General features: G+C 66.3%; 108 protein-coding genes and 1 pseudogene (2 of these 109 cut by a window edge). 72 read left to right on the forward strand and 37 right to left on the reverse strand.

Features of this window, described 5'->3' with window-relative positions:
- Positions 1-357 carry the 5' portion of a metallophosphoesterase gene (locus ASG92_RS24885; RefSeq protein WP_056635016.1) on the reverse strand. It extends 150 nt beyond the left edge of the window, so 357 of the gene's 507 nt are visible here — the first part of the coding sequence; the start codon lies at positions 355-357; its stop codon lies off the left edge, out of view.
- 32 nt (positions 358-389) lie between these two features.
- On the opposite strand from ASG92_RS24885, the gene ASG92_RS24890 reads away from it, so the two are divergent.
- From ASG92_RS24890 to ASG92_RS24910, 5 genes are all read left to right on the forward strand, one after another.
- Positions 390-920 (forward strand): NUDIX hydrolase, encoded by a 531-nt coding sequence (locus tag ASG92_RS24890; RefSeq protein WP_056635351.1) that lies wholly within the window; start codon positions 390-392, stop codon positions 918-920.
- A gap of 16 nt (positions 921-936) precedes the next feature.
- On the forward strand, positions 937-1305 hold the full coding sequence (locus tag ASG92_RS24895; protein ID WP_056635022.1) for a TraR/DksA C4-type zinc finger protein: 369 nt from the start codon (positions 937-939) through the stop codon (positions 1303-1305).
- An 84-nt stretch (positions 1306-1389) separates the two neighbouring features.
- Positions 1390-1578 carry a DUF1918 domain-containing protein gene (locus ASG92_RS24900; protein ID WP_056635353.1) on the forward strand — a complete coding sequence of 63 codons (189 nt, stop codon included), beginning with the start codon at positions 1390-1392 and terminating at the stop codon, positions 1576-1578.
- 8 nt (positions 1579-1586) lie between these two features.
- On the forward strand, positions 1587-2051 hold the full coding sequence (locus ASG92_RS24905) for a hypothetical protein (protein ID WP_056635023.1): 465 nt from the start codon (positions 1587-1589) through the stop codon (positions 2049-2051).
- On the forward strand, positions 2048-3745 hold the full coding sequence (locus tag ASG92_RS24910; protein WP_056635026.1) for a DUF5671 domain-containing protein: 1698 nt from the start codon (positions 2048-2050) through the stop codon (positions 3743-3745). Before ASG92_RS24905 ends, ASG92_RS24910 begins: the two co-directional genes overlap by 4 nt.
- A gap of 25 nt (positions 3746-3770) precedes the next feature.
- Here the strand turns inward: ASG92_RS24910 and ASG92_RS24915 are convergent, their stop codons facing one another.
- The 6 genes from ASG92_RS24915 to ASG92_RS24940 form a co-directional block, all read right to left on the reverse strand.
- Entirely contained in the window at positions 3771-4475 is a 705-nt protein-coding gene (locus ASG92_RS24915; protein ID WP_056635029.1) for an endonuclease/exonuclease/phosphatase family protein, read from the reverse strand.
- 159 nt (positions 4476-4634) lie between these two features.
- Complete coding sequence (locus tag ASG92_RS24920; protein ID WP_056635032.1) at positions 4635-6209, reverse strand: carbohydrate-binding domain-containing protein; 1575 nt, start codon at positions 6207-6209, stop codon at positions 4635-4637.
- 98 nt (positions 6210-6307) lie between these two features.
- The gene (locus tag ASG92_RS24925; RefSeq protein WP_082579727.1) at positions 6308-7120 is read right to left on the reverse strand and encodes a polyphosphate polymerase domain-containing protein; all 813 of its coding nucleotides are present in this window, start codon (positions 7118-7120) and stop codon (positions 6308-6310) included.
- Complete coding sequence (locus tag ASG92_RS24930; protein WP_056635035.1) at positions 7117-7803, reverse strand: DUF4956 domain-containing protein; 687 nt, start codon at positions 7801-7803, stop codon at positions 7117-7119. The genes ASG92_RS24925 and ASG92_RS24930 overlap by 4 nt, the downstream gene beginning before the upstream one ends.
- Positions 7804-7830: 27 nt before the next feature.
- A complete protein-coding gene (locus tag ASG92_RS24935) occupies positions 7831-8958 on the reverse strand; it encodes a bifunctional glycosyltransferase family 2/GtrA family protein (protein ID WP_056635038.1) in 1128 nt (375 codons plus the stop codon).
- Positions 8959-8967: 9 nt separating this feature from the next.
- Entirely contained in the window at positions 8968-9933 is a 966-nt protein-coding gene (locus ASG92_RS24940; protein ID WP_056635040.1) for a phosphodiester glycosidase family protein, read from the reverse strand.
- 160 nt (positions 9934-10093) lie between these two features.
- Here ASG92_RS24940 and ASG92_RS24945 point away from each other — a divergent pair, with 160 nt between their 5' ends.
- Complete coding sequence (locus tag ASG92_RS24945; protein ID WP_056635043.1) at positions 10094-10897, forward strand: thioesterase family protein; 804 nt, start codon at positions 10094-10096, stop codon at positions 10895-10897.
- On the opposite strand, the gene ASG92_RS24950 is transcribed toward ASG92_RS24945, so the two are convergent.
- Complete coding sequence (locus tag ASG92_RS24950) at positions 10878-11108, reverse strand: DUF2177 family protein (protein WP_082579728.1); 231 nt, start codon at positions 11106-11108, stop codon at positions 10878-10880. The genes ASG92_RS24945 and ASG92_RS24950 overlap by 20 nt on opposite strands.
- A gap of 15 nt (positions 11109-11123) precedes the next feature.
- On the opposite strand from ASG92_RS24950, the gene ASG92_RS24955 reads away from it, so the two are divergent.
- From ASG92_RS24955 to ASG92_RS24965, 4 genes are all read left to right on the forward strand, one after another.
- Complete coding sequence (locus tag ASG92_RS24955) at positions 11124-11873, forward strand: hypothetical protein (RefSeq protein ID WP_056635045.1); 750 nt, start codon at positions 11124-11126, stop codon at positions 11871-11873.
- A gap of 165 nt (positions 11874-12038) precedes the next feature.
- Positions 12039-12197 carry a zinc-binding dehydrogenase gene (locus ASG92_RS27880; protein ID WP_082579729.1) on the forward strand — a complete coding sequence of 53 codons (159 nt, stop codon included), beginning with the start codon at positions 12039-12041 and terminating at the stop codon, positions 12195-12197.
- Positions 12198-12261: 64 nt separating this feature from the next.
- A complete protein-coding gene (locus tag ASG92_RS24960) occupies positions 12262-13344 on the forward strand; it encodes a LysM peptidoglycan-binding domain-containing protein (RefSeq protein ID WP_162256362.1) in 1083 nt (360 codons plus the stop codon).
- Between the two features lie 102 nt (positions 13345-13446).
- The gene (locus ASG92_RS24965) at positions 13447-13653 is read left to right on the forward strand and encodes a hypothetical protein (RefSeq protein WP_056635051.1); all 207 of its coding nucleotides are present in this window, start codon (positions 13447-13449) and stop codon (positions 13651-13653) included.
- Between the two features lie 82 nt (positions 13654-13735).
- Here ASG92_RS24965 and ASG92_RS24970 read toward each other — a convergent pair whose 3' ends face one another.
- Positions 13736-14356, reverse strand: a complete 621-nt coding sequence (locus ASG92_RS24970; protein ID WP_240987298.1) for a LysE/ArgO family amino acid transporter — start codon at positions 14354-14356, stop codon at positions 13736-13738.
- A gap of 72 nt (positions 14357-14428) precedes the next feature.
- On the opposite strand from ASG92_RS24970, the gene ASG92_RS24975 reads away from it, so the two are divergent.
- Positions 14429-15310, forward strand: a complete 882-nt coding sequence (locus ASG92_RS24975; RefSeq protein WP_056635055.1) for a LysR family transcriptional regulator ArgP — start codon at positions 14429-14431, stop codon at positions 15308-15310.
- A 69-nt stretch (positions 15311-15379) separates the two neighbouring features.
- Here ASG92_RS24975 and ASG92_RS24980 read toward each other — a convergent pair whose 3' ends face one another.
- Entirely contained in the window at positions 15380-15637 is a 258-nt protein-coding gene (locus ASG92_RS24980) for a mycoredoxin (RefSeq protein WP_003800646.1), read from the reverse strand.
- 160 nt (positions 15638-15797) lie between these two features.
- Here ASG92_RS24980 and ASG92_RS24985 point away from each other — a divergent pair, with 160 nt between their 5' ends.
- Entirely contained in the window at positions 15798-17030 is a 1233-nt protein-coding gene (locus tag ASG92_RS24985; protein WP_056635056.1) for an NAD(P)-binding domain-containing protein, read from the forward strand.
- 67 nt (positions 17031-17097) lie between these two features.
- On the opposite strand, the gene ASG92_RS24990 is transcribed toward ASG92_RS24985, so the two are convergent.
- Both ASG92_RS24990 and ASG92_RS24995 read right to left on the reverse strand, forming a co-directional pair.
- Positions 17098-17820, reverse strand: coding sequence for an SOS response-associated peptidase (locus ASG92_RS24990; RefSeq protein ID WP_082579732.1), 723 nt, complete (start codon positions 17818-17820; stop codon positions 17098-17100).
- A gap of 55 nt (positions 17821-17875) precedes the next feature.
- A complete protein-coding gene (locus ASG92_RS24995) occupies positions 17876-18298 on the reverse strand; it encodes a VOC family protein (protein ID WP_056635060.1) in 423 nt (140 codons plus the stop codon).
- 14 nt (positions 18299-18312) lie between these two features.
- On the opposite strand from ASG92_RS24995, the gene ASG92_RS25000 reads away from it, so the two are divergent.
- Positions 18313-18639, forward strand: coding sequence for a chorismate mutase (locus ASG92_RS25000; protein WP_056635063.1), 327 nt, complete (start codon positions 18313-18315; stop codon positions 18637-18639).
- 60 nt (positions 18640-18699) lie between these two features.
- On the opposite strand, the gene ASG92_RS25005 is transcribed toward ASG92_RS25000, so the two are convergent.
- The gene (locus ASG92_RS25005; protein WP_056635064.1) at positions 18700-19086 is read right to left on the reverse strand and encodes a hypothetical protein; all 387 of its coding nucleotides are present in this window, start codon (positions 19084-19086) and stop codon (positions 18700-18702) included.
- Positions 19087-19228: 142 nt separating this feature from the next.
- Here ASG92_RS25005 and ASG92_RS25010 point away from each other — a divergent pair, with 142 nt between their 5' ends.
- The 6 genes from ASG92_RS25010 (at position 19229) to pdxS (ending at position 27617) form a co-directional block, all read left to right on the forward strand.
- Complete coding sequence (locus ASG92_RS25010; RefSeq protein WP_056635067.1) at positions 19229-19570, forward strand: hypothetical protein; 342 nt, start codon at positions 19229-19231, stop codon at positions 19568-19570.
- Complete coding sequence (dnaE, locus tag ASG92_RS25015; RefSeq protein ID WP_056635072.1) at positions 19567-23172, forward strand: DNA polymerase III subunit alpha; 3606 nt, start codon at positions 19567-19569, stop codon at positions 23170-23172. Before ASG92_RS25010 ends, dnaE begins: the two co-directional genes overlap by 4 nt.
- Positions 23173-23322: 150 nt before the next feature.
- Positions 23323-25332, forward strand: a complete 2010-nt coding sequence (thrS, locus tag ASG92_RS25020; protein ID WP_056635074.1) for a threonine--tRNA ligase — start codon at positions 23323-23325, stop codon at positions 25330-25332.
- Between the two features lie 21 nt (positions 25333-25353).
- Positions 25354-25941, forward strand: coding sequence for an HIT domain-containing protein (locus ASG92_RS25025; protein ID WP_056635076.1), 588 nt, complete (start codon positions 25354-25356; stop codon positions 25939-25941).
- Positions 25931-26551 (forward strand): phosphatidylinositol phosphate synthase, encoded by a 621-nt coding sequence (pgsA, locus tag ASG92_RS25030; protein WP_056635360.1) that lies wholly within the window; start codon positions 25931-25933, stop codon positions 26549-26551. Before ASG92_RS25025 ends, pgsA begins: the two co-directional genes overlap by 11 nt.
- A 139-nt stretch (positions 26552-26690) precedes the next feature.
- Positions 26691-27617 carry a pyridoxal 5'-phosphate synthase lyase subunit PdxS gene (pdxS, locus tag ASG92_RS25035; protein WP_056635363.1) on the forward strand — a complete coding sequence of 309 codons (927 nt, stop codon included), beginning with the start codon at positions 26691-26693 and terminating at the stop codon, positions 27615-27617.
- A gap of 235 nt (positions 27618-27852) precedes the next feature.
- Here the strand turns inward: pdxS and ASG92_RS25040 are convergent, their stop codons facing one another.
- Positions 27853-29865 carry a M3 family metallopeptidase gene (locus ASG92_RS25040; RefSeq protein ID WP_056635080.1) on the reverse strand — a complete coding sequence of 671 codons (2013 nt, stop codon included), beginning with the start codon at positions 29863-29865 and terminating at the stop codon, positions 27853-27855.
- A gap of 93 nt (positions 29866-29958) precedes the next feature.
- On the opposite strand from ASG92_RS25040, the gene ASG92_RS25045 reads away from it, so the two are divergent.
- Positions 29959-31224 (forward strand): CapA family protein, encoded by a 1266-nt coding sequence (locus ASG92_RS25045; RefSeq protein WP_056635083.1) that lies wholly within the window; start codon positions 29959-29961, stop codon positions 31222-31224.
- A 45-nt stretch (positions 31225-31269) separates the two neighbouring features.
- Here the strand turns inward: ASG92_RS25045 and ASG92_RS25050 are convergent, their stop codons facing one another.
- Positions 31270-32010 carry a glutamine amidotransferase gene (locus ASG92_RS25050; protein ID WP_056635084.1) on the reverse strand — a complete coding sequence of 247 codons (741 nt, stop codon included), beginning with the start codon at positions 32008-32010 and terminating at the stop codon, positions 31270-31272.
- On the reverse strand, positions 32007-33299 hold the full coding sequence (locus ASG92_RS25055; protein ID WP_056635085.1) for a Mur ligase family protein: 1293 nt from the start codon (positions 33297-33299) through the stop codon (positions 32007-32009). The genes ASG92_RS25050 and ASG92_RS25055 overlap by 4 nt, the downstream gene beginning before the upstream one ends.
- Before the next feature lie 91 nt (positions 33300-33390).
- Between ASG92_RS25055 and pdxT the strand changes: the two genes are divergently transcribed.
- The 9 genes from pdxT to ASG92_RS25100 all read left to right on the forward strand — a co-directional run bounded on the left by pdxT (position 33391) and on the right by ASG92_RS25100 (position 43354).
- Positions 33391-34113 carry a pyridoxal 5'-phosphate synthase glutaminase subunit PdxT gene (pdxT, locus tag ASG92_RS25060; protein ID WP_056635086.1) on the forward strand — a complete coding sequence of 241 codons (723 nt, stop codon included), beginning with the start codon at positions 33391-33393 and terminating at the stop codon, positions 34111-34113.
- 3 nt (positions 34114-34116) lie between these two features.
- A complete protein-coding gene (locus ASG92_RS25065; protein ID WP_056635092.1) occupies positions 34117-34872 on the forward strand; it encodes a YebC/PmpR family DNA-binding transcriptional regulator in 756 nt (251 codons plus the stop codon).
- A 34-nt stretch (positions 34873-34906) separates the two neighbouring features.
- Complete coding sequence (gene ruvC, locus ASG92_RS25070; RefSeq protein ID WP_056635100.1) at positions 34907-35485, forward strand: crossover junction endodeoxyribonuclease RuvC; 579 nt, start codon at positions 34907-34909, stop codon at positions 35483-35485.
- A gap of 81 nt (positions 35486-35566) precedes the next feature.
- A complete protein-coding gene (gene ruvA, locus ASG92_RS25075; protein ID WP_056635103.1) occupies positions 35567-36211 on the forward strand; it encodes a Holliday junction branch migration protein RuvA in 645 nt (214 codons plus the stop codon).
- Positions 36204-37304 (forward strand): Holliday junction branch migration DNA helicase RuvB, encoded by a 1101-nt coding sequence (gene ruvB / locus ASG92_RS25080; RefSeq protein ID WP_056635147.1) that lies wholly within the window; start codon positions 36204-36206, stop codon positions 37302-37304. The genes ruvA and ruvB overlap by 8 nt, the downstream gene beginning before the upstream one ends.
- A 235-nt stretch (positions 37305-37539) precedes the next feature.
- Positions 37540-37926 (forward strand): preprotein translocase subunit YajC, encoded by a 387-nt coding sequence (gene yajC, locus ASG92_RS25085; RefSeq protein WP_056635366.1) that lies wholly within the window; start codon positions 37540-37542, stop codon positions 37924-37926.
- A gap of 107 nt (positions 37927-38033) precedes the next feature.
- Positions 38034-39791, forward strand: a complete 1758-nt coding sequence (gene secD, locus ASG92_RS25090) for a protein translocase subunit SecD (RefSeq protein WP_056635150.1) — start codon at positions 38034-38036, stop codon at positions 39789-39791.
- The gene (gene secF / locus ASG92_RS25095) at positions 39791-40810 is read left to right on the forward strand and encodes a protein translocase subunit SecF (RefSeq protein WP_056635153.1); all 1020 of its coding nucleotides are present in this window, start codon (positions 39791-39793) and stop codon (positions 40808-40810) included. Before secD ends, secF begins: the two co-directional genes overlap by 1 nt.
- 135 nt (positions 40811-40945) lie before the next feature.
- Positions 40946-43354 carry a bifunctional (p)ppGpp synthetase/guanosine-3',5'-bis(diphosphate) 3'-pyrophosphohydrolase gene (locus tag ASG92_RS25100; protein WP_240987306.1) on the forward strand — a complete coding sequence of 803 codons (2409 nt, stop codon included), beginning with the start codon at positions 40946-40948 and terminating at the stop codon, positions 43352-43354.
- Here the strand turns inward: ASG92_RS25100 and ASG92_RS25105 are convergent.
- The 3 genes from ASG92_RS25105 to ASG92_RS25115 form a co-directional block, all read right to left on the reverse strand.
- On the reverse strand, positions 43235-43939 hold the full coding sequence (locus ASG92_RS25105) for a type IV toxin-antitoxin system AbiEi family antitoxin (RefSeq protein WP_157372480.1): 705 nt from the start codon (positions 43937-43939) through the stop codon (positions 43235-43237). The genes ASG92_RS25100 and ASG92_RS25105 overlap by 120 nt on opposite strands.
- An 89-nt stretch (positions 43940-44028) precedes the next feature.
- On the reverse strand, positions 44029-45789 hold the full coding sequence (locus ASG92_RS25110; RefSeq protein ID WP_240987299.1) for a DUF349 domain-containing protein: 1761 nt from the start codon (positions 45787-45789) through the stop codon (positions 44029-44031).
- 70 nt (positions 45790-45859) lie between these two features.
- Positions 45860-46660 carry a peptidylprolyl isomerase gene (locus tag ASG92_RS25115; RefSeq protein WP_056635159.1) on the reverse strand — a complete coding sequence of 267 codons (801 nt, stop codon included), beginning with the start codon at positions 46658-46660 and terminating at the stop codon, positions 45860-45862.
- A gap of 256 nt (positions 46661-46916) precedes the next feature.
- Here ASG92_RS25115 and hisS point away from each other — a divergent pair, with 256 nt between their 5' ends.
- Entirely contained in the window at positions 46917-48269 is a 1353-nt protein-coding gene (gene hisS / locus ASG92_RS25120; RefSeq protein ID WP_056635162.1) for a histidine--tRNA ligase, read from the forward strand.
- Positions 48270-48303: 34 nt separating this feature from the next.
- On the opposite strand, the gene ASG92_RS25125 is transcribed toward hisS, so the two are convergent.
- On the reverse strand, positions 48304-49548 hold the full coding sequence (locus ASG92_RS25125) for an APC family permease (RefSeq protein ID WP_056635377.1): 1245 nt from the start codon (positions 49546-49548) through the stop codon (positions 48304-48306).
- Positions 49549-49647: 99 nt separating this feature from the next.
- Between ASG92_RS25125 and aspS the strand changes: the two genes are divergently transcribed.
- Together aspS and ASG92_RS25135 are read left to right on the forward strand one after the other, a co-directional pair.
- Positions 49648-51441: an aspartate--tRNA ligase gene (gene aspS, locus ASG92_RS25130; protein ID WP_200952086.1), complete on the forward strand. Its 1794-nt coding sequence runs from the start codon at positions 49648-49650 to the stop codon at positions 51439-51441.
- A gap of 113 nt (positions 51442-51554) precedes the next feature.
- On the forward strand, positions 51555-52349 hold the full coding sequence (locus ASG92_RS25135) for a GNAT family N-acetyltransferase (protein WP_056635165.1): 795 nt from the start codon (positions 51555-51557) through the stop codon (positions 52347-52349).
- 354 nt (positions 52350-52703) lie between these two features.
- Here the strand turns inward: ASG92_RS25135 and ASG92_RS25140 are convergent, their stop codons facing one another.
- The 5 genes from ASG92_RS25140 to ASG92_RS25160 form a co-directional block, all read right to left on the reverse strand.
- Positions 52704-54116 carry an MFS transporter gene (locus ASG92_RS25140; RefSeq protein WP_056635168.1) on the reverse strand — a complete coding sequence of 471 codons (1413 nt, stop codon included), beginning with the start codon at positions 54114-54116 and terminating at the stop codon, positions 52704-52706.
- A 10-nt stretch (positions 54117-54126) separates the two neighbouring features.
- Positions 54127-54456, reverse strand: a complete 330-nt coding sequence (locus ASG92_RS25145) for a Dabb family protein (RefSeq protein WP_056635171.1) — start codon at positions 54454-54456, stop codon at positions 54127-54129.
- Position 54457: 1 nt separating this feature from the next.
- The gene (locus ASG92_RS25150) at positions 54458-56146 is read right to left on the reverse strand and encodes an FAD-dependent oxidoreductase (RefSeq protein ID WP_056635174.1); all 1689 of its coding nucleotides are present in this window, start codon (positions 56144-56146) and stop codon (positions 54458-54460) included.
- 52 nt (positions 56147-56198) lie between these two features.
- Positions 56199-56960 (reverse strand): SDR family oxidoreductase, encoded by a 762-nt coding sequence (locus tag ASG92_RS25155; RefSeq protein WP_056635178.1) that lies wholly within the window; start codon positions 56958-56960, stop codon positions 56199-56201.
- Between the two features lie 106 nt (positions 56961-57066).
- Positions 57067-57852, reverse strand: coding sequence for an IclR family transcriptional regulator (locus tag ASG92_RS25160; protein WP_056635181.1), 786 nt, complete (start codon positions 57850-57852; stop codon positions 57067-57069).
- Positions 57853-58034: 182 nt separating this feature from the next.
- Here ASG92_RS25160 and ASG92_RS25165 point away from each other — a divergent pair, with 182 nt between their 5' ends.
- The 5 genes from ASG92_RS25165 to ASG92_RS25185 all read left to right on the forward strand — a co-directional run bounded on the left by ASG92_RS25165 (position 58035) and on the right by ASG92_RS25185 (position 63645).
- Complete coding sequence (locus ASG92_RS25165) at positions 58035-59774, forward strand: FAD-dependent oxidoreductase (protein WP_056635184.1); 1740 nt, start codon at positions 58035-58037, stop codon at positions 59772-59774.
- A 21-nt stretch (positions 59775-59795) separates the two neighbouring features.
- Positions 59796-60563, forward strand: a complete 768-nt coding sequence (locus ASG92_RS25170; protein ID WP_056635187.1) for an IclR family transcriptional regulator — start codon at positions 59796-59798, stop codon at positions 60561-60563.
- A 162-nt stretch (positions 60564-60725) separates the two neighbouring features.
- Positions 60726-61985 carry a cytochrome P450 gene (locus tag ASG92_RS25175; protein WP_200952087.1) on the forward strand — a complete coding sequence of 420 codons (1260 nt, stop codon included), beginning with the start codon at positions 60726-60728 and terminating at the stop codon, positions 61983-61985.
- Positions 61986-61995: 10 nt separating this feature from the next.
- The gene (locus ASG92_RS25180) at positions 61996-63312 is read left to right on the forward strand and encodes an FAD-dependent oxidoreductase (protein ID WP_162256364.1); all 1317 of its coding nucleotides are present in this window, start codon (positions 61996-61998) and stop codon (positions 63310-63312) included.
- A 9-nt stretch (positions 63313-63321) separates the two neighbouring features.
- Complete coding sequence (locus ASG92_RS25185) at positions 63322-63645, forward strand: 2Fe-2S iron-sulfur cluster-binding protein (RefSeq protein WP_056635194.1); 324 nt, start codon at positions 63322-63324, stop codon at positions 63643-63645.
- 92 nt (positions 63646-63737) lie between these two features.
- On the opposite strand, the gene ASG92_RS25190 is transcribed toward ASG92_RS25185, so the two are convergent.
- Positions 63738-64409 carry an acVLRF1 family peptidyl-tRNA hydrolase gene (locus ASG92_RS25190; protein ID WP_056635198.1) on the reverse strand — a complete coding sequence of 224 codons (672 nt, stop codon included), beginning with the start codon at positions 64407-64409 and terminating at the stop codon, positions 63738-63740.
- A gap of 62 nt (positions 64410-64471) precedes the next feature.
- Between ASG92_RS25190 and ASG92_RS25195 the strand changes: the two genes are divergently transcribed.
- From ASG92_RS25195 to nusB, 14 genes and pseudogenes are all read left to right on the forward strand, one after another.
- Positions 64472-65965 (forward strand): replication-associated recombination protein A, encoded by a 1494-nt coding sequence (locus tag ASG92_RS25195; RefSeq protein WP_056635201.1) that lies wholly within the window; start codon positions 64472-64474, stop codon positions 65963-65965.
- 170 nt (positions 65966-66135) lie between these two features.
- Entirely contained in the window at positions 66136-66762 is a 627-nt protein-coding gene (gene rpsD / locus ASG92_RS25200) for a 30S ribosomal protein S4 (RefSeq protein WP_011692125.1), read from the forward strand.
- A 145-nt stretch (positions 66763-66907) separates the two neighbouring features.
- On the forward strand, positions 66908-67282 hold the full coding sequence (locus ASG92_RS25205) for a DUF948 domain-containing protein (RefSeq protein WP_056635204.1): 375 nt from the start codon (positions 66908-66910) through the stop codon (positions 67280-67282).
- Positions 67283-67301: 19 nt separating this feature from the next.
- Complete coding sequence (locus ASG92_RS25210; protein WP_200952088.1) at positions 67302-67532, forward strand: DUF6167 family protein; 231 nt, start codon at positions 67302-67304, stop codon at positions 67530-67532.
- 111 nt (positions 67533-67643) lie between these two features.
- Positions 67644-70322 (forward strand): alanine--tRNA ligase, encoded by a 2679-nt coding sequence (gene alaS, locus ASG92_RS25215; RefSeq protein WP_056635212.1) that lies wholly within the window; start codon positions 67644-67646, stop codon positions 70320-70322.
- 7 nt (positions 70323-70329) lie between these two features.
- Positions 70330-70929 (forward strand): Holliday junction resolvase RuvX, encoded by a 600-nt coding sequence (gene ruvX, locus ASG92_RS25220; protein WP_056635216.1) that lies wholly within the window; start codon positions 70330-70332, stop codon positions 70927-70929.
- On the forward strand, positions 70926-72647 hold the full coding sequence (gene mltG / locus ASG92_RS25225; RefSeq protein WP_056635218.1) for an endolytic transglycosylase MltG: 1722 nt from the start codon (positions 70926-70928) through the stop codon (positions 72645-72647). The genes ruvX and mltG overlap by 4 nt, the downstream gene beginning before the upstream one ends.
- Positions 72644-73504 (forward strand): shikimate dehydrogenase, encoded by an 861-nt coding sequence (locus tag ASG92_RS25230; protein WP_056635221.1) that lies wholly within the window; start codon positions 72644-72646, stop codon positions 73502-73504. Before mltG ends, ASG92_RS25230 begins: the two co-directional genes overlap by 4 nt.
- A 26-nt stretch (positions 73505-73530) precedes the next feature.
- Positions 73531-74730 carry a chorismate synthase gene (gene aroC / locus ASG92_RS25235; RefSeq protein WP_056635223.1) on the forward strand — a complete coding sequence of 400 codons (1200 nt, stop codon included), beginning with the start codon at positions 73531-73533 and terminating at the stop codon, positions 74728-74730.
- Positions 74730-75260, forward strand: a pseudogene (locus ASG92_RS25240) (shikimate kinase); the annotation flags it as partial. The gene aroC and the pseudogene ASG92_RS25240, both read left to right, overlap by 1 nt.
- Before the next feature lie 179 nt (positions 75261-75439).
- Entirely contained in the window at positions 75440-76528 is a 1089-nt protein-coding gene (gene aroB, locus ASG92_RS25245; RefSeq protein ID WP_056635230.1) for a 3-dehydroquinate synthase, read from the forward strand.
- Positions 76528-77046 carry a tetratricopeptide repeat protein gene (locus tag ASG92_RS25250; protein WP_056635232.1) on the forward strand — a complete coding sequence of 173 codons (519 nt, stop codon included), beginning with the start codon at positions 76528-76530 and terminating at the stop codon, positions 77044-77046. The genes aroB and ASG92_RS25250 overlap by 1 nt, the downstream gene beginning before the upstream one ends.
- A 155-nt stretch (positions 77047-77201) precedes the next feature.
- Positions 77202-77765 (forward strand): elongation factor P, encoded by a 564-nt coding sequence (gene efp, locus ASG92_RS25255; protein ID WP_056635236.1) that lies wholly within the window; start codon positions 77202-77204, stop codon positions 77763-77765.
- The gene (gene nusB, locus ASG92_RS25260; RefSeq protein WP_056635239.1) at positions 77765-78175 is read left to right on the forward strand and encodes a transcription antitermination factor NusB; all 411 of its coding nucleotides are present in this window, start codon (positions 77765-77767) and stop codon (positions 78173-78175) included. The genes efp and nusB overlap by 1 nt, the downstream gene beginning before the upstream one ends.
- A gap of 82 nt (positions 78176-78257) precedes the next feature.
- Here nusB and ASG92_RS25265 read toward each other — a convergent pair whose 3' ends face one another.
- Complete coding sequence (locus ASG92_RS25265; protein WP_056635242.1) at positions 78258-79529, reverse strand: PrsW family intramembrane metalloprotease; 1272 nt, start codon at positions 79527-79529, stop codon at positions 78258-78260.
- A gap of 187 nt (positions 79530-79716) precedes the next feature.
- On the opposite strand from ASG92_RS25265, the gene pyrR reads away from it, so the two are divergent.
- From pyrR to ASG92_RS25330, 13 genes are all read left to right on the forward strand, one after another.
- Positions 79717-80301, forward strand: coding sequence for a bifunctional pyr operon transcriptional regulator/uracil phosphoribosyltransferase PyrR (pyrR, locus tag ASG92_RS25270; protein ID WP_056635246.1), 585 nt, complete (start codon positions 79717-79719; stop codon positions 80299-80301).
- Positions 80298-81293 (forward strand): aspartate carbamoyltransferase catalytic subunit, encoded by a 996-nt coding sequence (locus ASG92_RS25275; RefSeq protein ID WP_056635249.1) that lies wholly within the window; start codon positions 80298-80300, stop codon positions 81291-81293. Before pyrR ends, ASG92_RS25275 begins: the two co-directional genes overlap by 4 nt.
- Positions 81293-82690, forward strand: coding sequence for a dihydroorotase (locus ASG92_RS25280; RefSeq protein WP_056635252.1), 1398 nt, complete (start codon positions 81293-81295; stop codon positions 82688-82690). Before ASG92_RS25275 ends, ASG92_RS25280 begins: the two co-directional genes overlap by 1 nt.
- Positions 82690-83211 (forward strand): hypothetical protein, encoded by a 522-nt coding sequence (locus ASG92_RS25285; protein ID WP_056635257.1) that lies wholly within the window; start codon positions 82690-82692, stop codon positions 83209-83211. The genes ASG92_RS25280 and ASG92_RS25285 overlap by 1 nt, the downstream gene beginning before the upstream one ends.
- Complete coding sequence (gene carA / locus ASG92_RS25290) at positions 83192-84547, forward strand: glutamine-hydrolyzing carbamoyl-phosphate synthase small subunit (RefSeq protein ID WP_240987300.1); 1356 nt, start codon at positions 83192-83194, stop codon at positions 84545-84547. Before ASG92_RS25285 ends, carA begins: the two co-directional genes overlap by 20 nt.
- A complete protein-coding gene (gene carB / locus ASG92_RS25295) occupies positions 84547-87876 on the forward strand; it encodes a carbamoyl-phosphate synthase large subunit (RefSeq protein ID WP_056635262.1) in 3330 nt (1109 codons plus the stop codon). The genes carA and carB overlap by 1 nt, the downstream gene beginning before the upstream one ends.
- Complete coding sequence (gene pyrF, locus ASG92_RS25300; RefSeq protein ID WP_056635265.1) at positions 87869-88735, forward strand: orotidine-5'-phosphate decarboxylase; 867 nt, start codon at positions 87869-87871, stop codon at positions 88733-88735. The genes carB and pyrF overlap by 8 nt, the downstream gene beginning before the upstream one ends.
- 91 nt (positions 88736-88826) lie before the next feature.
- Complete coding sequence (gene mihF, locus ASG92_RS25305) at positions 88827-89150, forward strand: integration host factor, actinobacterial type (RefSeq protein ID WP_056635267.1); 324 nt, start codon at positions 88827-88829, stop codon at positions 89148-89150.
- Positions 89151-89193: 43 nt separating this feature from the next.
- A complete protein-coding gene (gmk, locus tag ASG92_RS25310; RefSeq protein WP_056635271.1) occupies positions 89194-89766 on the forward strand; it encodes a guanylate kinase in 573 nt (190 codons plus the stop codon).
- A gap of 39 nt (positions 89767-89805) precedes the next feature.
- Positions 89806-90066, forward strand: coding sequence for a DNA-directed RNA polymerase subunit omega (gene rpoZ / locus ASG92_RS25315; protein WP_056635274.1), 261 nt, complete (start codon positions 89806-89808; stop codon positions 90064-90066).
- A gap of 40 nt (positions 90067-90106) precedes the next feature.
- Positions 90107-91369: a bifunctional phosphopantothenoylcysteine decarboxylase/phosphopantothenate--cysteine ligase CoaBC gene (gene coaBC / locus ASG92_RS25320; protein ID WP_056635277.1), complete on the forward strand. Its 1263-nt coding sequence runs from the start codon at positions 90107-90109 to the stop codon at positions 91367-91369.
- 76 nt (positions 91370-91445) lie between these two features.
- On the forward strand, positions 91446-92681 hold the full coding sequence (metK, locus tag ASG92_RS25325) for a methionine adenosyltransferase (RefSeq protein WP_056635278.1): 1236 nt from the start codon (positions 91446-91448) through the stop codon (positions 92679-92681).
- An 83-nt stretch (positions 92682-92764) separates the two neighbouring features.
- Positions 92765-94918: a primosomal protein N' gene (locus ASG92_RS25330; RefSeq protein ID WP_240987301.1), complete on the forward strand. Its 2154-nt coding sequence runs from the start codon at positions 92765-92767 to the stop codon at positions 94916-94918.
- Positions 94919-94924: 6 nt separating this feature from the next.
- Here ASG92_RS25330 and ASG92_RS25335 read toward each other — a convergent pair whose 3' ends face one another.
- From ASG92_RS25335 to ASG92_RS25350, 4 genes are all read right to left on the reverse strand, one after another.
- Positions 94925-96001 carry a glycosyltransferase family 1 protein gene (locus tag ASG92_RS25335; protein WP_056635281.1) on the reverse strand — a complete coding sequence of 359 codons (1077 nt, stop codon included), beginning with the start codon at positions 95999-96001 and terminating at the stop codon, positions 94925-94927.
- Positions 95998-96927, reverse strand: coding sequence for an alpha/beta hydrolase (locus ASG92_RS25340; protein ID WP_056635284.1), 930 nt, complete (start codon positions 96925-96927; stop codon positions 95998-96000). Before ASG92_RS25340 ends, ASG92_RS25335 begins: the two co-directional genes overlap by 4 nt.
- 12 nt (positions 96928-96939) lie before the next feature.
- On the reverse strand, positions 96940-97809 hold the full coding sequence (locus ASG92_RS25345; protein WP_056635287.1) for an aldo/keto reductase: 870 nt from the start codon (positions 97807-97809) through the stop codon (positions 96940-96942).
- A gap of 466 nt (positions 97810-98275) precedes the next feature.
- The gene (locus ASG92_RS25350; RefSeq protein ID WP_056635291.1) at positions 98276-99238 is read right to left on the reverse strand and encodes a sugar-binding domain-containing protein; all 963 of its coding nucleotides are present in this window, start codon (positions 99236-99238) and stop codon (positions 98276-98278) included.
- 137 nt (positions 99239-99375) lie between these two features.
- Between ASG92_RS25350 and ASG92_RS25355 the strand changes: the two genes are divergently transcribed.
- From ASG92_RS25355 to glpK, 3 genes are all read left to right on the forward strand, one after another.
- The gene (locus ASG92_RS25355; protein WP_082579734.1) at positions 99376-101178 is read left to right on the forward strand and encodes a glycerol-3-phosphate dehydrogenase/oxidase; all 1803 of its coding nucleotides are present in this window, start codon (positions 99376-99378) and stop codon (positions 101176-101178) included.
- Positions 101179-101332: 154 nt separating this feature from the next.
- A complete protein-coding gene (locus tag ASG92_RS25360) occupies positions 101333-102079 on the forward strand; it encodes an MIP/aquaporin family protein (protein WP_056635294.1) in 747 nt (248 codons plus the stop codon).
- A 91-nt stretch (positions 102080-102170) separates the two neighbouring features.
- Complete coding sequence (glpK, locus tag ASG92_RS25365; protein WP_056635297.1) at positions 102171-103685, forward strand: glycerol kinase GlpK; 1515 nt, start codon at positions 102171-102173, stop codon at positions 103683-103685.
- Between the two features lie 62 nt (positions 103686-103747).
- Here the strand turns inward: glpK and ASG92_RS25370 are convergent, their stop codons facing one another.
- Entirely contained in the window at positions 103748-104647 is a 900-nt protein-coding gene (locus tag ASG92_RS25370; RefSeq protein WP_240987302.1) for a hypothetical protein, read from the reverse strand.
- A gap of 427 nt (positions 104648-105074) precedes the next feature.
- On the opposite strand from ASG92_RS25370, the gene leuS reads away from it, so the two are divergent.
- The 5 genes from leuS (at position 105075) to ASG92_RS25395 (ending at position 111199) form a co-directional block, all read left to right on the forward strand.
- Positions 105075-107600, forward strand: coding sequence for a leucine--tRNA ligase (gene leuS / locus ASG92_RS25375; RefSeq protein ID WP_056635392.1), 2526 nt, complete (start codon positions 105075-105077; stop codon positions 107598-107600).
- 57 nt (positions 107601-107657) lie between these two features.
- Positions 107658-108710: a DegV family protein gene (locus ASG92_RS25380; RefSeq protein ID WP_056635301.1), complete on the forward strand. Its 1053-nt coding sequence runs from the start codon at positions 107658-107660 to the stop codon at positions 108708-108710.
- A gap of 79 nt (positions 108711-108789) precedes the next feature.
- A complete protein-coding gene (locus ASG92_RS25385) occupies positions 108790-108975 on the forward strand; it encodes a hypothetical protein (protein WP_056635304.1) in 186 nt (61 codons plus the stop codon).
- Between the two features lie 102 nt (positions 108976-109077).
- Positions 109078-110046, forward strand: a complete 969-nt coding sequence (locus tag ASG92_RS25390; RefSeq protein WP_082579735.1) for a helix-hairpin-helix domain-containing protein — start codon at positions 109078-109080, stop codon at positions 110044-110046.
- A 1-nt stretch (position 110047) separates the two neighbouring features.
- Entirely contained in the window at positions 110048-111199 is a 1152-nt protein-coding gene (locus ASG92_RS25395) for a ComEC/Rec2 family competence protein (protein WP_056635306.1), read from the forward strand.
- A 670-nt stretch (positions 111200-111869) separates the two neighbouring features.
- Here ASG92_RS25395 and ASG92_RS25400 read toward each other — a convergent pair.
- From ASG92_RS25400 to ASG92_RS25420, 5 genes are all read right to left on the reverse strand, one after another.
- Positions 111870-112739, reverse strand: coding sequence for an MBL fold metallo-hydrolase (locus ASG92_RS25400; RefSeq protein WP_056635309.1), 870 nt, complete (start codon positions 112737-112739; stop codon positions 111870-111872).
- Complete coding sequence (locus ASG92_RS25405; protein ID WP_056635311.1) at positions 112736-113041, reverse strand: hypothetical protein; 306 nt, start codon at positions 113039-113041, stop codon at positions 112736-112738. The genes ASG92_RS25400 and ASG92_RS25405 overlap by 4 nt, the downstream gene beginning before the upstream one ends.
- A 192-nt stretch (positions 113042-113233) precedes the next feature.
- Positions 113234-113434 carry a hypothetical protein gene (locus ASG92_RS25410; protein ID WP_056635314.1) on the reverse strand — a complete coding sequence of 67 codons (201 nt, stop codon included), beginning with the start codon at positions 113432-113434 and terminating at the stop codon, positions 113234-113236.
- Positions 113435-113509: 75 nt separating this feature from the next.
- A complete protein-coding gene (locus tag ASG92_RS25415; protein ID WP_056635317.1) occupies positions 113510-114523 on the reverse strand; it encodes a VOC family protein in 1014 nt (337 codons plus the stop codon).
- Between the two features lie 13 nt (positions 114524-114536).
- Positions 114537-115343, reverse strand: the 3' portion of a protein-coding gene (locus tag ASG92_RS25420; protein ID WP_082579736.1) for an alpha/beta hydrolase. 108 nt of this gene lie beyond the right edge of the window; the window shows 807 of its 915 coding nt (coding positions 109-915); the start codon falls outside the window, past its right edge; it ends in the stop codon at positions 114537-114539.

A 115343-nucleotide genomic window follows, 5' to 3' on the forward strand; every position in this document is an offset into this window, starting at 1 on the left:
AGGAATGTGGGAGTGGCCGAAAACCAGGACGTCAGCGTCCGGAAACCGCTCTTCGCAGCGCTCCTCGCGCCCCTTCGCCTGGCCGGTCTCATGAACCACGCTGAAGCGCACACCGTCAAGTGTCACGTTGGCCGTCTCCGGCAGGCGCCGCCTGAGCTCACCGCGGTCGTTGTTGCCGTAGACACCCACCAGATGCCTGCTGCGCTGTTCGAACATGTCCAGCAGTTCGGCGCTTACCCAGTCGCCGGCATGGAACACCACGTCGGCGGCGTCGACGGCGGCCCACACCTGATCAGGAAGCGCCCGCGCCCGCTGGGGCACGTGTGTGTCGGAAACAAGCAGCAGCCGGAGGCTCATCACAGCATCTTCCCATGGGGCAGACTGGGACGATGGAGAAAATTGTGCCGCCCGCGCCCGGAGATCCCCGCCGTCCTCTTGGTCCGCGTGACCCGGGCGATGCGTGGGTAGAGGGGGACCGTGGACGGTTCTGGGGCCGGTTCGGCTCCGCCGGACTCCTGGCCCACGATGCTGAGAAAGGGATCCTCCTTCAGCACCGCGCCACCTGGAGCGACCACGGCGGGACGTGGGGGCTGCCCGGCGGTGCGCTGCACCAGGGAGAGGATCCTGTCACGGGTGCGCTGCGCGAAGCCTTTGAGGAGGCCGCCGTCCCGGAGCAAAACGTCAGGGTGCTCTTCACCTCGGTGTTCGACGTCGGCTACTGGTCCTATACGACCGTGGCGGTGCAGGTCGTGGAGCCGTTCGAACCCGCCATCAGCGACCCCGAAAGCATCGAACTGGAGTGGATCCCGGTCCATGAGGTGGCCGGCACCAACCTGCACCCCGCCTTCGCCGCGTCCTGGCCCGCGCTCAGCGAAAGGCTGCTGGACCACCAACGGCCCCTTCTTCACGGCGGGCGCTGAGACGGCGGGCGCTGAGATGGCGGACACTGACAAGGCGAACACTGAGCGGTTCCGGATCATGCTTGAAGAGGAACGTGCCCGGAAGCTGGCCCTGCTTCCGGCACTTCGCGCGGACATCGCTTCGGCCAACGCGGCCCGGCAAAACTCCAACGTGGACGATGAGCACGATCCCGAAGGTGCCACCATCGCCTTCGAACTCTCCCAGGCCTCGGCATTGCTGGATCAAAGCAGGTCCGGCCTGGCCCAGGTGGAGGCCGCCCTGGAGCGGATCGAGGACGGCACGTTCGGCATATGCGCAGTATGCGGCCAAGAGATCGCTGAGGGGCGGCTGGAAGCCCGGCCCTGGACGCCGTTTTGCATCCTGCACGCGAGCGGCAAGGCCTGACGACGGCGGGTCTTCATCCTGTCCTGCCAGGCTGTTCCCCACAGGGGAAGAGCATCGTACGCTAGGGGCTGGGAGGTGATTGCCATGCAGGCAAGCCAAGGAGACCGAATCATCATTCACGGCAGGACGGTGGAGTCGTCGGACCGTCACGGTGAGATTCTCGAAGTCCGCGGCCCCAACGGAACCCCGCCGTACTTCGTCCGCTTTGACGACGGGCACGAGACGATAATGTATCCCGGCGGCGACTTCACCGTCGAGCACCGCGCCACGTAGCCCTTGGGATGAGCGCACCCGCGGGGCGGCCCGACCGGATCCTGATTGTTATCCTGTCCGTCATTGCCGGCCTCGTGGTGCTGGCGCTGGCGGCGGTCTTTTTCCGCGGCCAGCCTGAGCCGCTGGCGGAAGATACGCCGGCGGGCGTGGTGCAGCGCTATGCAGCGGCGGTCCTCGACGGCGACGAGGCCGGCGCTGTCCGCTACCTGGCGGAAAGTTCAGGCCGGCAGTGCGGACCGGTTGACCGCACTACAACCCACAGCCTGAGGGTCACGCTTCTGTCCACAACGGAACGCGCTGAATCCGCGGACGTGCACGTGGTGCTGACCGTCTCGAACGGAAACGGGCCCTTCGGGAACCCGGAGTACGAGACCGAGGACGTGTTTGACCTCGTCAAGGTCAACGGCAAGTGGCTCGTGAAGACCGCCCCGTGGCAGCTCACCGTCTGTCCGGCTGCCTTGGTGAAGCCGTGAGTGCTGTCCGGCCCGCGGCAGTCCCGCAAACGCACTCGGCGCTGCCCACGGTCCGGCGGCTGATTGTCTTCCTGCTCCTGTTTGCCCTCGTGCTCATTGCCGCATCCGGCCTGACCGGCCTGCTCGACCGGCTGTTGGCCGCCGGCGCGGCGCTCGCAGGGAACGACGTCGGCGGCCTCGCCAGGTCCCTGGCCTTCGCGCTGGTTGGCGGGTCCCTGGCGGCTGTCCTGTGGTGGATTGTTTGGCGGCGGCTCGGCGAGGAGGCGGAACGTGCCTCACTCGCCTGGGGGCTCTACAGCGCCGGCATCTACGCGGTTGCACTGATCACCTTCTCGACGGCGCTTCTCGGCATGGGCGCGCAGCTCGTCGCCGGGGAGTCAGCACAGTGGCGTCCATCTCTGGCAACAGGCCTTGTGTGGGGCGGTGTCTGGGCGTGGCACCGGTGGATGTGGCTGCACCCAGGCAAAGGGCCCCGGCGGCTCACCACCGTGCCCACCCTGGTTGGGTCAGTATTCGGGCTCATTCTCGGCACTGGCGGGGCGGCCACGGCCCTGGGCGGCCTGCTCGATGCGGCCCTGCACGTGTTTGCGGGGACGCAGTCCCTGGGCAGGCCATGGTGGATTTCCGTTATCCAGTCGCTCGTCTGGTCGGCCGGCGGAGGCCTCGTCTGGTGGTCGCACTGGATCCGCGGCGGGGGCCGGCTCCTGTTGTCGGGGCTGGCCAACGTGGCGGTTGCCGTTTTCGGTGTGCTCGGCGGGTGCATTCTCGCGCTTTCCGGTACGGTCACCGCCCTGTTCGTGCTGCTCCGGCTGGTGTTCGACAGAACCGATCCGATGGCCCTGCTCCTGGATCCGCTCGGGCCCGCCCTGGCGGCTGCGGCCATCGGATCACTCCTCTGGGCGTACCACGCAGCGCTGGCCGAAGGGCGCCCGGGACAGATGCGGCAGGCAGCCCGGCTGCTGGCGTCCGGAGCCGCCCTGGTTGCCGCTGCCTCCGGGATAGGAGTGATCGTCAACGCCACGCTGGGGCTTGCCGAGACCACACTCGCGGGGACGGACACGAGGACACTGCTGCTGGGTGGCATCAGTGCGCTGGTGACTGGCGGCCCCGTCTGGTGGAGGGTTTGGAATCCTGCAGGCCATCCGGTTGGGGTGCCGGACGGCGGGGCGCCGCCGCCGTCCGGGAAGGCAGCGAGCGGGCGGCGTATCTACCTGGTTGCGGTCTTTGGGCTCAGTGCCGTGGTGGCCCTCGTGACGCTGTTGGTCATCGGCTACCAGGCATTCGAATATCTGCTTGATGGCGCAGGCCGGGAGAGTCTCGCCGGGCGGGTTCGGGCACCGCTCGGCCTGCTGGTGGCCACCGGCCTCGTGGCCGGCTATCACTACGGCGCGTGGAGGCGGGAACGTGCAGCCTTGCCGCCGGGACCGCCGCCCCCGCGGCGCACAATAGGGCACGTCATCCTGGTGACCGGCTCCGACCCCGTGCCCTTGTCCCGCGTTATCACCGAGGCGAGCGGGGCCAAAATCACCGTATGGAAAAGGGCCGACGCCGGTGGGACTGGTTCCGGCGAACCCAACCAGCCGGACCCCGGGCAACTTGCACAGGCGTTGGAGGGCGTCAGCGCCGAGCGCGTGCTGGTTGTCATCGGACCGGGTGCCCGGATCGACGTCGTTCCCTTGGCGGCGGGGGAGTAAAAGCAGGCTTACTCCCTCCCTGCCGTCATGAAACGGGTTGCGCCTTGATCGGTGAACGGTCCTGCCCGTACTCGGCCGTAATCAGAATCGGAAGGTGGTCCGACTTGCCCCGGGGCAGTGTCTCCACGCTCTCGATGTCCAGCCCCAGGGAAGTGGCGAAGTCAAAGTGGCCTTTGAAGACCTTGTACCGCGTATACGTCCTGCGGTCACTCAGGGACAGGGCGTAACCGGAGTCCTTCATGTGCGCGTGGAGGTTCTTGGTGAAGAACGGGTAGTTGAAGTCCCCGACCATCAGGGTCATGAGGCCCTCGCCCATGCTCAGCAGTTCCGCGTGGGCCGCATGGATCTGCTTGCGGCGCAGCGAGTTCGATGCGGTAAGCGGAGCCGCGTGGAACGAGCCGATGACCAGTTCATGATCCGTTGCGTTGTCCACCATGCGCGTCCCGATCAGGCGCTCGTGGGCCGGTGCCATCACGCGGTCGTGCATGGACTTATGCAGGGCAAACGTCTTGGTTTCCAGCGCCGTGAACCGGTCGGTGCGGTAATAGATGGCCAGGCCCAGCCGGTTGCCCTTGGTGAAGTCGGCCAGATGGAGCGGGCCCAGCGTGTCCGGCAGTTCCGCCGCGTCGCATTCCTGCAGGCACAGGACGTCTATCTCGAAGTTGCGGGCCAGGCTGACCAGTTCGCCGCTCGCCTTGTGCTTGCGGAGGTTGTAGCTAATTACTCGCATCAGTGGAACACCTCTTCCGAGGGCTGCTAGAAGGACCAGTCTCCGAGTCTACCCAGAACATCATATGGAGATCGGGAACATTATGCGCGCGTCCGGCGCCGTCAAAAACAACGTACGACGCCGGACGGGCACCTGGTCTTTTACCTTCCGCCGGGCTTGTTACCTTCCGCCAGGGCCGTGGCCCTGCGTGTATTCGCCGGCAGTGACGGTTCCGAGTTTCTGGGCGCCATTAAGGGAACCTTCGCCCAGACCGGACTCAACCTTGGCCGTGCCTCCCGTGTAGACCGTGTATTCCTTGCCGGCCTCGATGGCCGCGGACGAGAAGACCAGCGATGCCGCTGACTTCGCAGTGACGAAGGTGGCCACGAGCTTGCCGTCGGCGTCCGCCAGCTGCACCGTAGTGCCGGCCGGCTGGGTGGAGCCGAAGGTGACCTGCACGCCGGACTGCGTGGACGATGATCCGGGGGTCACGGCCATGCCGGAACTTCCGGCCGCAGCCACGGTTCCGCCGCTGACCGCCAGCTCACCGTTGACGTCCAGGGCGCCGTTGCCGTCATTCTCGGGTCCGTTCACCACCACCGTGCCGCCGGAAACCGTGGCGTTGCCGTTCGAATCGAGGCCGTCCCCCTGGGAATTGATGGTCAGCGAGCCGCCGGAAACGTCCACGGTGTAATCGCCCACCGACTCGCCGCCGCCGGGGCCGCCGCCCATGCCGCCGCCCTGCGCTCCGGACTGGGCGCTGGAGGAGCTGCCGCCCGAGGCATTGACGCCGTCGTCGTTGGCCGTGACGTTCACGGTCCCGCCGCTGATTGCGATGTGCTGGGCTTCCAGGCCCTCCTCGGACTCGGCCACCGTCACGGTGCCGTTGGTGATGGCCAGCTGGTTGTGCGCCTTGATGCCGTCGTCGCCCGCCTTGACCGTGATCTTTCCGCCGTTGACCAGCAGCCAGCCGCGGCCGTCGTCGGTGTCGTTGTCCGACTTGAAGCCGTCTCCGCCGGCAGTCACCTGATAGGCGCCGTCCAGCAGCACGGCGTAGTCCTTGCCCTTGATGCCGTCATCGGCGGCCTGGACGGTGACATTGCCGGCGGCCAGCACCAGGCCGTCCTTGGACACGATGCCGTCGTTGTGCTGGCCGTTGACTGCCAGCGATCCCGTCCCTGCGACGGTGAGGTCGGCCATGGAGTACAGGGCGGCGGTTGGCGCGTCGGTGCCCTGGTCCGTGTACGTTGCCGCGTCCTTGAGCGAGTTGGTGCTGCCGTCATCCAGGAACAGGATGGCCTCGTTGGCGCTTTGGACGACGAACGGCGAACCGGTGGAACTGGCCAGCGTGACGCCGTCGAGGATCACGCGGACAACGTCCTCCTCGCCGGCGGCGATGACCACCTTGCCGTCGGAGAGCGTGCCGGAGAGCCGGTAGGTGCCGGCCGCCTTGATGGTGACGGTGTCGCCGTCGACCGTCACCGCGCCGGAAGCGGAGTCCGCAACTGTGCTGACGCCGTCCTTGAGCGTGACTGCCACTTCCGTGGCGGCGTCCCACGTGAGGTCGTCGGCGTCGTAGTGGGTGTCCTCGGAGATGGACGCGGCAGTCACCATCTGTGTGGTTGCCGAACTGCCGGCCCGGCTGGTGGAGCCTGCGGTTCCGCCGGTGGCCGCTGTCCCGGAGGCGGAGCAGCCGGCGAGGGTGAGGGCCAGGGCGAACGCGGCCACGGAAAAGGTCTTGTTGAATTTGCGCATGGGTATTCCTTCGGTGAAAGTCTGCGGAGTCTTAGGTGGTGCGGTGTCTGATGTGGTGGGGGAGTTTTGCGGCAGCTCTTCGAACAGGCGGGCGCCGGTCAGGCCGCGGGAGTCAGCAGCATGGTGCGCCGGAGGGTCCGGTTCCAGCGGTTGGCCGGCAGCTGCGGGTTAAGGGCGGCCATTCCGGTGGCAAATTTGGAAATCCTGGATGGCCGGATGCCGTGCTGCCACAGGTGCCGGTCCAGTGGCCCGGCGGCTGAGCCGGACTTGGTCTCGAGCACCACGCTGCCGTCAAGGATCCGCGGACTGCCTCCCGGGCCCTGCCAGGTGACGCCTGAATCGATCGTTGCCCTGCTGCCTGATTCGGGAAGGAACAGCGTGATCCTCCGGTATCGGGTTTCAAGCACGGGGCCGAGCGGGCTGGCCGGTACGTCGCCGATGGCTGCTGCGAGGGTCTCGTTGACGTAGTCCAGCCCCTCCGCCGTCATGCGGGTCCGGTCCTGCAGGTCATACGGGATGCGTTCCTTGACGGTGGCTTCCCTGGCGCCCTCGGTCTTGACTTCCAGGAAGCTGAGCCTGCTGTCCACATAGGTCCTCGTGCGGATCTTGTACCGACGACGGCGGCCGCGGGCGGCCAACATGTAGCTGTCCAGCTGCGGGGTGTCGAAGTAGACGGAGTCGTAGGCGAAGGACCGGATGCCATCCATTTCCAGGACGCGGACCTGGCCGGCGAAGGACGACAGGGCCTGCCTGGCGGACTCGACGGGGACCACGTATTTCCGGTCCACGCGGGTTTGGAGCGCAGCCTCGGAGTTCAGCTCTTCCAGGCCGACCGGCGGCAGCTGGGCCAGGTCATTCAGCTGGGCAGCGTCACAGAACCGGGAAAGGTCGCTGAACTGATGGCTCTTCATGCCGCACCTGCCGTCGCCGGCTGTGCTGAGGATGCCAGTGCAGGGGATGCCTGCGTTGGAAGCGCTTCGTGGGGCTGAAGGCTTTCGTGGAGTCCCGGGGTGCGGGGAATGTCCATGCCGGGGCGGTCCGCCTGGCGGGAGGGGCTGTACGCGTAGCGGACGTTGACGATGGTCTTGTCGTTGACCAGGTCCAGTTCCTGGACGGTGACCGTGTGGACTTTCGCGCCCAGGACTTCCTCGAGGCGGGCGATCAGCTCGTCCTCGCGGGAGAGGGCACGGTCCAGCACCACCGTCTGGTGGCGGTATGAGGGCAGGACCCGCTTGTGGTCCCCGAGGTACATTACGGCCAGGACCAGTCCCATGAGGGAAAGCGTGAGCCACAGCGGTTCGACGCCGATGCCGGCAATCAGGCCCAGGGCCAGGGCCGAGAAGTAGTAGGCAACTTCGTGCTGGGCGAGTTCGGTGGAACGGAGCCGGATGATGGAGAGAACCCCGAAGAGGCCCAGCCCCAGCCCCACGCCGGCTGCGGAGCCGGAGAGCGCGGTGGCCACGGCCAGGACGCCGATGTTCATGCCCAGGTAGGACACCGCTAGGTCGCGGCGCCGGTGACGCCGCACGTACAGGGCGAAGGTGAGGAGGCAGATGGCGGCGACATCCGCGGCCATCAGGATGAAGTGGTTCATGGGGTTTCTCCGGAATCTCGTGGTGAATTAGTTCTTACGATTCACGGTCAAGCTGTGCTGGGGCTGTGCCGGAACAAGGGTTGGCTTATGACCTTCGCCGTCCGCGGGGTGTGCTGCCGCGATAGGTGTTTTGGATGCCCGGGCTGCGAAGAGAAATCGCTGCTGGACGGTGTAGCTGACCCCGAGCAGGGCAAGCTCGGTGAGCAATTTGGCCGGCAGGTCGGGGATGCCGGCGCCGGCCAGTCCGGTGAGCAGGGCGTAGTTGGCTGCCAGCAGCGAGACCGCGAGCGCAAAGTAGCGGCCGGCCGTGGCGGTTGCCGGTTTGTCGCGCCCGTGTTCAAACACGAGCCTGCGGTTGATGAGGTAGTTGCCCGTGGCGCTGATGGCCCGGGCGCCGACGACGGCGGCGAGCACCGAGTCTGTCAGCGCGCTGAGGACGAGGAAGGCGGCAGTGTCGATGAGGAACCCGGCAAAGGAGGACAGGAAGAACTTCAGTAGAGGGGCGTATATGCGCACCGAATCGGCGAGCGGACGGAAATGGGAGCCGGAGTTGTGGTCCAGATAGATGGTGGCGATGTCCACGCTGTCGATTCCGTAGCCGGCTGCCTTGGCTTCGAGCAGGACGTTCAGCTCGTACTCGTAGCGCTCGCCACGGACAGACCGGAGCCACGGAAGCATGGTGGCCGGGTAGCCGCGGAGGCCGGTCTGGGTGTCGTGCACGCGCTCGCCGGTGGCCAGCCGGAACAGCCAGCGCGTGGCGGCGTTGCCGAACCTGCTGCGGGCGGGCACGTCACCGGCGAAAGTGCGGGAGCCCAGCACCATGGCAGTGGAGGTGCCGCCAGCCCGCTCGGCCACGCGCATGATGTCCACGACGCTGTGCTGGCCGTCGCTGTCGGCGCAGACCACGTCCTGTCCGGGGAAGTGTTCCGCGATGAAACCGAAGCCGGCCTTCAGGGCGTGACCCTTTCCGCGGTTGACGGGATGGCTGATGACGCGGCAACCCAGCCGCGCGGCGCCGTCGAAAATGTGCCGATAGGCCGGGCCGCTGCCGTCGTCCACCACCAGCGGGGTGAGCCCCGGATCGGCGGCGCGGATCGTGCCGATCAGCTCGAGGAGGTAGGCGTCCGGTTCGTAGGCGGGAATCAGGATGATCATGCCCCGGCCTCACTTGCCGATGTAGAGGATGTCGGAGGTGCCGCGTTCCTTGTTGGCGCCGAGGGGGGTGTTCACCAGCGCGCCGTTGAAGTACATGGTGGAGGATCCGCCGCCGTCCAGGTTGTACGCCGTCGTGGCGCCCAGGTCCTTCATGATCTGTGCCATGCCGGTCATGGTGACGCCGGCGCTGTAGCCGGGGCTGCGGCCGTCCACCACCACGAATACGAGGTGGTTCGTCCCGATGACGCCCACCGCGGTGCGTGGCTGCTCGCCCTGGATGGAGTGGTTCCCGAAGTTGGTGTCCACCTCGACGTCCTCGATGCCGTCGACGATGTTGCCGTCCTCCAGGACCGCCGGGCCGAACGAGAGGGTGTTCCACACGCCGTCGGCTACCAGTTGCTGGGCGTTGGTGGCGGTTTCGTCGTAGACCTTGACGGTGCCGTCACGGTAAAAAGCCAGCCCCTGGCGGGCTCCCTCGTCCCGGTAGACCACTCCGTTGCGGATCACGATTCCCGTGTCCCGGAACCCGTAGTAGTCACCGTTGATGGCGAAGACGGCGTTGTGGTCGGCGGCAATCGCCGACGTGGTTTCGGTGATGTTTTCACCGAAGCTGTCGTTCGCGAAAGCGGACTTGAGCGTGGTCGCATCGTCAAGGACGACGTCGGCAACGTAGTACGTGACGGTGCTGTCACCGCTGCCGGTGACCACGGTGGAGATGTTGATGCTGGAACCGTCTGCGGTGTAGGACGTGTCCGTCACCGTGGCCGTGGACGAGCCCAGGGTGCTGGTTTCCGAGGTCACGCCCTGACTGGCTTCGTACGCGGATACGTCAGAGATTTCCACGTGCTGGACCACAAACCGGTCCAGCGCCCAGGCGCTCGCGCCGCCGGCGGAAAGTGTCAGCGCGAGGCCCGCCGCGAGGATGGCCCGACGCGTTGGCTTGGCTTTGCTGGGTGGGTTCTTTTCGAAGGTCATGCATCATTTCTAGGTTTCCGACTTATACCGGCCGTGAGCCCCTCATTTGAGGAAGCTGTGAAAGCGCGTGAACGGGCAGCCAGGAATCTTTGGGCGCCGGGCGTGCGCAGGAGGCGATAGTGTGATTCCGGGTTAAAACCAAGCTTCGAAAGGGTCAACGTTGACTGCTTCACTGCCGGAACTCGCCGACGGCGACTTCTACTACCAGGACCTGGGAGGCGGACGCTTCCGCTCCACCATCCACGCCCAGGGGGCCTGGAACGAGCACGAACAACACATGGCTCCGGCCTCCGGACTGCTGGCGGACCGGCTGGAACGCCACGAGCCGCGCAGCGACGTGCGAATGGCGAGGCTCAGCTACGAGATTCTGGGGCTGATTCCCGGCGGCGAGTTCGAAGTGGTCACCAGCACTCTCCGCCCGGGCCGGACCATCGAACTCGTGCAGGCGGAGCTCGTGGCGGCCGGGCGCGTGGCCATCAGGGCAACGGCCTGGCGGATGATGACCAGCGACACGTCCGCCGTCGCCGCCTTGGAAGACGCCGTCATTCCGTCACCGGACGAATGCAAGCCCTACGACGGCGCGAGCGTCTGGCCGGGAGGATACATCCGCTCGCTCGAAATGCGGGTGGCCGAGGGGCACCGGCCCGGCGCGGGGAAGGTCTGGCTACGCACCGACCACCCCCTGACGCAGGCTGCCGACAGCACCGACCTGGCCCGCCTGATGGGGCTCGTGGACACTGCGAACGGCATCGCCGCGCGGGTTCCGCCCGGCAAGGACAGTTACGCCTTCCCCAACCTCGACCTGCAGATCCACATGCACCGCAGGCCCGAGGGCGAATGGCTTGGCCTGGACAACGCCGTGTCCTTCGGCGCGGACGGGATCGGGCTCACGTCAACGGTGCTGCACGACCTCACCGGCCCGTTCGGCCGGGCGGAGCAGATCCTCACGTTGCGGAAATCCTGACCTGCACCGGAATCTTGACCTGCCCCGGAATCCCAAAAAAGACGATTCCCGCAATGTAAATCACGTAGAAAGCCACCGCGTAACCTAGATGGGGCCGGTCGGCCAGCGAGTCGCCGATGTGGCTGCGGTAGAACGGGTTCATGAACTTGAGCCATACGGCGTCGATCGCGGCGAAGGCAGCGGCTACCACCAGGAATTGCAATATGACCATAAGGAGCTTAGCAATATGCAGCAGGCCGGGGCTGACTCGCGGACACTGACCGTCGTCCGCCAGGAAGAGTCGCTGGGGGCTGCCAGGGACCTTGATTTCGGGATCGAGCTGCTGGGCCAGGCCAAAACCGGCCGGATCGGGCCGACCCTCCGGCTGTACCGGCCGGCGCCGACGGTGGCCTTCGGGCAGCGCGACACGCATCTGCCCGGGTTCGGCGCCGCCGCGCAGGCCTGCCGCGAGCTGGGGTTTGAGCCGCTGATCCGGAAGGCCGGAGGGCGGGCCGCGGCCTACCACGAAGGCACACTGATCATCGACCATGTGGAGCCCCACGCCGACGCCATCGCGGGAGCCAAGGGCCGGTTCGCGTTCTTCGGCGAGATGCTTGCGCAGGCGCTGCGGAGTGCCGGCGTGCAGGCTGCGGTCGGGGAGATCCCGGGGGAGTACTGCCCGGGTGAATACAGCGTCCACGGCACGGATCCGCGGTTCCCGGCGCACCAGGTCAAGCTGGTGGGAACGGCACAGCGCGTGGTGTCCGGCGGCTGGCTGTTCAGCTCCGTGGTGGTGGTGGAAAACTCGGCGCCGATCCGCGGCGTCCTCACAGCGAGTTACGCCGCCCTCGGCCTGGACTGGGATCCGGCGACGGCAGGCGCGGTCAACGACCTCGTGCCGCACGTGGACGTCGATGCCATCGAGGAGGCCGTGGTGAGGACGTACGCCGACTACGCAACCCTGAGGCACGCGGAGTTCAGCAGCCTGCACCCGTAGGCCCGCGGCCCCTGCTCCTGACGGCCTACTCGGTGGACGGAGGAATCTGGCAGATCATGAGGACATTGCCGTCCGGATCCCTGAAGTTGAACCATTGATCGTCCGTTACGTCTGTCAGTTCCGCGCCACGGCCCTTCATGAACTCATGGCCCAACTGCCGCCAGCATGTTTGGCGGGCTCATCGAAGGCGGACACGTCACGCCTGTGTTCGAGAGGACCTTTGCGCTCGCCGAGGCGGCGGAGGCCATCCGCCATCTGAGGTCGGGGCAGGTGCGGGGCAAGGTGGTCATCGCCATGCAGGTGACCGCGGCAGGTGCCCCGTGACCTATGCTCGATGAGTGGCGAATCGCGGCATCTTCGCGTGGCCGGATATTGGGGGGAAGTTTTGGTGCTGGAATCTTCGCGTCAGGCAGGGAGAACGGTCCGACTGGCCGCGCAGGCGAAAAGCCTGGCGCTCGCCGTCGTGCTTGCAAGCGGGCTCGCGGGCTGCGCGCCCGGTGCATCGGCACCCGGCCCGACAGCCCCGGTGGTGACGGACAACATGGCTGCGGCCCCGGCGGCAAAAGGCACGTCAACAGAACGGACGGATGATTCCACGCCCCGCGGGATGTCGGGGCCCAAGGTGTCCGATTCGTTCGGGAACGTCGATTTCTACACGACGGTGGCCGGCGACACCTTCACAGCCATGACTGCCGCCTTCGGACTGTCCGAGGCGAAAATAGCCGAGTTCAACGGGCTCACGCCCGGGGCGCCGCTGGTGGCCGGCAGGAAACTCCGCCTCATCCCGGCTGAAGGGCCGCTCCGGGGCGCCTCGGGCACGGCGACGGTGGACGCCAACGGCATCCCCTCCACGTACGATGTCGCGGCTAACGACACTCTGGACGGCATTGCCTACCGCTTCGGCATCACCGAGGAACAGCTGGCCGAAGCGAACAAGGTTCCGTACGTCCACGAACAGGGCAACGTGTACTTCCTTCAGCGCGGGACCCGCATCCAACTGCAGAAAAACCCTGTGGACAGCAGGTCCGGCACCGGGGAAATCGTCACGAACTCGTTCGGGAAGGCCGATTTTTACACCACTGTGGACGGCGACTCATTCGACAGCCTCGGCTACAAGTTCCGGCGCACCGCGCCCCAATTGCTGCTCTACAACCCGGCATTGAAGGCGGACCAGCCCATCCCGGCGGGCACCCGGGTGAAACTGATGGCGGGGGATCTCAGGATCACTGGCGCCCAGGGGACGTTTACCGCCGATGCCGCCGGGGTCCCGCTGACGTACACGACGGCGGCGGGAGACATCGAGCGCCAGGTGGCGCTCCGGTTCAACCTTGAAATCCACGAACTCGAATCCGCGAACCGACCGCTCGCGGCCGGCGAGCGCACATGGTTCGCCTTTGCCGATTTTCCGGCCGGGGAGCTCGCGCCGGGCCAGTTCATCAGCCTTACGTTGGAGCACCCGATCAACAGGTAAGGAGCGCCAACGCATCTGCGTTCCATTCGTCCCGAATCCCGTCGACTTTTCGGCCCAAACCGGAGCACCATTAAAGGACAGCGACTGTAAAGGAGGTCGGTGATGTGCTACTCATCGCGTGAGGATTTCGGCTGGGGCACTAAGAAGGACGCAACCCGGAAGCCTGAAGAGCGCCGGGATACCGCACCTGCGGAAACCCCGGAACCCCGGGCCCATGCGGACGAAACCAAACTGTGGGCTTTCCTTGCCCGCCGCAGGGAACACCAGGCTCCGAAACCGATGACTGACCGCATCCACGAGAAGGTCTAGGCACAAACAGGATAGGCACCGCTGCGGCGGTGCCTATCCTGCGTGTTCAGCGCCCTGTCTTCAGCCTCAGCACCGACACGTGTCAATGAACAACCAGCAGCACCGCCAGGACCGTCATGAGGACGGCGATTCCGCCGTCGAGGACGCGCCACGCGCCGGGCCGGGCGAAGACCGGTGCCAGGAACTTCGCGCCGAACCCGAGGAGGCTGAACCACAGCGTGCTGCCGGCCACCGCTCCCCAGGCGAAAGGCCAGCGGCCATCAGGTCCGTGGCCGGACGCCAGCGAGCCCAGGAGCACCACCGTGTCCAGGTACACGTGCGGGTTGAGCCACGTCAGGGCGACGGCGGTGGTCACCGCCGCGGTCAGCGTGGTCCGGGCAGGCGGGCCTGAGGCGGCGAGGGCTCCGGGATTCAGGGCACGCCTGGCAGCTATGACGGCATAGGCGAGAAGGAAGGCAGCGCCTGCCCAGCGGACCACCGCCAGCGCAAACGGCGCGGCCTGGATCAGGGCGCCAACTCCAGCCACGCCGGCAACGATCAGCACAGCGTCGCTGGCGATGCAGACCGCCACGATGGGTGCAAGGTGTTCGCGGCGCAATCCCTGGCGCAGCACAAAGGCGTTCTGGGCGCCGATGGCAACGATGAGCGAGAGGCCGGCGCCGAAGCCGGCAAGGAGAGATCCGAAGGATGTTATGAATTCCACTTGCCTGACTTTAGGCGCCGCGGAATCATGAGTACAGCTAAACTTTCTTACGTACATTAAGGAAATTTCAGGATGGACGCGACGACCGAACAGCTCAGGACGCTGGCCGCTGTGATCGAACAAGGCACCTTCGACCGGGCGGCTGAAGCCCTCCACGTGACCTCGTCGGCGGTCAGCCAGCGGATCAAAGCCCTCGAGCAGCAGACCGGCCGCGTCCTGCTGCTCAGAACCAAGCCCGCCCGGCCCACCAAATCCGGAAGTGTGGTGGTCCGGCTGGCACGCCAGGTGGCCCTCCTCGAAAGTGAGGCCATGGATGAGCTGGGCCTGGAAGGAGCCGGGGCCCGCCCGCGCATACCGCTGGTCATCAACGCCGACTCACTGGCCACGTGGGTTCTGCCGGCCCTGGCGGGCATCGACCGGGCCAGCTTTGAAGTCACCATTGATGACCAGGACCACTCGATCGACCGCCTCCGGGAAGGCACTGCGATGGCGGCGATAACTTCAAACCCGAACCCCGTACAGGGGTGCATTGCGCGGCCCCTCGGCATCATGAGGTACAGGGCCGTGGCCAGCCGGGCCTTTGCCGAGCAGTGGCTGCCGGACGGATTCACCGGCCATGCCCTGTCCGCGGCGCCCGTGGTGGTCTTCGACCGCAAGGACGCCCTGCAGGACCGCTACCTTGAGCGGCGGCTGGGTGCCGGCGCCGCCCTGCCGCCCAGGCATTACGTGCCCGCATCCGCCGATTTCATGCGCGCGATCGAACTGGGACTCGGCTGGGGAATGCTGCCCGACCTTCAGTCCTCGGACGCTGTCGCGGCCGGCACGCTCGTCGTCCTCGATGATGAGCGCCCCATCGACGTCCCGCTGTACTGGCAGCAATGGTCGGTGGAATCCGCCACGCTCGCGAGAATTGCGACGTCGCTGCAAAAAGCTGCGGCTGCCCGGCTCCGCTGACCCAGCCCGGTTAGTCGGGTAAGGGCAGCCGGGCCCGGCAGCCGCAGTGTGTTCAGGCGAAAGGCGCGCCTAGGCCGCAAGCCTGTTCTTAACCTCAGCCGCCGAAGGGTTGGTGGCCGCGGTGCCGTCCGGGAAGAGAACGGTGGGAACGGTGCGGTTGCCGCCGTTGATCTGCTCCACGAGCTCGGCGGTGCCGTCCACCTCTTCGATGTTAATTTCGGTGTAGCCGATTCCCTGCGCGTCCAGCTGCTTCTTGAGCCGGTTGCAGTAGCCGCACCACGTAGTCGAAAACATGGTGATGGTGCCGTCTTCGGGAGTGAAATCCACGGAGCTCTCCTCAAGGTTGGTGTGTTGCCAGTCAGTTTTCGTTCGTGTCAACGGTAACCCGGGTGCCGGTATTCCCCCGCCTCTGTTGCGATATCCTCTCTCCCACCTACGCACCGCCGCTGATACGCTCGATGCGTCACCAGTCTCTGGGAAGCGGAGCATGCGGGAGCAGCACGACGTCGTTGTCATCGGGGGCGGCCAGGCCGGCCTCGCGATGAGCAGTGTCCTGCAGCAACAAGGGCGCGAGCACGTCGTCTTGGAGCGTCGGCGAATCGGTGCGCGCTGGCGTACCGAAAGATGGGACTCCTTGCGCTTTCAGTTCCCGAACTGGACGCTCCAACTGCCGGGCTACGCGTACCGGGGAAACGATCCCGACGGGTTCGCACACTACAGCGAGATTCTTCGTCTGGTTGAGCACTATGCCGTCAGCACAGGGGCTCCCGTGCGCGAGAATACTGAGGTCCGCGCCCTCGCTGAACACGGCACTAGTGACGGTTTCAACGTGTCCCTGGCCGAAGGTTCCATCCACGCACGGCGCGTGGTGATCGCAACCGGACCGTTCCAGCTTCCACGGGTCCCGCAGTTGGCGCATGACGTCCCACCGTCGGTGCTGCAACTCGACCCCACGCAATACCGCTCTCCGGAGGCGTTGCCGGGAGGCGCCGTGCTGGTAGTGGGCAGCGGCGCCTCCGGCTGTCAGATCGCCGACGAACTGCTACACGCCGGGCGCCGCGTGTACGTGTCGGTGAGCCGGCACCGGCGCGCCCCGAGACGCTTCAGGGGCAAGGACGTCTACTGGTGGCTGGAGGCACTGGGCCGTTTTGCGCAGACAATAGACAGCTTTCCCTCGCGTCAATACCCACCTTCGACGGTCGTTACCGGCGTGAACGGTGGATACGACGTCAACGTTCGGCAACTCGCTACGGACGGCGTCAAGGTGATCGGCAGAGTCGTCGGTGCATCCGGCGGGAATCTCACTGTGCAAGCCAACGCGAATCAGGTCCTAGATGATGCCGACAGGGCATATGCCGACTTCTTGTCGGCAGCGCGTCAATTCATCAACAAGGGAATCGAAGAGGATCTCGTCGGCGACGAGCCGGAGGAACCCATCCATCTCCCCACCGTGGGGGAGGTCAATTCGCTGAATCTCACCAGGGAAGGCATCAACACGATCATCTGGGCGACCGGCTACGACTACGACTTCGGCTGGGTCAGGCTTCCGACGTTCGACGAGCACGGCCGGCCCATCCAACAGCACGGTGTCACCCCAGTCCCGGGCCTGTACTTCCTCGGGCTGCACTGGATGCACACCTTCAAGTCAGGCTTGCTCTCAGGTGTCGGCGCGGACGCCGAATTTCTGGCCGACCACATGGCTCGAACCCCGGCCCGATGATGGGCCAGCCAATCCAACTGCCTTACCTGCGGCTAAAGGCCGGCCGCTGCTGTCTCGCTGACGGCCATCAGCTGCCGGTGGCGGCGGCCGGTTCTATGAGGTCTGGCCCGTTGTTGCGGACGCTGTTGACACGGTCGCTGACCACGCGTGGCACCAGACGCGGTTCGGGCATGGAGTCCAGCAGGGCGCGGACATCGGCCTCGGAGGTTGTATCGGGGTCGAGCCAGTCCGAATACATCTCCGGAGGCACAACCATCGGAGTGCGGTCGTGAATGTGCCCGAGGGCATCGGAGGCCGCCGTGGTGATGATCGTGGCAGTCCGCAGCCATTTGTCCGGGTGGCCATTGGGCAAAGCAGGATCAGGCCAGTTTTCAAACAATGCGGCGAATGCAAGGATCTGGTTGTCCGGCCCGTACAGATAGGTCGGGATCTTCCCGCCGCCGGGAGTCTTTTCCCACTCAAAATATCCGTCGCCTACGAGTAATCCGCGCCTGGCTGCTGCGGCTTTCCTGAAGGAAGGCTTTTCGGTGATGGTTTCCATTCTGGCGTTGATCAGCTTTGCGCCTCCTTTGGGGTCCTTGGCCCAGGACGGCACCAGGCCCCAACGGGCGGTGACCAGCTTCCTTGTCACCGGTTCGCCCTCTCCCGAGCTCCGGTCCAGGATCAAGGGGACCGCATCTGTTGGGGCAACGTTGTAGGAAGGCTGGAGTTCCTCGACGTAGGATTCATCGACGTCGAATGCTGCCAGAAGATCACCAACGGCTCTGCTCATGACGTATCTGCCGCACATATGCCCATTATCCCCCCACTGCCAGGCCGCCCTTGCCGGCAACCGCCGGCAGACATCAGACGGTGACGCGTCCGCCGTCGTCCACTGTCCAGGTGGGGTTATAGGCAATCTCCCACCGGAAGCCGTCCGGATCCGCGAAGTAACCTGTGTAGCCGCCCCAGGGCTGGGTCTTGGGGGCGGCCACGACGGCGGCGCCGGCGGCTTCTGCCTGTGCCATCACGCGGTCAACTTCGTCGGCGCTGCCCACGTTGTGGCTCAGCGTAATACAGGGGACAGCTGAAGGGGCGTCCACGGCGGCCTCGGCCTGCATCTGCGCTGCGTTCCACAGCGAGAGCACCAGCCCGTGGTTGGCCTGGATAAACACCACTTCATCCGGAACCTCCCGGTGGACCGGCCAGCCGAGGGCGTCCACATAGAAGCGGCGGGAGGCGGCGACGCTTCGCACTCCCAGTGAAATAAAATCGACTCGGGGCTGCATGGTTCGATACTGTCATGGACATGCCCACAAATCACGGAGACGACAAAAACGCCCAGGCTGACAAAGAACAGCTCGCTGCCGTTCGGATCGCCGTCGATGAGGTGGATGAGCAGATCGTCACGCTGATTGCCCGCCGCGAGCGCCTGATCAGGATCGCCGGGACGCTAAAGGGCGATGACGCGGAAGTCAGGGCTCCCGGTCGCGTGGAGCGCGTCATAGAGCACGTCCGCGCTGCCGCCGAGAAGAAAGAAATAGACCCGGACATCGTGGAAAGCACGTACCGGGCCATGATCTCGAAGTTCATTGAGCTCGAGCTGAAAATCCACAAGGACAACAACTAAGTCCTGGCAGGCTTGCCCTGCCCTGGTACCGGCGGGGCTGCCTAGCCCTGCCGGAGCTGCTTAAAGGGATTCCTCCACGGGCACGCCGGACTGGTAGTCCCGGCCGTCAGCTTCGCTGAAGCCTGACATGAGGTGTCCTTTGCCAAGACCGAGCATCGTGCTCACAGGGAAGTTGCCGGTAATGGTGTTGCCGGAGTGCTCGACGTTGCTGATGTCAAAGGTCTCCTCCGTCTCGTCGTGGTTGAAGAAGTACATGGAGATGGCTTCACCGTTCATGAACTCGATTCCCAGCCTCCGTTGATGCGAATAGTCCGGAGTGGCAGCCATGAGCCCCACGACAAAGGCGCCCGATCCTGGAATGTTGCCCTCGATATCAAACCTGGCCACCAGTGTTGCCTCTTTGGCGGCGATGCTTACATGCTTCAGGAGCGCGTCATTGGAACTCATGGCTCCATCCTGCCCCCTAAGCCGCCGTCAGTCCACACCCATCTAGGTTTTGTCCGAGGCCCGGCGTAGACTTGACGTATTCGAATACATATTCGAATAACCGTTTATATTCAGCAGATTCTGTTGGTTTCCGGAGGCACCCGTGGGCATGTTCAGCGAGTCGGTAGACGTCGCCTGCAACGCCGCGGGCGAACCCGTGGAACTCCAGTGGGGCGGCAGGCAGTACACCGTCTGCGCCGAACCGGTGCGCTGGTATGAGCGCCGGCAGTGGTGGGCGGAGGAGAAGCGGGCACCGCTGGGCAGCGGACCGGGACTCGTGGACCACGAGATCTGGCGCCTCCAGGTGGTTCCGTCCGGCACCCCAAGCAGCCAGGAATCGGCGGAATCACCTGAACCCCTGACCCTGGATCTGGTCCGGCATATCGGCAGCGGACGCTGGAGGCTGCTCCGGACCCACGACGCACTCCGGCATAAGACAGCATGACCTTCACGCACCTTCACGTTTCCACCGCCTTCAGCGCCCACTACGGTGTTTCCTGGCCTGATGAGCTCGCCCAGTCGGCAGCGGCCGAGGGGGCAACCGCACTTGCCTGCACCGACAGGGACGGGCTGTACGGCACCGTTAAGCACCTCAAGGCATGCATGGCTGCCGGCATTGACCCCGTTGTGGGGGTGGACCTCGCCGTATTCGACGACGACGGAGACCTCCGCACGCAGCTTTCCGGCCGGGTAGTGGTTCTTGCGCACGGCCACAACAACGGCGCCGGCTACAGGGCGCTGTGCCGGCTGATTTCGGATGCGCACGCCCGCACCACCGGCAAGGCCGGGGGAGCCGTCCCGGTTGCGGTCACCCGCGCGGAGCTCGCATCCAGGATCCTTGACCCCAAAACCCTGAGGCCGGTGCTCACCGTTCTGGTCGGCCCTGATTCCGACGTCGGGCGGGCGTTGGGCGGGCGGCGTTACCTTCGGCCACGAACGCTGTTCAAGAGCTGGCTGGATGCATTGCCGGCAGGGAGCCTTGCCGCCGAAGTAGTCACCCACCTCAGTGCTCCCGGGGAGCCGCTGAGCACCGCCCATGCCGTGCGCATGCTGAAGCTTGCCCAGGAATTCCGTGTTCCGGCAGTGCTCACCAACGCGGTCCGCTATTGCGCGGAGGACGGCGCCGCGACGGCAGACGTCCTGGATTCCGCCCGCACGCTGAAGTCGCTGCCCGAGCTGTCCGCCGCACCGATGCTCCAGCCCAACGGTCAGGGCTGGCTGAAATCGCCTGCGCAGATGCTTCAGCTGGGGAAGGAAATCATTCATGCCGCCGGTTACGGGGCGGCGGACCTCCAGGTGCTCCTCGCGCAAACGGAGGCGCTCGCCGACCGGTGCCGCATGGATCCGGTGTCCGACATGGGCTGGAAACAGCCGGTGGTGCCCGAGGCCTCCGTGATCGGCATTGAAGGGGATCCGCTGGCAGAGCTGGCCCTGCGCTGCGAGGCCGGCGTCACCCGCCGTTTTCCGGGGATTTCCGGCACGGCCGAGGCCGGGATGCGGGCGCGGCTGGATCATGAACTGAAGATCATCTCCAACCTCGGCTTCGCCTCCTACTTCCTCACTGTGGCGGAGGTTTCCCGGATGATCCAGGACATGGGGGTGCGGGCCGCCGCCAGAGGGTCTGGGGCTTCCAGCCTGGTGAATTACCTGATCGATGTCAGCCAGGTGAATCCGCTCCAGCATGACCTGATTTTCGAACGGTTCCTGTCCGGAGACCGGTCCACCCTGCCCGACATCGACATCGACGTCGAAAGCGCTGAACGGCACAACATCTACCGGAAAATCTTTGACCGCTTCGGCGCCCAGCGCGTCACCCTGATGAGCATGCAGAACGGCTACCGGGCCCGGGGAGCCGTCCGGGATGCAGGCATGGCCCTGGGAATGGACGACGGCGATGTGGGAGAAATTGCCAAGCAGTTGTGGCGGTTCTCGGCCCGAAAATTCAGGGAGGCGCTTGAGGAAAAACCCGAACTGCGGGAATTTGCCGGCAGGGTGGAGCAGCGGGACTTTTCGGAAAACCAGCAGCTTGACCTGCTGGTGGATCTAACCGAACGCCTGGACCGACTCCCGCGCCATATCTCCATGCACCCCTGCGGCGTGATTCTCGGCGATGCCACCCTGCTGGACCGGACCCCCGTCCAGCCCAGCGGGCTGGGGCTGCCCATGAGCCAGTTCGACAAACACGACATGGATCCCATGGGCATGCTCAAACTCGATGTGCTGGGGGTCCGGATGCAAAGCGCCATGGCCTTTGCCGTGCGGGAGATCATCCGGATCCATCCTTCGAAGGAGGAAGTGGTGGTCGCCGGCGCCCATCCCGTGGGACCTGACGGCAGGGGCCCGGACTACATCCGCGAGGACGGCCGCATAGACCTCAACGCTGTGCCGCTGGATGACGAACCCACCTACGAGCTCATCAGGAGCACCCACACCCTGGGCTGTTTCCAGATCGAATCACCGGGCCAGCGTGAACTCGTGGGCAAAATGGCGCCGAGGGATTTCAACGATCTCATCATCGACATTTCGCTGTTCCGCCCCGGGCCCATGAAATCGGACATGGTCCGGCCGTTCCTGGAACACCGGCACGGCTTCGCCCCGGAGGTCTATCCCCATCCGGACCTCAAGCCGGTGCTGCAGGAAACCCACGGAGTCACCGTGTTCCACGAGCAGATCCTGAAAACCTTCGACGTCATGACGCACTGCGGGCTAGCCAGGGCCGACGAATTCCGCCGCGCCCTGGGCAACGAAGAACTGGAGCCGAAGGTGGAGGAGTTCTTCCGACGAAAAGCCCGGGAGAACAAGTACACCCCGGAGGTGGTGGACAAGGTCTGGGGGACCCTGAAAGCGTTTGGCAGCTTCGGATTCTGCAAAGCCCACGGTGCGGCCTTTGCGGTGCCCACCTACCAGTCGGCCTGGCTCAAGGCCCACCATCCGGAGGCCTTCCTGGCCGGGCTGTGGGAACACGATCCCGGCATGTATCCCAAGCGCCTGCTGGTTGCTGAGGCGCGCCGCCTTGGCATCCCCATCCTTCCGCTGGACATCAACCGCAGCGGGGCCGAATACCGGGTGGAGCGGGTCGCGGAGGGACCGGACCGGGGGAAGCTGGGCATCAGGCTGAGTCTGAACGGGATCTTCGGCCTTTCCGGTTCGGAGCTGAAACGGATCGTGGCCGGGCAGCCCTACGACTCCCTGGCGGACCTTCGGGCCAGGTCCAGGGTGAGCAAACCGAGTATCAAGAGGCTGGCCCAGTTGGGCGCCTTCGATTCCCTGCACCGTGAATCGGGCGGTGCCGCCAACCGGGCGGACCTGGTCCAGCACCTCCAGAACCTCCAGAACCGGCAGGTCCGGAAAGGCCCCGACGTCATCGAAGGACAACTGGCACTGCCTTTGGGTGATGTTGAGCTGCGGAACGTCAAGGCTGAGCTTCCGCCACCCACCATGGTGGAGAATGTCCGGGCGGAGCTTGACCTGATGGCTGTGGATGTCAGCGAGCACCTGATGTCGAGCCACCGGCCGCTCCTGGACAGGCTTGGCGTTACCACCGCGGACAAACTTCTCGGACTCAGGAACGGCACGGAGGTTCTGGTGGCCGGCGTCCGGATTGCCACCCAGACCCCGCCCATGCGCGGCGGCAGGAGGGTTGTCTTCATCAGCATTGATGACGGCACCGGATGCGTCGACTCGGTGTTCTTCCATGAAGCCCAGGAGCACGCCGGGCCCCTGCTTTTCGGCACGCGGCTGCTGCTCATCCGGGGAACCACCAGGCGAACAGGCCCGCGGGGAATCAGCCTGAGCGCCAGCATGGCCTGGGACCTCAGCCGGATAGACACGCTGCCCTTCCCGGAACAGGGTGCGCCCGGTCCGGGAGGCGCGGCTCCGGGAGGCGCTACTGAACCGGTTCCGGAAACTCACGGTCCCGGGACCCGCTCCGACAGCCAGGGCGCGTCCGATGTCCACCCCGGAACGGTCATCCCTGATGAATTCAGGGTGCCGGGACCGCTGGAAGGAATCGGCAGGAATCTGGCCATCACCGGGCTGGGCGGCTGACCTGCCCGGCCCGGTGCGCGTCGTGATGCCCCGCTGCCACCCGGGCGCCGCTTTGGCTGGCCTCTCACGTAACGGATACCATTGACGAGGCTGGCTGTGGTCCCCGTATGCCACAAGCTACGAAGCCTTAACTTTGAATAGGAGACACCCGTGTCAGATGCCGAGCAGATCACCCTCATCGTCGATGGCGAAGAGATGAAGGTGACTACCGGGACCACCGGCGCGGAACTCTTCTTTGAGCGCCGCGACGTCGTTGTGGCCCGCGTTGACGGCGAGCTGAAGGACCTGGACCAGCCCTTTCCCGAAGGTGCACAGATCGAGGCCGTCACCATCGATTCCCCTGACGGCCTCAAGGTGCTGCGCCACTCGACCGCGCACGTCATGGCCCAGGCAGTGCAGCAGCTGCGCCCCGACGCCAAGCTGGGCATCGGCCCCTACATCACCGACGGCTTCTACTTCGACTTCGACGTCGCCGAACCCTTCACCCCGGAAGACCTGAAGGCCCTGGAAAAGATGATGCTCAAGATCATCAACCAGAACCAGAAGTTCGTCCGGCGCGTCGTTTCCGAGGACGAAGCCCGCGAAGCCATGAAGAACGAGCCCTACAAGCTCGAGCTCCTGGGCAAGAAGAACAACGCCGCCGACGCCGGTGAAGGCGTCAACGTCGAAGTGGGCGCCGGGGACATCACCATTTACGACAACGTGGACCGAAAGAGCGGGGACAGCGTCTGGTGCGACCTGTGCCGCGGCCCTCACCTGCCCAACACGAAGCTCATTTCCAATGCCTTCGCCCTGACCCGCTCGTCGGCCGCCTACTGGCTGGGCAACCAGAACAACCAGCAGCTGCAGCGCATCTACGGCACCGCCTGGCCCACCAAGGATGCCCTGAAGGCCTACCAGGAGCGCATTGCCGAGGCCGAGCGCCGCGACCACCGCAAGCTTGGCGCCGAACTGGACCTGTTCTCCTTCCCGGACGAACTGGGCTCCGGCCTGCCGGTCTTCCACCCCAAGGGCGGCATCATCCGCAAGGCCATGGAGGACTACTCCCGCCAGCGCCACGTGGATGCCGGCTACGAGTTTGTCTACACCCCGCACATCACCAAGGGGCACCTCTACGAAGTCTCCGGCCACCTCGACTGGTACAAGGAGGGCATGTTCCCGGCGATGCACATCGACGCGGAACTGAACGAGGACGGCACCGTGCGCAAGCCCGGCCAGGACTACTACCTGAAGCCGATGAACTGCCCCATGCACAACCTGATCTTCCGCTCGCGCGGCCGCTCCTACCGCGAACTGCCCCTGCGGCTGTTCGAATTCGGTTCGGTGTACCGGTACGAAAAGTCCGGCGTGGTGCACGGCCTGACCCGCGTGCGCGGCATGACCCAGGACGACGCCCACATCTACTGCACCCGCGAGCAGATGAAGGACGAGCTCACCTCCACCCTGAACTTCGTCCTGGGCCTGCTCAAGGACTACGGCCTTAACGACTTCTACCTGGAGCTTTCCACCAAGGATCCGGAAAAGAACGTCGGTTCTGACGAGGCGTGGGAGGAAGCCACCCGCACCCTGGCCGAGGTGGCCGAAGCCTCCGGCCTGGAGCTGATCCCGGATCCGGGCGGAGCCGCGTTCTACGGCCCCAAGATCTCCGTTCAGGCGAAAGACGCCCTGGGCCGCACCTGGCAGATGTCCACGATCCAGCTGGACTTCAACCTGCCCGAGCGCTTCGAACTCGAGTTCCAGGCCGCTGACGGCACCCGCCAGCGCCCGGTCATGATCCACCGTGCCCTCTTCGGCTCCGTGGAGCGCTTCATGGGCGTGCTCACGGAGCACTATGCCGGCGCGTTCCCGGCATGGCTGTCTCCCGTGCAGGTGGTGGGCATCCCGGTGGCAGAGGCCTTCAACGAATACATGTTCGACGTCGTCGGCCAGCTCAAGGCGGCGGGCATCCGGGCCGAGGTGGATATCTCCTCGGACCGCTTCCCGAAGAAGATCCGCACGGCCAGCAAGGACAAGATTCCGTTCGTGCTCATCGCCGGAGGCGAGGACGCCGAGGCCGGCGCCGTGTCCTTCCGGTTCCGTGACGGCAGCCAGGACAACGGCGTGCCCGTGGCCGAAGCTGTCCAGCGGATCGTGGATGCCGTCCGCGACCGGACCAGCTAGCCGCGGCGGAGGGGGCACACAGTGCAGGAGAACACAGGGGCGGGCTATCCGGGCGACGCTGAGGTGACGGATGATTTTGGCCTCGCCGGCGTTCCGGACGCCTTCCAGCGCCTGTGGACTCCGCACCGCATGGCCTACATCAAGGGCGGACAGCACCAGTTCAAGAATCAGGACGACTGCCCTTTCTGCATCGCCCCCTCACGCACGGATGAGGAATCCCTCATCGTGTACCGGGGCCGCACGAGCTACGTGGTGCTGAACCTGTTTCCGTACAACCCGGGGCACCTGCTGGTGTGCCCTTACCGCCACGTTCCGGACTACACGGACCTGACGGTCGAGGAGACCGCCGAATTCGCCGAGCTGACCCAGACCGCGATGCGCGTGCTGCGGAAGGTGGCGAATCCGGGCGGCTTCAACCTCGGCATGAACCAGGGGGTTGTGGGCGGGGCCGGAATTGCCGGGCACCTCCACCAGCACATTGTTCCGCGGTGGGGCGGCGACGGGAACTTCTTCCCCATCATCGCCCAGACCAAGGCGATCACGCAGACCCTCGACGAAGTCCGCCAGCAGATTGCCGAGGCGTGGCCGGGGGAGACGCATGCTGAATAGGCATGCCCGCGGTTTCTTCACCGCGCTGTTCTCCCCGCTTGCCCGCTGGCTCCTCAGAATCGGTGTATCCCCGGACGCCATCACCATCATCGGGACGGCCGGCGTGGTGGTGGGCGCCCTCGTCTTCTACCCGCTGGGCCAGCTCTGGTGGGGAACGCTCTTCATCACCGCCTTCATCTTTTCCGACGTCATTGACGGCATCATGGCGCGGCTGCAGAACGGGGGAGGCCGCTGGGGCAACTTCCTGGACTCCACCCTGGACCGGGTGGCGGACGGGGCGCTCTTCGCCGGCCTGGCTGTCTGGTTTTTTACGGGCGGCGAAAATGAGGCGATAGCGATTGCCGCCGTCGTCTGCCTCGTTCTTGGCATGGTGGTCTCGTACGTGCGGGCGAAGGCCGAATCACTGGGCTTCCAGGCCAATGTGGGCATTGCCGAACGAGCCGAGCGGCTGGTGTCCGTCCTGGTGGTCACCGGCTTCACGGGGCTGGGGCTGCCGTCCATAGTCCTGTTCGTGACCCTCGTGCTGCTGGCTCTGGCAAGCTTCATCACGGTGGTCCAGCGTGTGCTTGCGGTCCGCGACCAGTCGCTCGAGGACACCGAACAAACCTGATTAAGCCGGGCTGCCGGGGTGGGACTAGTATTAGGACTGCCTGGTCAATGGATCCGGTAATCCGGTGTGTGCAAATTACGGCATTTCCGTGCCGCCCGCACTCCCGGCGAAGGTCATCTATCTACCCATAGGGGTTTTTGTGTCTACACCTGATGTAAGCAGCGAAGCCGGCTCGACCGCCAACAGCGTCACGGGCAGCAACCGCGTCAAGCGCGGCATGGCAGAGATGCTCAAGGGCGGCGTCATCATGGACGTCGTCAACGTCGAACAGGCCCGCATCGCCGAAGACGCCGGTGCCGTTGCCGTTATGGCGCTCGAGCGCGTTCCGGCCGACATCCGCGCCCAGGGCGGCGTGTCCCGCATGTCCGATCCGGACATGATCGACAAGATCATCGACGCCGTCTCCGTCCCGGTCATGGCCAAGGCCCGCATCGGCCACTTCGTCGAGGCGCAGGTCCTGCAGTCCCTCGGCGTGGACTACATCGACGAGTCCGAGGTCCTGACCCCGGCCGACTACACCAACCACATCGACAAGTGGAACTTCACCGTTCCCTTCGTCTGCGGTGCCACCAACCTCGGTGAGGCTCTGCGCCGCATCAACGAGGGCGCAGCGATGATCCGTTCCAAGGGTGAGGCCGGCACCGGGGACGTCTCCAACGCCACCACGCACATGCGCCAGATCCGCGCCGAGCTCCGCCGGCTGTCCTCCCTGCCGGAGGACGAGCTGTATGTCGCGGCCAAGGAACTGCAGGCCCCGTACGAACTCGTCAAGGAAGTCGCGGCCACCGGCAAGCTCCCGGTCGTGCTGTTCACCGCCGGCGGCATCGCCACCCCGGCCGACGCCGCGATGATGATGCAGCTGGGTGCCGACGGCGTGTTCGTCGGCTCCGGCATCTTCAAGTCCGGCAACCCCGCCCAGCGCGCCGCCGCCGTCGTGAAGGCCACCACCTTCTTCGACGACCCCGACGTCATCGCCAAGGCCTCCCGCGGCCTGGGCGAAGCCATGGTGGGCATCAACGTGGACGAGATCCCGCAGCCGCACCGCCTCGCCGAGCGCGGCTGGTAGAACTAGGCGACAATCGCGCCTAACCCTATTGGCTTAATAAGCGAGACCGCAGAGGCTCCATAGACGAGGCGCCTCGGCGCCGAGTTTGTGGAGAAGCGGTCGAACGACGACGCCGGCCGGTCACCTTTCCTAGGTGACCGGCCGGCGTCGTTCTGTTCCTCCCAACTAACTCGCACTTGTGGTCGTTTTCAGCCGTCAGAACGACAACAAATGCGAGCCAGATGGGGGCCGGCGGTCATTCGAGGCCGCGGCGCTTGAGGAGCGGCTCCAGGCTGGCGTCGCGTCCGCGCAGCGTGCGGAAAGAGTCCAGGGGTTCCCTGCTGTTGCCCCGGGACAGGAGCTCAGCGCGGAAACGGTCCCCGTTGGCGCGGGTGAGTCCTCCGTTCTCGGTGAACCAGTCGACGGTTTCGGCGTCCAGCACCTCGCTCCAGATGTAGGAGTAGTAGCCGGCAGCGTAGCCGTCCCCGGCGAAGATGTGCTGGAAATACCCCGTGCGGTACCGGGGCGGAATCAGCCTGTGGGCCACCCCTGCCGCCGCCAGCGCCTTGGCCTCGAACTCCAGGGCATCCTGCGGGACGCTCCCGGCATCCAGCACATGCCACGCCAGGTCCAGCAGCGCGGCGCCGAGGTACTCAGTGGTGGCGAACCCTTCGCCCCAGAGCCTGGACTCATTGAGCCGGTCCACCGTTTGCTGCGGGAGCAGCTCCCCGGTGGCGTGGTGGCGGGCATAGTTGGCCAGGACCTCGGGCCACATGATCCACATTTCGTTCACCTGCGACGGGTACTCCACGAAGTCGCGGGGCACGGACGTGCCGGAGAACCGCGGATACGTGACGTCCGAGAAAAGCCCGTGCAGGGCGTGGCCGAATTCGTGGAACGCGGTCCGGACCTCGTCCAGCGTCAGCAAGGTGGGTTCACCGGCCGGCGGTTTGGAAATGTTGAGGTTGTTGATCACCACCGGTTTGGTACCCAACAAAGCCGACTGCTCCACGAGCGAGTTCATCCAGGCGCCGCCCCGTTTGGATTCACGCGTGTAGTAGTCGCCCAGGAACAGCCCCAGCTCCGTGCCGTCCTGGTTGCGGACCTCCCAGACCCGGACGTCCGGGTGGTAGCCGGCGAGGTCGCTCCGTTCATGGAAGGTGATGCCGTAGAGCGACGTCGCCGCGAAAAACACGCCGTCCACGAGCACCCGGTCCAGTTCGAAGTAGGGCCGGATTGCCTGCTCGTCCACCGCGTAGCGCTCCCGCCGGACTTTCGCGGAGTAGTAAGCCCAGTCCCAGGCCTCCAACTGGTGCCCGGCGCTTTCCGCCAACGCGGCGGCCTCGGCGTCTGCGTTCCGGACAGCGGCAGGCGCCAGCCGGTTCAGCATGGTCCGGACGGCCTCAAAGTCCGGCGCGGTCTGCCGGTCCACCACCAGTTCGGCGTAGTTGGCAAAACCCAGCAGAGCGGACTTCTCGGCGCGGAGCCGCACCATGGACTTCACCAGCTCCAGGACGTCAAGGCTGCCGCCGCTGCTGCCCCGGGCAACGGACGCCTCATAGAGCCGGCGGCGGACGTCCCGGTTTTCCAAAGCCGCGAGGGCGGGCTGGCTGCTCGGCTGGATCAGCGTCAGGAGGTATTTTTCCTCCTGGCCGGCCACCCGAGCTGCTTCCGCGGCGCTGGCCACCTCATCCGCCGGCAGGCCGGCCAGTTCCCCGGTGTCCTCCAGCAGGAGGGCTGCGGACTTCATGCCTTCCTTGACCCGCTGCCCGAACTCTGTGCCAAGCCGCGAGAGTTCGGTGTTCAGTGACTTGAGTTTCTCCTGGCCCGGATCGTCCAGCTGAATGCCGGACTGACGGAATTCCTTGAGGTATTCCTCCACGAGGCGAGCTGACTCGGCATCCAGGCCATCGGTGCTGATGGCGGCGAACCGCTCGTAGAGCCCCCGGTTGAGGTAAACGGCATCCTGATGGGCGGCAAACCGGGGCGACAGCTCTGTTTCAAGGTCCCGGATGGCATCGGACGCATCAGCGGAAACCAGCGTGAAGAACGACGCGGCGGCACGTTCCAGCAGCCGGCCCGACCGCTCCATCGCCAGGGCAGTGTTCTCGAACGTCGCCGGTTCGGGGTTGTCGACGATGGCCGCGATCTCGGTCAGGTGTTCGGCGAGGCCGGCATCAACTGCCTCGGCGTAGTGGGCGTCATCGATGTCTGCAAACGGAGGCAGACCGAACGGCAGTTTGCTCGGGCTCAGCAACGGATTAGTCATGAAGCAACACTTTCATGCAGCTGTCCGGTGCACAATCATGTCCGGCGTGTTTGGCTGCGCGTTCCGGCCGAAGTGCGGCCGTAGGATTGCGGCATGGGGAACATTCGCACCGGAATCGCTGGCCGTGCCTTCCGCACCGTCGCGGCGGCATCGCTCATCGCATCACTGGCTTCCTGCGGGGTCATCGCGGAACGGGACACGCCGGGCGGGCAGGCCACCTCCGCCGCCTCGGCGGCAGCGCCTTCGGCGTCCGCTACGCCGACCCCAACTCCGACTCCAACCCCGACGCCCACTCCGACGCCCGGCGCGGGCCCTGCCTGCAAGGCAGTCCGGTGCACGTCGGTGCTGGTCACCGGCGACATGCTGGTCCATGCCCAGCTGTGGGAACAGGCGCGAGAAGACGCACTGGCGGGCGGAATCAAGGGGCTTGATTTCGGCCCCTTGCTCGAGGGCCAGCGGCGCTACATCCAGAAGAGCGACCTCGCCATTTGCCACCAGGAGACACCGGTGGCCGTTCCGCAGGGCCCGTTCTCTGCCTATCCTTCCTTCAACGTGCCGCCGCAGATCATCGCGGCCTCGAAGGCCGTCGGCTACAGGGCCTGCACCACCGCCAGCAACCACACGATCGACCAGGGCACGGAGGGGCTCGTCAGGACCCTGGACGTCCTGGACGCCTCCGGCCTGGAGCACACGGGCTCCTACCGGACCGAGGCCGAGTCCCAGGGCGTCCTCATCATGCAGACCGACGCCGCGAAGATCGCCGTCGTTGAGGCCGCCTACGGCCTCAACGGGCAGACGCCGGAAGCGGATTGGCAGGTGGACATGCTTGATGCGTCCGCCATGATCGCCAAGGCAAAGAAGGCCAGGAAACTGGGGGCTGACATAGTGCTGGGCGTCATGCACGCCGGTGACGAATACTCCAGCGTCCCGAATGCCCAGCAGCAGGACGTCGCCCACGCCCTCGTGGACAGCGGTCAGTTCACCATGATCTACGGCCACCACACGCACTCCGTGCTGCCTGTCGAAAAGTACAAGGGGACCTGGATCGTGTACGGTCTCGGCAACGGCGTCACCGAACTGTCGCCCACTTACGTGGTGAACAACGAGGGATTGCTGGTGCGGGCACAGTTCAGCCAGGACGCCGCGGGCAAGTGGACGGCGTCGGACCTGGGCTGGGCACCGTCCGTCATCGTGAACGCGCCCTACCGCTGGTGCTCGGTGGCATCGGATGCGCCGCAGGGCGTATGCGCCAGCCCCGCCGCGGACGCCGCGACGCGGCAGCGGACCAGGGCCGTGGTCGAGTCGATGGGTGCCGCCGAGGCCGGAGCGCACGAGCTGCTGATCACCAAGGAACGCTGACCGGCAACTGTTCCCCGCTCGGCTGAGGGCCCGGCGGGGCAGCTCCTAGCGGGGCCGCCGAGCCGCGTGTTCCCGCGCCAGGACCGCAAAGTGGTCATCCGGCTCGCCCGGCGTAAAACTCCCGTATTTGCGTTCGACGGCGGCGCGGATCAGGAAGTCGGCGATCGCCGGGTTCTTCGGCAGCAGGGAGCCGTGCAGGTAGCTCGCAACGATGTTGCGGTACCGGGCGCCCTCCTGGCCGTCACTGCTGTTGTTGCCCGTTCCCTTGGGCACTGTGCCAAGCGGCGCCACGCCCGGGCCCAGGGTGGTCTGACCGCTGTGGTTCTCATAACCCAGCACCTCCCCGAACTCGGCTGTGGTGACCTTGACATTGCCGATCAGCCGTTCATCCGTGCCGTGCGTTTCCACGTCAAGAACGCCGATGCCGGGAATCACCGCCCCGGACCGTGTCTTGAAGAAGCGCCCGAACAGCTGGTACGTCCCGCAGATCAGCAGCATGGGCGTGCCGTCCTCCGCGAGGCCCCGGAGCGTTTCCGCGCGTGACTGCAGGTCATCCTGGATGACCAGCTGCCCGCTGTCCTGTCCGCCGCCGCCGACAATGATGTCCACTTCGTCCGGGAATTCGTCCCCCACGTTGTACTCCAGCAGCTCCGGGGCATAGCCGTGCCACTTCAGCCGCTGCTGCAGCACCAACGCGTTGCCCCAGTCGCCGTAGATGTTCATGTCCCGCGGATAAAGCTGCAGGACCCTGATGGTTCCCTTGCTGGCTGATGTTCCGGGGGTCATGAGACCACCTCCACTGTGGTGATTTTGGAGAGCTCACGCCGGATGGCGAGCATGGCCGTGTAGGTGCAGAAGATGCGCTTCGGCTTGTCCTTTGCCCCGGCAATAAATGCGGCCAGGGCAGGCGTGATCTCCGTGTTCACGGCGCCGACGGCCACCTCGTCATACTGCAGCCGCAGCGCCATGTCGTAGGCGCGGGAGCCGGTCAGCTGGTCCACGCCGTCAGCCCGCAGGGACTCGAAGTCGACGTCCCACAGCCAGGACATGTCGCGACCGTCGGCGTAGTTGTCATTGATGGCGATCATGGTGGCGTAGCCGCCGGCCGGGAAGGACTTGAGGCCCAGCCGGAACCCGCTCGGGTTCTTGACCAGCACAAGGTCCAGGGGGAGCCCGTCGACGACCAGGCTTTCGCCGCGGCCGAACGCCGGCGCCACCTGGGACAGTGCCGTCAAAAGGGCGGCGTGGTCCGCGGCGGCAGCGCCGCTGCCGCAGATGCTGCGCGCCAGCGTCAGCGCCGCTGCAGCATTGAAGATGTTGTAGACGCCGCGGAGCTTCATCGCGGTGGTGACCGTGCCGCCGTCGTACTCAAAATCGGCGTTGTCCGGCCCCACCCGGCGGAGGACGACGTCGGCGGGCGGCTTTTGCTGCACCGCCGCCGGCGCAGGGCTGCCGGGACCGGCGCGCAGTTCGTCGTCGTTGGGAAAAGTGCTCAGCAGCGAGTCGTCCAGGCCGAAGTATCGGACCTCCGGACCGTCCAGCGTGTCGGCGATCCGTGCCACTCGGGGATCCTCCCGGTTCAGGACCACGGTGCCGGTGGTCTTGGAGGCGATGTGCTGGAGAAGCTGGGCGGTCTTGTCGATCTCGCCGAAGCGGTCCAGCTGGTCACGGAGAACGTTGAGCAGCAGGCTGTAGCGCGGCGGGACCCGGTTGACGAAGTGCACGGCGTGGGCCTCGTCCAGTTCCAGCACGGCGATGTCGGCGTCGAGCCGTCCGCGCCAGTCCACGTCGCCGAGCAGGGCGGCGGCCACGCCCCTGGTGAAATTGCTGCCGGTGCGGTTGGTGAAGACCTTCAGGCCCTGGCTTTCCAGCAGTTCCACCACCATCTTGGTGGTGGTGGTCTTGCCGTTGGTTCCGCTCACCACGGCTACACCGTGGGGGAGCGTGGACAGTGTCCGCTGCATGAACCCGGGATCGATTTTTTCGACCACAAGCCCGGGGAGAGCGGAGCCTCCGCCCCTGAGCCGGGAGACCCGGCGGACGAGCTTGCCGAGCGGAACGCTGAAGGAAAACATGCTCTGTAATATATCCCAGTAGCGGCATGCAATGAGTCGGGCCGGCGCCGGCGGGGACACTGAGCGGCGTCCGGGACACTATGCTGTTTGGATGACCAACCCCCTTTCCACCGCGCTTCCGCGCCCGCGTTCAGGTGCCGGTTCAGGCCTGCGCATCGGCGTGCTCGCCCTTCAGGGCGACTTCCGCGAGCACCTTCGGGCCGTCGAAGCGGCCGGCGCAACCGGCATCGGAATCCGGCGTCCGGCCGAACTCGAGGACCTGGACGGGATCATCATTCCCGGCGGTGAATCCACCACCATCGACAAGCTGGCGCGTGCCTTTGACCTGGCGGATCCGCTGCGGCAACGCATTGCCGACGGACTGCCCGTGTACGGTTCCTGCGCAGGGATGATCCTGCTCGCACACGACATCGCCGACCCCGCCACGGACCTCGCCGGAAACCCGCAGCAGACGTTCGGCGGGCTGGACATCACCGTGCGCCGGAACGCGTTCGGCCGCCAGCGTGAGTCGTTCGAAACCGACCTCGACTTCAAGGGCCTGGATTTCAGCGCCACCGAAGAGGGCGTCGCCCCGGTCCACGCGGTGTTCATCCGCGGGCCCTGGGTGGAGCGCGTCGGGCCGGGCGTCGAGGTGCTCGCCCAGGTGGAACCGGCGGATCCCGTGCATGCGTCCCACGCAGCCCATCTGCAGGGGACGGCTAGAATTGTTGCAGTGCGGTCCGGCCACCTGCTGGCCACCTCCTTCCACCCGGAAGTGACGGGGGAGAAGCGCGTGCATGAACTTTTTATTCGAATGATCAGAGGAGAAGCGTAAAGCATGTCAGGCCACTCCAAATGGGCAACGACCAAGCACAAGAAGGCCATCCTTGATAGCCGCCGGGCCAAGTCGTTCGCCAAGCTGATCAAGAACATCGAAGTTGCTGCCCGGATGGGCGGCCCGGACCTGGCCGGCAACCCCAGCCTGGAACTCGCCGTCACCAAGGCGAAGAAGACCTCGGTCCCGGCCGACAACATCGACCGTGCCATCAAGCGCGGCGCAGGCCTCACCGGCGAAGTCGTTGACTACACGGAAATCATGTATGAATGCCGCGGCCCGCAGGGTTCGGCGCTGCTGATCGAATGCCTCACGGACAACAAGAACCGTGCCGCATCTGAGGTCCGGCTTGCCATTTCCCGCAACGGCGGCACCATCGCCGATCCCGGTTCCGTCAGCTACCTCTTCTCCCGCAAGGGCGTGGTCACGCTGCCCAAGAACGTGCTCAGCGAGGACGACGTCCTGATGGCGGTGCTCGACGCCGGTGCCGAGGAAGTCAAGGACAACGGCGACACCTTTGAAATCCACTCGGACCCGAAGGACCTCCAGGCCGTCCGCGATGCACTCAAGGAAGCCGGAATCGAATACGACACCGACGAGGCCGAATTCGTCCCCTCCATGGAGGTGCCCCTTGACCTGGACGCCGCCAAGAAGTTCATGAAGCTCGTCGACGCCCTGGAAGACCTCGACGACGTTCAGAACGTCTACAGCAACGCCGACCTCAGCGACGAAGTGCAGGCCGCACTGGAAGCCGAGTGATCCCGCAGCGCTGCTGTGAATTTGAGGCCCGGCCTTGACCCTGCGCGTGTTGGGAGTCGACCCGGGCCTCACCCGTTGCGGCATCGGCGTGGTGGACGTCGAGAAGAACCGCCGCGCCACAATGGTGGCCGTCGGCGTGGTGGGCACGTCCCCCGAGGAGACGCTGGACCAGCGCCTGCTGGTCATCGCCCTCGCCATTGACGACTGGCTCGACCGCTATGAGCCGCACGTGCTGGCGGTGGAGCGCGTTTTCTCCCAGTTGAACGTCAGCACGGTGATGGGTGTGGCGCAGGCCTCCGGCGTCGTCATCGCGGCAGCCGCCCGTCGGGGCATACCGGTGGCGCTGCACACGCCGTCGGAAGTCAAAGCGGCCGTGACCGGCAGCGGCAACTCGAACAAGGAAGCCGTCACCAAACTGGTGACCAAGATTCTCCGGCTCGACGCCCCGCCGCGTCCAGCAGATGCAGCTGACGCCCTCGCCCTTGCCATCACCCACGCATGGCGGGCGGGCAGCGGAGCGGCCGTGGCGACCACCGGGCCGGGATCGCAGTCGCTGACACCGGCCCAGCGGGCCTGGGCCGAGGCAGAGGCCAAGGCGCGCCGTGCGCGCTGATTGTCCGCGGCCCTTGCTAGGGTATTCGTAGATATGTTCGGATAGTCGGTCTTTGCCGGCGGTAAGTTCAGGAGCCCGGCCTTGATAAGTTTTCTCCGCGGAACCGTAGCGCACGTTGGCCTGTCCACGGCTGTGATCGATCTCAACGGTGCCGGCATGAGCGTTCATGCCACGCCGCAGACCCTCAGCAAACTGCGGACCGGCGAGGAGGGGAAGCTGTTTACGTCCCTGATTGTTCGGGAGGACTCGCTGACGCTGTTCGGCTTTGCCTCCGACGACGAACGGGAAGTCTTCGATGTCCTGCTCAGCGTCAGCGGCGTCGGGCCCCGGCTCGCCCTGGCCGTCCTGGCTGTCCACGATCCGGAAGCGATCCGCGTCGCGGCGCACACCGGCGACAGCAAGACGTTCACTAAGGTTCCGGGCATCGGCCCGAAGGTTGCCGGCCGCATCGTCCTTGAACTGGCCGGAAAGCTGGTTCCGCACGGCACCTCGGCAGCTGCCGCCCCCGCCGCCTCCGCCGAATCGGTCTGGAAGCCGCAGGTGGTGGCTGCCATGACCAGCCTCGGCTGGTCCGAGAAGGACGCCACCGGCAGCATCGACAAGGCACTGGCCGATACACCGGACCTTGCGGAGCAGGGAAACGTTGCCGAGATCCTGCGCACCACGCTGCGCTGGCTCGGCCAGGACGGCGCCCGCGCCGGCAACCGGGTAGGCAGCCGTGGCTGAACCGTCCCTCGTTGCCGGGGGAGAAGAGCCGGAGGAGCGGGCCATCGAGGCCGCCCTTCGGCCGAAGAACCTCCACGACTTCGTGGGCCAGCACCGGGTCCGCAAACAGCTGTCCCTCGTGCTGCAGGCCTCCCGGATGCGGGGCCGCAGCGCGGACCACGTGCTTTTTTCCGGGCCGCCGGGACTCGGCAAAACCACGCTGGCCATGATAGTCGCCGCGGAAATGAACGCGCCGCTGCGCATCAGCAGCGGCCCCGCCATCCAGCACGCCGGGGATCTTGCCGCCATTCTTTCCTCGCTGTCCGAGGGCGAGGTTCTCTTCCTGGACGAAATCCACCGGATGTCCCGCCCCGCCGAGGAAATGCTCTACATGGCGATGGAAGACTTCCGGGTGGACATTGTGGTGGGCAAGGGCGCGGGGGCAACGGCCATCCCGCTTGAGCTGCCCCCCTTCACGCTGGTCGGCGCCACCACCCGCGCAGGACTCCTGCCGGGGCCGCTGCGTGACAGGTTCGGTTTCACCGGGCACCTCGAGTTCTATTCCGTGGAAGAGCTCGAGCTCGTGCTGCGCAGATCCGCCGGTCTCCTTGACCTGAAGGTGAACTCGGCGGGATTCAGCGAAATCGCGGGCAGGTCCCGCGGCACGCCGCGTATCGCCAACAGGCTGCTGAGGCGGGTCAGGGACTGGGCCCTGGTGCACGGCATCGAACAGATCGACGCCAGGTCAGCCTCGGCAGCGCTGGACATGTACGAGGTGGACAAGCGCGGCCTGGACCGCCTGGACCGCGCCGTGCTGGAAGCGCTGATCACCAAGTTCGGCGGCGGCCCCGTCGGACTGTCAACCCTGGCCATAGCCGTCGGCGAGGAGCCGGAGACCGTGGAGACGGTGGCCGAGCCGTATCTGGTCCGGGAGGGCCTGCTCGGCCGCACGCCCCGGGGCCGCATCGCCATGGCGCCGGCATGGACCCACCTGGGCTTCGCGGTTCCTTCCGGCGTGTTCGGGCAGGAACCGCTGGACGTGTTCGCTGTTGACGAACTCACCGGCGAGACGGGCGCAGAGACCGAATCGCAATGGATTCCGAACAGCCACTAGCACCGTTGCACGCGGTTTCCCTCTAGACTGGAAAGACGCTCGGCACCTCCGGGCTTTGTTTCCGTGGCTGGCGCCAGCCAGCCAGCCGCCGTAGTCAGTCACCCGTGTCTGGCCCGACGCCGGTACAAAGCGGATGTTGCTGTCAACCAGCTACGCAAGTACAGAATGGAACTTCCCTGTGTTCGGACATATTACTGCCCAGGCCCAGCCGCAGGCCGGCGGCGGCATCGACATCATGACCATCCTGCTGTTCGTCATGCTCGGCATCTTCATCTTCATGATGTTCCGCCGGAACAAGAAGACCCAGCAGCAGCAGGCCACGCTCCAGTCGCAGTTTGCGCCGGGGGTTGAGGTCATGACCAGCTTCGGCCTGTACGGCCGCATTGTGTCGATCGATGACGAAGACAACAAGGTTGTTCTGGAACTCTCGCCCGGCAACCTGGCCACCGTCCACCGCCAGGCCGTCACCAAGATCGTGGAGCCCGCCGCCGACGAGGCGCACGCCGTTCCCGATGACGCGTCGTCGCTGACGGCCGAGGAGCCCGGAAACGCCCCCGCCGCCATCGAGACGCCGGATGAAACCCTGAAGCGCCTCAATGACGAGGGCAAAAAGGACATCTAGTCCGCCGCCGCGTCCCTTTGGGCACCACCATCTACGGCTGCGGGCTGCCGCCGGTACGGGTCACACCCGCACCGGCGGCTCCTCCGTAAATAATAGAAAGATCGACAATGGCACGAACTGGCCGCAATAAACCATCCCTCAGGGTGCTGGTCTGGCTTGGCGTAATTCTGGCTGTCCTGACGGCCGTCCTTGCGGGCGGCACCATGGCCGGAAAGGCAAGCTGGGCCCCGAAGCTCGCGCTGGACCTTGAGGGCGGCACCCAGATGATCCTGGCGCCCAAGGTTGAGGGTGGTTCCGACATCAACGAGGAACAGCTCAACCAGGCGGTGGCGATCATCCGCCAGCGCGTGGACGGTTCCGGCGTCGCGGAAGCTGAAATCAGCACCCAGTCGGGCCGTAACGTGGTGGTCAGCCTCCCCGGAACTCCTTCTTCGGAGACCCGGGCCCTCATCCAGGCGTCCGCGGACATGAACTTCCGCCCGGTCCTGGTCACGGGACCCGGCGCAGCTGTTCCCGCAGAATCCCGCACACCGGCAGCGAAGCTGCCCAAGCCGACGGCAAAGCCTGCGAACGCCAGCGACTCCAACTGGATCACGGCGGACATCCAGAAGCAGTTCGAGGCGCTCGACTGCGACAAGCCGGCGCAGGATAAGCAGGAGCGCTCCGACCCGGCCAAGCCGCTGGTGACCTGTGAGCCCGCCACCGCCGAGACCCCCGCCATCAAGTACATTCTTGGTCCCGTGGAGGTCAAGGGCGTGGAGATCCAGGGGTCGACGTTCCAGCTCCAGCAGGGCGCCCAGGGTGCCGTCACCAATGAGTGGGCCGTCAACATCCAGTTCAACGGCGAAGGAACGGCGAAGTTCAAGACCGTCACCGAGCGCCTGAACCAGTTCTACGTTGCCGCCGGCGGCGAAACCGGCTCGGATCCGAAGTCCCAGTTCGCCATCGTCCTGGACGACCAGGTCATCTCGGCTCCGCGGTCCCAGGCGGTAATCACCGACGGGCGCCCGCAGATCACCGGCGGGTTCACCGAGAAGTCGGCCAAGGCCCTGTCCGATCAGCTGCGCTTTGGTGCGCTGCCCATCAGCTTCGACATCCAGAGCGAGCAGCAGATCTCCGCGACCCTTGGCGGCGAGCAGCTCCGCATGGGCCTGCTTGCAGGCCTGATCGGACTCTTGCTGGTGGTGGTGTATTCCCTGTTCCAGTACCGTGCCCTGGGCTTCGTCACCATCGCGTCCCTCGTGGTGGCAGGTGCCTTGACCTATCTGGCCATCGCCATCCTGGGCTGGACGGAAAACTACCGCCTGTCCCTCGCAGGCGTGGCCGGCATCATCGTGTCGATCGGCCAGACAGCGGACTCGTTCATCGTCTACTTCGAACGTATCCGCGACGAGCTCCGCGAAGGCCGCGGCCTCGTCTCGGCTGTCGAGAACGGCTGGAAGCGGGCCAAGCGAACGGTGCTGGCCTCCAAGGCCGTCAACCTTCTGGCCGCCCTGGTGCTGTACTTCGTGGCCGTGGGCAACGTGCGGGGCTTTGCCTTCACGCTGGGCCTGACAGCACTTGCCGACCTCATGGTCGTGTTCATGTTCACGCACCCCATGCTGCGGCTGCTGGCCCGCACCCGGTTCTTCGGCGAAGGCCACAAGTTCTCGGGCCTCGACCCCGCGAGCCTCGGCGCGGTGCCGCTGTACCGCGGCGCCGGCAGGCTCCGCAGCCCGGAGGACAAGCCGTCCCTGGTGCGCGCAAAGAACAAGGGTGCCGCTGCTGAAGCGGAGCGCAGGATGACCATCGCTGAACGCCGCCGCGCGGAGCAGCAGGAGCAGCTCGCGGGTTCCTCCAAGGGCCCGGCCAAGGAGGGCAAGTAATGTCCAGTTTTGCGAAATTCGGTAACGAGCTCTACACGGGCAGGCGTTCCTACGACTTCGTCGGCAAGAAAAAGCTCTGGTTCCTCATTGCCGCCGTCGCCATCGCCCTGGCCGTCCTGATTCCGGTGGCCAAGGGCGGGTTCAACCTCGGCATTGAATTCCGCGGCGGCTCCGAGTTCACCGTCTCCAACGTTAAGACCACCGACGCGTCCCTGGGCGAGAAGGCTGTGCACGACGTTGTCGCCGGAAGCGTTCCGCGCGTGGCGAACGTCGCCGGCACCACCATGCGGATCCAGACGGACAAGCTCACGGACGACGAGACCATCAAGATCAAAGAAGGCCTGACCACGGCATACGGGGTCACCGACAACGAGGTGACCTCCACCTTCGTGGGGCCGACCTGGGGTGCGGACGTCACCAAGCAGGCCCTGATCGGGCTGGTGGTTTTCGTGGCCCTGGCGACGGTCCTGATGGCACTGTATTTCCGGACCTGGAAGATGTCGCTGTCCGCGATCGCGGGCATGCTGGTGACGATGTTCATCACGGCCGGCGTGTACGCGCTGAGTGATTTCGAGGTCACGCCATCGGCGATCATCGGATTCCTGACAGTGCTGAGCTATTCGCTGTACGACACTGTGGTGGTGTTCGACAAGATCCGCGAGAACACGGCGGATCTGGACTCGTCCACCCGCCGCACGTTCGGCGAAGAGGTCAACCTGGCCGTCAACCAGACCCTGGTGCGTTCCATCAACACCATGATGGTGGCCATCCTGCCCGTGGGGGCGATCCTGTTCATCGGTGCCGGCCTGCTCGGTGCAGGAACCCTGCGCGACCTCTCGCTGGCCCTCTTCGTAGGGATCCTCATCGGCACCGCGGCTACGATCTTCGTCGCTGCGCCCATGTACGCCTGGCTGCGGCAGAACGAACCGGCCCTGGTCAAGCAGGCCCAGCGCGTGGAGCGCCGCCGGGCGGACAGCGCCGCCAAGGACGCGGCCGCCGCGCAGCCCGCACAGGCCTAGCAAGCGCCCAGCAGGGGCCGGATGCCGTCATCATGACGGCATCCGGCCTTTTTGCGTCGAAGCCCCGGCCGTCGGACGGAGCCGGTTATCGAACAGGCCCGCGGCGGGAATAGACTGGGATAATTGAACGGGTTGATGAGGGGTGCTTCATTGGAAGAGGGTTCGACGTCGGCTCCAGCAGCAGCCGGGGACAACAGTCCGGGCCAGAGTCCGCAGACTGGTCTGGTTGCTGACGGACGCCCCGGGCCGGGCGTTCCCGTGGACAACTCGGGCGTCCGCCCCACATTTCCAGGCAGGCGCGAGCGCACGCGGTCCCGGCTGGCGCGGCTGACCGGCCGGAGCACCGCCACCTATTCGCCCATCCTGGAACCCTTGCTGCGGACCGTCCGGGCGAACAATCCCAAAGAGGACTTCGACCTGATTCAGCGTGCCTTTGTGGTCGCGGAACAGAGCCACCGGGGCCAAAAGCGCAAGAGCGGCGATCCCTACATCACCCACCCCGTGGCGGTTGCAACCATCCTCGCGGAACTGGGGCTCAGCGGGACCACGCTGGCCGCGGCGCTGCTCCACGACACTGTCGAGGACACCCCCTACACCCTGGCCGACCTGAAAGCGGATTTCGGCCCGGAAGTCGCCATGCTTGTGGACGGCGTGACCAAGCTGGACAAGGTCAGCTTCGGCGAAGCCGCCCAGTCCGAAACGGTCCGCAAGATGGTCGTGGCCATGGCCAAGGACATCCGGGTCCTCATGATCAAGCTGGCCGACCGGCTGCACAACGCCAGGACGTGGCGCTTCGTTTCCGCGGAGTCGTCGGCCCGCAAGGCCCGCGAAACCCTCGAGATCTTCGCCCCGCTGGCCCACCGGCTCGGCATGAACACCATCAAATGGGAGCTGGAGGACCTGTCCTTCGCCGCGCTCTATCCCAAGGTGTACGAGGAAATCGTGCGCATGGTGGGCGACCGCACGCCGGAACGCGAAAAGAGCCTCAGTGTTATCCGGAACCAGATCGCGGATGACCTGCGCACGGCCCGGATCAAGGCCACCATCACCGGCCGGCCCAAGCACTATTACTCGATCTACCAGAAGATGATCGTCCGGGACAAGGACTTCGACGACATCAACGACCTCATGGGCGTGCGTGTCCTGGTGGACTCCGTCCGCGACTGTTATGCGGCTCTGGGAACCCTGCATTCGCGGTGGAACCCCCTGCCGGGGCGGTTCAAGGACTACATCGCCATGCCCAAGTTCAACATGTACCAGTCCCTGCACACCACGGTGATCGGCCCGGGCGGCAAGCCGGTCGAGATCCAGATCCGCACGCATGAGATGCACCGACGCGCGGAGTACGGCGTCGCAGCCCACTGGAAGTACAAGGACCAGCCGAACCGCACCGCCACCGGTCCCGGCAGCCCGCGCGACGGCGACATGGGCTGGCTCCGCTCCCTGGTGGACTGGCAGCAGGAAACGTCCGATCCCGGCGAATTCCTAGATTCCCTGCGGTTCGAAATCAACGCCCGGGAAGTCTTCGTGTTCACGCCCAAGGGCGAGGTCATGGCGCTTCCGGCCGGCTCCACCCCCGTGGACTTCGCCTACGCGGTGCACACCGAGGTGGGCCACCGGACCATCGGGGCCAGGGTCAACGGAAAGCTGGTCCCGCTCAACAGCGAACTCAACCACGGCGACTGGGTGGAGATTTTCACGTCCAAGGCCGAAGGCGCGGGGCCGAGCCAGGACTGGCAGCACTTCGTCAAGAGCGCCCGAGCGCGGAACAAGATCCGCCAGTGGTTCAGCAAGGAACGGCGCGAAGAGGCCATCGACCGCGGCAAGGAGTTGCTGACCCGCGCCATGCGGAAGCAGAACCTCCCGCTGCAGCGCCTGATGACCCATGACGCCCTCGCCGCCGTTGCCGAGGACTTCAAGTACGTCGACATCTCCGGCCTCTACGCCGGCGTGGGAGACGGGCACACCTCTGCCCAGTCCGTCATGGAAAAGCTCATCGAGAGCCTGGGCGGGAACGAAACCCCCGATGACGACCTCACCGAAGTCAGCATTCCCACCCAGGTCAGCAAGGCCCGTTTCTCGGACTCCGGAGTGGTAGTCCGCGGCGTGGGCGACGTCTGGGTCAAGCTGGCCCGCTGCTGCACCCCTGTGCCGCCGGACCCGATCCTCGGCTTCGTTACCCGCGGCTCGGGCGTCTCCGTGCACCGGACTGACTGCACCAACGTTTCGGACCTGAAGGACCATCCCGACAGGATCGTCGACGTCGACTGGGCCCCGACCCAGTCGAGCGTGTTCCTCGTGGAAATCCAGGTGGAGGCGCTGGACAGGAAATCCCTGCTGTCCGATGTCACCCGCGTCCTGTCCGAGAACCACGTCAACATCCTTGCCGCGAGCGTGCACACATCAACCGACCGCGTGGCCATCTCAAAGTTTGCCTTCGAGATGGGCGACCCCAAGTACCTGAGCCACGTGCTCAGCGCCGTCCGGAGAATCGACGGCGTGTTCGACGTCTACCGGACCACGGGCAACCGCCGGAGGAGCTAGCAGGGCCAGCTTTTCCAGCGCTGCGACCTTGTGGGGCAGCCGGGGTGTCGCCTCCACGGCCAAGGTCAGGAGCCGCAGCCGGACGTCGAGTTCGGGCCTGTCCAGCAACTGCCGCAGGGCCGGAACTGCGCGTTCAGCCTCGACGTGCAGGGCAATATCCAGGGCTGTCCGCAGGGGGCTTGAGACCATCAACCCGCCCAGGCTCACGACGTCGAAGGGGCCGAGCCGGACCTCGTGGAGCGTGCACCCCCGGGTCGACCGGAGGCTCGAGATGCGGCGTTTGGTGTCCACCAGCAGGGCGAGGCGGTCCGGCTCGCGCGCGCAGCCATAGATCCAGGCGGCCGTCATGCGCCCGGCCACGACCCGCTGCCGGATCGCAGGCGGTACGGCGAACGCGGCAGCGCGGGCCCGCAGCTGCGGGGACGCCGCCATGCCGGGAACGGTGTAGCCGTGCTGGTAGAGCTGTGCCAGCACGCCGTCGGCCGCCATGGACTGCAGTTCCGGCCAGGAAAACAACGGGCCCGGGGCATAGAGGTCCAGAAGCTGCGCGGGGGAGTCCGGGGCGCGCCCGGAAAATGATGCCATTCAGCCATCCTGCCGGAACGGCTCAAAACGAGTACAGGCCCCGTCCCGGCTATGTGGATAACCGGTACGGGGCCTGCAGGGTGCCTCGGCTAGGAGAGCTCGCTCGCCGAACGCTGGATCTGGTCCAGCCACGCCTGGCGGGCGTCCAGGGCTTCCTGGGCGGCCTTGATCTTGCGCTGGTCGCCGGCCTTCTCGGCCTTCGCCAGATCGTCCTTGAGCCCCGCGATGGCCGATTCAAGCTGGCTCAGGGCGCTGTTGGTGCGGGCCTTCGTCTCCGGGTTCGAGCGCTGCCAGATCTCGTCCTCGGCCTGCCGGACCGCATCCTCAATCCTGCGCAGGCCAGCTTCGATGCGCCCCATATCCGCACGGGGCACCTTGCCGGCTTCCTCCCAGCGGTCGCGGACGGACTGCAGGGCCTTCTTGGCGGCACCCAGTTCCTTGATCGGCAGGATCGCGTTGGCCTCCTCTAGGAGGGCCTCCTTGACCTTCAGGTTGGCAGCGTACTCCTGGTCGATCTCGTCATTCGCAGCCTGGCGGGAGGAGAAGAAGACATCCTGGGCCGCGCGGAAACGGGCCCACAGGGCGTCGTCATCCTTGCGGCTGGCGCGCGGTGACGCCTTCCATTCGTCCATCAGCCGGCGGTATTCCCCGGCGGCAAAGCCCCAGTCGGTGGAGGCGGACAGTGCCTCGGCCTCGCCGATGAGCTTCTCCTTGGCGGCCTTCGCCGCGGAGTTGTTGCTGTCCAGCTGGGAGAAGTAGGCGCGGCGGTGGCGGTCGAAGACCGTACGGGCAGCGCGGAACCGCTTCCACAATGCATCTTCATTGCTGCGGCCAAGCCGGACGCCGCTCTTCTGTGCGGTCTTCCAGCTTTCGAACAGTTCGTTCATCCTGGCGCTGGAGGTTTTCCACTGGATCTGCGCCGGATCCGTGCCGGAAATGGCTTCAGCCTCGATGACGATGGCTTCCCGGGCAGCGAGTTCGGCCGCCCGCACGGCGTCGTGCTGCGCCTTTTCCGCCTTTTCAAGCGCGGTGATCTCGGTGGACAGCGTGTCCAGCCGGCCTTCCGCGGAACGGATGTCACCCACCATGTTGCGTTCAGCAAGCTGCTCGCGGAGGTGTGTCACGGTTTTCTGCATGTCAGTCGTGGGCGCCTTGGACGCAACGCGCTGTTCCAGCAGGACAATCTGGGCCACGATGTCGTCATACTTTCGGGCGAAGTACGCCAGCGCCTCGTCGTTGCTGACGTCCGGGTACTGCCCGACAGGGTGCTCCTCGCCGTCGATGGTCAGGAAGACGTGGCCGTCCCCCTCGACCCGGCCCCAGCGGGCCGCTTCAGCCAGTGACGTCGCAGGCGCAGCCGGTACAGGCGCCACAGCAGCCGCGGGGCCCGCCTTGGGGCGGGCGGCAAACGCCGCAGGCGACGGTGCCGGGCGGGGCGCCGGACGCGGGGCAGCGGGGACAGGCTCCTCAGCAGCGACGCCGGCCTCCTCAGGGGCAGCCTCGGTGGGGGCAGGCGCTTCGGCAGCGACGCCGGCCTCCTCTGCAACCGGTGCGGGTGCGGCCGGCACGGGCTCGGCGTCGCCCGACTGGGTGTCTTCAGCCGCGCCGGCCTCCGCCGGGGCAACCTCTGCCTGCTCGGCCTCGGCCGGTGCAACCTCGGTGGGCTCAGCCTCTGTCTGCTCGGCCTCGGCCGGGGCAACCTCGGTGGGCTCAGCCTCCGGCTCCACTGCTTCTGCCTGCACTGCTTCTGCCTGCGTGTCGTCTGCTGCTGCTTCCGTCGGTTCGGCCGGAGGGGCCGGAACCTCGTTCAGGTCGGCAGCTGTTTCGTCGGATTTCTGACTGTCTGTCACCGCTAAAAGTCTTTCGCTTGGAGGAAAATACTCTCGTAATGCACCCGTGGCCGCTTGGGACGCGGGGTTCTTACTTCAGAGAGAACGAGTCTATCGTGACTGGTTCCACAGGAGCGCCGTCGGTGGCATTTCCGCCGGACTTAAGACCTGCTGCCGCAATCTTTGTCACCACGTCCAGGCCGGAAGTCACCTTGCCTACCACTGTGTAGCCACCCGCGGCGTCGGCGGGGATGACCGTGTCCTTGTATACGACGAAGAACTGGGTGCCGTTGCCGTAGGCGTTTCCGCCGGTGCGGGCCACCGCGATAGTGCCGGCCGGATATTTGTTGTCCGCCGGCGTGTTTTCGAGCGGACCCCAGGTGTAGCCGGGATCGCTCTGGCCGTCTCCGGTCTTGGAACCGCACTGAAGCACGCCGAAGTTATCGGCAGTGGTGAGCCGGTGGCAGCTGACGCCCTGGTAGTAGCCCGAGCCGGCCAGGGACTTGAAGACGGCGGCAGCTTGCGGCGCCTTGGTGCCGTCCAGCTGCACGCCCAGGGCTCCGCGGTTCAGTTTCAGTTCGCCTGTGAAGACCTTGCCCGCGGCCGACTCCGGCTTAGGGATGTTGGGGGCGTTGGTGGCAGGGGCCGATGCCGAGGCCGAGGGGGAGTTAAGCCCGGCTTCTGCCGCGGCGAACTCTTCCTCTGTCGGGTTTCCGGAGAAAACCGCCAACTGAAGCACGACGGCGAGGATCACCGCCGCGGCTCCGGCGCCTCCCGCAAGCAGGTTGTCCCGCTTGCGGCGCTTCTCCTGGTCCCGGCGAAGCTCGCGTTTGGCTTCCATTTGCTGGATGCGCCTCTTGGCTTCACGCGTCTCGCGTGGACTGGCCGCCACAGGTCCTCCTCGTTGATCGGGCTGCCCGCCTGATCCACCCTGAAGGCATCCCCGGCTGCAGCTGCAGTGCGGCAGCCGGTCGCGTCACGGGCCCGCATTAGAGATGCAGGCGCCGAAAGCATAAACTGACTGCCGCACATAGTTTATGCATGACAGGCTGGACTCCCGCCCTTGCCGCCGCTTTTTGATCCAAATGGCGATGCGGAATACTGCGCAGCGGACTCCGGCCTTCGGTTACCTGAGGAGAAACTCCACCATGGCACGCACAGCCTCCCTGTCCGGATTCCCCGAGTGGCTTCCCGAGGAGCGGCTGGTGGAGCAGCATGTCCTGGACTCCCTGCGGCGTACCTTTGAACTGCACGGCTTCTCCTCGATTGAAACCCGGGCGGTGGAAACAGTCGGCCAGCTGCTGCGCAAGGGCGAGATCGACAAGGAGGTCTACGGCCTCAGCCGGCTTCAGGACGATGAGGGCGAAGAGGGCAAGGGCAAGCACGACCCCCACGCCCTCGCCCTGCACTTTGACCTGACGGTCCCGTTTGCGCGGTACGTCGTGGAGAACGCCGGATACCTTGCTTTCCCGTTCCGCCGCTACCAGATCCAGAAGGTCTGGCGCGGGGAACGCCCGCAGGAAGGCCGCGCCCGCGAGTTCACGCAGGCGGACATCGATGTGGTGGGCGACGGTGACCTTCCCTTCCGCTACGACGTCGAAATCGCCCTGGTCATCGCCGAGGCGCTGGGCGCCCTGCCGATCCCGGATTTCCGGCTCCGGATCAATAACCGGAAGCTCGCGGAGGGTTTCTACCGCGGCATCGGCCTGGATGACACCGCCGGCGTGCTCCGCAGCATCGACAAACTGGAGAAAATCGGTCCGGAGAAGGTGGCTGAGCTGCTCAGGACCGAGCTGGGCGCCACCGATGAGCAGGCACAGGCAGCATTGAAGCTTGCGGGCATCCGGACCGAGGACACGTCCTTCGTGGGGCAGGTCCGGTCCCTCGGCGTGAGCAACGAGCTCCTCGAAGAGGGCCTGGACGAACTCGAACAGGTCATCGAGGCCGCGGTGAAGCGCGCCCCGGGCAAGGTGATCGCCGACCTGAGCATTGCACGCGGGCTGGACTACTACACCGGAACCGTCGTGGAAACGGTGCTGGTCGGCCACGAGCAGCTGGGCTCGATCTGCTCCGGCGGCCGGTATGACGCGCTGGCGAGCAAGGGCAACCGCAAGTTCCCCGGCGTCGGGCTGTCCATCGGTGTGACCCGGCTCGTCTCCCGGATCCTGAGCCAGGACCTTGCGAAGGCTTCCCGCTCGGTGCCCACCGCAGTGCTGGTCGCGCTGAACGCCGACGACACGTGGGGAGAGGCGCAGGACGTCGCCACCCAGCTGCGCAGCCGCGGCATCGCAACGGAAGTGGCCGCCAAGGCCGAGAAGTTCGGAAAGCAGATTAAGTTCGCCGACCGCCGGGGGATACCGTTCGTCTGGTTCACCGACGATGACGGCAAGCACCAGGTGAAGGACATCCGCTCCGGCGTGCAGACCGACGCGGATCCGGCCACGTGGACGCCGTCGGACGAGGACCTCCACGTCCAGGTCACGGGTGTCTCACCGGAGTAGCCGCCCGTATTAATCCACTCGCCGGAGCGGCGGCTCAGTGCCGGCGCAGCCGGAGAGCCAGCGCCCGTCCGCCGATCCCGGCGGCCAGCACAGCCGCCATGGTCAGCACCGAAGCCGGCGGCAGGGTGAAGGCGAGGATGAGGCAGCCGGCGAATCCCGCGGCATTGAGCCATTTTGGCGCATGCCGGGGGCGGTCCTTGAGCGTGTAGGCGGCTGCGTTGGTCACGGCGTAGTAGAGCAGCACACCGAAGCTGGAGAACCCGACCACAGTCACGACGTCGCTGGTCAGCAACAGCAGAATGACGACGGCGGCCACGGCGAGTTCGGCCACGAACGGCACCGGATGGCGTCCGCCCACGTGTGCCAGCGGGCCGGGCAGGTCGCGTTCGCGGGCCATGGCCATGGCGGTGCGCCCCACTCCCGTGATGAGCGCCAGCAGTGCGCCCAGGGACGCGGCGGCGGCGCCGGCCTGCACGAGGGGCGCCCAGCCAGCCAGGCGGGACTGCACCACGGCGTCGAGCAACGGTGCCGATGATGCGGCGAGCGACTGGACGGGCAGATGGGCCAGCAGCAGCGCTGCCAGAAGCAAGTAGATGGCGAAGGCGCCGGCCAGTGCACCCAGGATGGCGCGCGGGATAACCCGGGCGGGGTCCTTGACTTCCTCGCCCAGGGTCGCGATCCGTGCATAGCCGGCGAAAGCGAAGAACACCAGGCCCGCAGCCGGCAGGATGCCCCACACGCTGCCCACGGATTCGCCCGTCCCGTTGCCCGCAGGGTGCGGACCCAGGATGCTGGCCGCGGCCACAAACGCCAGGGTGGCCAGGACAATGCCCAGCAGGATGCGGGTCAGGAACGCCGTCCGGGTGATGCCCATCAGGTTCACGCCGGTCAGTACTGCCACGGCTGCTACTGCCACCGGGGTGGCGTAGTCCGGTGCCACGTACTGCCCGAAGGTCAGGGCCATGGCGGCGCACGAGGCCGTCTTGCCGGTCACGAAACCCCAGCCGGCAAGGAATCCGGGCCATTCGCCCAGCTGCCGGCGGCCGTAGATGTAGGTGCCGCCACTCTCCGGGTACGTAGCCGCGAGCTGGGCCGAGGCCACGGCGTTGCAGTATGCCACCGCCCCGGCAATCACGATGGATGCGAGGAACAGATTTCCGGCCAGGCCGGCGGCGGGGGCGAACACCACAAAGACGCCGGCGCCCAGCATGGATCCGAGTCCGATCGATGTTGCATCGAACACACCCAGCCTTCGCTGCAGGTGCTGATGCTTGGTCATGGCGGGGCAAGGACCTTTCCAACGGGTAAACTCAGACGGGATCGTTCCCGCAACGATCCTAATTCAACTTCGTTTCGTCTTCCTTCTGAAAGGAATGCTGTGCTGCGCACACATGACCTCGGATCCCTTCGCTCCGAGCACATTGGACAAACCGTAACCCTGACTGGCTGGGTAGGCCGCCGTCGTGATCACGGTGGTGTCGCATTCGTCGATCTGCGTGACGCCTCAGGCGTCGCACAGGTCGTGGTCCGCGAAGAAGAGGTCTTCCACGGCCTGCGGAACGAGTACGTGCTGCAGGTGACCGGCACGGTTTCCAAGCGCCCCGAGGGCAACGAGAACCCGGCGCTGGCCACCGGCGAGATCGAGGTCATGGCGGACAAGGTGGTTATCCTCAACACCGCGGACGCGCTGCCGTTCCAGATCGATGAGCACGTTGAGGTCGGCGAGGAAGCACGGCTCAAGCACCGCTACCTCGACCTCCGCCGCCCCGGCCCCAGCCGCAACCTGCGCCTGCGCTCCGAAGCCAACCGCGTCGCCCGCGAACTGCTTCACGAGGAAGGGTTCGTTGAAATTGAAACTCCCACGCTGACGCGTTCGACGCCGGAAGGCGCCCGAGACTTCGTGGTCCCCGCACGCCTGGCGCCGGGTTCCTGGTACGCCCTGCCGCAGTCGCCGCAGCTTTTCAAGCAGCTCCTGCAGGTGGGCGGCTTCGAGAAGTACTACCAGATTGCCCGCTGCTACCGCGATGAAGATTTCCGCGCCGACCGCCAGCCGGAGTTCACCCAGCTGGACATCGAGGCCAGCTTCGTTGAACAGGACGACATCATCTCGCTCGGTGAGAACATCGTGAAAGCGGTGTGGAAGCTGATCGACGTCGAGATCCCGACGCCGATCCAGCGCATCACCTATGCGGACGCCATGGCGCGTTACGGCACCGACAAGCCGGACCTCCGCTTCGGCCAGGAGCTGACCGAGCTGACGGAATTCTTCAAGGACACCAACTTCGGCGTCTTCAAGGCGCCCTATGTGGGTGCCGTGGTCATGCCCGGCGGAGCCTCACAGGCACGCCGCGCCCTGGATGCCTGGCAGGAATGGGCCAAGCAGCGCGGTGCCAAGGGCCTGGCCTACGTCCTGTACAAGGAAGACGGCGAGCTCGCCGGTCCCGTGGCCAAGAACCTCACGGAGACCGAACGCGCCGGCCTGGCCGACGCCGTTGGCGCCAAGCCCGGTGACTGCATCTTCTTCGCCGCCGGTGAAAAGGCGCCGTCCCGCGCACTGCTCGGCGCCGCCCGCGTTGAGATCGGCCACCGCACCGGCCTGATCGATCCCAAGGCCTGGGCCTTCTGCTGGGTCGTGGACGCTCCCATGTTTGAACCCGCTGCTACCGCCGTGGCATCCGGTGACGTCGCCGTGGGCGCCGGCCAGTGGACCGCCGTCCACCACGCGTTCACCTCGCCGAAGCCCGAGTTCATGGACTCGTTCGACACAGACCCCGAATCGGCGCTGTCCTACGCCTACGACATCGTCTGCAACGGCAACGAAATCGGCGGCGGATCCATCCGTATCCACGAGCGGGACATCCAGGAGCGCGTTTTTGAGCTCATGGGCCTGGACAAGGCGGACGCGCAGACCAAGTTCGGCTTCCTGCTGGAGGGCTTCAAGTACGGGGCCCCGCCGCACGGCGGCATCGCCTTCGGCTGGGACCGCGTTGTAGCGCTGCTCGCGGGAGTCGATTCGATCCGCGACGTCATCGCCTTCCCGAAGTCCGGCGGCGGCCACGACCCCCTCACGGACGCCCCCGCGCCGATCACGGCCCAGCAGCGCAAGGAAGCCGGCGTGGACTTCAAGCCCGAGGCCAAGAAGGCTGAGGCGAAGAAAACCGAAGAGAAGTAATCGGCGCAGGAAACCCCTCGGTTTGGCGTCCCTTTGGGGGCACTGCACCTGCGGTATCAACGGCTCCCCGGAATCCCGGGGAGCCGTTGGCGTCCGCCGATCCAAAGGAACGCATGCAGGAACTGATTTCGCTGCCGCGGCTGGAAGCGCTGATGGACGCCGCCTGGCCCGCCCCTGACCGCCACGACACGGGGGAGTGGGTGCTCCGCGCCGCCGGCAGCGTCACCCAGCGCGCCAACTCAATCTGGCCGCGCTCGGAGCCGGACGGAACCCCGCACGACCGGCTGGCGTGGCTCCGGGATGCCCGGGCCTGGTACCGGAGCCGGCGGCTTCCCGTGATCTTCCAGGTCTTCGACAATGCCCGCAGTGACGCGCTGAACGCGGTCCTCGACCAGGAAGGCTTCACCCGTCAGTCCGAGACCCTGATCCTGGTGTGCGGCGCCGGCGGGGATACCCCGGTGCCCGATCCGGACGTTGAACTGTCGGCTGGGCCTACGGACGAGTGGCTGCGGCTTTGGTGGAGCGTGGACGGCCGCGGAGACGAGAATTCCCTCGCCACCGCGCGCGGCATCCTCGAGGGCTGCCAGTCGCTGTACGCCCTGGTGAGGGACGACGCCGGCCGGCCGGCCGCCGTCGGACGCCTTGCTGTTCCTGCCGGCGGGGCAGCCGGATGGGGCGGACTGTACTGCATGGCGACCCGTCCGGATGCCCGGCGCCGCGGCCACGCAAACAGGGTGCTACGGTCGCTGCTGGCGGCGGGGGCGGCACAAGGGCTGGACGGTTACTGGTTGCTCGTGACAGCGGCCAATTCCGGTGCCCGTGAACTATATGCCCGGGCAGGCTTCCAGGAAGCCGGCCGCTACGTCTATCGGCAGGAGCGGCCCAAGCGGCACCTGACCGGCTGCTAGGACGCGTAGCCCAATTCGACGGTTCCCTGCACACTCGACGCTGCGAACCGTCGAAGCGGCAGGGAACCCTCGAAATGGTGCGGGGGTGGAGCTAGGACCCCTCACTCCTGTAGTGCAGGCCGAGCCAGGGCGACGCCGTAAGTTCGCCGTCGTCGGCCGGTTGAGTGGGTGCCGGGGGCGCCTGTCCGAATGCCGCCGCGCCGGGCTGGGGCCATGGCTGCCGGCCGGCAGGCATCCCCGATACCTGAACTGGCCAGTGGCTGGCGTACTTGGTCCGCTGGCTGAAAAGTCGCGGCCTGTTGCGTCGCGGCATGTGCGTTCCTTCCTCGTCGCGGGTTCTTGGGGTCGCGGTTCTCAGGGAAGCCGGACGGCCGGCTGCTGGGGCACACGCTGTTCGTCGAGCGCCTCCCGGCGCCGCGCGGTGCCCTCCAGGTAGGGTGCCCCAAGTTCCTGAATCGGCGTCCTGAACGTTTCCCGGGAGTAGAACGCTGACCCGGCAGCAATGAGCATGCAGACAGTTCCGAAGACGGCCACCGGAACCCAGCCCGTGACTCCCGGAGCCAGCAGCATGCCGGCGATCATCGGCGCGAAGCCGGCGAGGACCAGCCCCAGCTGATTGCCCATGGCCATTCCGGTGTAGCGGACAGGAGCGCCGAACTGCTCAGCGAAGAACGCGGGCCAGATGCCGTTGAAGCCCGAGTAGAGCACGGTCATGTTCAGGAAAGCCGCCAGGAAGACCAGGACGATGTTGCCGGAGGACAGTGCAAGGAAGTACAGGAAGATCGTGGCTGAGCACCCGAATGCGGCGGTGAGCAGCAGGGGCCGGCGGCCGATCCGGTCCGAAAGTTTCGCCGCGAGCGGCATGGCGAACATGGACAGGCCGATGGCGACGGCGTTGACGGTCAGGATGGAGGCCCGGTCGAAGCCTGCGGTGGAGGTGGCGTACGCCAGTCCGAAGACCGTGAAAATCGTCTGCATCGCGGACATGATCGACATGCCTGCGACGCGCAGCACATCCGGGGCCTGGAAGCGGAGCACTTCCTTGATGGGCATCGGGGCAACCTGTTTGTGCTCCTGGGCCTCCTCAAAGACAGGAGTTTCGTCCAGGTGCGTCCGGACCCAGTAGGCGATGGCCAGGACCACGATGGAGAGCCAGAACGGGATGCGCCAGCCCCAGCCCATCATCGCTTCACGGGGCAGGGCCGTGACCGGAATGAAAGCGAGGGTGGCCAGCACCATTCCGGAGGCATAGCCCGTCATCACGAAGCTGGTGAAGAAGCCCCGTTTGCCCTCCGGCGAATGTTCCAGCGTGAGGGTGGAGGCGCCGGCCGATTCCGCACCCGCGGAGAATCCCTGTGCCAGCCGGCCGGCCACCAGGAGGATGGGCGCCCAGACGCCGAGCTGCTCGTAGGTGGGGAGGAAGCCGATGCCCAGAGATGCCAGGCCCATGATGCCCAGGGTCAGCAGCAGGATTTTCTTCCGCCCCAGTTTGTCGCCGAAGTGGCCCAAGACCAGGCCTCCTACAGGCCGCGCGACGTAGGCAACGCCGAACGTGGCGAAGGCGCCGATCAGGCCGATGGCAGGGTCCGCGGACGGGAAGAACAGGTGCGGGAACACCAGGGCGGCGGCGGTTCCGTAGATGAAGAAGTCGTAGTACTCCAGCGTGCTGCCGAGGAAGGATGCCAGGGCGGCCTTGGCTGGCGTTTTCCGCGGGGCCGATTGCGGGGCCGGCTGCGTTGCGGGCTGAGTTGTGGATGCAGACTGCATGGGGATCTCCTTAAGACTGCGTTGTCTCGGTGGTGGCTGCAGAGGTGTCCCCGAGGTGGAAGTCCACCGAGAGGATTTGCTGGCTGTTGGGGAACGAGTACGCCTTCAGCGGCTCGTGGAGCGGGTGCGTGTTGTACACCGCGATGTCCTCGACCGTTTCGAAGTCGGCCACGATGGCGTAGTCGAAGGAGCGCTCGGTGTCGAGGACGTCCGCGCCGTGGCTGAGGCTGAGCATGCCGGGGATGTTGCCGGTCATGTTGTTGAGGCCGTCAATCCAGGCCTGCTTGTCGGCGGGCGGGAAGCCCGGCTTGAACTTGAAGAGCACGGTGTGGCGGATCATCTCAGGCACCCACCAGTTCCGCGGTTTGCCCAGCCTGTTCGGCAGCCTGTTCAGCGGCGCGGTACTCCGGTGACTGGCCGGCGATGGTGCGGCCGGCGAGGTAGCCCATGGTCATGATCGGTCCGAGGGTGGCGCCGGCGCCGGGGTAGCCCGCGGCGTAGGCGTTTTCGGTGGTGTTGCCGGCGGCGAACAGGCCCGGGATGGGGCGGTTGTCGACGTCGAGCACGCGGGCCAGCCCGTCGGTGGCCACGCCGCCGTTGGTGCCGAAGGCGCCGTTGACCACTTCCAGGGCGTAGAACGGTCCGGACTGGAGCGGGCCGAGCGAGGGGTTTGGCCACGGGCAGCCGTCGTCGCCCCAGTACTTGTCGTATGCGCTTTCGCCGCGGCCGAAGTCGGGGTCCTCGCCCTTGACCGCGAACTCGTTGAACCGGGCCACGGTCGCGGCGAGGTTCTCCGCCGGAACGTTGATCTTCGCGGCCAGTTCCTCGAGGGTGGCCGCCTCGATCAGGTAGCCCGGCGTCGGCTGGCCGGCGCGGTGCGACAGGATGCCGTAGCGCTCCAGGTAGCCGTGGTCGATGATCACGTGGGCCGGGGTGTTCAGGGTCCGGTTCGCGGCGGAGTCCCAGGACTGCAGGCAGCGGGCCAGGTCGTTGTAGTTCTGCGATTCATTGGCGAAGCGGCGGCCGTGCCGGTTCACCATGATCGATCCGGGCCCTTGGCGTTCGAAGCGGAGCAGAGTGCCTACCGGCTGCCCGTCGCGCATGTCGCCGGTGACGGACATCGGCGCCCACCATGCTTCGCGGGTGCCGCGGGTCTGGCCGCCGATGCGCTGGGACATCCGCAAACCGTCGCCGGTGTTCGAAGGCGGCGAGCACATGGTGTACAGCCGGGAGGCCAGCATCGAGTCGGCCAGGGCCTTGTCCCACTCGAAGCCTCCGGTGGCGAGCACCACGCCGTCGTTCGCCCGGAAGGCTTCGCCGGTTTCGAGTTCGACGCCGGTTACCCGGCCGCCGTCGGTGAGCAGGCGGTGCCCCCGTGCCCCGGTGGCCAGGGCGGCACCATCGCGGACCAGGCTGGCCAGCAGCATGGAGACGAGGGCCTGGCCCTTGGCCACGAGGCCTTCCTCCTGGCGGTCAGCCAATTCGTCCCACGGGAACTTGGTGAAGGCGCCCCACTCTTCGTATTCCTGCATGGTGAACGGCGCCCGGCCGTCACTGCGCACATGTGCCCTGAGGCCTCCCAGGGCTTCGGTGCTGTTGAACAGCTCCGGCTCCACCGTCCGGCCGCCCGCCACCGCACCGGGGAGGTCCTGCCGGTAGTCGGGGAAGTTGTCGAGGAAGATAAAGCGGACGCCACATTCTTCTTCCACGAACTGCAGCATCTGGTCCCCGTACTCCAGGGCTGCGTCCAGGAGTTCCTCACGGCCCCGTCCGCGGGCGACGGCGCGCACATACTCGGCGGCTGCCTCCTTGGAATCGGTGATGCCGGCCTTCCGGGCGTGGTGGTTGTCCGCCACCCAGAGCATGCCGCCGGACACGGCGGAGGTCCCGCCCAGGTGCCCGCTCTTCTCGAGGACGACGACGGACTTACCGGCGCGGGCGGCAGTGGCCGCCGTGGTGAGTGCTCCCGCACCGGACCCGACGACGACGACGTCGTAAGTGTCCTCGCGGGTGCCGTTGACGAATTTCATGGGGTGTTGCCTTTCAGGAGGAGAATGGTCGAGCTGCAGTTGGGGTCTGGCGTCAGACAGCCGTGTAGCCGCCGTCGATGACGAGCTCGGAGCCTGTGGTGAAGCGCGATTCGTCGGATGCCAGGTACAGCACGCCGTAGGCGATCTCGTCCGGCTGGCCCTGGCGGGGCAGCGGGTTGGAGCCGACCAGCTGCTTGTAGTACGCCTCGGCGCCGATGTCGGACTGCTCCGCCGAGCGGCGGCTCATCCGGGTGTTCATGGACCCGGGGTGGATGGAGTTCACCCGGATGCCGTAGCTTCCGTAGGCCGCCGCGTCCGACTTGCTCAGGAGCCGGACGGCGCCTTTGGTGGCGTGGTACAGCGGCACGTTCCTGCCGCCCGTGATGCCGTGGATGGAGGAGAAGTTGACGATGCTGCCGGCGCCCTTTTCGATCATGCCGGGGACCACGTGCTTGGTCATCAGCCAGACGCCCTTGACGTTGACGTTGAAGATCGTGTCAAAGTCCGTGACGGAGGCCGTGTGGGAGGCGCCGGCGGGGCCGATGATTCCGGCGGCGTTCACCAGGATGTCCGGCGTGCCCACCTCGTCGCGGACCCGGCGGATCGCGTCGGCGACGCTGGCCTCGCTGGTGACATCGACGTCGTACTGGTGAATGTTGGCATGGGCCGCGGCAGCCGGGGCGCCGGCAACGTCCAGGCTGGCGACCACCGCGCCGTGTTCAGCCAGGAGGGCGGCGGTGGCGCCGCCCAGGTCGCCGCGGCCTCCGGTGACGATGGCGGTCTTTCCGGCCACTCGGTTCAGTGTGGGATTCATGGGGTGCTCCTCGTGCTCCTGCAGCCTCTTCGCTGCGTCCTAGCCAGAGTGGCAGGGGAGTTGTGATGGGAACCACACGATTACCGATGAACGGAAAAGAGTACTTTCAGTGACTCTGGCGGAGTGTTCCCTTCAGCTCCCCGCGCCAGCCGAGCGCCCTGGATATGCCGCGCGCGGCGGCCATCAGGACGGGGACCCGGGCGGCAGTGTTCTCCTCGTTGCGCGGCACCACCACGCTGAGCGCGGCGCGGACCGTGTTGTCTGGCCCGAAGACAGGAACCGCGATGCCGCTGGATTCGGGCACGATCACGCCCGGCATGGCGGCGAAGCCGCGCTGCCTGATCTCGGCCAGGTGCCGGCGAAGTACAGCGGGATCGGTCAGGGTGGTTTCGGTGAACTTCGTCAGGGGCCGAGCCAGGAAGCTGTCCTGGTAGGCGGCCGGGGAGTGGGCCAGCAGGACCAGGCCCGAGGACGTTGCATGCACGGGCAGCCTGCCGGCGATCTTGGTGATGTCGACGATGGTCTTGTCGGAGCCCAGCCGCTCGATGTACAGGACCTCGTCCGAATCAAGGATGCCCAGGGTGGTGGAGTGCTGCACCACGGCCTGGACGTCCTCCATGAACGGGAGGGCGGCCTCCCGCAGCCCCAGCATCTTGGACCCGCGGGAAACGAGTTCCCACATCCGCGTGCCGATGTGGATCTCGCCGCCGGGTTCGCGTTCGAGGAGCCGTTCGAGCAGCAGGTCGTTGACCAGCCGGTAGGTCGTGGTGACGGGAAGCCCGGTCCGGCGCCCCAGTTCCGCGACGGTCATGGACGTGTGGCGGTCGTCGAACGCGCTCACGATCTTCACGAAGCGGCCGATGATCGACTCGCCCGATGCGGAATTGGCCACGCTTCCTCCTCAGGATTCCCGCTCAATGGTAATCCTCCTCCCGGGCGCCTGTACTGCCGGGTCTACTGGGGGTTTAGCCTTCCCCGGCTGCCGCGAGGATGCGGGCAGCCGACTGAACGGAGCAGGAAGAAAGCGGAGCAGGAACCATGAGCAAGGCAGGAAGAATGAGTAAGGCAGGAACCATGAGCAGGACTGGAACCAGGACCACTGTCTGTGATGTCCTCGTCATCGGCTCCGGCGTGGCCGGCATGGCCGCAGCGCTGAAAGCCGCTTCGCAGGGATTGAGCGTGATCGTTGCGGAAAAGGAACAGTACTTCGGCGGAACAACCGCCATTTCCGCCGGCTGGGCATGGGTTCCCGGCAACAAGCAGGGCGTCGCGCAAGGCGATACCCGGGAGGAGGCCGAGACGTACCTGAAAAACCTGGCCCCGGAGACGTTCAACGAAGCAGGCGTCAGGGACTTCCTGGATACAGTGCCCGAGGCGATCTCCTTCTTCGAGAACGAAACCGAAGTGAAGTTCACCTACCCGGAAAAGTCTCCCGACTACCAGATGGACCTTCCCGGCGCGAAGCTGTCCGGCCGTGCCATCCTCCCGCAGGATGTTGACGCACGCGTGCTGGGGGACAAGCGTCTCCTGATGCAGCCCTACATGAGTTCCTACACCGTGTTCGGCTACATGCCCCAGGTGGGACCCGACATCAACGAGTTCTTCCACGTCAACCAGTCGGTTAAATCCTTCGTCTATGTGGCGAAGAAGCTGCTGCGCACGTGGGCGGACGCCGCCCGGTACAGGCGTCCGGTCCTGCGTTCCAACGGCAACGCCCTGATGACCCGCATGGTCAAGAGCGCCGATGACCTGGGCGTGCGCCTGTGGAAGTCTTCCCCGGCCCTTTCGCTGACCCGCGACGACGCCGGAACCGTCACGGGCGCCGTGATCGGCGGCCAGCACGCCGCCACAGTGACGGCGCGGCTCGGCGTCATCCTCGCCGCGGGCGGCTTCTCCGGCAACAAGGAACTGCGGCAGCAGTATTTTCCGCACGACGCCGACGGCGACGACCACTTCACGCCGACCGTGGGCCACGGCGGGGACGCCGCCACGCTGGCGATCAGCGCCGGCGGGCACATCGACGATTCGGTGTTCAGCGTGGGCTCCTGGGCCCCGGTGACCGTGTTCAAGTACCTCAACGGCAAGCAGCGCCTCTTTCCGCACCTGCGGGCGATCGGCCTGCCGGGCCTGATCGCCGTCGACCGCCACGGCAAGCGCTTCGGAAACGAAGCGCTGAGCTACCACGACTTCGGCGGCGCGATGATCGGACACAACAAGGACGAGGACAAGACGTTTGGCTACGTGATCGGCGACGCGAAGACGATGCACAAATACGGCATCGGCTACGCCAAGCCCTGGCCGATGCCGCGCGGCTACTTCTACAAGACTGGATACCTGGTCAAGGGGGACACCCTGGCGGAACTGGCCGGAAAGCTCGGGATCGACGCCGAGGGCCTCAAAGCGACCGTGGCTGACTTCAACCCCGCAGCGGAGCGCGGCGAGGATCCGGCGTTCGGCCGCGGCTCCACCCTGTACAACCACTTCCGCGGCGATCTCGAGCACACGCCGAATCCGAACCTCGCCCCGGTGGGCAAAGGCCCGTATTACGCCGCGAAGATCCAGATGGGCGACCTCGGCACCTTCGCAGGAGTCGGCGTCAATGAAGGCTCGGAAGTCGTCACCGCGGAGGGCACAGCTATCCCGGGGCTCCTTGCCGTCGGCGCGGCCGCGGTGAGTGTTTTCGGCGGCGGCTACCCGGGCTACGGCTCGCACATTGGGCCGGCCCTCGTGTTCGGCTACCGCGCGGGCCGCGACATCGCCGGGCTCGCGGCCGCCCGGGGTGCGGGCCGCGCGGCCACCGTGGCGGCCGGCTAGGGCGCCGGGCCGGAGGCGTCAATGGCAAACTCACCATCGGGTGAATCGGTGATCAGCCGCGTCGTGCGGCTCATGAGTGCGTTCGACCGGGAGCTGCCGACCATGACGCTCTCCGGCCTTGCCCGCCGCGCAGGCCTGCCCCTGACCACCGCCCACCGGCTCGTGGACGATCTTGTCCTCCACGGCCTGATCGAGCGGCTGCCGGACGGGAACCTGCGCTCCGGGATGCGGATGTGGGAGCTGGCCGCGCGGGGTTCGCGTGCGCTGAATCTCCGTGAGCTGGCGCTGCCCTTCATGGAGGATGTCCAGTCCGCCGTGCACCAGCACACCACGCTGGCGGTGCTGGACCACGGGACGGTGCTCTACGTGGAACGCCTGTCCTCGCCTAGATCCAGCCTGGACGCGGCCCATATTGCCCAGAGAATGCCCATTCACGCCGCTTCGTCCGGCCTCGTGCTGCTGGCTTTTTCTCCGCCAGACTTCCAGGACGAGGTACTTTCACGCCCGCTGGCAGCGGTGACCGCCGAGACCATCACTGACCCGGCCCTCATCCGGAAGCACCTGGCCGAAATCAGGCAACGCGGCTACGTGGCCCTGCCGGGCATTGGCGTCACGGAATGGACCGGCATCGCCGTGCCAGTCTTCGGCGCTGACAACACCATCGCTGCCGCGCTCAATGCCATCGTTCCCCGGCAGGAAGCCGCCGTTCCGTTGACAGTCCCCGCGCTGTTGACGGCCGCCCACGGGATTTCGCGGGCCTTGAAGGCCGCAGCGGCGCCGCGGCGCTAGCCGCCAGCCTGCACGGCCGGCTGCGAGACGAGTCGGGCAGCAGACTTTCACAACCGATGAACGGAAGCCCTGTGGGAGCGGGGCCGGGGAACTCGGCATTGTGAATTGAGACGTAAGTCACGTCGACGCAATCCGGAAAGAAGGACAATGATGTCTGCCCCTATGACAGAAACACCCTCGGTATCCGCGGGCGAAAGCGCAGGCTTGCCCCCTTATTCGCATGAACTGAGCTGGCCCGAGGGCATGGCGCCGTTCAAGGTCGTCGATGACGGGACGCAGGGCGATCCCTACGCCCACTATGCATGGATGCGGGAGAACGCCCCCGTACTCCGGGCCCACTCGCCGGTCTCGGATGTCTGGTTCATTTGCCGGTACGACGACGTCCGCCGGGCCATGCGGGCCCCGAAGGTCTTCTCCTCCCAGGTTGTGGACCCGGTTCCGCTGACCTTCCTGACCCTGTTCGACGCCCCCAACCACACCAGGCTGCGCCAGGTCGTTGCGCAGGCCTTCATCCCGAAGGCGATCGCCCGCTTCGAGGACCGGGTCCGTGAAAACGCCGAAAAGTACCTGGCCCCGATGCTTGCCGCCGGCGGCGGCGATGCCGTGGACGACTACTCGATCCCGCTCAGCATGTCCACCATCAGCGCCCTGCTCGACGTGCCGGCCGAGGACTTCGACAAAATGAAATTCTGGTCCGACGAGACCTTCAGCTACTTCGGCCGGCTCGCCCGCAACGCCCAGGGCACCGGCACCGACGAACAGAGCACCTTCGAGTTCTTCGCCTACCTGAAGGACACCATGGAGCGGCTGTACCGCGAGGAAAGCGACTCCGTCGGCGGCCACATCGCCCGGATGTGGAAGGAGGGCCTGCTCAGCGAGAAGGAAGCCAAGGAACTCTGCGCCTTCGTCTTCGTTGCCGGCCACGACACCACCACCATCCTGCTGGCCAACGCGTTCCGCGTCTTCAGCGAACAGCCCGGCCTGCTGGACCGGATCCGACGGAACCCGGACGACGCGAACCTTTTTGTCGAGGAGCTGGCCCGCTACCGCGGCACGGTGCAGCGGGCGAGCCGGATCACCATTGAGGAAGTGGAGGTTGCCGGCGTGAAAATTCCGGCCGGCGCCATCGTCCGCCTGCTGCCCGCCGCCGCGAACCGGGACAGCAGCAAGTACCCCGACGGCGAGCGCTTCGACATCGATCGCAAAACCGACGGCCACCTCGGGTTCGGCCACGGCGTGCACAGCTGCCTCGGGGCTCCCCTCGCACGGCTTGAGGTCCTGGTGACCGTGAAGCTGCTCGCCGAAAAGCTGGGGTCGCTGGCTGTGGATCCGAACAAGCCGATCGAATACGTGCGCGGAAACAACCTGACCAACTCGGGGCCGGAGCACCTCCACGTGATGCTGGAGCAGTTCAATGCGTGACCAGGAACAGATGAAGCAAGAACCGACGGAACACGAACCGACGGCCGGGGTCACCGCCCCGGTGATTATCGTAGGCGCCGGACACTCCGGCGTCGCGGTGGCCGCGGGACTCCGTGCCCGGGGCTGGGAAGGAGGCATTCTGCTGCTCGAGGCGGAGAAGGAGACGCCCTATGAACGCCCTCCACTCTCCAAGGAACTCCTGAAAGAGGGCGCGCCGGATGAGTCCGCCGTCCTGCGCAAGGAGAAGTTCTACGAGGACAAGCGCATCGACCGGTTCAGGGGCATCACCGCGGAGTCCATCGACCGGAAGGGTGCGACGGTCCTGCTGTCCGATGGAAGCCGTCACGCCTACCACCGGCTCGTCATCGCTACCGGTTCGCGGGCGAGGCCCCTCACGGTGCCCGGGGCCGAGCTTGCCGGCGTCCAGTCGCTGAGAACACGGGACGACGCCCTCGAGCTCAAACGGCTCCTGGTCCGGGGAGCCCGCGTCGCCATCATCGGCGCCGGGTATATCGGGCTGGAAGTCGCGGCTGCCGCTGCAGCCAAGGGCTGCGAGGTCACCGTGCTGGAGTTCCAGGACCGGGTGATGAGCCGTGTGACCTCCGAGCCGGTATCGCGCCATTTCGAACGGCTCCACGAACAGCACGGTGTCCGGTTCATCTTTGGTGCCGCGGTAACGGCGATTGAAGGAGACGAGCGGGCCGAGTGCGTGGTCACAGCCGACGGCACGGCCGTCCGTGCCGACGTCGTGCTGGCAGGAATCGGCGTGCTGCCCAACCAGGAACTGGCCGCGGAAGCCGGACTCGAGTGCCGGGACGGCATCCTCGTGGACGGGGACGGCCGCACTTCTGACCCCGCGATTTACGCCACCGGTGACGTCACCCGGTTCACCAGCCCGATCGACGGCGCCAGCCAGCGCCTGGAATGCATCCAGAACGCGCAGGCCCAGGCGGACCGGGTTGCCGCCCACATCACCGGCCAGCACGCTGCCGTTCCGGAAATCCCCTGGTTCTGGACCGTCCAGCACGGCGTCCGGCTGCAGACCGCCGGCGTGCGCCACCCGGAGGACGACGTGATCGTGCGCGGCGTACCCGCAGACGGCAGGTTCTCGGTGGTCTATCTCCGCGCCGGCCGCCTCGCCGCCGTCGACACCATCGCCGGCCTGACCGATTTCCGGCCGGCCAGGAAACTGATCGCCCAGGGAGCCCGGATCGACCCGACGCTGGCGGCGGACCCCGGCATTCCCCTGACCGACGCCATTCCCACCGACGCAAATCCCACCGACCCCAATCCCGCCGACGCTGACCCTGTGACAGCCCGAATCTAAGGAACCGCCATGAGCAACAACAAACTGACCGTGATCGACCGGCAAGGCTCCACCCACGACCTCGAATGGGAGCCGGACCAGACCCTGATGGAGGCCCTGCGTGACAACGACCTTCCGGTCCTGGCCTCGTGCGGCGGCACCGCCTCCTGTGCAACCTGCCACGTGTTCGTGGAGAAGGAGGTCTTCGACACCCTGGGCGAACGCAGCGAGGATGAACTGGAACTGCTCGTCGAAGCCGAGGGTCACCGGGAATGCGGCTCCAGGCTCTCCTGCCAGCTCGAGTTCAGCCGGCATCTCAACGGAGCCACCGTCACCCTGGCACCCGAGGAATAGCGCGGTCCGTTTCGACGGTTCCCCGCACACTCGACGTTGCGAAGCATCGAACCGGCAGGGAACCGTCGAAACGGCGCCAACTTTCGAAACGGCTAAGCCGGCGGGTCCGTGACCGTGACCCGCACGGCACAGGCATCCGCGGCCGCCTTCTTCAGCACCGCCGCGCGGGGGTCGGGGACATCGAGGTAGGCCAGGCGCGGCAGCCCGGCGTAGGCCTTGAGCGCCGGCTCGTCGAGGACGAGCTCGGCCATGCCGCGGTCTCCGCCGGGAACGATGTACTCGACGGCCTGCCCGGCAAGAATCTGCCCGGCCAGTTCCGCAACCGCCTCCACCATCGCGTCCGTCTGGTTGGCGCGGCGCCGCGCGTACCGTTGCTGGGACTGGCCGCCGGCCGCGGTGCGCGACTGCACGTACTTCGATCCAGTCTTGGCGGCCAGCAGCCTGCCCTCACTCGCCACGGCCACCCCGTAGCCGCCCCTGCGAATGAGGACCAGCCCGATCCTCCGGGGTTGCGACGCGAGCGAGGCAAGCCGGGCCACCAGGTCCGCGCCCCGTCCCGGCCGCCCGTCGTCCGGCCAGGGCGCCTGCAGCAGCGCGGTGGCGCCGTCGGCCGCAAGCAGCCGCACGCCGTCGTCGTGGTCCTCAACCTCAAGATCGCCGTGGCTGGCGCCGAACCGATCCACCCAGCCGGCCAGCCTTACTCCGGATATGAATGCGGTCCGCGAGGCGGCGGCAGGACGTCCTGGTGCGCCGCTGTGTGGCATTGCCGACTTCCTTGCTTCCGTGACCGGACTTTGCCCGATGAATCTATGAGTAGCCTATCTATGTGGATGATCTCTTCGGCCCGGGGCCGGACAACGAAGACGCGGGCGACGGCGACGCCTCGCCGTCGGGCCGCCCAGGTGGCGGCCCGCTTGGCGGGCGCACAGCCTCGCCGCGCAGCCCGCTGGCTGTCCGGATGCGGCCGCGTGCCCTGGACGACGTCGTGGGTCAGCAGCACCTGCTGGGCCAGGGCTCGCCGCTGCGCCAGCTGGCTGCCGGCGCCGAGGCGGTCGGTCCGGCCGGTCCAAGCTCGCTCATCCTCTGGGGTCCGCCGGGCACCGGCAAGACGACGCTGGCCCATGTGATCGCGCGGGGGCCAGGGCGCAAGTTCGTGGAACTGTCCGCCATCACGGCCGGGGTCAAGGACGTGCGCCGGGTCATGGACGAGGCCCTGACGGCCCGTGACCTGTACAAGACCACCACGGTCCTGTTCCTGGACGAGATCCACCGCTTCAACAAGGCGCAGCAGGATGCGCTGCTGCCCGGCGTCGAAAACCGCTGGGTGGTGCTCGTGGCCGCAACCACCGAGAACCCCTCCTTCTCCGTGGTCTCGCCGCTGCTGTCCCGCTCGCTTCTCCTCACGCTCAAGCCGCTGACCGACGCCGACATAGAAGGACTGCTCCTGCGTGCCGTGGAGGATGTCCGGGGGCTGAACGGCAAGGTCCGGCTGAGTGCTGACGCCCTGGCCCACCTGGTCCGGCTGTCCGGCGGGGACGCGCGGCGCGCCCTGACTGCGCTGGAAGCCGCCGCCGGTGTGGCGTTCGGCGACGCGGACGACGTCGGCCCCTCCTCAGGAGGCGACGGTTCCGGCAATGCCGGCGAGGGTGAAGCTGACGAGGGTGAAGCGGACGACGGCGGAGCGGTCACCGTTGAACTCCGCCACACCGAACGGGCGCTGGACGTCGCCGCGGTCCGGTACGACCGCGCCGGCGACCAGCACTACGACGTCGCGAGTGCCTTCATCAAGTCCATCCGGGGCTCCGACGTGGACGCGGCGCTGCACTACCTTGCCAGGATGCTGGAGGCGGGGGAGGACCCGCGCTTCGTGGCCCGCCGCATCGTGATTTCCGCGGCGGAGGACGTGGGCATGGCTGACCCCACCGCACTGCAGACCGCCGTGGCCGCAGCCCAGGCCGTCCAGCTGATCGGCATGCCGGAAGGAAGGATCGTCCTCGCCGAGGCCGTGGTCCACCTCGCCACGGCGCCGAAGTCCAACGCCGCCTACATGGGCCTGAACAAAGCCATTGCGGACGTCCGGGCCGGCCTGGGGAACGGAATCCCCGCGCACCTGCGGGATGCCCACTACCCGGGATCGAAGCAACTGGGCCACGGGCAGGGGTACAAGTATGCCCACGACGCCCCGCATTCCGTCGCCCGCCAGCAGTACCCGCCGGATGACCTGGTGGGCCGCGACTACTACGAGCCCACCGGCAACGGGGCCGAGCGGGACATCGCCGTCCGGCTCGAACGCCTCCGGAAGATCGTCCGGGGCAACTGAGCGTTCTGGTAAGATTGATGTTTGTCTGGCAAGGCGCGGACGCAAAATCCACCAAATTCACGTTTGATGCGGTTATGCCTGTGCCCAGTAGCAAAAGGCAGCGGTTGGCCGATGCTCTCCATCGTGGAGGCCAGTAACACTGACACACCGCAGTAATTGGAAGGACACAAGTGGCTAACAACACTCGTGCTCGCCGTACCGCACGCCTCTCGCGTGCACTCGGCATCGCTCTGACCCCCAAAGCCGCCAAGTACATGGAGCGCCGCCCGTACGGCCCCGGTGAGCATGGCCGTGCCCGCAAGAAGCAGGACTCCGACTACGCCGTACGTCTGCGCGAAAAGCAGCGCCTGCGCGCCCAGTACGGCATCCGCGAAGCCCAGATGACCCGTGCCTTCGAAGAAGCACGCCGCACCAAGGGCCTGACCGGTGAAAACCTGATCGAACTGCTCGAAATGCGTCTCGACGCCCTCGTGCTGCGTGCCGGCTTCGCCCGCACCATCGCCCAGGCCCGCCAGCTGGTTGTGCACCGCCACATCCTCGTTGACGGCATCCGCGTTGACCGCCCGTCCTTCCGCGTCGGCGAGGGCCAGCTGGTCCACGTTCACAGCCGCAGCGAAACCATGCCTCCGTTCCAGGTTGCAGCAGCCGGCGCACACCGCGACGTCCTGCCCCAGGTTCCGGCCTACCTGGACGTCAAGCTTGACGCCCTGCAGGCACGCCTGGTCCGTCGCCCGAAGCGCTCCGAGGTCCCCGTGACCTGCGAAGAGCAGCTCGTCGTCGAATTCTACGCACGCTAAATTTCCGGCAGCGTACCCAAGGAAGCCCGTGGCAAGCGCCGCGGGCTTCTTTGTATGTAAGGTACTTGGGGGAGATCCGCGGCTGCAGCACGCTGCCGCCGCGGACCATGTACCGTTCCACGGAGTTTCAAGGAGATGAACGTCTATGTCTGGTGGCGATATTGCCGGCCTGATCGCGGCCGGGGTATTTGCGCTCCTGGTGCTGTTGCTTGCTGTCCCGATCCTCAAGCTCGGGCGGGTGTTCGATGAAGTGCGGACCTCGATCCGCTCCATCAGCGACGGCGCCACCCCACTCATGGACGAAGTCACGGCGACCGTCTCCACCGCCAACCAGCAGCTGAGGAAGGTGGACGGCATCGCCTCCAACGTTTCGGACGCCTCGGCGAACATCTCGGCGCTGTCCTCCCTGGTTGCCGCCACGGTGGGCTCGCCGCTGATCAAGGTGGCCGCCTTCAGCTACGGCGTTCGCTCCGCCTTCGCCGCCCGCAAGAAGCCCGCCGCCGGCCGTCGCAGCCGCTAAGCCCCACCGGAGAACTGAAATGAAAAGACTTGTCTGGATGGGAATCGGCGTGGCCATCGGAGTCATCGCCTTCCGCAAAGTCACCGAGGCCCAGCAGAACCTGGGGCCGGAGGGCCTGAACCGCGCCGTGGGCCGGCTGGCCGACGGCGTCTACGACTTCGCGGACGCGGTCCGCGCCGGAATGCGCGAGCGGGAGACCGACCTGCGCACCGCCCTCGGCGTCGAATCCCAGGACGTTGTGCGGCGGTAGCCGCCGCTGCGGGAGAATTAAACCGGCAGTAACCGTTGTCCCGGATCTGCCATCTGAATCAAACTGTCACGCGGCAGAACGCGTGAACCAAGAAGGGTAAGTAATCAGCTCATGAAGTCGCAGGAGATCACCAAGCGCTGGATCGACTTTTTCGTCAGCAAGGGCCACACCGCCGTGCCCTCCGCATCCCTGGTCTCCAGCGACCCGTCCCTGCTGTTCACGGTCGCCGGGATGGTTCCGTTCATCCCGTACCTGACCGCGCGGGAAGAGCCCCCCTTCAACCGGGCCACCAGCGTGCAGAAGTGCATCCGCACCGGCGACATCGAGGAAGTGGGCAAGACTGCCCGCCACGGCACCTTCTTCCAGATGTGCGGCAACTTTTCGTTCGGCGATTACTTCAAGGAAGACGCCATCAAGTTCGCCTGGGAACTGCTCACCACAAGCGTTGACGACGGCGGCTACGGACTTCCGCCGGAACTGCTGTGGGTGACCGTCTACGAAGAGGACGACGAAGCCAAGGACCTCTGGCTCAAGAACACGGGCGTCCCCGCCAGCAGGATCCAGCGCATGGGCAAGGCGGACAACTACTGGCACACCGGCCAGCCCGGACCGGCCGGCCCCTGCTCGGAGATCTACTACGACCGCGGCCCCGCCTACGGCGTCGAGGGCGGCCCCATCGCCGACGAAAACCGCTACGTCGAAATCTGGAACCTCGTGTTCATGCAGTACCAGATCAACAACGTCCGCTCCAAGGACGACTTCGACATCGTGGGCGAGCTGCCCAAGAAGAACATCGACACCGGCCTGGGCATGGAGCGCCTCGCCATGATCCTGCAGGGTGTCGAGAACATGTACGAGACCGACCAGGTCCGCCCGGTCATCGACAAGGCATCCGAACTCTCCGGCAAGGAGTACACGTCGGCGGAAACGGCCGACGATCCCCACCACACGGACGACGTCCGGATGCGCGTGGTCGGAGACCACATCCGCTCGGCGCTGATGCTCATCGCCGACGGCGTCACACCGTCCAACGAGGGACGCGGCTACGTGCTGCGCCGCCTGATCCGCCGCGCCGTCCGCTCGATGCGCCTGCTCGGCGTCGAAAAGGCCTGCCTGCCGGACCTCTTCCCCGCCTCCCGCGACGCCATGAAGGGCGTCTACCCGATCGTGGAGACCGACTTCGACCGCATCAGCCGGATCGCCTACGCGGAAGAGAAGGCCTTCCTCCGCACCATCGCCTCAGGCACCGCCCGCCTCGAAGACGCCGTGACCGAGTCCAAGGCCGCCGGCCGGCCGCTCTCCGGCGCCGACGCGTTCGCCCTGCACGACACGTACGGCTTCCCGATCGACCTCACGCTGGAGATGGCCGAGGAAGCCGGGCTGAAGGTCGACGAGCCGGAATTCCGCAAGCTCATGCTGGAGCAGCGCAAGCGCGCCCAGGCCGACGCCAAGGGCAAGAAGGGCGCCCACGCGGACCTCAGCGCCTTCCAGGAGCTGCTGTCCGAGGGGGAGACCGTCTTCACCGGCTACACCGAACTCGACGGCGAATCCCACGTCCGCGGGATCCTCAGCTACGGCCGCAAGGTCTCCCAGGCCGCCACGGGCGACGAGATTGAACTGGTCCTCGCCGAAACGCCGTTCTACGCCGAAGCCGGCGGCCAGGCTGCGGACACCGGCCTCATCACCGGCGACGGGTTCGTCGTCGAAGTTCTCGACGTCCAGCGGCCGGTCAAGGGCCTCAGCGTCCACAAGGCGATCGTCCGCGAGGGCGAAATCGCCTCCGACGCGCTGGTGCGCGCCGCGGTGGACCGCGAACGCCGCCATGCCGCCGAGCAGGCGCACACGGGCACGCACATCGTGCACGCGGCGCTGCACCAGATCCTCGGCCCGGAAGCCACCCAGCGCGGCTCCTACAACAAGGCCGGATACCTGCGCTTCGACTTCGCCTGGGGCGAAGGCCTCAGCGCCGCCACCCGTTCCGAAATCGAGGAAGTGTCCAACCTGGCCATCCGGAACAACTTCCGCGTGGACACCAAGGTCATGGCCCTGGCCGAGGCCAAGGCACTCGGCGCGATGGCCCTGTTCGGAGAGAACTACGGCAGCGAAGTCCGTGTCGTGGAAATCGACGGCGCATGGTCGCGCGAGCTGTGCGGCGGCACCCATGTTCCCAACACGTCCCTCATCGGCAGCCTGTCGCTGCTTGGCGAACAGTCCGTGGGATCGGGCAACCGCCGCGTCGAGGCATTCGTCGGCATGGACGCTTTCCGGCACCTCGCCGCCGAACGCGCCCTCGTCACGGAGCTGACCGAAATGCTCAAGGTTCCGTCCGGCCAGCTGGCCGACAGGATCGCCACGACCCTGACCAAGCTGAAGACCACGGAAAAGGAGCTGGAGCGGCTCCGCAAGGAAAAGCTCACGGCCGAGGCTGCACAGCTGGTGGGTACGGCCAAGGACGCCGCAGGCGTTCGGGTCATTGCGCACGACGCCGGCCAGGTCAGCGGCGCGGATGACCTCCGCGGACTCGCCATGGACCTGCGGAACCGCCTCGGTTCCGAAGCCTCCACGGTGGCCGTGGCCGGAGTCAGCAATGACCGTCCGGTCATCCTGATCGCCACGAATGAAGCCGCACGTGAAGCCGGCGTCAAAGCCGGAGCACTGGTCCGGCTCGCGGCCGGCATCCTCGGCGGCGGCGGGGGCGGCAAGGACGACGTCGCCCAGGGCGGCGGCACCGACGCGTCGAAGGTCGGCCCGGCGCTGGCGGCAGTCGTAGATGCCGTAACCCGGCGCTAGCAGATCCGTGACCTCATCCGCTGCGTCCCACGTCTACCCCCAGGGCATCAAACTGGGGGTCGACGTGGGCACCGTCCGTGTCGGCGTCGCCATCTGTGACAGCGACGCCATCCTGGCCACGCCGTTCAAAACACTGGACCGCAACCCCAAAAAGAACTCCGATGTCCGCGTGATTGCGGCTTTGGCGGCTGAGCGGGGTGCCGTGCAGATTTTTGTGGGGCTGCCGAGGACCATGAAGGGCGAAGAACATGCCTCCGCGCGCATGGCCACCGAGTACGCCCAGCTGCTGGCAGAGGAGCTGCGCCGCACGGGGCAGGACGTGCCCGTCAACCTCGTTGACGAGCGCCTCAGCACGGTCACGGCCCACCGACACCTGCACGAAGCTGGCATGAGCAGCAAAAATCACCGTAAAGTGGTGGATCAGGTTGCGGCTGCGGGAATCTTGCAGCACGCCATCGACATGCAAAAAGCCAGGGGAACGGATGTGGGGAGCCGCGTGCGCGCGCTTTCCCGGCCGGGGCTTACCGGAGACGCCGCAGCAGGCCATGCTGCGCAGGCTGTCCCGGTGCAAGACACACAATCTTCAGAGGATGGAAGGCTACAGTGAGCCCGGTCAATAACGACGACTCCTCCGGCAGGAGCTTCAGGGACGCCGGACGGCCGCTGACGCGCAAGGAAATCCGTGCCCGGGAGAAGGCCCTCACGGCGGAATCCGGCGACGTCGTTCCCGAGCACGCCTACGAATCCGGCGAGGACAGCGCACCCGAGATGTTCGGGCATCGCCCGGCGCCCACCCAGTCTGTGCCCACGCAGCCGGCGCCCACCCAGGCGGCGCCTGCCCAGCCGGTGCCCACGCAGTCTCCCTCCGCCGCACCGGCGCCGGCACCGCAGCGCGCGCCGGAGCCGGTGACGGAGCCTGAGCCCGCGCCCGCGACGGTGACGGAACCTGAGCCCGTGCCCGCGACGGTCGCCGTGCCTCTAGTTCCGCCCGTTCCGCCCACTGTCCAGGAACCAGCAGTCCAGGAGCCAGTCGCCGAGGAAGCAGCCTTCCACGCTGACGAAGACCTGCACCACGCTGACGAAGACCTCCACCACGCTGACGCCGCAGAAGCCGGCTACCAGGACCACCACCACGACTCGCGCCACGAGGCGCATCATGACGCGCACCACGACTCGTACGAGGACCATGACGCTCATGAGCCCGAGGCCGTCGGGCACCAGTTGCTGGCCAATGCGGACAGCATGACCACGGTGGCCCGGCCCTCCAAGAAAGTCCGCCGCCGACGCCGTCTCGTGGCCCTGCTGCTGTCCCTCGCACTTTTCGTCACTGCCGCCGTTGTGGGTGCGCAGTTCCTCAAGCCGCTGCTCGGTGCCGACAAGGCAAGCGACTATCCCGGTCCGGGAACGGGCCAGGTGAAGGTGGCGGTCCTGCCCGGCGAGGGGCCCGTCTCGGTTGCCGCGAAACTCGAGGAAGCGAGGGTGGTAGCGAACGCCGACACCTTTGCCTCCGCGCTGGCCGCATCAGGCGGCACCCTCGCTCCCGGCGAGTACGACTTCAAGCAGGAAATGAAGAACGCCGACGCCGTAGCGGTCCTGCTCAGCGCCGAACAGTCCAAGGTCATGTACTTCGCACTGAGCGCCGGACTCCGGATCGGCGAATCGCTGCAGGCAATCTCCGAAGGCTCCGGGATACCGGTAGCCCAACTCAAGACGCTCAGCGATTCCCCCAAACAGTTTGGCCTTCCCGCCAAGGCAAAGAACCTTGAGGGCTACCTGGCCCCCGGTGAGTACAGGTTCCCGCTCGGAACCACCCCTAAGGCGATCCTGACCTCCTTGGTCAAGAGCACCACCAACGAGCTCAAGACACAGGGCGTCACCGACCCCGCCAAGCAGTATGACGTGGTTACGGTCGCGAGCATCGTGCAGGCAGAGGGCGGCCAGGCCGAGTACAAAGACGTCGCGGGCGCCATCTACAACCGGCTCAAGCCCAACAACACGGAAACCAACGGCCTCATCCAGTCGGATGCGACCGTCACCTACGGCCTGGGCAAGAAGACCTTCCACATCGACGAATCGGAAAAGGCCGACAAGTCCAACCCGTACAACACCTACGCAATCCAGGGGCTGCCGGCCGGTCCGATCGGTTCGCCGGGCAAGAACGCCATCGATGCTGCGGCCAAGCCGAACAAGAATGACTACCTGTACTGGGTCACGATCAACCTCGACACCAAGGAAACCAAGTTCTCCAAGACGCTGGCCGAACACAACGGGTACGTCGAGCAGTACAACGCCTGGTGTGAGGCCAACCCGGGCCGCTGCGTATGAGCCTTCGTGCTGCTGTCCTGGGGCACCCGATCAGCCACTCCAAGTCACCGGCGCTGCACATGGCCGCTTATGCGAAGCTTGGCGCCGACATCGGCTACACGGCCATCGACGTGACGGAGGAATCCCTGCCCGCGTTCATGGAGTCCGTCCGCGCCGAACCGGGCTGGCGCGGGCTGTCCGTGACCATGCCGCTCAAGAAGGCCATGGTCCGTGAAGTGGATGAAGTCCGCGGAGTGGCACAGGTGCTTGGCGTCATCAACACCGTCGTCTTCGAATCCGAGGGCGAGTCCGGACGGCGGGTCGGCTACAACACCGACGTCGCGGGCATCGTCAACGCGCTGCGCAACGCCGGGGCGGTCGAGGCGCCTGCAGCGGTGGTCCTCGGTGGCGGCGGGACCGCGGCGGCGGCCGTGGCCGCGCTCCAGGAACTCGGTGCGCGGTCAGTTGCCGTCTACGTCCGGGACACCGGCCGGGCGGCCGAGGCCAGGGCCGCGGCAAGCGGCCTGGCCATGGAGATCACCGTGCGCCCCATATCGGAAGCTGTCGCCGCATTGGCCGGGGCCGACGTCGTAATATCCACCTTGCCGCCCCGGGCGGCGGACGGCATGGCTGCCGAGCTTGAGGCGCTGGGCACGGCGACGGACGGCGTCCTGCTGGACGTCGCCTACGATCCGTGGCCCAGCCGGATCGCTGCCGCCTGGGAAAGCCGCGGCGGAACAGTGGTTGCCGGCCTGGAGATGCTGCTGTACCAGGCGGTGGAGCAGGTCCGCTACTTTACGGGCCGCGACGACGCCGCAAGTGCGGAAGTCATAGATGTGATGTGTGACGCAGTCGGGGCTCCCCGGCGCGTGTACTGACCGCCAGACATGGCAGGATGGATTGTATGTTGCGTTGGTTGACTGCCGGTGAATCCCATGGTCCGGCACTGGTCGGAATTATCGAAGGCGTCCCCGCAGGTGTTGAACTCACCAGCGGGCAGATTGCCGATGCCCTGGCGCGCCGCCGCCTCGGCTATGGCCGGGGTGCCCGGATGAAGTTCGAGCAGGACGTCGTCACCATCCTTGGCGGAGTCCGCCACGGCATCACGCAGGGCGGCCCCGTCGCCATCCAGGTGGGCAACACCGAATGGCCAAAGTGGGAGCAGATCATGTCTGCTGACCCCGTTGACCCCGCGGAACTCGCCGACCAGGCACGCAACGCCCCGCTCACCCGTCCCCGCCCGGGCCACGCGGACTTCACCGGCATGCAGAAGTACGGTTTCGATGAGGCCCGTCCGGTGCTTGAACGCGCCAGCGCCCGCGAGACCGCCACGCGAGTCGCCATGGGAACCGTCGCCGCACAGTTCCTGAAGCACCTCGGCATTGAACTCGTCAGCCATACGGTGTCCATTGCCAGCGTTGCGGTCCCCGAAGGCCGGCCCCTGCCGGTCCCCGACAACGTCATTGCGCTCGACGCCGACCCCCTCCGCTGCTTCGACCGTGAAACGTCCGATGCCATGGTTGCCGAGGTGGACGCCGCCCACAAGGAAGGCGAAACGCTCGGCGGAGTGGTGGAGGTCCTGGCCTACGGGCTGCCTCCGGGACTTGGCAGCTACGTCCACTGGGACCGCCGGCTGGATTCCCGCCTGGCCGCCGCCCTCATGGGCATCCAGGCCATCAAGGGCGTCGAAGTGGGGGACGGCTTCCTCACCGCCGCCCGCCGCGGATCCCAGGCCCACGACGAAATCATTAAGGATGAAGACGGCAGGATCATCCGCACCAGCAACCGTGCCGGCGGCATCGAAGGCGGCATGAGCATCGGCGACGTCCTGCGTGTGCGGGCCGCCATGAAGCCGATCGCCACCGTGCCCCGTGCCCTGAAAACCATCGACATCAGCACCGGCGAACCCGCCAAGGCCCACCACCAGCGTTCAGACGTCTGCGCCGTTCCGGCTGCCGGCGTCGTTGCCGAAGCCATGGTTGCCCTGGTCCTTGCCGAGGCCGTCACTGAAAAGTTCGGCGGCGACTCCGTGGCCGAGACTGCCCGCAACATCAAGGGCTACCTCGACAGCATTCCGGCGTCGCTGGACACGATCGGACACTAGTGTCTTTGAGCAATACGCCCTGCGCTGCAGGGGACCGTCCCATAGTGCTGATCGGACCCATGGCCGTTGGCAAGTCGGCGATCGGGCAACAGCTGGCACAACAGCTGGGCGCCCCCTTTGTGGATACCGACGCTGTCATCGTGGAAAACCACGGCTCCATCGCTGACATCTTCGCGGGGCGCGGTGAGCGGGTGTTCCGGGAGATTGAGGCGCGGACTGTTGCGCGCGTCGTCGAGGAAGCGGCCGGCACAGCCACCGTGATTTCGCTCGGCGGCGGTTCGGTCCTGGACTCCGGAACCCAGCAGCTGCTGGACCGGTGCACGGTGGTCTACCTCGAATGCGATGCGGAAACCGTCGCCGCCAGGATTGCGCGGAATTCGGGTCGGCCGCTGCTCGCCGGCGACGGGATCCGCCGCTGGAAAACACTGTTTGCCACCCGGAAACCCGTCTACGAACGCCTCGCCGACATCGTCGTCGACGTCCGTCAGGGTACGGTTCCGGAGCTGGGACGCCGCCTCGAAGCGGCGCTGGGCGCCTTCCGTGCCGGCACCGGAGCGGGCACGGCCCGGGCGGAGAATGCCGGACCGGACGGCACAGGCGCAGGGACTGCAGGTGCGGCCAACCCGGCTGCGGACAACATCAGCGCGGGATCCAGAGCCGCGACTACGGCGGCCGGGGAAATCACGGCCGCGAAACAGGAAGTTGAGAAGTGAGCGAATCAACCGTCATCAAGGTCACGGGCGAGTCGGCCGGCGACAACTACGACGTCGTCGTTGGCCGCGGCCTGCTGGGCACCCTTCCGGAGCTGCTGGGTGAGCGCGTCCGGCGTGTCCTGGTCATCCACCCCCGGGCGCTCCGGCTCACCGGAGACACCGTCAGGGACGAACTCGCCGCGGCGGGTTTCACCGCACTCACCGCGGAGATCCCCGACGCCGAAGAAGGCAAGCACATCCAGGTGGCCGCGTTTTGCTGGCAGGTGCTGGGCCAGAACGACTTCACCCGTTCCGACGCCGTTGTGTCGGTCGGGGGAGGGGCTGTCACGGACCTCGCCGGCTTCGTTGCCGCCACGTGGCTGCGCGGCGTCAAGGTCATCCACATGCCCACGAGCCTCCTCGGCATGGTGGACGCCTCGGTGGGCGGCAAAACCGGGATCAACACGGCCGAAGGCAAGAACCTGGTTGGCGCGTTCCACCCTCCCGCGGCTGTCCTTGCGGACCTTGACACCCTGAACACGCTGCCGAAAAACGAGATGATCTCCGGCATGGCCGAGGTCATCAAATGCGGCTTCATCGCCGATCCGGCCATCCTCGACCTCGTGGAAAAGGACCCGGAGGCTGTCACCGACCCCGGCTCGGACGCCCTTCGTGAGCTCATTGAGCGTGCCATTGCCGTCAAGGCCCGGGTGGTGTCCGAGGACCTGAAGGAATCCGGCCTGCGCGAGATCCTCAACTACGGACACACCCTTGGCCATGCCATCGAGCTCGTGGAGCGCTACTCTTGGCGCCACGGTGCGGCCGTCTCGGTGGGCATGATGTTCGCCGCGGAACTGTCCCGCAGCGTGGGCCGCCTCAGCGACGCCGACGCCGACCGCCACCGGAGCATCCTTGAATCCCTTGGACTGCCTGTCACCTACCGCCGCGACCGCTGGCAGGGGCTCCTGGACGGCATGCGCCGCGACAAGAAATCACGCGGTGACCTGCTCCGTTTCGTGGTGCTCGACGGCGTCGCGAAGCCCGGCATCCTGGATGTCCCGGACACGTCCCTGCTTTTTGCCGCCTACCAGGAGATAGCCTCCTGATGCGGAAGTTCGAGGGCGACACCATCGAGTGGCCTGCCGGCGGCTTCCCGGGAATCCGGGTCAACCCGGAAACCCTGCTGCCGGAGATCACCAACGCCGAAGCCTGCGCAGCGGCCCTTGAGTCGTCGACCGACCCGGCGGACCGGGTGTTCGTGCTCCTCGTTGAGGGGAACGCGTCGGACGCGGCCGAACTGCTCGCCGAGGCCCGTTACAAGGACCCGGAGTCGTTCCGGCTCCGGACGTTCGAGGCCGAGGTCCTCCGCGTGTCCCACCGCTTCGACCGCGCGGTGGAGGTGTTCCGGCAACTGCTCGCGGAGGTGCCCGGCACGCCCAACGAGGCACTCGTGCACCAGCACCTCGGCAGGACGCACTTCGCTTCCGGCCACATCGGTGCCGCTGTGGAATCATTCGCCCGGGCGCTCGACCTGAGGGTCGCGCAGTCAGCCGACGCGGCGCTCATCTATTCGTCGACCGTGGCGCTTCAGAGGGCGCGGGACGTGCTCGAACTGGCCTCCTGACGGCGGCCGCCGGAACGGGCAGAACGAGCGCGCCCGCATTTCCGCTAGAATGGTTCTTGGATTTTTGATAAATACACGCTGGCGGGCCGTTCGGCATGCCTGCTTGGCATACGGCTGGCCGCTAGAAGCAGTCAGATACAAACCAGAGGAAACCAGTGGCAACCACAAACGACATCAAGAACGGAACCGTCCTGAAGCTTGAGGGCCAGCTCTGGAACATCATCGAGTTCCAGCACGTCAAGCCGGGCAAGGGCGGCGCGTTCGTTCGCACCAAGATGCGCAACGTTATGTCCGGCAAGGTGGTCGACAAGACCTTCAACGCCGGCCTCAAGATCGAAACCGCCACCGTGGACCGCCGCGATTACCAGTACCTGTACCAGGACGGCGCGGACTTCGTCTTCATGGACACCCAGGACTACGACCAGATCACGGTCTCCGGTGCCACGGTGGGCGACGCCACCAACTTCATGCTCGAAAACCAGATGGTCAACATTGCCATCCACGAAGGCACGCCGCTGTACATCGAACTGCCGCCGAGCGTTGTCCTCGAAATCACCTACACGGAGCCGGGCCTGCAGGGCGACCGCTCCTCCGCCGGAACCAAGCCGGCCACCCTCGAGACCGGCTACGAGATCCAGGTGCCGCTGTTCGTCGAGAACAACACCAAGGTCAAGGTCGACACCCGTGACGGCAGCTACCTGGGCAGGGTAAGCGAGTAGTGAGCGCCCGCGGTAAAGCCCGTAACAGGGCTCTTGACGTCCTCTTCGAAGCGGAGCAGCGCTCCGTTTCCGCCTTTGATGTGCTTCGCGCGCGGCGGGAGAGGACCGACCAGATCGTCAACCCCTACACGCTCGAAATCGTCGAGGGCGTTGTGTCACTGCAGCCCGCCATCGACGAGTTCCTGGAAACGTACTCACAGGGCTGGACCCTGGAACGCATGCCGTCCGTGGACCGCATCATCCTGCGGATCGGCACCTGGGAACTGCTCTACAACGACGACGTGCCCGACGGCGTCGCCGTCAGCGAAGCGGTGGCCCTGGCCAAGACGTTGTCCACGGACGAGTCGCCGTCGTTCATCAACGGCCTACTCGGACGTCTCCAGCAGCTGAAGCCTTCACTGCTGGCCTGACCCAACGCGGGTCATCAGCAAGCAAAAAGAGCCCCGGCCAGTGAACTGGCCGGGGCTCTCTGCTGCCCGCTTCAGGTAGGTTTTACTGTCCGACGGCGGCGCGCAGCGCGGCGAGTTCGTACAGCTGCTGCATTTCGTCCTGCTGGTGGGCCTGGACGTCCCTGCCGCTGAGGATCCGCTGGCGGGTGAACGCCAGCCTCGTGGCTGCCTTGACGAACTCCTTCATCTGCGGCGCACGATTGTAGGCGCCGGCCCAGCGCACGGCCTGCCGCCTGCCGCCGGCGGTGGCCAGCATTTCCACCTCGGCCGGCATGAACCAGCCCGCGGCGGCGTACTCGAGCAGGCGCTGGCGCGTGAGGCGCGTTTCGGCGACCCGCAGCACCACGATGCAGGCGACCGCCAGCAGGAAGATGGGGACCTGCACCAGCACGTACTGCGCCAGGAAGTCCTGCCCCATGCTGTTCCACCGGTTGTGCAGGATCATGGCGGGTATGAGTCCCACAACGAAGGCGGCGACCGATGCGCCCGGGTGCCAGCGGCGCGCCGCGAGCCCCATGATCAGGCCGGTGGTTCCGGTGAAGATGGCGTGGGCGAACGGTGACATCACGCCGCGCAGGAAGAAGATCTGGACGAGGTCGCTGCCGGGCGTGCCCGACTCTGCAATGGCGCGGCCAAAGTAGAGGATGTTCTCGGTGAAGGCGAAGCCGCCCGCGATGGTGAACGCGAACACCACCCCGTCCACGGGGCCGTCAAAGTTTTTCCGGGCCATCAGGAGCAGCAGGAGCAGGCCCAGGGACTTGGCGAATTCCTCCACCACCGGCGCCTGGACCGTGGTCATGAAATCGCGGAAGGCGGCTTCGTCGGAGTACGGGGCAGCAAGGGCGAAGACGGGCTGGATGAGCAGCGTCACGGCGATGGACACCGCGGCGCCCCAGGTGAATGCAAAAAGGAGCAGCCTCTTCGGCTCAGGCTCCCAGCGGTCAATGATGTAGACGGACCCCAGCACGGCACCAAGCGGGATCAGCGACGCGACGAAGCCGATGGCGAACCCCGTGGCGCCGGTGTTAGCCAGCAGGAAGGGCACCACCAGGAACAGGCTGACGAAGGCGAGGATTCCTCCCCCCACGACGAGCCCCACCACGCCCGCCGACGCCCGGGCGCCGACCGTGGACGCCGACGCCGGGATGACCTGGACTACCGAACCCCCGCTGTGCCCGGGCGCCGGCCGGTAGTTCTGCGGCTGGACGTGGCCCATCCAGCTGGGGTTGGTGGCCTGCTCACGGAACTGCCGCTGCGGGTCACCGGGGCGGTTGCCTGACGGGCCGGACGCAGGCTGCTGCGGGTTCATCGACATAGAGATGAGCCTATGCGGCGGGATGCGCGTCGCCAAAGGTCCGTTCAGCCGCAAGGTCCGGCCGCCGCAGGTGTGACCGACGACGCCTTCCGTCCGGGCCGTGCCGGGGCGCCCGTGTGGTAATTTTGGAAGGCAAATGTTCCTTTTTTAATTCCGTCCCGTGAGGCGGGGAAAGGGGAGACGAGCGTTGACTAATGTCACACAGGCACCGGTCCCGGCCAGGGTTGTACTCAACCACGCGGACATCGACCGTGCACTCACTCGTATCGCCCATGAGATCCTCGAGGCCAACAAAGGCTCAAAGGACCTGGTGTTGCTCGGCATTCCACGCCGCGGTTATCCGCTGGCAGTCCGGCTCGCCCAGAAGATCGCAGCCGCCGATCCCGCCGTTGACGCGGCCGCCATCGTGGGGCAGCTGGATGTGACCATGTTCCGTGATGACCTTTCCCACCAGCCCACCAGGCCGCCCCACCACACCCAGTTGCCGCTGTCCGGAATCGACAACAAGGTTGTTGTCCTGATTGACGACGTCCTCTACTCCGGCCGCACCATCCGCGCCGCACTGGACGCGATCGTTGACCTCGGCCGCCCCCGCATCGTGCGGCTGGCCGTGCTGATCGACCGCGGGCACCGCGAGCTTCCCATCCGCGCCGACCACGTGGGCAAGAACCTGCCGACGTCCTCAGCCGAAAAAGTCCGGGTGCGCCTCGAGGAGACCGACGTCATTGACGGCCAGGCTGTCAACGAAGTGGTCATCGAGGCCGGCGCATGAAGCACCTGCTGTCCACCGAGGGCCTCAGCCTGGGCAACGCCGTCCGCATCCTCGACACCGCGGAGGAAATGGCCGCCGTCGGCGACCGCGAGGTCAAGAAGCTTCCGGCGCTCCGCGGCCGCACCGTGGTCAACCTCTTCTTCGAGGACTCCACCCGCACGCGCATCTCCTTTGAGGCCGCCGCCAAGAGGCTCTCCGCGGACGTCATCAACTTCGCCGCCAAGGGATCGTCCGTTTCCAAGGGCGAGTCCCTCAAGGACACCGCCCAGACGCTGTCCGCAATGGGGGCGGACGCCGTCGTCATCCGCCACTGGGCCTCCGGCGCTCCGCACCGGCTCGCGGCCACCGACTGGATCGACGCCGCCGTCATCAACGCCGGCGACGGCACCCATGAACACCCCACCCAAGCCCTGCTGGACGCGTTCACCATGCGCCGGCACTGGACAAAACTCGCGGGGCTTCCCTCCAGCGGCGCTGACCTCAAAGGCATGCGCGTTGCGATTGCCGGCGACGTCCTGCACTCCCGCGTGGCACGCTCCAACGTCTGGCTGCTGCGCACCCTCGGCGCCGAGGTCACGCTCGTGGCGCCGCCCACGCTCCTGCCGATCGGCGTCGAGCAATGGCCCTGCAGGGTCAGCTACAACATGGACGAAACCCTGGAAAAGGGAGTGGATGCCGTGATGATGCTCCGCGTCCAGGGCGAGCGCATGAATGCCTCGTACTTCCCCTCCACGCGCGAGTATTCACGCCGCTGGGGCTTTGACGACAACAGGCTCCGGGCGCTCGACAGGCTCGGGCTGAAGGACACCATCATCATGCACCCCGGCCCCATGAACCGGGGCCTGGAAATTTCCGCGGCCGCTGCCGACTCGCCGCGTTCCACCGTGCTTGCACAGGTGCGCAACGGCGTGTCCGTCCGCATGGCCGCCCTGTACCTGCTGCTCTCCGGGGACACCCGTGAACCAGCCGCCACCCTGAAGGAGAGCAACTGATGGCTGAACAATCTGCCGATAACGGCACAAACACAAACGCCACAACCGGAAGCACCGGAACCTACCTCATCCGCGGGGCGGCCATCCTGGGAGCCGGAACCGAGGACCTGCTCATCCGCGACGGCGTCATCGCCGCACGCGGCGCAGCCGCCAACAGCGCCGCCGGTGACGCCACCGTCATCGACGCCGACGGCCTCATCGCCCTGCCGGGCATGGTGGACGTCCACACCCACCTGCGGGAACCGGGCCGCGAAGACGCGGAAACAGTCGAGACCGGAACCCGGGCCGCCGCACTGGGCGGCTTCACCGCCGTGCACGCGATGGCCAACAGCACCCCGGTGGCCGACACCGCCGGTGTGGTGGAGCAGGTCCACAGCCTGGGCCGCGCCGCCGGCTGGGTCGACGTCCGTCCCGTGGGCGCCGTCACGGTCGGGCTCGCGGGGGAGCAGCTGGCCGAGCTCGGCGCCATGGCTGACTCGCGCGCCCAGGTCCGCATGTTCTCGGATGACGGCATTTGCGTCCACGACCCGGTCCTGATGCGCCGCGCCCTCGAATACGTCAAGGCGTTCGACGGCGTGGTGGCCCAGCACGCGCAGGAACCCCGCCTCACCGCCGGGGCGCAGATGAATGAAGGCAACGTCTCCGCCGTCCTCGGGCTGACCGGCTGGCCCGCCGTGGCCGAGGAAAGCATCATCGCCCGCGACGTCCTGCTCACCCAGCACGTCGGATCGCGGCTCCACGTCTGCCACGTGTCCACGGCCGGATCCGTGGAGATCATCCGCTGGGCCAAGGCCCGCGGCATCAACGTCACCGCTGAAGTGACGCCGCACCACCTCCTGCTCACCGACGAACTGGTCCGCAGCTACGACCCCGTCTACAAGGTCAACCCGCCGCTGCGCACCGACGCGGACGTGCAGGCGCTGCGCGCCGCCCTCGCCGACGGCACCATCGACGTCGTGGGCACGGACCACGCACCGCACCCCAGCGAACACAAGGAATGCGAATGGGCGCAGGCGGCGATGGGAATGACCGGGCTGGAGACCGCGCTCTCGGTCGTCCAGCACGCCATGATCGAGACCGGCCTCATGACCTGGGCTGACTTCGCCAGGGCCACGTCCGTCGCGCCGGCCGCCATCGGCCGCCTCACGGACCAAGGCCGACCCCTGGAGGAAGGCGAACCCGCCAACATCATCCTGGTGGACCCGTCCGCGCGCTGGACCGTGGACCCGTCCGCCATGGCCACCATGGGACGCAACTCGCCGTTCCGCGGCATGGAGCTCCCCGGCAAGGTCGTGGCCACGTTCTTCAAGGGACACCCCACCGTCCTGGACGGCAAGCTCAACACGCCCTACCGTCACCCGGCCGACGCCGCCACAGCGCCGGCGGGCGGGTACTGATGGACAATAAGACCCTGACGCTGGTTATCACGCTGCCGCTCATCGCCGTCGTGCTGGTCCTGATCGGCATCGGGTGGCGGAACCGCCTCCGCCGCCAGTCCGACGTCGAACAGCTGCCCGCGGTTCCGGCGGAACTGAGCATGCCGCTTGCCGCAGCCGACGGCCAGTACGTGGCCACCACCACGGCCGGCGACTGGCTGGACCGCATCGCCGTCCACGGCCTGGGAATCCGCACGAACGCGGAACTCACCGTCCACCCGGAGGGTGTGCTGTTCGAGCGGTCCGGAGCCGGGCCGCTCTTCATCCCGGCGGCCAGGCTGGCCGGCGTCCGCCAGGACAGCGGCATGGCCGGCAAGTTCGTCGAGAAGGACGGCCTGCTGGTTCTCAGCTGGTCCCTCGGAACCCACGAACTGGACACGGGTTTCCGGACCCGCCGGGCCGCGGACAAACCGGCCCTCCTCAAAACTCTTCAGGAATTGATCTCCGCAGGCCCCCAGGCCGATGCCCATAGTGGAAAGTAATACAGTGACGGATCCCAACGAAGTAAACACAGCGACTGCACCGCAGGCGGCACGTTCCACCCCGGCCGCCCTGGTGCTTGAAGACGGCCGCATCTTCCGCGGCAGCAGCTACGGCGCCCAGGGCACCGCCCTCGGGGAGGCGGTCTTCGCCACTGGCATGACCGGCTACCAGGAGACCATCACGGACCCGTCCTACGCCCGCCAGCTGGTGGTGCAGACGGCCCCGCACATCGGCAACACCGGCGTGAACAGCGAGGACGCGGAATCCCGCCGCATCTGGGTGGCAGGCTACGTCGTCCGCGACGCCGCGCGCCGCCCGTCCAACTGGCGGTCTGAGCGCTCTCTTGACTCCGAACTCGTGGAGCAGGGCATCGTGGGCATCCAGGGCGTGGACACCCGAGCCATCACCCGCCACCTGCGTGAGCACAAGACCATGCGCGCCGGCATCTTCTCCGGCGAGGCCGCACAGGCCACCGAAAAGGAACTGCTGGACGTAGTGCTCGCCAGCGAGCCGATGGAAGGCGCCCGGCTGGCCGAGGAAGTCAGCATCGACAAGGCCTACGTCGTGGAACCGAAGGACCACGGCTGGGAGGGCGACGCCCGGTTCAGCATCGCCGCGATCGACCTCGGCATCAAGGCCATGACCCCCGTCCGCTTCGCCGAGCGCGGCGTCCGCGTCCACGTGCTCCCCGCCACCGCCACCATCGAGGACGTCAAGGCGCTCAACCCGGACGGCTTCTTCATGTCCAACGGCCCGGGCGACCCCGCCACGGCCGACACCCAGGTCAAGCTCCTCCGCACCGTGCTGGACGAGAAGCTGCCCTACTTCGGCATCTGCTTCGGCAACCAGATCCTGGGCCGCGCCCTGGGCTTCGGCACATACAAGCTCAAGTACGGCCACCGCGGCATCAACCAGCCGGTCATGGACCGCCGCACTGGGAAGGTGGAGATCACGTCGCAAAACCACGGGTTCGCCGTCGACGCGCCCCTGGACGGTCCCACCACCGCACCGGAGGAGCGCTTCGGCCGGGTCGAGGTCAGCCACATCAGCCTGAACGACGACGTCGTTGAAGGGCTCGCGTGCCTCGACATCCCGGCGTTCTCGGTCCAGTACCACCCTGAAGCCGCGGCCGGCCCCCACGATGCCGCCTACCTGTTCGACCGCTTCATCGACCTGATGGAAGGCGCGCGGGACGGCCGCACCGCCAGCCTGTCCGGCGAGCCCGTGGACGCAGCGCATCCCGCGGCCGGAACGAAGGCTGACGGAAGCAACGCTGCCGGAACGAACGCGGACGGACAACACGAAAATGACAACAAGACTGAGGACAAGAAGTAATGCCTAAGAGAACTGACCTTAAGAGCGTCCTGGTCATCGGTTCCGGCCCGATCGTGATCGGCCAGGCGGCTGAATTCGACTACTCCGGCACCCAGGCCCTCCGCGTCCTCAAGGAGGAAGGCCTTCGCGTCATCCTCGTCAACTCCAACCCGGCGACCATCATGACGGACCCGGAGTTCGCCGACGCCACCTACATCGAGCCCATCACCCCCGAGGTGGTGGAGAAGATCATCGCCAAGGAGCGCCCCGACGCCGTGCTGCCCACCCTGGGCGGACAGACGGCGCTGAACACCGCCATCGCCCTGGACAAGAACGGCGTGCTGGAAAAGTACAACGTGGAGCTCATCGGCGCCAACATCGCCGCGATCGAACTCGGCGAGGACCGCGAGAAGTTCAAGGGCGTCGTGGAGCGCTGCGGTGCGGAATCCGCCCGCAGCCACATCATCCACACCATGGACGAGGCGCTGAAGGCGGCCGAGGACCTCGGCTACCCCATGGTGGTCCGCCCCTCCTTCACCATGGGCGGCCTGGGCTCCGGCCTCGCCTACACCGAAGAGGACCTCCGCCGGATCGTGGGCCAGGGCCTGCAGTACAGCCCCACCAGCGAGGTGCTGCTCGAAGAGAGCATCCTCGGCTGGAAGGAATACGAACTCGAGATGATGCGCGACAAGAACGATAACGTCGTTGTTGTCTGCTCCATCGAGAACTTCGATCCCGTCGGCGTCCACACTGGCGACTCCATCACCGTGGCTCCGGCGCTGACCCTCACGGACCGTGAATACCAGCGGCTGCGCGACATCTCCATCGCCGTCATCCGTGAAGTCGGCGTGGACACCGGCGGCTGCAACATCCAGTTCGCGATCGAGCCTCACACCGGCCGCGTGGTGGTCATCGAAATGAACCCGCGTGTGTCCCGGTCCTCGGCCCTGGCGTCCAAGGCCACCGGCTTCGCCATCGCCAAGATCGCCACCAAGCTCTCGCTCGGCTACACCCTGGACGAGATCCCCAACGACATCACCCAGAAGACGCCGGCCTCCTTCGAGCCCACCCTGGACTACGTGGTGGTCAAGGTTCCGCGGTTCGCCTTCGAGAAATTCCCGGCAGCCGATCCCACGCTCACCACCACCATGAAGTCGGTGGGCGAGGCCATGGCCATGGGCCGGAACTTCACCGAAGCCCTGCAGAAGGCGCTGCGGTCGCTCGAACAGAAGGGTTCGCAGCTGGACTTCAGCCACGTTCCGGAATGGGAAGTCCCCGAGCTGATCGAGAAGGCCAAGCGTCCCACCACGGACCGCCTGCACCAGGTCCAGCGCGCCCTGCTCGGCGGGGCCAGCGTCGAGGAACTCTACGAGGCAACCAAGATCGATCCCTGGTTCCTGGACCAGCTGCAGCTGCTGAACGAGATCTCCCGCGAGATCCGCCAGTCCGGGGCCCTGACCGTGGACATGCTCCAGCGGGCCAAGCGCCACGGATTCTCGGATGAGCAGATCGGCGCCCTCACGCACAACTCCGAGGCCGTGGTCCGCGGAGTCCGCCAGGCCCTGGGCATCCGCCCGGTCTACAAGACCGTGGACACCTGTGCCGCAGAGTTCGCCGCCTACACCCCGTACCACTACTCGTCCTACGACGAGGAGGACGAGGTGGCGCTGCACGCCAAGCCGTCCATCCTGATCCTCGGCTCCGGCCCCAACCGCATCGGCCAGGGCATCGAGTTCGACTACTCCTGCGTGCACGCCTCCATGGCCCTGCGCAAGGCCGGCTACGAGACCGTCATGGTCAACTGCAACCCGGAAACCGTCTCCACCGACTACGACGTATCAACCCGCCTGTACTTCGAGCCGCTGACCCTTGAGGACGTCCTCGAGGTCATCGCGGCCGAGGAACGCACCGGCGGCGTGATGGGCGTGTTCGTGCAGCTCGGCGGCCAGACCCCGCTGAAGCTGGCCCAGCAGCTGGCCGACGCCGGCGTGCCCATCCTCGGCACGTCACCGGAAGCGATCGACCTCGCCGAGCACCGCGGCGCCTTTGCCCGGGTGCTGGACGAAGCCGGGCTCATCTCCCCGAAGAACGGCACCGCCGTGTCCTTCGAGGACGCCAAGAAGATCGCCGACGAGATCGGCTACCCCGTGCTGGTCCGCCCGTCCTACGTCCTGGGCGGCCGCGGCATGGAGATCGTCTACGACGAGCCCAACCTGTCCCGCTACATCGCCAACGCGACCGAAATCACGCCGGAGCACCCGGTGCTGATCGACCGGTTCCTCGAAGACGCCGTGGAGATCGACGTCGACGCCCTGTTCGACGGCAAGGACATGTACCTCGGCGGCATCATGGAGCACATCGAGGAGGCCGGCATCCACTCCGGCGACTCCGCGTGCGTCCTGCCGCCCATCACGCTGGGCAACAACGTGCTGGAGCGCGTCCGCACCGCCACCCGGGCCATCGCCGAGGGCGTGGGCGTCCGCGGCCTCATCAACATCCAGTTCGCGCTGGCCTCGGACGTCCTGTACGTGCTGGAAGCCAACCCGCGTGCCTCCCGCACCGTGCCCTTCGTCTCCAAGGCAACGGGCGTGCAGATGGCCAAGGCCGCGGCGCTGATCGGCACCGGAGTGACCATCAACCAGCTCCGCAGCGCCTACAAGATGCTGCCGGAAACCGGCGACGGCTCCACCCTGCCGTTCGACGCACCCGTGTCGGTCAAGGAAGCAGTCCTGCCGTTCAGCCGGTTCCGCACCCCGGAGGGCAAGGTCGTGGACTCCCTGCTCGGGCCGGAAATGCGCTCCACCGGCGAGGTCATGGGCATCGACAAGCACTTCGACACCGCCTTCGCCAAGAGCCAGGCCGCTGCCAACAACGCCCTGCCGACGGAAGGCAAGATCTTCGTGTCCGTGGCCAACCGGGACAAGCGCTCCGTGATCATGGGCGTCAAGCGCCTCTCTGACCTCGGCTTCGAGATCGTCTCCACCGGCGGCACCGCCGACGTCCTGCGCCGCAACGGCATCCAGGCCACCCCGGTGCGCAAGGTTGCCGAGGGCAGCAGCGCCGAAGGCGAAGGCACCATCGCCGACCTCGTCATTGCCGGCGAGATCGACATGGTCTTCAACACCCCGTCCGGCGGCGAAGCCCGCAGCGACGGCTACGAACTCCGTGCCGCGGCCACGTCCATCGGCATTCCGTGCATCACCACGGTGGCCGAGTTCAACGCCGCCGTCCAGGCGATCGAGGCGCTCCGCACCTACGAATGGTCCGTGACCAGCCTGCAGGAGCACGCCGCGGCCCTCGTGGCCTCGCAGAATGCGGCAGCGCAGAAAACGGCAGCGCAGAATGCCTGACGTGGCTTCCATTGAAACGGCCGGCCGGGAGTCCTTCGGCTCCCGGCTGGGCCGGGCGATGGCAGACCGCGGCCCCCTGTGCGTCGGCATCGATCCCCACCCCGCGCTGTTGGACAGTTGGGGGCTGAACGACGACGCCGCCGGCCTGGAGCGCTTCTCATTGACCGTCTTGGAAGCCGTGGGTTCCCTCGCTGCCGCGGTGAAGCCGCAGGTGGCGCTCTACGAGCGCCACGGCTCCGCCGGGATGGCGGCACTCGAGCGGACGCTTGCTGCCGCGGCAGAGGCCGGAGTGCTGAGCATCGCCGACGCCAAGCGCGGAGACATCGGCTCCACCATGGCAGCCTATGCCGATGCGTGGCTTAGGGACGGCTCTTCGCTGGCCGCGGATTCGGTGACCCTGAGCCCCTATCTTGGCTTCGAGTCGCTACGGCCTGCGCTTGATCTGGCAGCAGAGTGCGGCCGCGGCGTTTTCGTCCTGGCCCTGACGTCCAATCCGGAAGGCGCCTCCGTCCAGCACGTGGGTGGAAGCGACTCCGTAGCCCGCAGGATTGTCCAGGCGGCCGCCGGCGAAAACGCTCGCTACACGGGTCCGCTTGGTTCCGTTGGCCTCGTGGTCGGAGCCACCGTGGGGACTGCGTTGACGGACCTCCAACTGGACCTGGAAGCCGTCCGCGGGCCCATCCTGGCTCCCGGACTGGGCGCCCAGGGAGCCACGCCCGCAGATCTGCGGCGGACGTTCGGCGCGGCATACCCGCAGGTGCTGGGAACGTCCAGCCGGGACATCCTCAAGGCCGGCCCGGGGATCCGGGCACTGACCGACGCGGCGGCGCGCACGCTTGACGGGCTACGCGCCGAATAATCCATTGATTTCTCGGGCCGGCAGGGAGTAGGTTCAAGGACAAGTCCAACGCCCGCCCTTGGCCTTGGATCCGCTGGATGACCCCGGGGGAATGACCGTGAGCTTACGACCCTTGTCGCCGCAGGAACGAGCCGATGCGTTAAAGAAGGCCGCGGCGGCGAGGGCTGCCAGGGCTGCCACCAAGGAGAGACTCAAAACCGGTGACCTGTCCATCGCCGAGGTGCTGGACTCCGGGGGCACCGAGGAAGCGATCGCCCGCATGCGCGTCTCCGAACTGCTCGAAGCGCTGCCGGGGATCGGAAAAGTCCGGGCAGCGGCCATTATGGACAACCTGGGCATCGCAGCCTCGCGCCGGGTGAGGGGGCTGGGCATCCACCAGCGCCGGGCGCTGGTAGATTTTATGAACGAGAAATAGATTCATCCGACCAGATTCATCTGAAGACCGCCCAAAGGAATACGTGAGCAAGAAACCCGGACTGACAGTCCTCGCTGGTCCTACGGCTGTTGGCAAAGGCACCGTGTCCACCTATATCCGCGACAATTACCCCGAGGTCTGGCTGTCCGTTTCGGCTACCACGCGTGCTCCGCGGCCCGGGGAGGTCGACGGAGTGCACTACTACTTCAAGTCGAAGGAGGAGTTCGAGTCCCTGGTGGCCGCCGGCGAATTCCTGGAATGGGCCGTGGTGCATGGACAGAACACCTACGGCACTCTGAAGAGCACGGTAAAGCAGGCTATTGCCGAAGGACGTTCGGTCCTGCTCGAGATCGACCTACAGGGCGCACGCCAGGTAAAGCGGGCCCTTCCGGATGCGCAGTTCGTGTTCCTTGCACCGCCCAGTTGGGAAGAGTTGGTACGTCGCCTTGTGGGCCGTGGCACGGAAACCGCCGAGGAACAGCAGCGACGGCTGGAAACCGGTAAAGTAGAACTTGCTGCTGAACCGGAGTTCGACCACACCGTTATTAATGACGACGTTCGCCGGGCAGCGGACGAGCTTGTTTCACTCATGGGGCTGACCCCGCACCCGCGCTAGCCGCAGGAAGCCATCAGCCCGTTAGAATTTGGAGAATTCGTGTCCACGAACCTTGAAGGCATCATCAACCCGCCGATCGACGAGCTGCTGAAGGCTGCCGATTCGAAGTACGGACTGGTGATTTTCGGTGCCAAGCGTGCACGCCAGATCAACGCTTACTACGCCCAGCTGCACGAGGGCCTGTTCGAGTACGTTGGACCGCTGGTTGACACCAAGCTGAACGAGAAGTCGCTGTCCATCGCGCTGCGCGAGATCAACGAAGGCAAGCTGGTCGCCACTCCCGTCGAAGCTGCAGAGTAACTTCCGCAGAGTAAACAGACTGCCTGTTGACGGAGGTCACGTGCGCATAGTCCTCGGAGTCGGGGGAGGGATTGCCGCCTACAAGGTGGCGTCGCTCCTCCGGCTTTTTACTGAAGCCGGCCACGACGTCACGGTCATCCCCACCGAAGCGGCCACCCGCTTTGTCGGTGTGGCAACCTGGGAGGCGCTCTCCGGAAACCCGGTGACCAACAGCGTCTTCGACGACGTCCACCTGGTCAATCACGTCCGGCTCGGCCACGAGGCAGACCTGATGGTCGTAGCCCCGGCGACCGCAGACCTCCTGGCCCGCGCCGCCACCGGGCAGGCCAACGACCTGCTCACCAACACGCTGCTCATGGCCAGCGGCCCCGTGCTCTTCGCCCCCGCCATGCACACCGAAATGTGGCAGCACCCCGCAACGCAGGCCAACGTGGAAACGCTGCGCAGCCGGGGCGCAACCGTGCTGGAACCCGCCAGCGGGCGCCTGACCGGCTCGGACTCAGGTCCGGGCCGCCTGCCTGAACCCGAGGCCATCTTTGAAGCGGCCATGGCCTTGGCTCGCGGCCTGCAGGAATCCGTTCCCGGGCATGGCGCGACTGAGGCCCCGCTCTTTCCGCTCACCGGCCGGACCGTGACCATCAGCGCCGGCGGCACCCGCGAACCCCTGGACCCCGTCCGGTTCCTCGGAAACCGCTCCTCCGGAAAGCAGGGCGTCGCGCTGGCCGCCGCGGCCCGGGACGCCGGAGCGACGGTGCGGCTCGTGGCCGCCCACATGGAGGTGCCCGCTCCGGCAGGCGTCGAACTCGTGGAGGTGGAGACGGCCCTGCAGCTCCGGGAAGCCGTCCTGACGGCGGCAGCCGATTCCGACGTCGTTATCATGGCCGCCGCGGTAGCGGACTTCCGCCCCGCAGACGTCTCCGGCACCAAAATCAAGAAGCGGGATGATGCCGCTGATCCCGTCATCACGCTCATCCGGAATCCCGATATCCTCCATGAACTCGTCGCCGTCCGCGATGCCGGGGGCAACAGCCAACTCGTGGTCGGCTTCGCCGCCGAGACGGGGGACGCCCACGGCGACGTCCTCGGGTATGCCGAGGAGAAGCTGAAACGCAAGGGCTGCGACCTGCTCGTGGTGAACCACGTGGGCTCGGACAAGGTTTTCGGCCAGGACCACAACTCCGTGGTCATCCTTTCGCGGACCGGCTCCGAACCCCAATCGGCGTCCGGCTCCAAACAGGACGTGGCCGCCGTTGTCATCGATCGCATCAGCGCCGAGCTGAGCAAGGTCTTTCCGCGAACCTGACGGGCGTAAGGAACGTCTCCTTAGCATGGGGACATACGGTGCCGCCCGTCCGTTTGCCAACCAGTAAGGTAGTTGAGTGACTTTACCGCTGCACATTCCAGAATCCCACGGGTCCGTACCGTCCCGGCTCCGGCTTTTCACGTCTGAATCGGTGACCGAAGGCCACCCGGACAAGATCTGTGACCAGATCAGTGACGCGATCCTGGACGCCCTTCTCGCCAAGGACCCGGAGTCCCGCGTCGCCGTGGAGACCATGGCCACCACCGGCCTGGTACATGTTGCCGGCGAGGTCACCACGGACGCCTACGTCGAGATCCCGCAGATCGTCCGCGAAACCATCCTGGGCATCGGCTACGACTCGTCGGCCAACGGCTTCGACGGCGCCCGCTGCGGCGTGTCCGTATCCATCGGCCAGCAGTCGAACGACATCGCCGGCGGAGTCTTCAATTCGCTGGAAGCCCGCGAAGGCCGCCAGGTGGACGACTACGATCTCCAGGGCGCCGGGGACCAGGGCCTCATGTTCGGCTATGCCAGCGATGAGACGCCGTCCTATATGCCCGTCCCGATCTGGATCGCCCACCGGCTGTCCGAGCGGCTCACCGAAGTGCGCAAGAGCGGCGAACTGTCGTACCTGCGTCCGGACGGAAAGACCCAGGCCACCATCGGGTACGACGGCGACCGGCCGGTTTCGGTCGAGACCATCGTGATCTCCAGCCAGCACGCCGAGGGTTTCAGCCTCGACCAGCTCCGGGCCGACCTCGCCTCGCATGTGATCGACCCCGTGCTTGCCCTCTCAAACCTCGATATCTCCCGCACTGCCAACATTCTCAACCCCGCAGGGGCGTTTGTGATCGGCGGACCGGTCGGCGACGCCGGGCTCACCGGCCGCAAGATCATTGTCGACACCTACGGCGGCATGGCACGCCACGGCGGCGGCGCCTTCTCCGGCAAGGACCCGTCCAAGGTGGACCGCTCCGCGGCGTACGCCATGCGCTGGGTTGCCAAGAACGTGGTGGCGGCCGGACTGGCCAAGCGGGCCGAGATCCAGATTGCCTACGCCATCGGCCAGGCCCGCCCTGTGGGCACGTACGTGGAAACGTTCGGAACCGAGACCGTGGATCCTGCCAAGATCAGTGCCGCGATCGCTGACATCTTTGATCTCCGGCCCCGCGCCATCATCGATGCGCTGGACCTCAAGCGCCCCATCTACGCCAAGACGGCCGCCCACGGCCACTTCGGCCGGGACGATCCGGACTTCACCTGGGAGCGCCTGGACCGCGTGGAGGACCTTAAGGCGTACTTCAACGCCTAAGCCGTTGCCCGAAGGCGTCAGCAGCCGGGAATGTCAGACCCCTGTGCTTGGCTGGTGGTTAATTCAGGACGGAGGTAGGCGCTATGACGGACGCTATGACTTCTGCCGGCATGCCGGACCAACCCCTGCAGCTTTCCTTGCTGCAGGGGTTTCCTGCCAGTGCCAGGACCGCTGCCGGGCCGCCGCTGGCCAGCGTCCGCCCGGTGGCCCGCGTGCTTATCGAATCGTCCCTGCCGCACCTGGACCGGCCGTTCGATTACAGCGTGCCCGCCGAACTCGATGAAACAGCGCAGCCCGGGGTCCGGGTCAAGGTGAAGTTCAGCGGCCAGGAACTGAACGGCTACATCCTGGAGCGGGCCGAGGAGTCCGACGCCGGCCATGTCCTGGTGCCGCTGCATAAGGTCATCTCGCCTGTCGCTGTCCTCACGCCCGAACTTCGCGAGCTTGCCAACCGTGTTGCCGCCCGTTATGCAGGCACGGTCAGTGATGTGCTCCGGGTGGCCGTACCGCCCAGGGTGGTCAAGGTGGAGAAGGAGATTGCGGCCGAGGATACGGTGCCGCCGACGGCGGCCGACTCCGTGCCGGGTGCCGGTGCCGGTGCCGGGTGGTCAGATTACCGGAACGGCTCCGCGTTTCTCCGTCACCTGAGCGCCGGGGGCTCGCCCCGTGCGGTCCTGAGCGCCCTGCAGGGCTTCGGCCCGGACAGCTGGCCCCGTCTCCTTGCCGGGGCGGTCGCGGCCGTTCGGCGATCCGGCCGCGGCGCGGTGGTCGTGGTCCCTGACTACCGTGACCTGGACAGGGTGCAGGCCGCACTGGAGGAGGTACTTCCCGCCGGGGACATTGCCCGTCTCACGGCAGACGACGGCCAGACGCCCAGATACCGCAGCTACCTTAGGGTCCTCAACGGCACTGCCGGCGTGGCGGTCGGCACCCGCTCGGCGGCCTACGCGCCGGTCCGGAACCTCGGCCTCGCGGTGTGCTGGGACGACGGCGACGATCTCCATGTGGAGCAGCGCTCCCCGTACGCCCACTCCCGGGAGGTGCTCCTGCTCCGGGCGGAGCAGGAAGGCGCCGCATGCCTGCTGGCGGGGCACACCCGCAGCACCGAACTGCAGCGACTCGTGGATGCAGGCTGGGCCATGCCCGTGGAGGCTGAGCGCACTGTGGTCCGCCGGACCGTTCCCCGCGTGCTCAACACGGCCGACAGCTTTGAAATGGAACGCGACCCCCTGGCCAGGATGGCACGCCTGCCCGGCGCTGCGTGGCGCACGGCCAAGGAAGGACTGGAACGCGGACCGGTGCTGGTTCAGGTGGCCCGCTCCGGGTATGCTCCGTCGCTGGCCTGCGAGACGTGCCGTGAGCCCGCCCGCTGCCAGTCCTGCCAGGGGCCGTTGGCCATTGCCGGTGCTTCCGGGAGTTCCGCGGTGCCGCAGTGCCGGTGGTGTTCGACGCCGGCGCCTGCCTGGCGCTGCAGCCATTGCAGCGGCGCGCGGCTGCGCCGTGGTGCCACGGGGGTTCTGCGCACGGCCGAAGAACTGGGCAGGGCGTTCCCGGGCAAGGCGGTCGTCACTTCCTCCGGGGACCACGTCAAAGCCACCGTCCCGGACACCGGGGCACTCATCGTGGCCACCGTAGGTGCCGAGCCCGTCGCCACCGGCGGCTACGCGGCCGCCCTGCTTCTCGACGGCGATTCGCTGCTGCGCCGCGAAAACCTGCGGGCGGGGGAGGATGCCGTGCGGCGGTGGTTCAATGCCGCGGCCCTCGTGCGCCCGGCAAGGGAAGGCGGCATCGTGGTGATCACCGCCGACGACACCGCCGCTGTGGGCGCGCTGCTGCGGTGGGACCCGGCCGGGTATGCGGAGCGCGAGCTGGCACTGCGCACCGAACTGCAGCTTCCGCCCGCGGTAAGGGTGGCTTCCGTGACCGGGGGCCGCACCGCCGTCGGTCATTTCACTGCGTCGGTCACCAAGCTTCTCGCGGGGGAGGGCGTGGAACTGCGCATCGCCGGTCCTGCTCCGCTGTTCCCTGCCACACACTTGCCTGCGGCCGCGCCGGGGCAGGGCGCCGGGGCCGCAACGGCGAGGGCCGGGGCGGAGGACGTTCGCACGCTCTTGTTCATTCCGTACGGCCAGGCCGGCGCCGTGACCAGGCTCCTCAGGGCCGCGAAGGCCGCTAGTGCGGCGAAACGCAGCGAGGACCCGGTGCAGCTGCGGCTCGACGGCGTGGACGTCCTCTAGGCAGGCCTAGCCGGCGCGGAGTGCCATGACTTCCGCCGCGACGTCAACCAGCTGCCGGGCGGACTCGTCCCAGCTGAACTCGTTGGCGCGTTCCACGGAGCGCCGAGACACTTCCTGCCAGTGGCGGCCGTCGCCGAGGCCGCTGACCGCCGCGGCAAAGGCGTCCGCCGACTCCGGGTCCACGTACGTGGCGACGTCGGCGCCCACCTCACGGAAAATCGGAATGTCGCTGGCGATGACCGGAGTGCCCAGCGCCATGGCCTCCACGAGGGGAAGGCCGTAGCCTTCGGCCTTCGACAGGCTGACCAGCGCCGTGGTGCGCTTGAGCAGTGCCGTGTATTCGTCGTCGGTGACGCCGTTATGGAAGACGACGTTGGCGCCTTCGGGAATCAAAGCCTCGAGTTCGGTGCGGCGCTGCGGCGTGATCCGGCTGAGCAGGTGCAGCGTGTAGCCGGACAGCTCGGCCATGCCGGCAAGCATGGTCTCCACGTTCTTGTACGGCATGAACGAACCCATGTAGAGCAGGTTTTTTTCGGCCCCCGCTGCGGGGTCTCGGGGGAGCTGCGCGGGCTGCGGGGCGTTGCTGACAATGCGGACAGGACGGTTGGTCAGCCGGTACTTGGCCATCAGCGCCTCCGTGGTCCGGCTGATGGTGGCCACGACGTCCGCGCGGTTGAGCAGGAGCCGTTGGGGCCAGAACGCCTTGTGGTAGAGCCGCCACAGGATGCGGACCGGAGCCGGCAGGAAGCCCGGCGGCTCCGGGTGCTCGTAGTAGATCAGATCGTGCAGCGTCAGCACCAGGCCGTACTTCCGCCCCCACGTGCCCATGGTCTGCATGGGGCACACCACCACGTCGGCGCCCAGTTCATTGACCTTCCGCGCCACGAACAGCTCCGCGGGGGAGAGCGGACTGTTGATCAGCGTGTAGGGCACATCCGGCAGGAGGGCCAGCTGACGGGGGTCGCTGATGAGCATGGAGACGTCGGCGATTTTCGAGGCCGCGGCGATGAGGCTCGCGCCGTAGCGGCTGATGCCGTCATGGTGGTCTGTCCGGGTGAAGCGGGCGTCGATGAGAATTTTCACGCGGGATGATCCTTCAGGAAGCGTCGGATGAAAGCGGCGGCGGGCTCCGGTGTTTCGTAGTGGATCAGATGCCCGACGCCGGGAATCACGTCCAGTGTGCTGTCCGGGAGCCGGGCCGCGAGCTTGTGCTGGTCCTTCAGCAGGGCGATTTCATCCTTTTCACCGGCGATCAGCAGCACGGGAAGGGTGAGCTCCTCGGCCACCTCGGCCACGTTGCTGCTGACTGATGCCGTGAAGGATTCCAGCAGGCTCACGCGGTTGGCGAACGCGCTGAAATAGGCATCGTGTTGCCCGTGAATGAAGGTCAGTAGCTCCTTGTCCTTTGTCTTGGCCATGGCCACGCTCATGACCCTGACAATGAGCCGGCTGCGCAGCAGGAGCAGGCCCAAACCCCGGGGGAGCCGGGCCGAGAGCCGGTAGTACAGCACGGCCAGCCGGGTCATGGCGCCCTTGGGTCCTTCCAGGGCGGGCGCTGCAATGGGGTTTATCAGGATCAGCGGGCGGACGGCCCGCGGGTGGCGGGCGACGAAGTGGGCCGCCACGATGGAGCCGAAGGAGTGCCCCAGCAGCACGGTGTCCGGACCAAGGTCCAGGGCTTCCATGAAGTCGCTGATGAACTGACCGTAGCGGCGGACGCTGTGGCCGTCGTCGGCAAAGGCCTCGGAGCTGCCGAAGCCGGGAAGGTCAGGCATGATCAGCCGCATTTCGGGCAGCTGGTCCGCGACCCGCAGCAGCCCGTGGTGATCGCCGCGGAAGCCGTGGATGACCAGGATGGTGCGCGTCTCCGGCGTTGTCCGTACGGGTTCGTAGGTCCAGTACGCCACAGTGGTGCCCCCGAGGTCGACGTCGGAGGCCTTGGTTCTCGCTGCAAGGTCGCCGCTGAAAAAAGACGGCGTTGTGGACGGCTCGGAGTCTGCTGTTTGCATGCTGTGTGGATCCTAGTTGACGTTGTCGGGGTGGGAGCCGGTGCGGTAGCCGCGGTCCAGGCCCGCGATGTCTGCCATGTCCAGGGCGGAGAGTTCGAAGCGGAAAATATCGAGGTTCTCCCTGATTCTGTCCGCGGAGCTGGCCTTGGGAATGGCGATATTTCCCAGCTGCAGCTGCCACCGCAGAATGACCTGGGCCGCCGTCACCCGGTGCTCGGCTGCGAGCGCGACGATGACGGGATCGTCCAGGACCTGCCCGCGGCCCAGCGGGCTCCATGCCTCCGTCAGGATTCCCAGCCCCCGGTGCTTTTCCCGGAGTTCGGCCTGCTGCAGCCAGGGATGAAGCTCGATCTGGTTGACGGCAGGCACCACCTCGGCGTTCTCCAGCAGCCGGTCCAGGTGCTGCGGCTGGAAGTTTGATACTCCGATCGCCCGCACTTTTCCTTCGCGGTACAGCGTCTCAAGCGCGCGGTACGTCTCCTGGAACAGTCCGCGCTTGGCGCACGGCCAGTGGATCAGGTACATGTCCACGTACTCGAGTCCAAGGTTGACCATGGAGGTATCGAAGGCGCGGAGCGTGGCGTCGTAGCCGTGGTCGTCGTTCCAGACCTTGGTAGTGATGAAGAGGTCTTCGCGCGAGGTGGGCGGTGCGGCCTCGCCCGATCCGCCCCGGGCAGCCTCCACCCCGTACAGCGAAACGATTCCGCGGGCCACGCCGGATTCGTTCCCGTACATTGCCGCCGTATCGAAGTGCCGGTAACCCGCTTCCAGGGCCGTGGCCACCAACCTGGCAGCGTCCTTCGGTGGAACCTTGTAGAGCCCAAATCCCAACTGGTCGATCAGCACGCCGTTGTTCAGGCTGAGCCGGGGTGAGGTAATCATGGTTATGACTCTACCGATACGGCGCAGGGACGCGTGGAACCGCAAGGGGCAGTGGCGGCTGATTCGCCGCCCCGCTGGCCGGGCATTCCATGGATTTACGACGAACTCTGCCGTGAAAGACTCAGTGGATGACTCGTGATTTGGTGGGCTGCCCTGGCCGCCCGCGGTGATGAGCACGGCTGGACGCACCTTTTTGCCGACAAGTATCCAAACGCAGGTGGCGCAGGCCATTACGCTGCCTACCTTGTTAACTCAGACGGTTTCGAAGTCGAACTCGTCGCAACCGGATGACATTCCTGCCCGCGCCCAACCGGACGCGTCGCTGCATCCCTAGTGCAAGCCGGTTGCCCTCTCCATGACGACCCGAGGCCCCGGCAATCCGGTCCCGCACAATTACGCAGGGACTGAACGGATGTCCGGCGGGATCAGCGCTTGAGAGGCCCCGCCGCCTCAGCGCGTCCGAAGCTCAGTTCGCTCCGTCGAAACTGACCAGGCGCCTGGCCGACGCCTCGTCCAGGATCAGATCCGTGGCCAGACCCGCGGTCAGCGCGCCCCGAAGGCCGTTGATTTTGGACGCGCCGGAAACCACGCAGATCCTTCGTCGCACCTGGCGAAGCTGGTCCAGGGACGGGCCGGTGGACCGCTCGTTCAGTGTGATGCCGTCCGAGGACCCGTCGCCGCGGAAAAACACCGTGGCCACGTCGCCCACGACGTCGGAACTCGCGAGGATGTTCAGATCGTCCTCGTCGAGGTAGCCGCCCGCGTAAACGTGGCTGGGGTAGTCGGCATCCACGGAGCCGACGCCGAAGATGGCGATGCTCATGCGGGACTGCAAGTCCAGGATGCGTTGAACGCTCCGTTCATTCCACATGGCCGTCTTCGTCGCCGCATGGTCAAAGAAGGCCGGAACCGGGAACTGTTCCACGCGGGCTCCGTAGGCGCTGCCGAAGCGGCGCATGATGTCGCTCGCGTAGGTGATGCCCGTGGTTTGCATGTTGCCCGCCCCGTTCAGCTGCACGATCACGCTGTCGTGCGTGATCTTGCGGGTCAGGTGCCGGCTGACGGCGCTGAGCGTGGAACCCCAAGCCACGCCGATGATGGCGTTCGAGTCCACCAGCGGACCGATGGTGCGCGCGGCCTGCATGGCCACGCGGTCCAGTGTTTCGGCCTCGTTCAGGGTGTCCAGGACGGGCACGACGTGCACATCCACCTTGTACTGCCTCCGGATTATCCGTTCCAGTTCCGGGCCGGTGTCCAGCGGACTGCGGATCTGGATCTGGACCAGGCCCGTTTCGCGGGCGGTCGAAAGCAGCCTCGAAACCGTGGACCGGGACGTCCTGAGCTCCCTCGCAATCGCGTCCATGGTGAGGTCCTGCAGGTAATACAGCTGGGCCGCCCGGAGGGCCTCTGAATGTCGTGGGCGCGGCATGCTCCATCCGTTCTGCACGTTTGTGCATAGTGCTTGACTCCATTTTCCATTGCTTCGAACAATAGTGGTGAATGGCGGCGCGTCCCATGGCGCGCCGCCTGCAATAAAGCCCACGGACCAAACCCAAAGGAGCAGATTTGGGACTCAAAGACTCATATGGCCATCCGTTCATTTTCAGCGTACGGGGCTCGTCCGAGCGCGCCTCGGTGGCCAGCCTGCGGCAGCGGCCGGACGCCCGCGTCCTCGTTGTCGGGGGCGGCATCAACGGCGTCGGCACGTTCCGCGACCTCGCGCTGCAGGGCGTTGACGTTGCACTGGTGGAGCGCGGGGACTACTGCCAAGGCGCAAGCGGCGCGTCCTCGCACATGATTCACGGGGGCATCCGCTACCTCGAAAACGGAGAGTTCCGCCTTGTCCGGGAATCCGTCGTGGAGCGCAACCGGCTCCTGCGGATCGCCCCGCATTATGTGAAACCGCTGCAGACCACCATCCCGATCTTCAGCACCTTCTCCGGTGTCCTCGCGGCGCCGCTGCGGTTCCTGACACACAAGCAGCACGGCAAGCCCAAGGAACGCGGGGCCTTCCTGATCAAGCTCGGCCTCAGCCTGTACGATTCCTTTTCCCGTGACGGCGGAAACGTCCCGCGCCACCAGTTCCGCGGACGGAAGCGGGCGCTGGCGGAGTTGCCTATGCTGCACCCTGGCATCAAGTACGCGGCCACATACTTCGATGCCTCCGTCCATAACCCCGAGCGCCTCACCCTCGACGTCCTCCAGGACGGCGAGAAAGCCGGCGAGAGGAACGGTGCAGGGAAGTCGGGGAGCACCGCCCGCGCCAGCAACTACCTCTCGCTGGCCTCCATCAAAGCAAACGAGGCCGGTTCCAGCACGGTGGAGCTCCGCGATGAGCTGACCGGCGAGGTCTTTGACTTCACGGCGGATGTCATCATCAACACCACGGGTGCGTGGGTGGACCTCACCAACCAGGCCATGGGGGCCGCGACGTCCTTCATGGGCGGCACCAAGGGCTCCCATATCGTGCTCGACCACCCCGGCCTGCTGGCCGCCTGCAACGGCCGCGAAATTTTCTTTGAACACACCGACGGCCGGATCGTCCTGATCTACCCCATGGGGGCCCGTGTGCTGGTGGGAACCACGGACGTGGACGCCGACATGTCCCAGGACGCGGTCTGCACCGAGGCCGAAATCGACTACTTCTTCGACCTCATCGGCCACGTCTTCCCCGAAATCACCGTCAACCGGGAGCAGATCGTCTACACGTTCTCGGGTGTCCGGCCCCTGCCCAGGCATGACGCCACCCAGCCTGGCTTCGTTTCCCGGGACTACCGCATCGAACGGCGGGGGCCGGAAGCCGGCGGCAGCGGCGCCGTCGTCCTCAGCCTCGTGGGCGGAAAGTGGACCACGTTCCGGGCCCTGGCCGAACACCTGAGCAACGACGTGCTCGCCGAACTGGCAATGGAACGGAAAGTCTCGACGGCGAAACTCGCCATCGGCGGCGGCGCCGGCTTCCCGGACAGCGAGGCAGGAATCCAGAAGTGGATCAAGGCGCACATGAACGCGGACCGCGACGCCGACCGCGTCGCAGGACTCCTGACCCGCTACGGCACCCGTGCCGGCGAAGTCATCGGCTACCTCGACGGCGGCCCTGACAGCCTGTTGCGCTCCACCCGGGAACTCAGCGTCCGCGAGCTGGAATACATGGCAGCCAACGAGCAGGTCGGCCACCTGGTAGACGTTCTGATCCGCCGCACTTCCCTTGCCTTCCGCGGCCTGGTCACCGGTGAGCTGCTCAACGAGGTGGCCGACATCCTGGCGGCGCCGCTCGGCTGGGATGCGGCAGACCAGGCCGCCGAGATCCACCATGCGCAGGAGGTGCTCAAGCGATACCACGGCGTCGAGGTCCGCAGCCTGGTCGCCTAAGACCTGGTGTCCGGGCAGGGCAGCCCGGGCGCAAGGGCAGGGACGGGTCCCGTGGCGGACCTGTCCCGGCCGCCGCCGTCAAGGCCAAAGCATTGGCGGCACAACCGTCCTTCAAACTCGCGAAGGACTGACAACAGAAAACAAGGAGTCAAAGATGTCTCTTGGATTGGTTTTTCTTTCCGAAGTATTCGGAACCGGCATGCTGACCCTCCTGGGTTGCGGCGTCGTGGCCAACGTCGCGCTCAAGGGCACAAAGGGCAACAATGGCGGGTTCCTGATGGTCACGTGGGGATGGGGTATCGCCGTTTTCTCCGGCGTGTACGTTGCCGCCCACTCCGGCGCCCACCTGAACCCGGCCGTCACCCTTGGCCTGCTCGTGAACCGCAAGGCGGAGTATGCCCCCGGCGTTCCCGTGGACGTCGCCTCCACCTTCACTTACTTCGGCGCGGAGCTCCTCGGCGCATTCCTGGGCGCCGTGCTCACATGGCTGGCGCACAAGCAGCACTTCGATGCCGAGCCCGCGGCGGCGAGCAAGCTGGTCGTCTTCTCCACCGTCCCGGCCATCCGGTCCTGGCCCTGGAACCTGATCACCGAAATCATCGGCACATTCGTGCTGGTCTTCGTGATCCTCACCTTCGGCGGGACCCCCTCGGGGCTTGGCCCGCTGGCTGTAGCCCTCCTGGTGGTCGGCATCGGCGTATCCCTCGGCGGCCCCACGGGTTACGCCATCAACCCGGCCCGTGACCTCGGACCACGCATCGCCCACGCCATCCTGCCCATTAAGGGCAAGGGCTCCAGCGACTGGAGCTACTCCTGGATTCCGGTGGTCGGCCCCCTGATCGGCGGGACACTGGCAGGCCTGGCCGGTCTGCTCCCGATTGTGTTCAGCGCCGCCACGTGACACCAAGTTCACTTCACGATTCCGGCTGCACAACGCTTTTCCGTTTTACGCACATTTCCTGATTAGAAAGCACCACGACAAGGACGTCATCATGAGCCAATACGTAATCGCCATCGACCAGGGCACCACCAGCACCCGCGCCATCGTCTTCGACCAGAGCGGCAGCATCGTGTCCCAGGGTCAGATGGAGCACGAGCAGATTTTCCCGCAAGCGGGCTGGGTCGAGCACGACCCCGCCGAGATCTGGAACAACACCCGCGAGGTCATCGGCTCGGCCCTGTCCAAGGCCAACCTGACCCGGCATGACATTGCCGCCGTCGGCATCACCAACCAGCGCGAAACCACGGTGGTCTGGGACAAAACCACGGGGGAGCCCGTCTACAACGCGATCGTCTGGCAGGATACCCGTACCCAGCCGATCGTGGATGAACTCGCCAAGGACGGCGGCGCGGACCGCTTCAAGCAGAAGGTCGGGCTGCCGCTGGCCACGTATTTCTCCGGAACCAAGATCAAGTGGATCCTGGACAACGTCGAAGGCGCCCGGGAAAAGGCCGAGGCCGGAAACCTTGTCTTCGGCAACACGGACTGCTGGGTGCTGTGGAACCTGACAGGCGGCGTCGACGGCGGCGTGCATGTCACCGACGTCACCAACGCCTCCCGCACGCTGTTCATGGACCTTGACTCGCTGCAGTGGGACGAGGAGATCCTTGGCATTTTTGGGGTTCCCCTGTCCATGATGCCGGCCATCAAGTCCTCGTCCGAGGTCTACGGCACCGTTCACACATCCCAGCTGTTGCGGGAGGTTCCCGTGGCGGGCATCCTGGGTGACCAGCAGGCGGCCACCTTCGGCCAGGCGGCGTTCCAGACAGGCGAAGCGAAGAACACCTACGGCACCGGCTGCTTCCTGATCTTCAACACCGGCGAGGAAATCGTCCACTCCAAGAACGGCCTCCTGACCACCGTTGGGTACAAGCTCGGGGACGCGGCGCCGCACTACGCACTGGAAGGGTCGATCGCCGTCACCGGCTCGCTCATCCAGTGGCTGCGCGACAACATCGGCCTGATCAGCAGCGCCCCGGAAGTGGAGACACTCGCGGCTTCAGTGGCGGACAACGGCGGCGTATACATCGTTCCTGCGTTCTCGGGGCTCTTCGCGCCGTACTGGCGTTCGGACGCCCGGGGCGCCATGGTGGGCCTGACGCGGTTCGTCAACAAGAACCACATCGCCAGGGCCGCGCTGGAGGCCACAGCCTTCCAGACCCGCGAGGTGCTGGACGCGGTCAACGCTGACTCAGGTGTTCCCCTCACCGAGTTGAAGGTCGACGGCGGAATGGTCGCCAACGATGCCCTCATGCAGTTCCAGGCCGACATCCTGGGCGTCCCGGTCATCCGCCCGAAGGTGGTGGAGACCACCGCCCTGGGTGCCGCCTACGCCGCAGGCCTCGCCGTCGGCTTCTGGAAGGACCTCGGCGAGCTGTCCGCCAACTGGTCCGAGGACAAGCGGTGGGTGCCGGCCATGGACCCGGCAGAGCGGGACCGCCAGATGCGGCTGTGGAGGAAGGCCGTCACCAAGGCCATGGACTGGGTGGACGACGACGTGAGGTAGGAAGGCGCATAAGCCCGGATCCGTGAGCGGCCACGGATCCGGGCAGTCGTTCGGCGCGGAAGCTACCGCGGCGCTGCAATTTCTGCCGGAGCAGTCTCGGCGTAGACGTTGCGGCTCACCTCGTATGCGTGCCGGTCCAGTTCCAGGGCCCGTTCATTGACTTCCCGGAGTCCGGGGCTGGAGAGCCGCTTGATCTTGACCAGGTCCATGGCTTCCTGCTCGGTACCGTCCACGGCGGTCACCTTCACGAGGCCCGTGCCTGCCGAGTAGTACTTGCGCTGGTGGCCTGCGTCCGGCTCAAGAGGGTTGTATTCGTCAATCTCCAGCACATCGTTGTAGCAGCCGGTGGGAACGCATACCCGCTGATGGGTCCGGAAGACATCGCCGCAGTCCAGGAAATCAACCTTGGGCGCATACGCCTGGACGTAGTCCGCTGTACCGGTGCGGGGACTTGCCTGCATGGCAATTCCCGCCTGGGCCTTGTCAAGCCCGTGAATGAACGTGCTGGGTGCCCCTACGAACGATCCGTTCTCGTACTCCTCCGGATACTCCCCGAACAGCCAGACCGTTCCGTTCCTGGTCTGGGCGAAGAAGGCCAGTTCGGATTCAACGAGCTCGCCGTCGGAGAAATCCCTGTCCCACATGACCAGCGTCTTGACTCCGTCTATCACCTTGGTCAGTCCGGTCACCGTGTGGATCACGGTTCGTTTCGTGGTGACGGTGCTCGTCACGGTACCGGTCGTGGTGACGGTGCTCGTCACGGTACCGGTCGTGGTGAATTGCATGCCGGGCTTCAGCGGAAACCAGGTGTTGTCGATTCTTGGCGACGCCTGGAAGTCCGACGCGTCGAAGTTTATGGCGGATCCGGCTCCGCAATGTTCATCCGGGGCGGGCGCCGCGGCCCCGGGTGCGGCCGACGTCACGGTGAACATCGCCAGAAACAGTATGAGGACTGACCCCAAGGCTGCGATCCGAAGTCCCCGGGGGTGTAAGGGTGGCGCCGCGAAGGCGTTGGATCGTGCGCCGTGATGCAACGTATTACCAGCCGAAAGGTCCACGTCAGGCTCCTCAACCCTGAGACCTTTGCCAACCCCCGAAACACTGTGTATTGAATGGTGACCCACTGCAGGGCGTTTGGCAATGGGTTGGCTCGCGCCCGCGTCCGGTGTTCGTTTCACCATGATTCCCCCGGAGGAGCTAAGGTAGGTCTATGCGTGCGATCCTTCTGCTTAGCTAGCCGCCCGGTATCCCGGACAAATACGGATTACCGAGCGGCCGCCCCTCCATGACGAGGGGCTTTTGTGTGTCCGGGACGCATTCCCGGCAGGCGGCAGGGGATCAGACCGTTATGACAGGACAGACGTCATGACAGAACAGAAGAGGGCAGCAGTGAGCGTTCAGCCGGAGACCGAAACCGGAACAACAGCAGGTGGAGCCGACAGCCCCGAGGAGGGCGCCTACAGCTTCGCGGCGATGGAGGCCCGGTGGCCGCAGGTGTGGGAAGACCTGAAGGTCTTCACGCCGGCCGACGACGGTTCCCGCGAGCGCCGCTACGTGCTGGACATGTTCCCGTACCCGTCCGGCGACCTCCACATGGGGCACGCCGAGGCGTTCGCCATGGGCGACGTCGTGGCGCGGTACCTGCGCCAGCAGGGATACGACGTCCTGCACCCGATCGGATGGGATTCCTTTGGTCTGCCGGCGGAGAACGCCGCGATCAAGCGCAACGCGCATCCGAGCGAGTGGACGTACGCCAACATCGAAACCCAGGCGGCCTCGTTCAAGCGCTACGCCATCTCCGCTGACTGGTCCCGCCGCGTGCACACCTCCGATCCGGAGTACTACCGCTGGACCCAGTGGCTGTTCAAGCGGTTCTACGAGCGCGGCCTCGCTTACCGCAAGGACTCACCGGTCAACTGGTGCCCCAAGGACCTGACCGTGCTGGCCAACGAGCAGGTTGTCAACGGCGCCTGCGAGCGCTGCGGCACGGCCGTGACCAAGAAGTCGCTGAACCAGTGGTATTTCAAGATCACCGACTACGCGGACCGGCTGCTGGACGACATGTCCGAGCTCCAGGGGCATTGGCCCGAGCGAGTACTGGCGATGCAGCGAAACTGGATCGGCCGCTCGGAAGGCGCGCATGTCCGGTTCGTGATCGAGGCGTCTGACGGACGTGCCGAGCGCGAAGTCACCGTCTTCACCACGCGTCCGGATACCCTGTACGGAGCCACGTTCTTTGTCGTCGCCGCGGACGCGCACCTGACCCTGGACCTGGTCACCCCTGAACATCACGACGCGCTCATGGCCTACCGTGAAAAGGTCAAGGCCCTGTCGGACATCGAACGCCAGTCCACCGAGCGCGAAAAGACCGGTGTGTTCACCGGCCGCTACGCCATCAATCCCCTGAACGGTGAAAAGCTGCCTGTCTGGGCAGCCGACTACGTCCTGGCCGACTATGGCACGGGCGCCATCATGGCCGTCCCCGGGCACGACCAGCGCGACCTCGACTTCGCCAAGGAGTTCGGCCTGCCTGTGCGCGCCGTGCTGGACACCGGCGAGGAGGACCCCGCCGTCTCCGGCAAGGCAACGGCGGGGGAGGGCACGCTGATCAACTCCGGTCCGCTCGACGGCCTGCCCAAGGCAGAGGCCATTCCGGCAGCCATCGAAATCCTGGACAAGCAGGGTACCGGCGAGAAGTTCGTGAACTTCCGGCTGCGTGACTGGCTCCTGAGCCGCCAGCGCTTCTGGGGCACTCCGATCCCGATCATCCACTGTGCCGAGTGCGGCGAAGTGCCGGTACCCGACGAGCAACTGCCGGTTACGCTTCCCGAGGACCTGCGCGGCGAGGCGCTGTCCCCGAGGGGCACGTCGCCGCTGGCCGCGGCCCTCGAATGGGTCAACGTCGACTGCCCGAACTGCGGACGCGCAGCCCAGCGGGACACGGACACCATGGACACCTTCGTGGACTCGTCCTGGTACTTCCTGCGCTTCGTCTCCCCGCACTACACCGACGGTCCGTTCGATCCCGCGAAGATCAACGACTGGATGCCGGTCGGGCAGTATGTCGGCGGCGTAGAACACGCCATCCTGCACCTGCTCTACGCCCGCTTCTTCACCAAGGTCATTCATGACATGGGCCTGCTGGCGGCGGACGAGCCCTTCAGCGCGCTGCTGAACCAGGGCCAGGTGCTCAACGGCGGCAAGGCCATGAGCAAGTCGCTGGGCAACGGCGTGGACCTGGGCGAACAGCTGGACAAGTTCGGCGTGGACGCCGTCCGGCTGACCATGATCTTTGCCTCCCCGCCGGAAGACGACGTCGACTGGGCGGATGTCTCGCCGTCGGGATCCGCGAAGTTCCTGGCGCGCGCCTGGCGCCTCAGCCAGGACGTCACGAGCGCCCCTGGCGTGGACTTCAGCACGGGCGACCGCGCCCTGCGGTCCGTCACGCACAGGACCATCGCGGACGCCGCGGAGCTGCTGGACAACAACAAGTTCAACGTCGTGGTGGCGAAGCTGATGGAGCTGGTTAACGCCACGCGCAAGACCATCGACTCCGGCGCCGGCGGTGCCGATCCGGCCGTGCGCGAAGCGGCTGAGGCCGTGTCCGTGATCCTGAGCCTGTTCGCTCCCTACACCGCCGAGGACATGTGGAACGTGCTGGGGCACCCGGCCTCGGTGGCCAACGCGGGCTGGCCCGCCCACGATGAGGCCCTGCTCGTGCAGGCCACCATCACGGCCGTGGTCCAGGTCCAGGGCAAAGTCAGGGACAGGCTCGAGGTCTCGCCGGCCATCTCAGAGGATGAGCTGCGCGAACTTGCGCTGGCCTCGGAAAACGTCCAGCGCGCCCTCGACGGCCGCGGCATCCGGACGGTCATTGTGCGTGCACCTAAACTGGTGAACATCGTCCCGGCCTAGCCGGGTTCCGGCCGCCGGCATCGCCGGCGGCCGGCCAGAACTGCAGGAGGGGGTGCCGTGATCGACCGCGAACCGGCCGCCTGGCTGTGGTTGAAGGAACATCTCGTCCGTCTCCGCCAGGCCACCCGGCCGGGACAGACCCCGCCCACGGGCGAGCCCGCCGTCGTCGTCCGCACCGCAGTGGTGACTGACTCCGCCGCCGCGCTACCCGCAGACTGGGTGAGGGCCTTCTCCATCAATGGCCGGCTGGCCGTCATCCCCATGCCTGTCATGGTGGGGAAGGAGATCTACGGCGAGGGCGAGGACGACATCGCCGGGACAATTGCCGTGGCATTGGCCGCCGCCACGCCGGTTAAGACGTCCCGGCCGTCGCCCGGGCAGTTTGAACAGGCATACCTGGCGGCCGAACGCCACGGCTTCGAGTCTGTGGTATCCATCCATATTTCCGGTGACCTCTCCGGCACGGCAGACGCCGCCCGCCTCGCCGCCGCGCGGGTCAGGATCCCCGTCGAGGTCCTGGACACCCGCACCGTGGGAATGGCCCAGGGGCTTGCGGTGCAGAGTGCGGTAGTGGCGGCGGCGGACGGCCGCAGCGCAGCCGAAGTGCGCAGGCTCGCCGAGGAGCGCGTTGCCAAGACCAAGGTGTACTTCTACGTGCCGAGCCTGGAGCAGCTGCGCCGGGGCGGGCGGATCGGCGCCGCGGCGTCCCTGGTGGGGGCCATGTTTTCGATCAAGCCGATCCTTGCGGTCGACGGCGGCAAGATCGTTCCGCTGGAGAAGGTCCGCTCCGCTGCGAAAGCCGTTGCCCGGCTGGAGGAGATCGTCGTCGCGGACGCCGCTGCCAGGCCGCTGGGGGAGGCCAGGCTGGCCATCCACCACTTCGGCAACGAGGCGGAAGCCGAACTCCTGGCCGCCCGGCTGGCGGCCGCCTTGCCGGACACTCCGCCGGCCCAGATCAGCGCGCTTCCGGCCGTGCTGGCCGCCCACGCCGGCCTCGGCGTGCTTGCCGTGATCGTGGGTGAAAGCAGCACGTCGCTGGCCGGTTCCCCCGGCGCCGAAGATGGTGACCGGGAGCGGGGACAGGGCCGGCCAGGAGAACACGCTCCCTAGCCGGACGGCTCAAAGGGACGGGGCTGGCCGTGCCCGGAAGCTGGTAGTACAGTCCTCCCCACAGACTAAGGAGGCTCCCATGGGAATGCAGGTCCACCACGTCGCCCAGTTCGACAAGGACGTCGCCAGCGAAGTCACCCAATGGCTGAAGTACCTCAAAGGGCAGGTGACAAGCGTCCAGTTCCTCACCACCACCGTTCCGGACCCCAAAGCTCCCGAAAAGTGGAGGGTACAGTACGAGGCCTACATCACGTATCAGCAGTAGCCAGACCTGGCGGTTGTAATGGCGGCGCGCCATCGTTGACGCTATCCACATAGGGGCAGAACGCCCTTCATGCCCGGTTGGCCGTCTCCTACGGTGGTGGGTATGTCACGCCGGACCGCTGGAGCCGCAGCCAGCACCCCGCCGCGCGCCGGCGCAGGACGCCTTTCGCCCGAGCGGCGTGCAGCAGACGGGCGTGCGGCGAGGCGGCTCGCGGCAACACTCGGGCCGCCGCCGGATGCTGAGGGCGGCCGTGCGTCCGGCAGCGCCGCTCCGGGACTGCTGGACACGGGGGACCGCAACGGCTTCACGTACGGCAACGGACCGGGATCCGGACCGGACCCGGGGCCTGCTGAGGGCGTGGCTGATGTCCGGCTCAGATGGCGGCTCGGGATCCGCGCCGCAGTGCTCCTGGGGGTGGTGTCGTTGCTCGCCGGAGGCTGGTTCTGGTGGCGGGTCGCGACCGCCGGGCCGGAAGTCATGCCACTGAGTGCCGTCACGAGCGATGCAGCCGAAACGGCTCCCTCGGATCCCCCGGGAGCGGGCGGCGACGGTTCCGCCGCGGCCAGCGCTGGCGAGGGTGGGGACTCCGCGGGAACGGTGGTGGTGCACGTGGCCGGTGCGGTCAAGAAAGCTGGCATCGTGGAGCTCCCCCGGAACAGCCGGGTCCACCAAGCCATCGCGGCGGCCGGTGGCGCCACTCCGGCAGCTGACCTGAACCGGCTCAACCTCGCGTCCGTGCTGGAGGACGGCCAGAAAATCTATGTGCCCAGCCGCGGTGAAGCCGCCCATCCCGAAGCGGCGGCGGACGCGCTGCCGCCTGGGCGAGCAGGGGCAGGCTCGGCCTCGTCCGGGGAGACAGGTGGCGGCGGCGTCTCCGGCGGCAAGGTGAATCTGAACACCGCCGGCGCCGAAGAACTCGCGGAGCTGCCAAAGGTCGGCCCGGTGCTGGCCCAGCGCATCGTCGGCTGGCGCAAGGAGCATGGCCCGTTCAAGACCGTCGAGGAACTCGACGCCGTGGACGGCGTGGGACCCAAAATGCTCGAAACACTACTTCCGTTGGTGACCGTCTGAGATGGACGGCAACCGTGGTGGAACCAAGAGCCGCTGGCACAGATACGTCGAGGCGGCGGTTAGTCCGGAAGCCGCCGGCCGGGCTTCGGTCCGCGCGCCGGCCGCCCGCAACACAGCAGACGCGATCCGGCCCGGCAGAGGGACGCAGGCGACATTCCCGGCGCCAGGCAAGGCCGCTGCTGGCCGCCCGGGAGCAGCCGTCCGGCACGGACTTCGGGAAAGAGCCCGTCAGCGGCTGGTCCCGGATGAGTCGAAGACGGTTGCCGCCAGCGAGCTGCGGCGGCGGGTTGACGTCCGTCTGGCGCCCGCGGCACTGCTCGTGTGGGCTGCAACGGTTGCGGGCCCGTGGCTCACGCCCGTCGGGCTGCTGGGCGTGTGCTGCGGGTGTGCCGCGGGGGCAGGACTGCTCCTCCTGCCATCGCTGCGGCGGCGCGGCGGCCGAGGCCGCCTCCCGCGGAGTTTCCTGATGACCGTTGCGGCAGCCATGGTGCTTGCCGCCGCCGCTGCGGCCCATTCCGCTGTGTCCGCCGCGCAGCGGCATGACGGCCCCGTGGCGGGGGCCATCACCGCGCATGCGTCCGTCGTGGCGGAGGTGGAAATCACCGGCGCCCCCCGAGCGCTCAAAACGCCGGGCGGCTCCGCCCTGGCAGAACGTTGGGCGGTGACGGCCATGGTCAAGACGCTCAATACCGGAGGCCGACTGCTCCGGGCGGAGGCCGCCATAGTCATCATGGGCGGACAGGACTGGGAGCATGCGGTCTTGGGCCAGCTGGTCCGTGCCACGGGCAAGCTGCGGCCTCCTGACCCCGGCGACGTTGAAGCCGGCGTCCTCACGGCGTCCTCGCCTCCGGTGACCCTCGCAGCGGCCGCGGCCTGGCAGCAGCAGCCTGCCGCGCTGGGCCGGCAGTTCGCGGCGGCGGCCGGATGGCTGGATGCGGATGCCCGCGGGCTCCTGCCGGGCATGGTGACCGGAGACACCAGTGGCCTGGATGAACAGCTTGAGGCTGCCATGAAGACCGTGGGCCTGACCCACCTGACGGCGGTCAGCGGCAAGAAGATTTGCAATTTTACATGGGTCAAAAACAGTGCAATTTCGCGCATTTCCGCAGGTCAAAGCCATAAACGCTACCCATCTCCCGCAAATAGTTTGTGACCACCAATGTTCAACTCTGTGGTACTCGATGCGAACCGGCCGCAAACTTGAATTGGCCAGCATCGGGCCGCGGCCCTTGAGAGTCGGACCTTGGGATCGCTCGGATGTACGCGGCTACCGCCGCAGACATCGTGGCCACCCGGTTGGGGACCGACCGCGAGGACGCCGAGCGAGCCAGGCGGTTAGCTGCCTGCGCCCTGGTCCCTGGTGCCAGGGCTAATGCGGAAGTGGTCCAAGCGTGGCGGTGCGCTCCAAGTGGAGAAGGTCGTTCGCGCCCACGTTTCAGGTTGAGTTCTCGGACTCAGTCGTGATCTTGCCAGGAAAGAAAAAATGGCCCCATTCTGACAGGACTCGGGTGGGACGCTGACGTCAGGTTGGGGTGTAGTCCAAAGGAAGCAGGGAGGACGGTGCCATAGTGGCAACCATGAGGGCTCATAAAAATTTTTGTCTGTTTTCTTCTCAGGTTGCTAATCGCGGGTTGTCGTCCAGGCAACCAGTGCTAGGTCTAGTTCATGCGTCTGCCCGTACGGCACAGTCGGAGATAGGGCGACGGGTGAATTTGGCGTAATGATTGTGGGTGACGAGCAGGACGCAGGATTTTTCAGCTTTGGCTGCCCGTTGCTTCATGGTTCAGATTCCGGGCCTCAATTAGAGACAGCCAGGTGACGCGTTAGACGGCGTGAGCGGCCCTTGCTGCCGCCCACGCGGACCCAGGATTAGCGCGGTTTGGATGCTTGTCGAGGAGGGCGGCATATAGCTCCGCGCAGGTTGTGGTGGCTTCGCGCAACACGTCGAAATCTTCAAGGTAGGACAACGTTTCTGCGATATCGGTCGGGTCATCCGCGTAGTCGGTGTGTTTATGCCCCGCCACTACAGTCCTGGCGCCGAGTCTGGACAGTTGCTCAAGGGCAGATCGCCAATTGTCCCGCGATAGTTGGGTGGTCTCCGCGAGGTACGGGTGCGTGTGATTGTAAACAACGTCACCGCCGACGAGCAAACTCAAACTCGGTACCCACACGGCCGTGGTGTCTTCGGTGTCCGTGAAGCCCATTGGAATGATTTGGAGTTCATGGCCATGAAGCTCCAGGACCGGCGAATCCATAACGGTGGGCACTTGCAGCGGAGACGGGATCTCACCGGGGAACAGCATGCCCCAGAACGCCGTCAGCATCTCGGGCGAGGCGTGCTTCTTAGCCTGCCGGACGGTTCCGGAGGTTGCGACGGCAGTGGCGTCCTTGAACCGGTGGAGCAGCTGTCCGATGCCGAAGAAGTGGTCCCCATGCCCATGGGTGGAGTAAATTCGAACCAAGTTGCGGTCGAAAGAGGCAACCCACTCGACCAGCCTCTCGTTTTGCGCCGTCGTCGTGAAGGTATCGATCAAGATCGCGTCACGGGAGCCGTAGACCAGGGTTGACGTATTAGTTACCCACTGAAGATCGGCAGGCCCGTACGGGAGGTCTCGGGTAAGAGAGGGGCGACGGTCGACGAGAACGGCATACTTCAAACTCTCGTCATTGCTTTGTGGTTGCTGGGTGTTCATTTTTTCTCTCTTTTGCTGCTGAACTGTCGCGAAAGGCTGCCGCGGCTTCCGGTTTGTCCGCTCTTGACGATGTCGTTCCTCAGCCGGCTGGTCATATCGAGCTCGGCGATGGTGCCTTGAGGCACCTCATTGCTCAGCTCGACGGTGAAGGTCCCGAACGCGTGCCGCGTCACGAGAATCCCGTGTCCTGGCCTGGCGACAGCATGCTGAACGGCCTCGTTGACAATGCGGTCGAGCTCGCCCTCTAGCGCGGTCCGGCTGTCGATCTTGAGAGTTGTCATGTAGCTTCCGGTCTCGACCATGTGCTTGGTCCCTTCTGTTTGCCCGGGAAGAACCGAGGCTGGCTATCGCCTAGATGTCTCAGGTCCCCGGCGGCACCGCAGTTGCGACGCCGACGAGTCCAAGGCCGATACTCCGCGCGGAGACAGGGAAGTTCCTGGTTCTTCCCTGTCCCCGCACGAGGTCGCAACGGCCCGCGGCGGCTTCTATCCAACCTATTTTTCGCTGAGACCCTCAGGTACCAGAACCTGGAGCACCCGTAAGAGGGCCGTGACCTTTTGGCCCAGCGACACTCCAGCCTTGGATATCTCTTTGTTCTCGAAGGCGCTGAACTGATCACTGGGCCGCTCAATGAAGAAGACGGCCTTGCCGACAGCGTTGGTGTAGATCATGATGCGAAGAGGAGCATTCAGCATGACTACTCCTGGGTCATGCCGATACATCTGCTTGGCGATCGTCCCGTTGCCCCAGCGGCCGCTCTGAGCAGTTGGTCAATTCTTTGTGGACTCGGGCTTGGTCGGATAGGGAGTCCAACCATCAATCGGTTGGACCATCTCGAACCGCAGGCCTGTCTGCTCTCGGGCGTCCATCACCAACAAGCGGGTGGGCGCCTCTCCCATACCGAATTCGTGGAACGGCACGTCCATGTCGATGAGCGCGGTAGCTCCCATGCTGACCATTCGCTGTTTGACCGCCTCCACATCGTCCACATAGAACGTCACGTTATGAACGCCAGGGCCGCGCTCCTCGAGCTCCTCGTACCACGAGGTGGGCTGGCCCAAGATAGTTGGCGGAGGTTTCAGGATCTGAAAAACAATGTTTCCGACCTTTGCATGAAGGATGGGCCCGAATCCGAATGCCTTCTCCAGATTCGCTGAGATCTCCTTTTCCACCCGCTCGGCCCCAAGGCAATCGCTGAGGAATTCAAAGACCGCTTCCGGGTCGGGATGAACGATCTCGAGATGGAGGAGGGCCTGGGCGGTGGGTTGGTCGGTGTTGGTTGGTGGTGTGGTGTCGGTTCGTCCTGGATAGGGGTTCCAGCCGGGGACGGTAGGGCAAAGTTCGAATCGGAGGCCGGTTTGTTCTCGTGCGTCCATGACGAGGAGGCGGGAGGGTCCGTCGCCGAGGCCGATCTCGTGGAAGAGCACGTGAGTGTCGATGATCTCGGTGGCGCCCTTGCCGAGCATCCGTTGTTTGACGGTCTCGACGTCGTTGACGAAGAAGGTGACGTTATGGACGCTGGGGCCGTGTTCGTGGAGTTGGGTGTGCCAGCTCGGGAGGCTGGGTCCGGGGGTGAAGATCTGGAACACGATGTTTCCGACCTTGACGTGCTCGCCGACGACTCCGAAGGTATTGGAGATGTAGTCGGCGATCTCTTTCTCAACTCGCTCGGCACCGAGGCTGTCGCGGAGGAATTCGTAGGCGGCGACCGGGTCGTGGTGGACGAGCTCGAGGTGGACGAACTCGAGGGCGGTGGGTCCGGGTGACGTCGTTGTCTGGGACATGGTTCGTGGCCTTTCAGTTTTGGGTGGGGAGGTGTTCGAGGAACCAGTCCCGGGCGGCTTGGGAAGTGGTGTCGAAGTTGGGTCCGGTGTAGGAGTCGAAGTGGCCTCCCGGGATCGTGACCAGCTTCTTGGGCTGCAGTGCTGTTTCGTAGGCCGCCAGGGCGATCTGGCCGTCGGTGACGCGGTCGTGAGGTGCGACGATCATCAGGAGCGGGGTGGGGGAGATGAGGGGGATCCAGTGCTGGATGTCGTAGCCGCGCACGAACTCGACGGACTGCACGGTGAGTTCGTTGCGCCAGGTCGGGGCGCGGTCGGCGTGGGTGGTGAACCATTCGTAGGAGTCGCGGTGTCCCAGCGCGGCGTGCCCGGCGGGGTCTTCGGTGACGACGGGCATCATGGTCGGTGCGGCGCCGTTCATCCGGGCGAGTCGTTCGCCGGCGAACGCGGCGTCCGTCCCTGCCCAGTGATCGATGCGGATCTGGCTGGTGAACGATGCGGTGCCTGAGATGGCTGGGACCTGGGTGACGACGGCTTTGACCCGGTGATCGGTCGCGGCGACGACAAAGGCGTGCGAAGCGCTGTAGCTGGTTCCCCAGAGGCCGATGCGGTCGGCATTGACATCGGGACGGGATTGGGCGTAGGTGATCGCGTGCTGGGTGCAGCGGATCTGCTGCCACGGGTCGATCTCCTGACGTGGCGTACCCGGCAACGGGTCACTGGCCCCGAATCCGGGGTGGTCGTAGACCAGGCAGCTCAACCCGGCCGCCTGGAACACCTCGGCGTAGTGGTCGAGCCACATCTCTTTGACTGCTGAGAATCC

The organism is Arthrobacter sp. Soil736, from assembly GCF_001428005.1.
Taxonomy (GTDB): domain Bacteria; phylum Actinomycetota; class Actinomycetes; order Actinomycetales; family Micrococcaceae; genus Arthrobacter.

What these genes read in the sequence shown, in the direction of transcription:
- ASG92_RS24890 (WP_056635351.1), top strand. Translation starts at nt 390, where the DNA reads ATGGAGAAAATTGTGCCGCCCGCGCCCGGAGATCCCCGCCGTCCTCTT.
- ASG92_RS24895 (WP_056635022.1), top strand. Translation starts at nt 937, where the DNA reads ATGGCGGACACTGACAAGGCGAACACTGAGCGGTTCCGGATCATGCTT.
- ASG92_RS24900 (WP_056635353.1), top strand. Translation starts at nt 1,390, where the DNA reads ATGCAGGCAAGCCAAGGAGACCGAATCATCATTCACGGCAGGACGGTG.
- ASG92_RS24905 (WP_056635023.1), top strand. Translation starts at nt 1,587, where the DNA reads ATGAGCGCACCCGCGGGGCGGCCCGACCGGATCCTGATTGTTATCCTG.
- ASG92_RS24915 (WP_056635029.1), bottom strand. Translation starts at nt 4,475, where the DNA reads ATGCGAGTAATTAGCTACAACCTCCGCAAGCACAAGGCGAGCGGCGAA.
- ASG92_RS24920 (WP_056635032.1), bottom strand. Translation starts at nt 6,209, where the DNA reads ATGCGCAAATTCAACAAGACCTTTTCCGTGGCCGCGTTCGCCCTGGCC.
- ASG92_RS24925 (WP_082579727.1), bottom strand. Translation starts at nt 7,120, where the DNA reads ATGAAGAGCCATCAGTTCAGCGACCTTTCCCGGTTCTGTGACGCTGCC.
- ASG92_RS24930 (WP_056635035.1), bottom strand. Translation starts at nt 7,803, where the DNA reads ATGAACCACTTCATCCTGATGGCCGCGGATGTCGCCGCCATCTGCCTC.
- ASG92_RS24935 (WP_056635038.1), bottom strand. Translation starts at nt 8,958, where the DNA reads ATGATCATCCTGATTCCCGCCTACGAACCGGACGCCTACCTCCTCGAG.
- ASG92_RS24940 (WP_056635040.1), bottom strand. Translation starts at nt 9,933, where the DNA reads ATGACCTTCGAAAAGAACCCACCCAGCAAAGCCAAGCCAACGCGTCGG.
- ASG92_RS24950 (WP_082579728.1), bottom strand. Translation starts at nt 11,108, where the DNA reads ATGGTCATATTGCAATTCCTGGTGGTAGCCGCTGCCTTCGCCGCGATC.
- ASG92_RS24955 (WP_056635045.1), top strand. Translation starts at nt 11,124, where the DNA reads ATGCAGCAGGCCGGGGCTGACTCGCGGACACTGACCGTCGTCCGCCAG.
- ASG92_RS27880 (WP_082579729.1), top strand. Translation starts at nt 12,039, where the DNA reads ATGTTTGGCGGGCTCATCGAAGGCGGACACGTCACGCCTGTGTTCGAG.
- ASG92_RS24965 (WP_056635051.1), top strand. Translation starts at nt 13,447, where the DNA reads ATGTGCTACTCATCGCGTGAGGATTTCGGCTGGGGCACTAAGAAGGAC.
- ASG92_RS24975 (WP_056635055.1), top strand. Translation starts at nt 14,429, where the DNA reads ATGGACGCGACGACCGAACAGCTCAGGACGCTGGCCGCTGTGATCGAA.
- ASG92_RS24985 (WP_056635056.1), top strand. Translation starts at nt 15,798, where the DNA reads ATGCGGGAGCAGCACGACGTCGTTGTCATCGGGGGCGGCCAGGCCGGC.
- ASG92_RS24990 (WP_082579732.1), bottom strand. Translation starts at nt 17,820, where the DNA reads ATGTGCGGCAGATACGTCATGAGCAGAGCCGTTGGTGATCTTCTGGCA.
- ASG92_RS24995 (WP_056635060.1), bottom strand. Translation starts at nt 18,298, where the DNA reads ATGCAGCCCCGAGTCGATTTTATTTCACTGGGAGTGCGAAGCGTCGCC.
- ASG92_RS25000 (WP_056635063.1), top strand. Translation starts at nt 18,313, where the DNA reads ATGGACATGCCCACAAATCACGGAGACGACAAAAACGCCCAGGCTGAC.
- ASG92_RS25005 (WP_056635064.1), bottom strand. Translation starts at nt 19,086, where the DNA reads ATGAGTTCCAATGACGCGCTCCTGAAGCATGTAAGCATCGCCGCCAAA.
- dnaE (WP_056635072.1), top strand. Translation starts at nt 19,567, where the DNA reads ATGACCTTCACGCACCTTCACGTTTCCACCGCCTTCAGCGCCCACTAC.
- pgsA (WP_056635360.1), top strand. Translation starts at nt 25,931, where the DNA reads ATGCTGAATAGGCATGCCCGCGGTTTCTTCACCGCGCTGTTCTCCCCG.
- ASG92_RS25040 (WP_056635080.1), bottom strand. Translation starts at nt 29,865, where the DNA reads ATGACTAATCCGTTGCTGAGCCCGAGCAAACTGCCGTTCGGTCTGCCT.
- ASG92_RS25045 (WP_056635083.1), top strand. Translation starts at nt 29,959, where the DNA reads ATGGGGAACATTCGCACCGGAATCGCTGGCCGTGCCTTCCGCACCGTC.
- ASG92_RS25050 (WP_056635084.1), bottom strand. Translation starts at nt 32,010, where the DNA reads ATGACCCCCGGAACATCAGCCAGCAAGGGAACCATCAGGGTCCTGCAG.
- ASG92_RS25055 (WP_056635085.1), bottom strand. Translation starts at nt 33,299, where the DNA reads ATGTTTTCCTTCAGCGTTCCGCTCGGCAAGCTCGTCCGCCGGGTCTCC.
- pdxT (WP_056635086.1), top strand. Translation starts at nt 33,391, where the DNA reads ATGACCAACCCCCTTTCCACCGCGCTTCCGCGCCCGCGTTCAGGTGCC.
- ASG92_RS25065 (WP_056635092.1), top strand. Translation starts at nt 34,117, where the DNA reads ATGTCAGGCCACTCCAAATGGGCAACGACCAAGCACAAGAAGGCCATC.
- yajC (WP_056635366.1), top strand. Translation starts at nt 37,540, where the DNA reads ATGACCATCCTGCTGTTCGTCATGCTCGGCATCTTCATCTTCATGATG.
- secD (WP_056635150.1), top strand. Translation starts at nt 38,034, where the DNA reads ATGGCACGAACTGGCCGCAATAAACCATCCCTCAGGGTGCTGGTCTGG.
- secF (WP_056635153.1), top strand. Translation starts at nt 39,791, where the DNA reads ATGTCCAGTTTTGCGAAATTCGGTAACGAGCTCTACACGGGCAGGCGT.
- ASG92_RS25100 (WP_240987306.1), top strand. Translation starts at nt 40,946, where the DNA reads ATGAGGGGTGCTTCATTGGAAGAGGGTTCGACGTCGGCTCCAGCAGCA.
- ASG92_RS25105 (WP_157372480.1), bottom strand. Translation starts at nt 43,939, where the DNA reads ATGGCATCATTTTCCGGGCGCGCCCCGGACTCCCCCGCGCAGCTTCTG.
- hisS (WP_056635162.1), top strand. Translation starts at nt 46,917, where the DNA reads ATGGCACGCACAGCCTCCCTGTCCGGATTCCCCGAGTGGCTTCCCGAG.
- ASG92_RS25125 (WP_056635377.1), bottom strand. Translation starts at nt 49,548, where the DNA reads ATGACCAAGCATCAGCACCTGCAGCGAAGGCTGGGTGTGTTCGATGCA.
- ASG92_RS25135 (WP_056635165.1), top strand. Translation starts at nt 51,555, where the DNA reads ATGCAGGAACTGATTTCGCTGCCGCGGCTGGAAGCGCTGATGGACGCC.
- ASG92_RS25140 (WP_056635168.1), bottom strand. Translation starts at nt 54,116, where the DNA reads ATGCAGTCTGCATCCACAACTCAGCCCGCAACGCAGCCGGCCCCGCAA.
- ASG92_RS25145 (WP_056635171.1), bottom strand. Translation starts at nt 54,456, where the DNA reads ATGATCCGCCACACCGTGCTCTTCAAGTTCAAGCCGGGCTTCCCGCCC.
- ASG92_RS25150 (WP_056635174.1), bottom strand. Translation starts at nt 56,146, where the DNA reads ATGAAATTCGTCAACGGCACCCGCGAGGACACTTACGACGTCGTCGTC.
- ASG92_RS25155 (WP_056635178.1), bottom strand. Translation starts at nt 56,960, where the DNA reads ATGAATCCCACACTGAACCGAGTGGCCGGAAAGACCGCCATCGTCACC.
- ASG92_RS25165 (WP_056635184.1), top strand. Translation starts at nt 58,035, where the DNA reads ATGAGCAGGACTGGAACCAGGACCACTGTCTGTGATGTCCTCGTCATC.
- ASG92_RS25170 (WP_056635187.1), top strand. Translation starts at nt 59,796, where the DNA reads ATGGCAAACTCACCATCGGGTGAATCGGTGATCAGCCGCGTCGTGCGG.
- ASG92_RS25175 (WP_200952087.1), top strand. Translation starts at nt 60,726, where the DNA reads ATGACAGAAACACCCTCGGTATCCGCGGGCGAAAGCGCAGGCTTGCCC.
- ASG92_RS25180 (WP_162256364.1), top strand. Translation starts at nt 61,996, where the DNA reads ATGAAGCAAGAACCGACGGAACACGAACCGACGGCCGGGGTCACCGCC.
- ASG92_RS25185 (WP_056635194.1), top strand. Translation starts at nt 63,322, where the DNA reads ATGAGCAACAACAAACTGACCGTGATCGACCGGCAAGGCTCCACCCAC.
- ASG92_RS25190 (WP_056635198.1), bottom strand. Translation starts at nt 64,409, where the DNA reads ATGCCACACAGCGGCGCACCAGGACGTCCTGCCGCCGCCTCGCGGACC.
- ASG92_RS25205 (WP_056635204.1), top strand. Translation starts at nt 66,908, where the DNA reads ATGTCTGGTGGCGATATTGCCGGCCTGATCGCGGCCGGGGTATTTGCG.
- ASG92_RS25210 (WP_200952088.1), top strand. Translation starts at nt 67,302, where the DNA reads ATGAAAAGACTTGTCTGGATGGGAATCGGCGTGGCCATCGGAGTCATC.
- alaS (WP_056635212.1), top strand. Translation starts at nt 67,644, where the DNA reads ATGAAGTCGCAGGAGATCACCAAGCGCTGGATCGACTTTTTCGTCAGC.
- ASG92_RS25230 (WP_056635221.1), top strand. Translation starts at nt 72,644, where the DNA reads ATGAGCCTTCGTGCTGCTGTCCTGGGGCACCCGATCAGCCACTCCAAG.
- aroC (WP_056635223.1), top strand. Translation starts at nt 73,531, where the DNA reads ATGTTGCGTTGGTTGACTGCCGGTGAATCCCATGGTCCGGCACTGGTC.
- ASG92_RS25250 (WP_056635232.1), top strand. Translation starts at nt 76,528, where the DNA reads ATGCGGAAGTTCGAGGGCGACACCATCGAGTGGCCTGCCGGCGGCTTC.
- ASG92_RS25265 (WP_056635242.1), bottom strand. Translation starts at nt 79,529, where the DNA reads ATGTCGATGAACCCGCAGCAGCCTGCGTCCGGCCCGTCAGGCAACCGC.
- ASG92_RS25275 (WP_056635249.1), top strand. Translation starts at nt 80,298, where the DNA reads ATGAAGCACCTGCTGTCCACCGAGGGCCTCAGCCTGGGCAACGCCGTC.
- ASG92_RS25280 (WP_056635252.1), top strand. Translation starts at nt 81,293, where the DNA reads ATGGCTGAACAATCTGCCGATAACGGCACAAACACAAACGCCACAACC.
- ASG92_RS25285 (WP_056635257.1), top strand. Translation starts at nt 82,690, where the DNA reads ATGGACAATAAGACCCTGACGCTGGTTATCACGCTGCCGCTCATCGCC.
- carA (WP_240987300.1), top strand. Translation starts at nt 83,192, where the DNA reads ATGCCCATAGTGGAAAGTAATACAGTGACGGATCCCAACGAAGTAAAC.
- carB (WP_056635262.1), top strand. Translation starts at nt 84,547, where the DNA reads ATGCCTAAGAGAACTGACCTTAAGAGCGTCCTGGTCATCGGTTCCGGC.
- pyrF (WP_056635265.1), top strand. Translation starts at nt 87,869, where the DNA reads ATGCCTGACGTGGCTTCCATTGAAACGGCCGGCCGGGAGTCCTTCGGC.
- mihF (WP_056635267.1), top strand. Translation starts at nt 88,827, where the DNA reads ATGACCGTGAGCTTACGACCCTTGTCGCCGCAGGAACGAGCCGATGCG.
- ASG92_RS25330 (WP_240987301.1), top strand. Translation starts at nt 92,765, where the DNA reads ATGACGGACGCTATGACTTCTGCCGGCATGCCGGACCAACCCCTGCAG.
- ASG92_RS25340 (WP_056635284.1), bottom strand. Translation starts at nt 96,927, where the DNA reads ATGCAAACAGCAGACTCCGAGCCGTCCACAACGCCGTCTTTTTTCAGC.
- ASG92_RS25345 (WP_056635287.1), bottom strand. Translation starts at nt 97,809, where the DNA reads ATGATTACCTCACCCCGGCTCAGCCTGAACAACGGCGTGCTGATCGAC.
- ASG92_RS25350 (WP_056635291.1), bottom strand. Translation starts at nt 99,238, where the DNA reads ATGCCGCGCCCACGACATTCAGAGGCCCTCCGGGCGGCCCAGCTGTAT.
- ASG92_RS25360 (WP_056635294.1), top strand. Translation starts at nt 101,333, where the DNA reads ATGTCTCTTGGATTGGTTTTTCTTTCCGAAGTATTCGGAACCGGCATG.
- glpK (WP_056635297.1), top strand. Translation starts at nt 102,171, where the DNA reads ATGAGCCAATACGTAATCGCCATCGACCAGGGCACCACCAGCACCCGC.
- ASG92_RS25385 (WP_056635304.1), top strand. Translation starts at nt 108,790, where the DNA reads ATGGGAATGCAGGTCCACCACGTCGCCCAGTTCGACAAGGACGTCGCC.
- ASG92_RS25390 (WP_082579735.1), top strand. Translation starts at nt 109,078, where the DNA reads ATGTCACGCCGGACCGCTGGAGCCGCAGCCAGCACCCCGCCGCGCGCC.
- ASG92_RS25395 (WP_056635306.1), top strand. Translation starts at nt 110,048, where the DNA reads ATGGACGGCAACCGTGGTGGAACCAAGAGCCGCTGGCACAGATACGTC.
- ASG92_RS25400 (WP_056635309.1), bottom strand. Translation starts at nt 112,739, where the DNA reads ATGAACACCCAGCAACCACAAAGCAATGACGAGAGTTTGAAGTATGCC.
- ASG92_RS25405 (WP_056635311.1), bottom strand. Translation starts at nt 113,041, where the DNA reads ATGGTCGAGACCGGAAGCTACATGACAACTCTCAAGATCGACAGCCGG.
- ASG92_RS25410 (WP_056635314.1), bottom strand. Translation starts at nt 113,434, where the DNA reads ATGCTGAATGCTCCTCTTCGCATCATGATCTACACCAACGCTGTCGGC.
- ASG92_RS25415 (WP_056635317.1), bottom strand. Translation starts at nt 114,523, where the DNA reads ATGTCCCAGACAACGACGTCACCCGGACCCACCGCCCTCGAGTTCGTC.